Raw genomic sequence first — 111,541 nt, forward strand, 5'->3', positions numbered from 1 at the left:
TTCTCCATTCGTTTCGCGGGCCGGGAAGTCGTCGGTGCCACCCTCGCGGGGAACAGGGTGCCGCCTGACAGGATCGTGCGTCACGGAGAGACGCTGATCCTTCGCGATGCCCGTGGCGGGGAGGCGCTGCGACTTCGCATCCTTGGTGCATCGAATTTCACTTGGCAGGGTCGCGCGGCCCCGCGTGACTCCTTGAGGCAACCGCTCTGATGATCACTCCACTCCGCAGCGTCCTCCGTCTCCTCCCTGTGGCAGTCTCGGTTTCCGCGCTGGCGGCACAGGCGCCAGGAGACTCGACGCTGCTCGCCTGGCCCCGGGCGGTCGAACAAACCGTCCAGCTGCGGTTGCGCACCGATGCGGGGAAACTGTGGGGGGCTCGCCTTGATTCTGTTCCGCTCTTCCTCGTAGCCGACCAGCGCGCGCTCCTTTCGGCCGATCCCCGGAGCGAGGGTTTCACCACCGGCGCCGACGGGTGGTGGGCGGGCGCGCTCCCGACCGGACTCGTCGTGGCGAACACTGCCGTTGCCTGGGCGGGGCGCACCTGGGCGATGATGATGCTCCCCCTCGCTTCCGATGCGATGGCCTCGAGCCGGCTGGTCATCCACGAGCGATGGCACGTGATTCAGCCGCGCATCCTGCCGTTGCCGGCATACAACCAGTTCGATCCCGGGGCAGAACTGCTGGATCAGCCTGATGGTCGAATCTGGCTCCGACTCGAGTGGGCCGCATTGGTCGCCGCGCTCGATGCGCGTCCGGGGAGCATGGCGGAACGCGCAGCGGTCAAGGCCGCGCTGACGTTCCGGGCCATGCGCTACAGCAGGGCCACCGCAGGAGAACGCCTCAGAGAGCGGCTCCTCGACCTCGGCGAAGGAATGGCCGAATACACCGGTTGGAAACTCAGCGGAAACAGCGCGGCGGAACTGAGCCAGGTATTGCGCACGCGTGCGCCCGCGAGCCGTAGCTTTGGTCGGTCCTTTGCCTACTTCACCGGGCCGGGGTACGGCTACCTGCTCGACCGCCATGCCTCCGGGTGGCGAACGGCACTGCGGACGCGGCTGGATCTCCAGACGCTCCTCGCCGCGACGCTCGGTCGTGACGGAACGAATGTGGCCGACTGGTTGCAGGGAGCCGGCAACCAGGTCAAGCTCGCCGCAGCGTCCGAACAATTGGGAAGAGCGTACGGGCTGGAGCAGATCCGCCGGGAGGAGAACGACCGCTGGGCTGAAATGTCACGCAAGATCGGCGAACTTCGCGAGCGCTTCCTGAAGGGCCCGACTCTCAGGATTCCGGTCGGTGGAATGGGATTCGCCTTCGATCCAACCAACTCAACTTCGCTGGGCGCTGACGGCACGGTGTACGGTTACGTCGAATGGAAGGGTGCCGATGGTGCTATCCTCAGCTCGGAAGGCGGGACCTTCGCCAATGCTGCGCGCAACGAACTTCGTGTTTCGGTCGACAGCGCGAAGTTCACGACAGGCGTACTGCCCGAAACGACGCGATGGGCCGGCGCAGGCTGGTCGCTCACGCTGCCGGCGGGGTGGCGCGTGGAAGCGGCGGGGGCGTCGTGGTTACTGACGCCCCCGAAGTAGTCAGCAGCGCGGCGCCTTCGCCAGTTTCGTCGCTGGCGCGAGCCCCGGCACCGGCAACTTCCGCAGCATCTGCGGCTCGAAGGCACCCTGCGGGGTGCCTTCTCCGTTGTAGTTGTTCCACGAGGTATTGGCCACATACAGCAGCGCACCGCTCAACACCACGCCGAGACTCGGCTCGGCTTCGCCACCGGGGCGATCGAGCACTCGCAGTGCCTCAACCGCAGTGCCATCATCGTTGAGTGAGAGCTCCACCACCCGCGTTGGTGTGACGCCGTTCTGAATGGCGATGAGTCGTCCGGTCCCGGCCCAGTACAATCCATCGAGCCCAAGCGTCACGAGGCGGGGGTCGGCGCGCACCGCTGTCACAGTGTTGCTGCCCAGGTCAATCCGATAGAGGCCAGTGGTCCAGTCGGCGACCCAGGCGGTGCAGCCGGTGGGCGAGAAGGCGATCCCTTGCAGGTTGCGCCAATCACGATGCGTTGCTGCAATCGAGGTCATGCCACCCTCGAGCGTCGCGCGATAGATGTGCGGCTGACAGGAGTCGGACGCGTACGCAGCGCCGTTGGGCGCCAGGATCACATCGCCGAGGCAGTGCGGCTCGGTGGCCGGAAGCTTCCAGCGGCCGAGCATGATTCCGCTGTCGAGGTGATAGGCACGCAGCTCCGACTTGCCGCTGTCGGCGCCGGTGCCGCCCTCCTGCTCCTTCATCGCCGAGGTGGTGAGCCAGAGCACGCGCTGCGCCGCATCGGCCGCCATCCCGAAAACGGCGTACAGTTTGGGTTCAGCCATTCCGATGAAATCGCTGACGTTCCCCGTGGCATCGACGGCGACGACCTTGCGCAAACGGATGCTGGAGACAAAGCGGCGGCCAGTGCGCGGATCAAACGCAACGCCCTCCGCGTGGTGGAACGACGGCGGCAGCGTTACCGATACGCTGCTTGCCGTGATCGGCGCCAGTGCCTCCAGCGCGCGACGAGACAGCGCCTGGAATCGCGGCAACGCGGCCAGCGCACCCCAGCCGGAATCGGCAGGGGTCCAGTCGAATCCCATCTCGGTCACGATGTCGAGCGCATCGAGCGCTGCATCGGGGTGCCCCGTGGCTGCCGCGACGCGTGCGAGGTAGCGCACGTAGCTCCCCTGGCGTGGCCACGCAGCGGCCGTCGCGACCGCGCCCTGGAACGCTGCGGCGGTATCACCGCGGCCAAAGGCCAAGCGGGAGTCGCGATAGAACTTGCGGGCAGCGTCGGCCGAATCAGCGCGCTGAGCGGACAGGTGTGCGGTGGCGCCGGAAGCGGCGACGAGGAGCAGGAGCGCGAACGCTCGACCGGCTCGAAGGAAGAGTGCCATCCCCCGAAATTATCGCGGTGATGGCCAGAGGATGTCTGGCTCTTGTCAGAACCAGGGTGGTTCAGAAGCCCGGCGAAACCACCACGTCGAGTCCGAGCGCCTTCGCCAGCACGTCGCTCTTCCGGTCGGCTCCCCAGACCTCGAGGGAGATGTCGGCGTCCTGGAGCCGTGGGTAGGCGCGGACCAGCAACTGATCGTCTATCAGGGTGGTGGTCACCCGCTCGACGCTTGCCGTGTGACCACGATCGAGCCCATCGGCGAGGCGCAGCAGGCCACTGACACGGCGAACGATCGCCTGATCGGCCTCGGAGAGCCGGGCGAACTCCTCGTGCTTCCGGCTTGGTCCGCTCTTCCGATGGTAGCGCGAGATCAGCGCGACGAGTGCCCGGTCGCGCGCTCCCAGGCCGATCCGCTCGGCGTGCGTGATCAGCTGGAACGAGTGTTTGTGATGCTTGCGGTACGAGACCAGCTGCCCGACATCGTGAAGCAGTGCCGCCGCTTCGAGCAGCCACCGCTCCTCGGGCGTGCAGCCGAGCTGCTCGGCGAGCTGATCGTAGAGCGCGAGGGCAAGGACCCGGACCTGCTCCACATGCCGACGGTCGCCACGGCAACGATCCACGAACTCGCGGATCATCTTGACCGGATCGGCCGGCTTCGCAGGCTCGCTCGCGCCCACCATCTCGAGCAACAGCCCCTCGCGCAGGCCGTAGGCGCTGACGGTGAGTTCGGTCGCATCGACCATCGACAGCAGTTCCGCGGTGACCGCGAGACCGGCGAGAATAATGTCGGCACGCTGCGGGTTGAGCCCCGGCACGGCGGCACGTTCGGCCACGCTCTTGGTGGCCAGCCACTCGAGCAGTGACTCCACCTCACCAGTGCTGACAGTGGTGCCGTGTACGGCTTCGCCCAGGTGACCACGGCGTGCCGCAACCATCCGCCCGAGGTTGGTGAACGAGCCACCGGAGCCGATCAGGCGCGCCTGCACCCAGTCACGCCAGGGCAGCGCCTTCTTGAGCGTGCTGCGCACCGATTTCCGGAGCGCATTGACGGCCTTGCGGGAATCCTTCCGGCCATTGAGCTGCGCTTCGGTGAGTCGCACGGCACCGAGCGGCAGCGACGTCGTGACCTCCACCAGCCCGTCGACCGCGCCGACAAGTTCGAGCGAGCCACCGCCGATATCGGCCACCAGCGTCCGCTCATCGTCGAGGCGGAAGTGATGTGCCACCGACCGCCACGAGAGCTGTGCCTCGCGGTCTTCACCGATGATCTCGAGCGGAATTGCGAGCTCGCGACGAATGCGCTCGGCGAATTCGAGCCCATTGCTCGCCTCACGCATCGCCGACGTGGCCACGGCCGCGAGCCGAGTGACCCCGCGCCGCTCGGCCACTCCCTTCATCCGTCGCAACGCCTCGAAGGCCCGCTCCATCGCCAGCGGGTCGAGCGTGCCCGTCGCTGCAAGGCCGGTGGCCAGCCGCGGCATATCCTTCACTTCATCGATCACTTGCAGGCCGCCCTCGGGGTCGTACTCTGCCACCAGCAGGCGGATCGAGTTGGACCCGACGTCGATGGCGCCGAGGCGCTCGCGGCCGAGTGCGGGGTTGCTCACGCGGCCGGTTCGCCCCGGTCCTCGGCGTGGTGCTTGATCGACTTTCCTTCGACCAGGAAGACCACGTCTTCGCCGATGTTGGTGGCGAGGTCGGCCACGCGCTCGAGATTGCGCGACACGAGGAAGAGTTCCATCCCGGCGCCGATCATATGCGGATCTTCCATCATGTGTGTGAGGAGGATCCGGAAGACCGAGCCGTGCAGGGCATCGACCTTGTCGTCCCGCCGGCAGACTTCTCGCCCGGCGGCGGCGTCGCCGCGAATGAAGGCCTCGAGCGCATCGGAGAGCATCGCGCGGGCAAGGCGCGCCATTTCGATGATCTCGGGCTCCGGGGCGATCGGCCGGCTCTGCGCCAGCCGTTCGGCCGACTGGGCGATGTTCACGGCGTGGTCACCGACGCGCTCGAGATCGTTCGCGATCTTGAGCGCCGAGGTGAGCATCCGGAGATCGCGCGCCATCGGCTGCTGCAGGGCGAGCAGGTTGATCGACTGTTCCTCGATCTCGACTTCCATCGCGTCGATGACCCGGTCGCCAGCGATGACCTGGCGCGCCTTGGCGATGTCGCGCTCGAGCAGTGCTTCGACGGCGAGGCCCAACGCGGCCTCGGCCTCGCCCGACATCGTCAGCAGGCGCACTTTGACGTGGCTCAGCTGCTCGTGAAAATGGCGATGGGTTTCCCCGCTCATCCGAACCTCCCTGTCAGGTACGCTTCCGTACGCTCGTGCTTCGGCGCCGTGAAGATCTGCTTGGTTGGCCCCATCTCCACCAGCTTGCCGGCATCGAAGAAACCGGTGAGCTCCGAGACGCGGGCCGCCTGCTGCATGTTATGCGTGACGATCACGATCGTGTAGTCACGTTTCAATTCGAAGATCAATTCCTCGACCTTTGCTGTGGCGCCGGGATCGAGCGCGGAGCAGGGCTCGTCCATCAGAAGCACCGATGGCCGGTTGCCGAGGGCCCTGGCGATGCAGAGCCGCTGCTGCTGCCCACCCGAGAGGCCGGTGGCGGGGGTGTCGAGGCGATCCTTCACTTCATCCCAGAGTGCGGCGCGACGCAGGCACTCTTCCACCACATCCGGAATCTCGCTCCGTGGCACCAGGGCGTTGAGCTGCGGGCCGTAGGCAACGTTCTGGTAGATCGTCTTCGGGAACGGATTGGGGCGCTGGAACACCATCCCGACCCGCTGCCGGTGGGCCACGAGGTCGAGCCTGGGATCGTAGACCGACCGCCCTTCCACCAGCATGTCGCCGGTGACGTGTACGTCGGCGATCAGGTCGTTCATCCGGTTGATCGACCGGAGGAAGGTCGACTTGCCGCACCCCGAAGGGCCGATCACTGCGGTGACCGCCTGCTTCGGGATCGTGAACGTCAGGTCGTGCAGGACCTGACGTGCGCCGTACCAGAAAGAGAATGAACGGACATCGACGCACGCATCGGCATCGATTGCCGGGCCGGCGGCTGCCGTGCCACTGCGAGGGGCGCGTACCGGCACCGCGACGCCATCGTCGAGGACTGGGGTCATCCGAACCGTCCCGTGATGTAGGCCTCGGTCTGCTCGTTGGTTGGCGCGGTGAAGATCTGCTTGCTCGCACCGTGCTCGATCATCGTGCCCAGATAGAAGAAGGTGGTGGTGTCGGAGACCCGCGCCGCCTGCTGCATGTTGTGGGTCACGATGATGATCGTGAAATCACGTTTGAGCTCGATCACCAGTTCTTCGATACGCTGAGTGCCCTGCGGATCGAGCGATGCCGTCGGCTCGTCGAGCAGGATCACTTCCGGCTCGGGCGCGATGGTGCGCGCCACGCAGAGCCGCTGCTGCTGCCCGCCGGAGAGCCCGATGGCACTGGTCCGGAGGCGATCCTTGACCTCCTCCCAGAGCGCGGCGCGGCGGAGCGATCGCTCGACGATGGCATCGAGTTCGCTGCGCGGCCGCTTGCCGTCGATCACCAGGCCGGCTGCGACGTTGTCGTAAATCGACATCATCGGAAAGGGGGTTGGCTTCTGGAAAACCATTCCCACCCGACGACGAAGCTGAATCGGGTTGACCCCCGGTGCATAGACGTCATTGCCATCGAGCAGCACGCGCCCCGCGATCCAGCCGCCCTCGGAGATCTCGTGCATCCGGTTGAGGGTGCGCAGGAAGGTCGACTTGCCGCAGCCCGACGGACCGATGAGGGCATGCACCTTGTTGGGGGCGAAGTCGACCGAGACCCCCTTCACGGCGGTGAACTTGCCGTACATCGCGCTCAGCTTGTCGGTCTGCACCCGCGGCACGAGGTCAGCCACCGGACGAGAAACGTTGGCGAGTGGCGAACCGGGCTGCCATGGAGAGCACGAAGACCACGAGGATCAGCACCAGCGCCGTGGCCCAGGCGAACTGATGCCACTCCTCATACGGACCCGACGCGTAGGTGAAGACCACCAGGGGCAGCGCGGCCATCGGCTGATTCGGGTTGAACGAGAGGTACTGACTCCCCAGCGCCGTGAAGAGCAACGGCGCGGTTTCGCCCGCTGCCCGGGCCACCGACAGCAGCGCACCGGTGACGATCCCGGGCAACGCGGTGCGCAGCACGATGGTGAGTGAAGTACGCCAGCGCGAATAGCCCAGCGCGAGCGCGGCTTCCCGCAGTGAGCCAGGCACCAGCTTGATCAGCTCTTCGGTGGTGCGCGTGACCATCGGGACCATCAGAATGGCGAGCGCCACACTTCCTGCGAGTCCGGAGAAGTGTTTCTGCGTCGCGACGATGAAAGTCCAGGCGAAGACGCCGACCACGATCGAGGGCGTGCCGTTCATCACGTCCGACACGAAGCGGGTGACCCAGGCCAGCTTGCTCCCCGGGTATTCCGCGCAGTAGAGCCCGGCCGCAATGCCGACCGGAACACCGATGGCCGAGGCGATGCCCACGATGATGAGCGTGCCGACAATCGCGTGCAGCACCCCGCCGCCCGTTTCGCCTGCAGGCACCGGCGTGTTGGTGAAGAAGGCGACCGAGAGTGATGACGCGCCCTTGACAATCAGCGAGCCGAGGATGAAGAGCAGCGGCAGAATGGCGATGATCACGGCGATCATCATCAAGCCGACCATCAGGTGGCTCTTGCCTCGGCGCCAGGTGCGCGGGTTCACAGCGCCTTGCTCCCGATTGCCGCCCCGCGCGCAACTCGCCAGATGAGCAGGCGGGCCGCAGCATTCACCAGCACCGTGACCAGGAAGAGCAACAGGGCCACATAGGTGAGCGACGAGATGTGCATCTCGGTCGCGGCCTCGGAGAACTCGTTGGCGATCACGGCGGCCATCGAGTAGCCAGGGGCAAAGAGCGATGCGCTGATATCGTGGCGATTGCCGATCAGCATCGTGACAGCCATCGTCTCGCCGAGCGCGCGGCCGAGGCCGAGGATGATGGCGCCGATGATGCCCGACCGCGCGTACGGCACGATCGCGGTGCGTACCGCTTCCCAGCGAGTCGCCCCGAGCGCTAGTGCGGCCTCACGCTGGCTGTTGGGCACCGCCAGCAGCACCGACCGCGACACCGACATGATGAAGGGCATGATCATGATGGTGAGGATCAGGCTCGCCGCGAGCACCGACGGGCCGTAGATGGCACCCTTGAAGATCGGCAGGAAACCGAACATGCCGCGCAGGGCCGGGAAGACGCTCGCCTTGAGCACCGGGATCAGCACGAACACGCCCCAGAGACCGTAGACCACGCTCGGAATCGCCGCGAGCAGCTCGATCACCGTGGCGACCGGCTTGCGAATCGCCTGCGGGGCAAATTCCGTGAGGTAGATCGCTACCCCGAGCGAGAGCGGCACCGCGAGGAGCAGGGCGATGAACGAGGTGAGCAGAGTACCGAAGATCAGCGGGAAGGCGCCGAACTCGCCGGCGACCGGATCCCAGGTGCTGTTGGTGAGGAAGCTGAACCCGAATTTCGACACTGCGAGCCCGGAACCGCGGGCGAGTTCCAGGAAGAGCGCGACCAGCAGCGCAGGAACAATCAGTGCGGCGAGGGTCAACAACCACTTGAAGAGCTGATCTCCTCGCGACGTCCCTGCCAGCGCGGAATCGGTGCTGGCGGGAGCGGGGGTCGGAGCGGTCGGTTTGGCTGGTCCAGTCATCGTGGGTAGGAGGCTACTCTCCCTCCTACCCCAATCGGTCACGGCTTTGTAACGAACGTGTCACTACGGAATCGGTTTCCGGTCGAGAGCCTGCTCCAGCAGGCGCGCCGCCTGGCCGATCATTTCGCTCTCACGTAACAGCGCCGCCGCCACCTTCAGGATCTCGGCATCCGCGAGAGTCCAGTTCTTCTCCTCGATTGCCTCCCGGATTCCCGGCATCGTCTTCACGCCGTAGCCGGTGTAGAAGCCCGGGGCGTAGAGCGAATGGCGATACCACGGCCGTTTCGGGAGCCCCTCGGGGAGCAGCAACAGCTGGTCGCTCTGCCGAAGTAGCGCGTTCACCTGGGCGAGCGCTGCCGGGACGGCGTTCCCGCCCGGCATCCCGGCGTAGGCCTTCTCGAATTTCGCCGCCGCCTGGTCGAGCGCGGTCGCTGCATTCTCGAGTGGGGCGAAGTTGAGCACCGGCGCCGCGGAATCGCCCTTGGGGGGTCGGGTTGGCCGGCGAGGGTCGTTCACCATCGCAAAGGCACCCTCGGCGATCTGCCGGTTCCGCTCCTCGATCTCCTTCGCGCTGTTGTCGCGGAGCTGCTTCACCTCTTTCACGTAGCCACGCGTCGTCTCGGCGAGGTTGCCGAACTCTTCCGGGAGCAGGTCGGCACTCGCAATCCGCATCACCATCGTGCCGGCGGTCTGGGCCAGCGCCTTGCCGTAGACGAATGCCGTGTCGCTGAAGTGCGTGTACCAGTAGAAGGAATCGTAGATCGAGTGATAGATCCCGCCGTCATCCTCGCCGCCGAAGCCGATGTTGAGGGTCGGAATCCCGACGTGCTGCAGGAACGGGGAGAAGTCGGACCCCGAGCCGAGCGCGCCGACGCGCAGGTCGGCGCGGTCGCGGGCTTCGCGGTCGCCACCCACCACGCGTGACGCGCGTTCGCGGACGGCGACAGCCGCGCCGGTCTCCGGATCGGTGATGTCGCGGGCGACCTCATTGGTGAAGCGCTCGAGCCCGTGCGAACCCGCCATACCGAGTGTGCCGCGACCGTTGCCGTCAGTATTGAGGTAGAAGACCGCCTTCTGCCGCAGCTCTGCCTGATGTTGCTCGACCCACTCAGTGGAACCCAGAAGTCCCGGCTCTTCGCCGTCCCAGGCCGCGTAGACAATCGTCCGCTTCGGACGCCACCCCTGCTTCGCGAGCAGGCCGAGCGCTCGCGCCTCTTCGAGTTCCGCGACCATCCCCGAAATCGGGTCTTCGGCGCCGTTGACCCAGCCATCGTGATGGTTGCCGCGGATGACCCACTCATCCGGATAGACACTGCCGGGCAGCTTCGCGATCACATTGTAGAGCGGCTTGAGCGTCCAGTCGAACGCGAGCTTGAGATGCACCTTCGCGCCTTCGCCGCCGATGCGGTAGGTGATCGGGAGGCCACCGCGCCACGATGATGGTGCCACCGGTCCGGTGAGTGCAGCAAGGAGTGGCTGCGCGTCGGCATAGGAAATCGGCAGCACCGGGATCTTCATCAGCGTGGTCGCGTTGGCGCGATCAAGTCGCTTCGCACCGTCAACGGCGCCCACATCGGGTGTCAGCGGATCGCCGGGGTAGGTGGGCATATCCATCACGCTGCCACGCTGGACGCCGTCCTTCGGGCGGAACGGTCCTGCGGGGTAGGTCTCACCCGCGCCGTAGCCATCATCGCGCGGGTCGGAATAGATCAGCGCACCTACGGCACCGTGCTCGTACGCCACCTTCGGTTTGATGCCACGCCACGAGCCACCGTAGCGCGCGATCACGATGGCGCCCTTCACATCGATTCCCTGTCGTTCGAGCGTCTCGTAGTCCGCCGGTACACCGTAGTTCACGTAGACCAGTCGAGCCGTCACATCGCCGTCGGCCGAGTAGGCGTTGTACGTCGGCAGTTGTTCGCTCTTCTGCGAAGTGCTCGGATCCTCTTTCAGCACCGGCTCATCGAGTCTCGCCTTGAAGCTTGTCGGCGAGACCAGCTCGAGCAGCCGCGTCACCGGCGTCGGGAAGAGCACATCGAACCGCTCGATGGTCGCGTCGAAGCCGTACGACGCAAACTGCGCCCGCAACCACTCGGCGTTGTCCTTGTCATAGGGCGAGCCGACGTGGTGCGGACGGAGCGAGAGCCTCCGCATCGCCTCGCGCATCCGTGCCGGTTCCGGGAGCGCGCGGAACTTTCCTTCCCATTCACGCTGGATCTTCGCGTTCGCCGTGGTGAAGCCGCGCAGTGGCGGGTCCTCGCGATGCATGGCGGCGGGAAGGGTGAGCAGCAGGAGGGCAGGGAAGGCAACGGCGCGAAAGCTGATGGTCATCAAGTGCTCGCTGGAGAGGCGGTGGCGGGCGGGGAGCCCACAATGAATCGCCTCAACCGCACCGGGGGGCAAGCGCCCCCCGGGGTCTCATGTCCTGCAACTCAGCTGATTGGCTTGCCCGCGGCCTTCAGCGTCTTGAGGCGCGCATTCACCAGCCCGACTACTTCCTGGGGCAGCGGCGAGTAGAGCAGCGCCTTCGCCATCCCCTGCGCTTCCGGAGAGACCATCCAGGTGAGGAAGTCGCGCATCGCCTTCCCCTTGGTCGCGTCCTTGGTGTTCGGACGGATCAGCAGCCACGTGAACGAGGAGATCGGGTACGACTGCGCGCCCGGGGCGTTCGTGATCGAGACACGGAAGTCGGTGTTCGCCGGGAACTTGGCACTCGCGGCCGCGTTGGTGACGGTCTCGAGCGACGGCTGGACGAAATTGCCCGCGGCATTCTTGACCTGCGCGAACGGCAGCTTGTTGGCCGATGCGTAGATCAGTTCGACGTAGCCCAGTGTCCCCTCGACCTGCTTGACCTGCTGGGTCACGCCCTCGTTCCCCTTGCCGCCCAGCCCGACGGGCCAGTTCACCGCCGTGGCCGACCCGACCTTCTGCTTCCACTCGGGCGAGACCTTGCTGAGGAAGTCGGTGAAGATGTAGCTGGTGCCCGAGCCGTCGGAACGGTGGACCACGATGATGTCGACGTCGGGAAGCTTCACGCCGGGATTCAGCGCGGCGATCCGCTTGTCATCCCACTTGATGATCTTGCCGAGGAAGATGTCGGCGATGGTGGCGCCGTCGAACTTGAGCTGCGTGGCGCCAAGCGACGGGAGGTTCCAGGTCAGGACGACGGCACCCATCACCGTCGGAATGTGGACGACCTGCCCCTGCACGCCGTTCATCTGGTCGACGCTCATCGGACCGTCGGTGGCACCGAAATCCACGGTGCCCTCGGTGTACTGGCGGATGCCGGCACCCGAGCCGACCGACTGGTAGTTGATCTGCGCGCCGGTCTTCTTGTGCCAGGCGTCAAACCACTTGGTGTAGATCGGGTTCGGAAAGGTGGCGCCGGCGCCCGTGAGCGACTGTGCCACCACTGGGGCGGGCTTCTGACAGCCGGCCACAAGGGCAAAGGCGATCAGGTGCGAAACCTTCAGGCGAGACTTCATCGTGCAACTCCAGGAGTGGAGGAATGTTGTGCGCATCAGTTAGAACTTGAATTCAGTGTGCAGGTACACCAGCTGACGGCCCTTCTCGAAGCTGTTGCTGGGCGATCCGCCCTTCACCGAGTTGAGATCGGCATCGGCGAGGAACCGCAGGTTCGGCGACACCGCGTAGGAGACGCCCGCGATCACCCGGGTCTGCCGATTGACGGCAAGTCGTGCCGCCGCGGTGACGGCGGTCGAGTCGGTGTTCGGGTCGAACGAGTCCACCCGGCCGATGAAGGCGACCTTCGAATTCGGCACGTTGAACACCGCGTAGGCCGCCATCAACGAGCCCTTCGCGTTCGGCGTCGCGACGCTGGTGGAGTCCTGCATCATGCCGTATTCGGCGGCGAGGGTTACCGCCTTCGCCTTGTACGAAAGGATGCCGAGGAAGCGGTTGCGGGTCCCGCCACCGGTGGCGATGCCGACGTTAGCATAGCCGGTGAGCCGCAGCCCGCCGACCTTGCCGGGGAGGTTGCTGCGCGCGACACGCACCGAAAGCCGACCGCTGATGTCCTTGCGATTGTCGCCCGGCGCATTGCTGTACCCTTCGCCGTTGTAGATGCCGATCTGGGCGTTGATCTGTTCGAAATTCCACATCCCGTCGACCGAGGCGCCGAAGTCCGAGGAGGTGATATATCCCGCGCGCTCGAGTGGCATCACACCCTGCATACGGTAATCCCAGAGCGCCTCTTCCCAGTCGAGCAGCGGCGTCTGGATCGCGCCGAGCTTGAGGGTGAGCGGCGAGGTGCCGGGCTGCCAGGCCACATAGGCATACTTGAGGCGGAAGGTCTGCTGGTTGGTGGCGGCCTTGCGGCCGTCGACATCCACCGTGACGCGGGTGCTGATCCCGTCGGCGAACTTGCCGAGGACGTTCACGTACGACCGGGCGACATCGAAGTTGTTGCCGTGCGCCGGGGGGGCGAGCGAGGAATCGACCTTCAACTGATAGGAGTAGTTGAGGTAGCCGACACCGGTAACGGTGACGGTGGGAGCCTGCGCTGCCTGGGCGCTGGCGCTCTGCGCCCCCGCCACGATTGCGACCGCCAAACCGAGTACCAGCTTCATCCGAGTGCCCATGACATCTCCGAAAGGTCGTGTGGTCGAACTGCATTCGTGAGACGGTCAGGTCACAATTGCCCCGTGATCACCTCAACGCATGTAACAAGCGCCTGGGCGATCACGGGCAAACCACGGCTTGGTCACGGAGTTGTAACGGAGGCTTCCTGGGCGGGGAATCGGGTCCAGACAGTGGTGCCGGCGCCCAGCGCACTCTCTACGCCGACACTGCCACCGTGCGCCTCGACCAGGTGCTTCACGATGGAGAGCCCGAGGCCGGTCCCCCCCTCTTCACGTGAACGCGACGGCTCGGCTCGGTAGAATCGTTCAAAGATTCGCGAGAGATGGTCACTGGAGATGCCGCTGCCGGTGTCCACGACCGACAGCTCGACGGCATCGTCGAGTCGGCGAGTGCGGACCGTGATCGTTCCGCCCGAGGGTGTGTACCGGATGGAATTGTCCACCAGGTTGATCAGCACCTGCCCGAGCGCTTCAGGGTCCGCGAAGATCGTCTCGGCGTCAGGCGCGAGCGCGAGACGCAGTGTCACGCCGCGCGCCGTGGCGCGGTCGGCGGCGGTGGCGAAGACATCCCGTGTCAGCGAGGCGACCGGAGTGGCCTCGGCGCGCGGCACCCAGCGTCCCGATTCGATGCGTGACAGATCGAGCAGGTCGTCCACCAGCCGGTGCATCCGTTGGGCGTTGTTCCTGATCGTCTCGAGGAAGCGACGCTGGGTGGCCGGCTCTACTCCCCCTTCGGCGAGCGTTTCGGCATAACCCGAGATCGAGGTCAGCGGGGTCTTGAGTTCGTGCGAGACGTTGGCGACGAAATCGCGGCGTACCGCTTCGAGTCGCCGCACCCTGGTCAGGTCGTGCAGCACGAGCACGGCGCCACTGCCGGCGAGTGACCTGCCGTTGAGCGAGATGACCTGATCGCCGAGGTCGAGCTCACGGTCTTGCACCACGGCGCCGGCCAGCACTTCATCGACCGCCTCACGCGCTTCCTTGTCACGGAAGAGGGTGGTGAGATCAGGAAGCTGGTCGCTTTCGTCATAGCCGAGCAAGCGCCGCGCGGCGGGGTTTGCGGTCACGATCCGCCCGCGCGAGTTGGCAACGATGATCCCTTCCACCATCGCGTCCACGACCGCGTCTCCTTCGGCCTTTTCCTGCTGAAGCTCGTCGAAGCGATCGGCAAGTTGCTGGTTCATCTGCCGCAGGGCCTGGACCAGGGCGTCGACCTCGGGAATTCCCGACCGTGGAAAGCGTGGTAGTGCCCCCGCCGCTATCGCGCGTGCCGCCGCCGAGAGGGCCACGAGAGGCGAGGCAATCGAACGCCCGGCGAAGAATGCGAGCACCAGTGCCACCAGCAACGCGAAGAGTGCGGCACCGATCATCGAGCTGCGTGCGAGCGCCGAGAGTTCGCGAACGCCGTCGAGGCGGGCATCGAGTTCGACGCTGACCGGTGCCCCGGCGCTGCGGTAGTGGAGGACGTCGTCGGTGAGGATGGAGTCGCTCGCGGCGCGTACCGTGCCCGAGGGGTCGCGCAACACGATCCGATGGCCGCTCTGACCGCTCAAGCGAGTGACCGTCTCCTGCCAGGCGCTGGTATCACTCGGGAGCGTGGCGCGCACCAGCACCGCTTCACGTGCGAGGGTCGTCTGGAGATCGCGTTCGAGGCCCGAGCGGAGCGCGCGCTCGGAGCCCCAGACCATCACCAGCAGGGTGAGGGCAACGACAGTGAAAGTGCCGAGAACGAGCCGGCCGGCGAAATTCACTTCTTGAAGCGGTATCCGAAGCCGCGAACCGTTTCGATCATGTCGCCGATCTCCCCGAGCTTGGACCGCAATCGCTGGACGTGCATATCCACGGTGCGGGTCTGGATATCAGGCTGGGCGTCCCAGACCGTCTCCAGCAGCTGGGGCCGGGTCTGGACCCGGCCTCGCCGCTCCAGCAGTGTCACGAGGAGCTTGTACTCGGTAGCGGTCAGGTTCAACTCCTCGCCCTTGAGCGAGACCCGGTGGGCGGCCCGGTCGATGGTGAGTCCTTCGGCCACCAGGGTCGACCCGGCAGACACCGCCGGCGCCGCGAGCCGGCGAAGCAGCGCCTGGACGCGGAGGGCGAGCTCGGCCGGGGAGAACGGCTTGGTGAGATAGTCGTCGGCGCCGAGCGAGAGCCCCTTGATCCGGTCGGGTTCGTCACGTCGGGCGGTCAGGAGGATGACCCCGACGTCGCGGGTCTCGTCGCGCTTCCGCAGCTCGGCGAGGACGTCGTAGCCGGACAGGCCCGGGAGCATCAGGTCGAGGACGACCAGGTCGGGGCGCTCGTCCTTGGCGGCCTTGAGGGCATCGGGACCATTCGCGGCGGTCGAGACACGGTACCCCGCCCGCGCGAGGTGGTACGCCACCAGGGCGGTTATATCCGGCTCGTCGTCCACTACCAGGATGCGATGCGTCATTGCGGCTCCGTTACCATATGCGTCGAAACGAATATCGGGGTCGCGTGACGATGGCAAGGCGATTGATGTTGCTGGAATGGTACTTGTGACCGGATATTTACGACCGTGCCCAGAAACCTCCCCGTCTTCATCAACGGACGCCCCTTCCAGGCGCCCGCCGGATCGACCCTTGGCCAGCTCCTCGCCGAGCAGGATCCCGACCTCTTCGCCGCCCTCCTCGGGGGGAATGCCATCGCGACCGACGGCCGGGGGATCGCTGCCGATCCCGACCTCGCCCTGAGCGCCGGAGCGATCTTCCGGGTCGTCCGATCCGCCCGTGCCGGAGATGCCACCGATGCGTGACACCCTGCGGCGAATGCCGAAGGCCGAGCTCCACGTCCATCTCGACGGATCGCTCCGCCCCGAAACCATGCTCGAGCTGGCGCGGGCAGCGAAGGTCGCGCTGCCGGCCAACGATGCCGATGCCTTGCGTCGCTATATGCTGGTGGACGACGCCCGGAATCTCGAGGACTATCTCGCGCGCTTCGAGTACACCATTGCCGTGCTGCAGACCCCCGAGGCGATTGAACGCGTCGCCTACGAGATGGTCGCCGATGCCGCCGCCGACGGCCTGCGCTATCTCGAGGTGCGCTACTGCCCGCGGCTGAGCACCCGTGGCGGGCTCTCGATGGACGAGGCGATTGTCGCCGAGTGGCGCGGCCTGCAGCGCGGCGAGCAGGAGTTCGGCGTGGTGACGCGGATCATCAACTGCTCGCTGCGGCACTACTCACCCGATGTCTCGGTGGAGATTGCCGAGCACTCGGTCCGGATGCGCGATCACGGTGTGGTGGCGTTCGACCTCGCAGGAGGCGAGGCGGGACGGCCTCCGGAGGAGCATCGGGAAGCCTTCGATGTTGCCGCACGTGCCGGGCTCGGCATCACGGTACACGCCGGAGAGGCCGCCGGGTGGGAAAGCATCTTCGAGGCAATCCACAGCTGTCACGCGGTGCGTATCGGCCACGGCACCCGGCTCTTCGAGAGCCCCGAGCTGCTGGCCTATGTGCGCGACCGGCGGATCTGTCTCGAGATCAACATCACCAGCAATGTGCAGACGCATGCCGTCGCGACTGCCGCTCAGCATCCGGTGAGGCAATATTTCGACGCCGGAGTTCCGGTCACTCTCTGTACCGATTCGTGGCTGATGAGCGGCGTCTCACTCACCAGCGAATACCATCTGGCGCACCAGGCACTCGGCTTCACCCTCGACGAAATGCACGCGATGGCACTCACGGCCTTCGAGCACGCCTTCCTGCCGTGGCCCGATCGACTTGCGCTGCTGGCGCGGGTCCGGGCCGATCTCGCCTCCCGTCCCTGACCTGCGGCCGAGCCGCAGCGGAGTCCCACCAATGAAGCCCTCCCTTCGTCGGCAGTTCGCGTTCGGATTCTTCGGGATGCTGTTGGCCGTCGCGGCGACCTGGCTCCTTCCCGGCGCAGCCGCTCGCGGCTTCACCGATCTCGCGGCCCAGGCGGCGCCCGCTCCGGTCGCCCCGATCGAGGCACCGGCTACCGACGGGGTGCCGCTGCTGGTGCGGCTCACCGGGCTCCTCGGCATCCTGGTCATCATGCTGGTCGCCTACGCGATGTCGCACAACAAGAAGGCGATTCGCTGGAAGACGGTGGGCTGGGGACTCGGGCTGCAGGTGGTGTTTGCGATCTTCGTGCTCCGGGTGCCGTTTGGCCAGACGCTGTTCAAGAATCTCGGCGATGCCGTAACCGCCATCCTTCACTACTCCTATGCCGGTTCGGAATTCGTCTTCGGGAAGCTCGGCGCACCGTTTACTCCTGACTCGCCGCTCGGCGTGATCTTCGCCTTCCAGATCCTGCCTGCCATCATCTTCGTCTCCGCGCTCTTCGCCATTCTCTACTACCTCGGCGTGATGCAGGTGATCGTGCGGGCCTGCGCCGTGGTGATGACCAAGCTGCTCGGCGCCAGCGGCGCCGAGAGCCTCAACGTCGGCGCGTCCATTTTCATGGGGCAGACAGAGGCGCCGCTCACGATCCGACCGTTCCTGCCGCGGATGACGCAGTCCGAACTGATGACGGTGATGACCGCCGGCATGGCGCACGTGTCGGGCTCGATCATGGCCGCCTACATCGCCTTCGGGGTGCAGGCGCAGCACCTGCTCAGTGCCGTGATCATGACCGCGCCGGGTACCATCATGATGGCCAAGATGTTCGAGCCGGAAACGATGGTGCCGGAAACGTCGGGCAATGTGAAAATCGACATCCCCAAGACCGATGTGAATCTCGTCGATGCCGCCGCACGCGGCACCGGCGAAGGGCTCCACCTGATGCTCAACGTGATCGCGATGCTGATCTCGTTCATCGCGCTCATTGCCCTGGTCAACGGCGGCATGGGGTGGGCGCACTCCTACGCCAGCTGGTTCCCCGAAAATCTGCAGACGATCCTCTCGTGGGTCGGCCGGCCGGTGGCGTGGCTCCTTGGCGTCTCGTGGAAAGACAGCGGCGCGATCGGCGGGTTGCTTGGCACCCGTGCCGTCCTCAACGAGTTCATCGCTTTCTCGCAGCTGGGGCAGATGAAGGGTGTGCTCGATCCGCGCTCCTTCACCATTGCATCGTTCGCACTCGCGGGCTTCGCGAATTTCTCCTCGGTCGGTATCCAGATCGGCGGCATCGGCGCGCTCGCGCCGGATAGAAAGGGCGACCTCGCGCGCCTCGGCTTCCGCGCGATGCTGGCCGGTACCCTCGCGAACTTCCTCTCGGCCGCGATCGCTGGCATCCTGCTGTGACCAGCGACGAGAGTGCGGCGATGATCGCGCGAGCCGCTGACGCGGTACGCGCGCGGCTCGCCGGCCGGCAGCCAAAGGTGGCGATCGTGCTCGGGTCAGGCCTCGGTGGTCTCGCCGATCAGGTCGAGGATCCGATCCGGATTGGCTACGCCGACATCCCCGGCTTCCACGTACCGACGGTCCAGGGGCACAAGGGAGAACTCGTGGTCGGCAAGCTCGGCGGCACCGAAGTGGTGATGCAGAGCGGCCGCTTCCATATGTATGAAGGACATCCGGCGCAGATCTCGGTGCTGCCGGTGCGGGTCTTTGCCACGCTCGGTGTCGAGACGCTGGTGGTGACGAACGCGGCAGGGGGGATTCGTCGCACCTTCACACCAGGCACGCTGATGCTCCTGTCGGATCATATCAACCTCACTGGTCGCAATCCGCTCGAAGGGCCGGTCTTGCCCGGCGAGACGCGCTTCCCGGACATGAGCGTCGCCTACGATGCCAAGCTGCGCGATGCTGCGCGTCGAATTGCAGCCGAGCAGGGAACGCGGCTCGAGGAAGGAGTGTACTGCGCGCTGCTGGGGCCGACCTACGAAACACCTGCCGAAGTCCGGATGCTCGAGCGTCTCGGCGTCGATGCGGTCGGGATGAGCACCGCTCCCGAGACCATCATCGCACGTGCTCGCGGCATGCGGGTGCTCGGCTTCTCGCTGATCACGAACGCGGCTGCCGGCACCACGTCGGCGCTGCTGAGTCACGCGGAAGTGATGGAGGTCGCCGGCGAAGCCGGCGGGCGACTAGCGCGACTTGTGGCGGGGATTGTCGCAGAACTGCGGTGATAGCTGACAGATGACAGATGACGGATGACGGATGACGGATGACGGATGACGGATGACGGATGACGAAAGCCGGTTTTCGGATTCGCCATCCCGTATGTCCCATCGGTCATCTGTCATCTGTCATCTGTCATCCGTCATCTCAACCCCATGCCAGACAGGGCCTTGACCTCTGCCGAGCCCCGGCGCCTCGCGGATTGCGCGCTGCAGATATTCGAGTGAGGCGCCGACGGCCTGATCGAGCGGCCTGCCGAGGGCGAGTGCGGCGGTGATTGCCGCGGAGAGGGTGCAACCGGTGCCGTGCGTGGCGCGGGTGATCACGCGCGAGCGGGCGAAGCGTTCGACGTATTCCGGCGTGACGAGGATGTCGACCAGAATGTCGCTGTCGAGGTGGCCGCCCTTCACCAGCGCCGCTTTGGCGCCGAGTTCGAGGAGGGCCTTCCCAGCGAGCGCCATTCCTTCCGGGTCACGCACTTCGAGCCCGGTGAGCATCTCGGCTTCATCGAGGTTCGGTGTCACGAGGGTCGCAAGCGGCAGGAGGTGATCTCGCACGGCGCTGACCGCATCGGCATCAAGCAGGCGATCGCCGGACGTCGCGACCATCACCGGATCGAGCACATAGTGCGGCCACGCGCGAGATGCGATTGTCTCCGCGACGAGCTCAACCAGCTCCCGCGTCGCGAGCATACCGGTCTTGAAGGCATCGGGCGGCAGGTCGTCGCCCACGGCCTGGAGCTGAGCGGTGATGACGTCGGCCGGGACGGGGTGAACCGCGTGGACGCCGAGAGTATCTTGAGCGGTGATCGCCACGATGACCGAGGTGCCGTAGACCTCCCAGGCGGCGAAGGTCTTCAGGTCGGCCTGAATGCCGGCCCCACCACCTGAATCCGATCCGGCGATCGTCAGCGCGATGCGTCGCGTTGTGTCCTTCACCCGACCTCCCAGCCGATGGCACTACTCAGCACGATTCGTGATCTGCACCGCCGCAAGGCGCGCGAACGGCGCGGACTTGCCCTCGCCGAAGGGGTCCGGCTGGTGGAAGAAATGCTTGCCGCCGGGGTGCCATGCAAGGGCGCGGCGGTAGCGCCCGCGCTGCTGGAGACACCACGCGGTGCCGCGCTCCGCGCCGAGCTGGAGCAGCGCGGGATTGCGGTAGAGGAGGTGAGCGAGAGCGACTTCGCGTCCCTCGCCGCGACCGAGCATCCGCAGGGAGTTGTGGCGGTCTATGCCCCGCGCGACTGGTCGCTCGACGACCTGCTGCCGACCCCTGGGCACCCGCTGGTGATTCTCGATGCTGTCCAGGATCCGGGAAACGTCGGCACCATCGCGCGCACGGCGCTGGCGTTTGGGGCCTCGGGGATGATCGCCCTGCCCGGCACGGCCGATCTCGAGAACCCCAAGACGCTGCGCAGTGCGATGGGCGCACTGTTCCGACTCCCTCACCTGCACGCCGATGATGTGGCCGTGCTGCACTGGCTCACCAGCAATGGTGTGGCGCTCTGGGCCACGTCAATGGACGGCACGCCGATACTCTCTGGGGCACCGCCGCTCGCTGTTGCAATTCTCTTGGGGAACGAGGGGGCTGGGGTGCGCGATGATCTCCTGGCACGTGCCGATCGGCGCGTGGCCGTTCCGATCCAGCCGGTCGCCGAGTCGCTCAATGTGGCGGTCGCCGCTGGCATCATTCTGCATCAGGTGACCCGATGAGCATCTGGGAAGGGACGCTGGTCTACATTCGCGAAGGCGGTTGGTATTTCTGGATGGCGGCCGGCATCGTCGGCCTGCTCTTCGGATCGTTCCTCAATGTCTGCATCGTGCGCTGGCCAGCGATGGAGTCGGTGGTGGCACCACGCTCGCGTTGTCCGCAGTGCGGCAACCTGATCGCCTGGTACGACAACATCCCGGTGCTCTCGTGGCTGCTGCTCCGGGCGAAGTGCCGGTACTGCCAGCTGCCGATTCCCATTCGCTATCCACTGGTGGAACTCGCCGTCGGCGTGCTCTGGGGGCTCGCGGCTTGGCGCTACGGCCCGACCGTGGAATTTCTGCGGGCCGGGATTTTCGGCACCATCCTCGTCGGCATCACGATGACGGACGCGCGCGAGTACATCATCCCCGATGAGTTCTCTATCGGCGGCACCGTCATCGGCATCCTCTTCGCCTTCCTGGGCGGGGCACTGCCCTGGCGCGAGGCGATCATCGGCGCAGTCATCGGCTTTGCGCTCCTCTGGGTCATCGCCTGGCTCGGCACGAAATTGCTGGGGCAGGATGCGATGGGCGGCGGCGACATCAAGATGATGGCGATGATCGGCGCGTTTCTCGGCTGGCAGGGCGTGCTGCTCACACTCTTCCTTGGCGCCCTCCTCGGCACGGTGATCTTTCTGCCGATGAAGCTCGCCGGTCGTGAGAAGCTGGTGCCGTTCGGCATCTTCCTGTCGATCGGGTCGGCCGCCTGCTGGATCGCGGGGCAGCCGTTGCTGCAGTGGTATCAGACGACGTTTCTGGGAGTATGAACCGTATGTCGCGTGTCTCCTCGACGCTGGTGATGGTGGCACTCCTGGTCGCCTGTCGTGGCGAGCCACCTGCGGCCGCGCAGTCGCTCAATCAGCAGCAACTGACCGCGCTGGTCGATTCGCTGATGCCGGGCGTGGCCAAGGCTGCCGGGCTCCAGTTCAAGTCGACTCCTGCGGCCGTGGTGCGCTCGCGCGAGGAAGTGCGCAGCTATCTCCTTGCCAAGCTGCAGCAGGAGCTCCCTCCCGCACGCATCGAGGGGATCACTACCGCCTACCGTCTCCTCGGCCTGCTTCCCGACACGCTCGATGTGACGAAGCTCTTCATCGATCTCTATACCGAGCAGGTCGCCGGTTTCTATGATCCCGATTCCACCAAGCTCTTCGCGGTGGTAGGTGGTGATCGCGCGCAACTCCGACTTGTGCTCGCCCACGAACTCGTGCACGCGCTGCAGCATCAGTACACGCCGCTCGATTCCATCCTGAAAGACATTCACGATGCCGATCGCCTTGCTGCCGCGCAGGCGGTCTTCGAAGGGCAGGCCACGCTCGCATCGATGGTGGCGTTGCTGCCGGGGATGGACCTGATCGGCGACGACTCCTTCTGGGACACCTTCCGCGGCCAGTTGCAGACGCAACAGGCAGGGATGAAAGTCTTCAATACGGCCCCGCTGGTGATCCGCTCGGGGCTCACCTTTCCGTATCTGCAAGGGTCGGAGTTCCTGCGCTGGTTCCGTCGCAACCGCGCCGACCAGCAGCCCTTTGGCGACAAGCTGCCAGTGTCGACCGAACAGATTCTTCACCCCGACCGCTACGCCAAGGGCGACCTGCCCCTGACGGTGCGCTTCGCAGCGGACACGGCAGTACCGATCTACGAAGACACCTTCGGTGAATTCGAGATTGCCGTACTGCGCTCGTCACTCGCGGGCATCAGCGAAGTGCCAACCGACCTCGCCGTGGGCTGGGGCGGCGATCGTCTTCGCGTCTATCGCAACACGGGGGGCGCGGCGCTGGTCTGGGTCACCGTGTTCGATGAGCCGCGCAACGCCGAGCGCTTCCTGCAGCAGATCGGCAACAAGCTCGCGGTGCAGAAGCGTGCCGGCTACCGCACCACGGCCGAATCGCTGCAGGTCGGCGGCAAGAGTGCGGTGCGGGTGGTGGTGGCGCCGGAGGGGTGGGCGCGGTGGAAGGCGCTGCCGCAGGTGGAGGTGCGCTGAGCATGTGGCCAAAACTCCGGCAGCTGTTGCGTCAACTTCGGCTAACCTTGGCCGAGCCGCCGTCGCCACGGCTCGCCGACGAAAACCAGTGGTACACCGAACACACTGCGCTCCTCGTCAGCACCCTCAAGTGGGCCATGCTGGGCGCCGGCGCCGGCGTTTGCGTCGGACTCGGTACCAGGGCGTTCCTCTGGTCGATTTCTGCCTCCGGGGCGTTCCTTGCGGGTCAGGTTGCTGGGCGGGTCCCGCTCTATTTCGCCCTCCCGCTCGCCCTGCCGCTCTGCGTCTGGCTGATCCGGACCTTCTCGCCAGAGGCACGAGGCCACGGGACCGAAGCCGTCATCGCGGCGATCCATCAGCGCTCCGGACGGATCGACTGGCTCGTGGCTCCCGTCAAGCTCGTGGCGACCGTGATCACCCTGGCGTTCGGCGGATCGGTCGGCAAGGAAGGACCGGCGGCCCAGATCGGTGCGGCGATCACCAGCCTGTTCGCCGACCTGACCAGGCTGAATGATGCCGATCGGCGACGATTGGTCATCTGCGGGATCAGTGCCGGCTTCGCGGCCGTGTTCGGCACGCCGGTGTCCGGCGCGCTCTTTGGCATTGAAGTCCTCTACCTCGGCCGAATCGATTACACGGTGATTTTTCCGGCGCTGGTGGCCGGGATCGTGGGTCACCTGGTTTGCGGCGTCGCGCCGCCGTTCCCACTCCTCAACGGGGCGGTCGGCGATCACACCCAGATCCGGATGATCCTGACCTCCCTCGCCTCGGGTGCCATCTTCGGCCTCGTGGCGCTGCTCCTGATCGAAACCCTGCGTGCAGTGGAACACCGCCTGCAGCGTTTCGCCAGCCATCCCTACCGGGTCGCGTTTGGTGGGGGATGCGCGCTTGTCCTGCTGTATTTCGCCGCCGGTGATCGCTTCGCCGGACTCGGCACCGAGACGATCGCTGGTGTCCTCAACGGAACGATCCCGGTCGGCAGCACGGACTTCCTGGTCAAGATTCTCGCGACGGCCATCACACTCGAGGTCGGGGGGAGTGGCGGCATCCTCACGCCGGTGTTCTTCATCGGGGTGACCAGCGGGGCCGCGCTCGCCCCCGTCTTCGGCGTCTCGGCAGCGTTGCTGGGCGCCTTCGGATTCATTGCGGTGCTCGCGGCCGCGGCGAACACGCCGCTCGCGGCGGCCGTCATGGCGATCGAGATCTTTCCGGCACCACTCGGTGTCCTCGCGGCACTCGCGGCGGCGACGGCGTATCTGATGGTCGGGCATCGGAGCGTGTACGCATCGCAGAAGCTGGGCTTCTCGAAGTCTGCGGGACTCGACATGGCCCTCGGCGGCGATATCGGGGAGTTCAATCGCGCCGCGATCAAGGTGCGCCCCGGCTCATTCACGGCCCGGCTGCATAATCTCGGACGGCCTCGCCCGCGGGACGACGCCGATTCCGGAGCCGATTCGTAGTGCCATCGCCTTGCCGTCCGCTGGGCCGCATCATTGACGCGTCCCAGGGAGGCCGATGAATGCCGCAGGATCTCGCGAACGCGACACCGGAACTCGCCTACGTCGTCCTGCTGTTCGCACTCTTTGTCGTCCCGAGGGTGCTGCAGCGGTGGCGGTTGCCGTCGGCGATCACCAGCTTCGTGCTCGGCGGCGTCGCGGGGATCGGCTTTGGCCTCTTCAGCCACGATCCCACCATCCATCTGCTGTCGACCTTCGGCATCGTCTCGCTCTTTCTCTTTGCCGGTCTCGAGGTCGATGGCTTCGGTTCCGCGTTGCGGATCCGCTACCTGCTGCTCCATCTCGCGATCCGCGTGGTGACCCTGGCTGGGGCGACGGTAGTGCTCGCGCGGCTCTTCATCCTCGATCTGCGGCCAGCGTCGTTGCTCGCGCTGGCATTACTGACGCCATCGGCCGGCTTCATTCTCGATGCGATGAACGGCTTCGGACTCACCCCGGAAGAAACGGCGTGGATCCGCAGCAAGGCGATCGCCTCCGAGTTGCTGGCATTGCTCGGGCTGTTCGTGGTGCTGCAGTCCACGACCGCAGAGCGATTCGCCACTTCGACGCTCCTGCTGGCCGGAATCGTGGTCGTCCTGCCGCCGGTGTTCCGGCTCTTCGCCACCCGAATCGCGCCATACGCTCCGAAATCGGAGTTCGCCTTCCTGCTGATGATGGCGCTCGTGGCCGCCTACGCGACCCGGCGGCTGGGCGTCTACTACCTGGTCGGCGCCTTCCTCGTCGGCGTGGCGGCACGACGTTTCCGGCAGTCCCTGCCAGCGATTGCCTCCGACCGGATGTTGCACGCCGTCGAGGTGTTCGCGTCGTTCTTTGCCCCGTTCTATTTCTTCCGTGCCGGGTCCGAGTTGACCCGCGAGGACCTGTCGTGGCCCGCCGTCTGGCTGGGACTGGCTTTCGTGGGCGTCATGGTACCGCTGCGGATCGTCGCGCTGGCGCTGCTGCGCCGGGTGACCTTGGGGGAATCGATTCGGGTCTCTCTGCGCATCGCCGTCCCGATGCTGCCGACGCTGGTCTTCACCCTGGTCCTCGCCGGTATTCTGCGCGACCGTTTCGGCATCGGTGACCCATTGTTTGGCGCGCTCGTCGTCTACGCCCTGCTGACGACGCTGATTCCCGGGTTCGTGTTCAACGCGCCGACACCGGAATACAGCGAGCCGGCGCTGCCGGAGAGCGCCGGTTGAACGGTACGCTGCTAGTAGTGTTGCTAGGCGTGAGCGCACCCTGCGCCGCCCAGGCTGCGCACTCCGGTTTGCCTGCCTCAGCGCCGGTACGTCGCATTCGAGTGGCCCCGTCGCCACTCCTTTCCCGCGTCGTCGATCGCGATCCACTCCGAACCGCTCCTGCCGATGGGCAACCGCTTGGCGTGGCGACGGGGAAGGTGAGCAGGCAAGGCCGCGACGCATTGATCGGCGCGGGAGTTGGGCTGGTCGCGGGATTTATCGTTGGCAAACAGGTTTTCGATGGTCAAGATCGCGAGCCGAACAGCAAGTTGATTGCGCTCAGCTCAGTCGTTGGGGCGCTGCTCGGCATGGCCATCGGGGCATCGGTCACACATTAACATCGGCCGTAGCGTCGAGCGGAATCCCCGCCTCGTCGCAGAGCTTCCCATACGTCAGCCCCGCCACGATGTCATAGCTCGCGTGAATCACCATCGCGAGCAAGATCCCACCGGCCCAGTAGACGTAGCCCTGAATCGCGAATGACGCGAGACCGATGATCACTGCGGCGCGCAGGCCCTGCACGATATGGGCGGCGCCAAACGCCACCGATGTCACCAGCGCCGCCGTCCACCAGTCATCGCTCAGCCACCAGATGATGCCCGCCACCACGCCACGCCAGACGAACTCCTCGCAGACACCGGCCGCCACCGACACGGCGATCCACCACGCGCTCTCCCGGCCATTGCGCGGCGCGATGAAGAGCGTCCGCGCATCCTGACGCTTCACGGCCGCACGCCACCGCGGCTGCATCAGCTTTACAAAGACGATGACGGCGAGGATGGCCACGGCGATCAGCGGGAGATCGACGCGACCGAGCGAGACGCGCACGTGATCGGCGTAGACGGCAAGTCCCGCAAGTGCCGCAAACAGCACCTGCTGGGTCACCACTTTCCTGAAGTAGACCTCGCGCGGGAGTGCCACGAGCTGAGGGATTCTCGCCCGGGTCTTCCAGGCGCCATACGGAATCAGCAGCAGGAAGAAGAAGAGCACTCCCAGCGAGGCGATCCCGGGCATCTCAGAGGAACTGCGACAGCGTGTAGATGATCAATCCGGCGAGGCCACCGACCAGCGTACCGTTGAGTCGTACGAACTGCAGGTCGCGCCCCACGGCGAGTTCAATGCGTCCCGCCGCGACTTCGGGGTCCCAGTCCGCCACGGTGGCTGCAATGAGGTCGGCCACTTCCTGCCGATGCTGTTCAAGCAACGACGTCACCACGTCGGTGAGGAAGCGATCGACCTCGCCCCGCAGTTCGTCGCTGGTCGCGAGTGAATCGCCGAGACCTGCGAGGACTTCTTCGAGCGGGAGGAGTGACGCCTGTTCGGGATTGGAGCGATAGAGCGCAGCCGCGCGACGCGCCCGGTCCCAGACCGACGAGACCAGGTCTTCGACAATGGGGTGCCCGAGCAGCTCCTGCTTGAGCTTCTCCATCTTCGCGAGCATCTCCGGCGAGTTCTTGAGCCGGTTGATGAACTCCGCCACGGCACTATCGAAGCGACGGCGAATCGGATGATTCGGGTCGGCCGACATCTCGGCGAGCACGCGATCAATGCCGCCCGCGATCTTCTCGGCGACGGCATCGCGCACACCCAGCGGCAGCCAGCGCGGACTCTCGGCCCGGACCTTCTCGCGGATGGCGTCGTGGCCTTCCTTGAGCGCGCCGGTGATCAGCTTGATGACCTCGTTGAGCAGCTCCTGCGGCCGGCCATCGGATGCCGCCACCGTGAGGACGTCGCCCACGAGCGGGGCGAGCTGAACCGACTCGAGCCGATTGGTCGCGCTCTTCTGCATGAACTCGCGGACTTCCGCGTCTGGGAGGGCTTCAACGGCCCGGGCGAGCCCACCCGCGAGCTGGCGGGCCAGGCGGGTCCGGTTCTGCTCCTCGCTCATCCACTTGGCGGCCCGGGCGGCGGGGTGGACCCCGGCCAGCCGCTGCTCGAGGACCGAGCGGGAGAGGAAGTGGTTCTGGACGAAGTTCCCCAGGATCCGGCCCACCCGGTCCTTCTGCTTCTGCATGATGGCGGTGTGGGGGATCGGGATGCCGAGGGGGTGGCGGAAGAGCGCGGTGACGGCGAACCAGTCGGCGAGGCCGCCGACCAGGGCGGCTTCGGCGGTGGCCCGGACGTAGGCGAGCCAAGGGTGGGACGGCTCGAGGATCCGGGCGACCACGAAGACAACGAGGAAGAAGACCAGGAGGGCGGAGGCCCAGAACTTCATTCGCCGGAGGGCGGCGCGGCGGCTCGTTTCGTCCTGCAACGGCGGAAGTTGGGTCTGGGCCATGGCCGAAAAGTAAGGGGGCCACCCCCGGCTGGTCCTAAAGCCACCCCTGGCTTACCTTTGAGGGCTATGTTCGACGAGCTCTCCTCCAAGCTATCCGATACCCTTCGGCGCCTCACGGGCCGGGGGGTGCTTACGGAGGAGGCAGTTCGGGAGGGGCTTCGGGAGATCCGGCGCATTCTCCTGGAAGCTGACGTCTCGTTCGACCTGACGCGCGAGTTCCTCGAACGCGTGCAGGCGCAGGCGGTAGGACAGGATCTGCTCAAGGCGGTTCGCCCGGGGCAGCAGCTGGTGAAGATCGTCTACGATGAGTTGGTGGTGCTGCTGGGTGAGAAGCAGGCACCGCTGGCGTTCGTGTCGGTTCCACCCACGATCATCCTGATGGTTGGCTTGCAGGGGTCAGGCAAGACGACCACTGCGGGCAAGCTCGCGAAGCGGTTGAAGGCGGAGCAGAAGGCACCGTTCCTGATCGCGGCGGATGTCTATCGCCCGGCAGCGGTCGATCAGCTTCGCACGCTGAGTGAGCAGGTGCAGGTCGGCTTCCACGGTGAGCCCGGCGTCACGGATGTCGTTGGCATCGTGAAGCGCGGCATCGAGGCGGCAGGGAAGGCGCGGGCCCGGACGGTGATTGTCGACACCGCCGGTCGCTCGCAGATCGACGACGAGTTGATGCAGGAACTGGTGCGGCTGAAGCAGGCGATCAAGCCCCACGAGATCCTCCTCGTTGCCGACGGCATGACCGGTCAGGACGCGGTCCGGATCGCGAAGGGCTTCCACGATGCGCTGGGGATCAGCGGCGTGGTGCTCACCAAGATGGATGGCGATGCCCGCGGTGGCGCGGCGCTGTCGATCTTCGGCGTGACGAAGGCACCGATCAAGTTTGTCGGTGTCGGTGAACAGCTCGACGCGCTGGAGCCGTTCCATCCCGATCGGATGGCGGGGCGGATCCTCCAGCAGGGCGACGTCCTCTCGCTGGTCGAGAAGGCGCAGGCCAACGTCGATGAGGCCGAAGCGAAGGAACTCGCGCGGAAGGCGACGTCGAAGAAGGGCCTCGATCTCGAGGACTTCCTCACCGCGATGCGGCAGATGCAGAAGCTCGGTCCGCTCAAGAACGTGCTCGGAATGTTGCCGGGAGTGAATCCGGCGATGCTCAAGGGCGCGAACATGGACGAGAAGCGGATCAAGCACATCGAGGCGATCGTGCTCTCGATGACGAAGAAGGAGCGGAGTGATCCGGAGTTGATGAACGGGTCGCGTCGTTTGCGGGTCGCCAAGGGGTCCGGTCGGACCGTGGCGGAAGTGAATCAGTTGCTGGCGCAGTTCAAGCAGATGCAGAAGTTCATGAAGGTCGCGGGGAAGCCGGGGGCGAAGTTGCCGTTCGGTGGACGTTCGTTCCCTCCGCGCTAGAATCGCTCAGGAGAGCACCAGAATGGCCGTTCGGATCCGCCTGCGCCGGGAAGGGCGCAAGAAGCTGCCGATGTATCGTATCGTCATCGCCGACAAGGAAGCACCGCGCGACGGCCGGTTCATCGAGACCATCGGGTCGTATCGCCCGAAGGAAGAGAAGAACCTGTTCACCGTCGATCTCGACAAGGCGCGCGCCTGGATTGCCAAGGGTGCGACCCCGACCGAGACCGTCGCTGCGCTGCTGAAGAAAGCCGGCCTCTAATCCGGATGACGGATGCGGCGGCGCCCCCGATCGTCGTCGGCCGGGTGCGTAAACCGCACGGGCTGAAGGGCGAAGTGTCGATCTTCCCGCTCACCGATGACCCCGAAGGGGTCTTCGTGACGGGTCGAACGCTCTTCCTCCTCGATCTGCGCGGTGAAGTCGTTGGCGAAGTGAGCGTGACGCAATCGCGGGTCTATCACCGCGAGTGTCTGGTGAAGTTCGCCGGCCACAACGAGCGCATCAACGTCGACGACTACCGGGGACGCTTCCTGGCAGTACGCCGCGAGGAGCTCAAGCCGCTCGAGGACGGTGAGGTCTACCTCCAGGAGCTGGTGGGCTACGCGGTTCGCGACGAGGCCGATGAGGCGCTGGGTCTGGTGAGTGCGGTGTACGACCTGCCGCAGGGCCCGACGATCGAAGTGCAGGGACCGAAGCGGGAGTTCATGCTTCCGTTCCGCAGCGAGTACGTGAAGCAGACGGATCGTGAAGGGCGACGCCTGGTGGTGAATGTGCCGCCCGGCCTGATGGACTGAGGTTGCGGTGCTGACGATCAACGTCGTCACGCTCTTTCCCGAGGCGATGTCGCCCTTCCTGGCGGCGAGCATTCCGGGGCGGGCAGCGAAGGCCGGCTTGTCCCACTACCGGCTGGTGCAGTTGCGTGAGTTCACCCACGACAAGCACCAGACCGTGGACGACACGGCGTTCGGCGGCGGTGCGGGGATGGTGCTGAAGGCGGAGCCCTTCCTCGAGGCGGTGGAGAGTATCGGCCCCACGGGGCCAGTGGTGGTGATGTCGGCGCGAGGACGGAAGTTCTCTCACGACGACGCGGTGCGGTGGTCACTCGGGTCGGAACTCACGATCCTCTGCGGCCACTACAAGGACATCGATCAGCGGGTGATCGACATCCTTGGCGCCGAAGAAGTATCGATCGGCGATTTCGTCCTGTCGGGCGGAGAACCTGCGGCCCTCTGCGTCATCGACGCGGTGGTGCGGCTCCTCCCCGGCGCGATCGGCGATCATGAATCGGCGAGTTCCGATTCGCATTACGATGGGCTGCTCAGTCCGCCCAGTTACACCAGGCCCGCCGATGTTCGCGGTGTCCCGGTGCCCGGGGTCCTGCTCTCGGGAAATCACGCAGCCATCGCCGCGTGGCGGCAGCAGGAGGCAGAGAAGCTCACGAAGGAACGCCGGCCCGACCTGTGGGCCGCGTTCATGGCCACGGAGCGCCCCGATGGAGGCGCGAAGTCCTGACGCACAACCCGCGACGAACGCGGAGGAGTCTGACGATGGGAATGGAACTGCTGGATATCGTATCGCGCGAAGGGATGCGCACTGACATGCCGAAGTTCGACTCGGGCGACACCGTGAAGGTGTTCGTGCGCGTTCGTGAAGGCGACAAGGAGCGCCTCCAGGCGTTCGAGGGCGTGGTGATTGCGCGTCGTGGCGGCGGCATGGGCGAGACGTTCACCGTCCGCAAGGTGTCGGCCGGCGTCGGCGTCGAGCGCGTCTTCCCGCTGCACTCCCCGATGTACTCCACCATCGAGGTGGTGCGTCGTGGCCGCGTACGTCGCGCCAAGCTCTACTACCTCCGGAACCTCTCCGGCAAGGCGGCGCGCATCAAGGAAAAGCGCGATCGGTAAGCGCGCAACTGCGCATCGAAGCACGAAAGGGCTCCTCGTCAGAGGGGCCCTTTTAGTAGGCTGTTGCTCCTATGTGGGTGCCGCGCTTGCGCGGCACTGATGCCTGCTCTCCTGGGAGCTTGCTCGCGCCGCGCCTCGCGCGGCGCAGATCCTTCCGTCCCCCCCCCGGATTCGCCCGCGCTGCTCGTGGGCTGCCTCTCCGCGTCTGTTACAGCCGCCCGCCATCGCGCTAGCGGCGCCGGCCGAGGCGTGCGACGGCTGTAAAGGCCGCTACGAGGCACCCACGACTCAGCGCTTGCGAATCCCGATCATCCATCATCCATCATCCATCATCCCGTTACTGCGGCCACATCCACGCAAAGGTCAGCCCTGTGATCACGCCATAGATCAGCGAATCGAAGAGTCCCTTGAAGGTCGTCGACCACTTCTTGTAGTACCAGATCGACGCCTGCGGCAGCGCCATTCCGTAGGCGATGAAGGTGATCGCGCCGGTGAAATGGAAGACCCGCCGGTGATCGGCACCGGGCGCCAGCAGGGCACCGGTCATGCAGGCCGCAGCGATCGCGATGATGATCAGGTAGATGAACCAGTTGATGAAGATCGGCCCCATCGGGCGCATTCCGTTCGGCATCACGGTCATCAGCAGCACCGGCCCTTCGTTGTGCTTCGCCTTGTACTCCGGCGTCCCCATCTCCTTCATGTCACCGGGCTTCGGCACCAGGTAGTCACCGGGAGGAATATTGAGTGGTCCGACGGCGGCGCGAACGCGCGCTTCGTCGGGGACGCCGGCGTAGTCGCTCTTGTGCCACGGCATGAACATGTGGATCACCGAGCTCGCGATGAAGATGAACACGGCCGAGAGGAGGATGGGGAGCCAGAGCGAGAGCAACGGCGTCATGTTGAACTCCGAGACTAGAGACTAGAGACTTGAGACTAGAGAGGTTACGGCCCGTTCTGCGGGAGCGCAAATGCTCCGGGCCCGCCTTACTATTCCTGCATGCCCCTCCTCGCCCACGAACGCATAGCCTGGTCGTCAGGCTTCCTCCTCATCGGCATTGATGAGGTGGGCCGTGGGCCGCTGGCCGGGCCGGTCGTGGCGGCGGCGTGCTGCTTCCCGATCGATCACTCCGGCATCGATGGCGTCCGCGACTCCAAGGCGGTGAAGCGACCGGCAGAGCGTGAAGCGCTGGCCCAGGCGATTGTGCAGGAAGCGCTGGCGTGGGGACTCGGTGCCGCGAGCGTGCGCGAGATCGCGACCCACAACATCCGCCGAGCCACGGCGCTGGCGATGCAGCGCGCGGTGCTGCGCTGTCAGCGCCGCTTGCCGGCCGAGGCGCCGTTCCGGCTGATGGTCGACGGGCTCGCGGTTCCTGAGCTGGGCCAGCCGCATCAGTCGCTGGTGAAGGGCGACGCCAACTGTCACGCCATCGCCGCCGCCGCGCTGCTCGCCAAGGTCGCACGCGATCGCCTGATGTGCTCGCTCGCGCGCCGTCGCCCGGGCTACGGCTGGGAGAGCAACGTCGGCTACGGCTCCGCCTCCCACATTGCCGCGCTGCGCACCCTCGGCCTCACGCCGCACCATCGCGTCCAGTTCTGCGAGACCGCCACAGCGCAACGGTCGTTGTTCGTGTGAGTCGCCGGCTCGCGCTCATTCTCCTGGCATTGCTGGGGATGACGCTGCTCGGCTGGTCGCTCCGGCAATTCGGCGCCGGCCTCTCCCCCGATTCGGTGGGCTACATCAGCGTGGCGCGACAGCTCGTCGCCGGCCACGGACTCCGCTTCGCCGATGGCTCGCTCCTCGTCAATCAGCCACCGCTCTACCCCCTCATGCTCGCCGCCGGTGGCGCACTCTTCGACACCGATCCGCTCACTGTGGCACCGGCGCTCAACGTGCTGCTCTTTGGCGCGACTGTGGGGCTCACCGGCATCCTCTCCTTTGCACTCATCGATTCACTGCCGCTCGCATTGGTGGGTGCTGCTGCCGTGGCGGTATCGGTGCCGCTCACGATCGTGACGCTGATGGCATGGTCGGAACCCCTCTTCATCACGTTGCTCGCCGCCACACTGGTGCTGACGCTGCGCTGGCGTCGTGCGCCGGGCACACGAAATCTTCTCGCCTGGGCGTTGGTGGTGGCGCTCGCCACACTCACGCGATACGCTGGCCTTGCGCTCATCGGTGCGGGCATGGCCACGATTCTGCTCGCCAAGCAACGCGCGGTGAGCGGACGCTTGCGCGATGCTGGGCTCTTTGCCATCGTGTCGGGCGGACCGCTCGCGCTCTGGATGCTCCGCAACCGCAGTATCGGCGGAACACTCACCGGCGATCGCGCACCCGGAGAGATCTCGCTCGCGGACAATCTCCAGCGTACGCTCGTGGTGTTCGGCAACTGGCTGGTGCCGAATGACCAGGGGAGCGCCAGCCCGGCGGTCGTACTGCTCGTGCTGGCGGCGCTCGTGCTGTGTTGGAACTGGCGTCGCGGCGGAAATGCCTGGCTCGCAGCGGCGTGGTGGCGCTGGCTCCCGGTCTGGCTTGTGGTGCTGGGCTACGGTGCCTTCCTGCTGATGACCGCGACTTTCACGAGTCTTGATACACTCGACGATCGGCTCTGGTCGCCGATGGTGGTGCCGCTCGTGCTCCTCGTGGTCGCCGCCGCGGAAATGCTGATGCAGTTACTGCGCGGGCGCTGGTCGCACCGGGTCGTCCCTGCCGCAGTGCTGGTGTCGCTCGTGTTGCCGTTCCACGCGTCGTATCAGGCCGTAGCAGACTACCTCGCCGATGGTGGCAGCGGCTTTGGCGATCGTGGCTGGCGTGAGAGTGCTACCGTTGCCTACCTGCGCATGCATCCGCAGAGTTGTCACATCTACAGCAACGAGCCCGATGCGATCACCATTCTCACTGGAGCGGCGGCGGACCTGTCGCCGCTGAGGTCAGAGCACGGGTCGACGCTGGTAACTCCGTTGCCGGCCAAGTGGCCATCTGAGAAATCTGCGTGCCTGGTCTGGTTCAGGGAGGAGAGCTGGGATGTGTTGTGGTCGGTCGATTCATTGCGCGAGCGGGCCACGCTGGAGCCGACGCAGGAATTGGTCGACGGCAACGTCTATCGAGTGACCCACTAGAACGCGCTTGACAGCTGCCGGATTTCGTAGGGTATTTCAGCAACGATTCGAGACTCTCCCCCTGGAGCTTTCCCGATGGTCTCTCCCTTGGCGCGCGCCCTCTTCGCCGGCGTTCTCCTCTTCACTGGCCTGGTTGTGTCTGCATCGGCGCAGGCCGCGAGGTCGCTCCATGTTCGCCTCGAGTGGCGAGTTGACGGAGACTCAGCGGACCTCAGCGCGGTATCCGCCGTTACCGTCGGTAAGGATGGGACGGTTGCGGTCGCCCTTCCACAGGATCATGAGGTGCTGATCCTTACTCCCCAAGGCAAGGAAGCCGGAAGATTCGGGCGCACGGGTGCCGGTCCAGGCGAGTTCAGGCAGATTTTGTGGCTGGGATGGCGTTCCGATTCGATATGGGTTTTTGATGGAGTATTGAAGCGAGCTGCGCTTTTCGATCCCGCCCGAAAGTTTGTTCGAACGTTTCGCATCCCGGTTTCTGTCGACACCAGACACTCCGCAGGACCGCCGCAGGCATCAGGTATCAGTCCGTTCCGGCTCTTGAGCGGCGATTCAATGGTGGCCTTAGGGATTGCTTCTGGCGCCGAGCCTGACTCGTATCATGGCGTCTTGTTCGTCACGAACGTTGACGGAACAGCATTCAAACTCCTCGCCGATTTCCCACCTTACGACTGTTACGTCGACATTCGCGGTCGCAAGACTTCAGTGCCATTCTGCAGCAACGCCCGGGTTGCGTATTCTCCGGATGGAGGGCTGGTGGCTGTGGCGGAAGTGGACAAAGCCGATCAGGCTCGATCGAGCGCGAGCTTCACCCTTCGGGTGCTGGGTCCACGCGGTGACACCTTGTCTACGAGGCGGCATCGGATGGCAACCGAGCTCCTGCCGGCCAAGCTCTTTGAGGCCGCTGTCTCGAAGCTCACCGATCCTTCGCGTGTTCCACCCGATATCGCTTCCGAGATCAGGGGGCGACTCTCAAAGCCGACATTTTATCCGGCCTTGTCCTCGCTGTTTATCGGACGAGATGGAACCATTTGGGCTGGGCGCACTGGAGGTGAAGGGATCTCATGGCTCGTGATTGACTCTGGCGGGAGAGAGATTGGCACGCTTACGCTTTCAAAAGCACTCAGAGTCGTCGCCGTTGCCCAAGGCAGGATGTGGGCTGTCGAAACGTCGGACAGCGGCGTTGAGAGCATCGTGCAGTTCCGAGTTGGTCCGCGATAGCAGGGTGTCGATTGCCGCGTCGGACCGATGCGCCAGGAGTGGAGAACATTGTGGAGGTGGGGGTGGGGGTGGAGGTCCGGCCTTGGGAGGCACGAGCCATGCCGAGTCCTGTCGGAGTATGTGTCGGTGTCGGGCCCCGGATCGTGGTGGCCGTGTCCTTGGTGGTCACCCCCCAAATGAGCGGTCAGCGCCCGGATTCATTCTTCGTGTTCCCCCAGCGTGATCGCGCCGAAATGATGGCGCCGCGAATCGCGGAGACGTGTCGCGGGTATGCGGGCGGCGACCTGCGACGGCGTCAGGATCAGCTGGTCGCACGCCTTCGCACTTCCCCGGCACCTGACATCGCGCTGCTCAGGGAACTGGCGTGTGTGCGCTCACTGCAGATCGGGAAGATGACAGGCGGTAACGCATCGGGTCTGCCGCTTGGCTCCTCGTGGTACAACGCGACGAGCGCAGCCACCCGTCGAGCACTCGACGCTGCTCCGCTGGATACCGTAAGCCTCGAACTTCTCGCCGATCTTACCCTTCGGGGGTCGGGGAGGCAGATCACCGCCTCCGTGGAGGGGAAGAATCAGGGACGAGGGCCACTCAAGGAGATTGAACCCGCCGATGCTGCGGCCGCGCTGTACTTCGCGGTGCGAAGCGGGAACAGCAACCCGGCAGTGATGCGAGCGTGTACCTCGATGCTACTGAGGGTCGGCGATGTGCCAATGGCGCGCGACTGTTCGTTGCGCGCGCTGGATCGCGGAGCTGACTCAACATGGCATCTGCTCCGTTTGAGTGCAATCGCGCTCTGGTATGCGGACACGCTGCTCGGTATCCCGACGTTCCTGTCGGCTGCAGCAGCCGCGAGCTCGCCAGGTGATCGAGCAGAGCTGGGCTGGCACCTCGAGCCATCCTTCGATGTCAACGAATGCCTGGCTTGCTCGAACAACGGGCTCCTGAATCCCTCGATGCGCTGGTCGCGTTCCTACCGACCGAAATGGCGGCTCAATGAGTCAGCCCGCCTGCGCTTCAGGTCGCAGCCAGCCTCAGAACTGCCCGGTTGGATTCAGGCGGAAGTGAACCGACTCGGGCCCGATACACTCCCGATGCCGATCCTGGAGTTCGACAAGGATCCCTCACAACTTTTCAACCGGACGGTTCAAGCAGCAGGACTCTTTGCCAGGAACGTGTTGCTCCACTTTCGATACACGAGCTACGCCGGTGGGGCTTTCCGCGGCTGTATCACTCTTGATGTGCCGTATTGGCCCCCGTGCGTCCCGCGAAGGGCGCCGCTTTCGAACACCTACATCGGTGTCTCCGCCTCGATTGCATCCCTCTGGAATCCTGCGACATCATCGCCGCTTGCCCTTGTTGCGTGGGCCGTTCCCGCACGGGATGTTGCCGTGGACACAACTGTTACGCTGGAGTTCCGTCGCTGGGGGCTGGTTGGCGGCACCGAATGGGACTCCACTGTCACGATGCAACGCAACGCCAGCTTTGAAAACGACGCGCTACTGATGGGCTCGATGGTGATGCCCGCATCGTCGCGCCAAACCGTGAGCGTGATCGTCACTCAGGGACGCACCCGCCGAGGCGGACTCTTCCGCGACGACCTTACGCCCCTCGGCACAGGTGACCTCGAAGTCTCGGATCCGATTCTAGGCCAGGCTGGCAGTGGTGTCGAGTGGAAGGGTGATTCGTTGCCGGTGATGATCGCGCCACTCCGCACCTTCAGGAAGAACGAAGCCGCGACGCTCTACTACCAGGTGCGAAGCGCGCGGACCCGGAGCGATGCTGCGGTGACGGCCAGGTTCTACTCCGGCGTCGATGCCGACGGGCCGTTTGACAAGCAGCTCATCGCGATCCGCTTCCCGAGCACCCTGAAGGCTGGTGTCAACGGGAACTACCGCGAACTCAGGATGCCGAATCTGGAGAAGGGTGTATATCCGCTTGAGCTCACGCTCACCGTCGGCGGGCAGCGAGTGGGGGAGGCCAGGTCGGCGTTGTTCGGGATTCAGTAGCTCGAGGAGAGCCCAGAAGTGCCGCGATCATTCCTCCCGGAGGATCGCGGCGACGCTTGTCCGGTACAGTGGTTTCGCCGCGATCACACCGGCGATGAAACATGCCGCCACGCACCCGCCAGTGACGGCGGCGTAGGTCAGCGCATCTGTTGGGGTCACCTCATACAGGTAGTTGCTGAGAAGTCGCGACGTCGTCGACGCCACCAGCAGCCCGATTCCGGCCCCGATGACTACTGCCAGCATCGCCGGCCCGATTGCCAGTACTACCGCGCGTGATCGGGTTGCGCCGAGCGCCATCCGCAGGCACAACTCGCGCATTCGTATCGAGACGGTGCGCGCGGCCAATCCCGCAACCCCGACCAGCGTCAGGGCGATCGCCAGCGCACCGAAGAGTGCTGCCAGCACCGCTCGGTATCGACTCGGTGCCAGCGCCCGCTCCATCAGCGCTGCCGTGGAAGTCACCTGCGAAATGGTCGCGCCGCCGACCGTGCGCCAGACCGCCCGGCGCGCGGGATCGCCGAGCAACATCGGATCACCCCGGGTGCGCAGGATGAAGGTGAGTGCGCCGGGGGCTTGGCTGGCAGGGAGATAGAACTGGGGCTCCGCGGGGAGGTGCAGCGCCTTGCTGCGCACATCGCCGACGACACCGACCACGGTGGCGATCCCGTTCGGATGCTTGAACTGCCGACCGACCGCGGTGGTCACACCCCAGAAACGGCGGGCCATCGCCTCGCTCACGATGGCGACGAGCGGAGCCCCTGCGGTGTCAGTCGACGAGAACGGGCGACCGGCAAGCACCGGGATGCCCATCGTCTCGAAATAGTTCGCGAGCACGGCAGCGTTCGAGACGTTTGTTGCCGGAAGGGTGGGGTCCTCAATTGGCAGGGTTCGGACGGCCTGTCCATTCGACCTGCCCGACAGCGGCGGAGTGGACATTGCCGTCACTGTGCTCACAGCGGGAACGTCGCCAAGCGCCTCGGTGAGCAGATCGTACAATCGTTTCGTGTCGGCTCGCGAGGCTGTTTGCGACCTGGGCAGCGTCACTCCGACGAGCAGCGCATTGCCCGGCACAAAGCCGGGGTCTACCTCCCCCTCGCGAAGGAAGCTCCGACCGAGAAGTCCAGCACTGATGAGCAGGACGAGCGTCCCCGCAGCCTGAATACCGATCGCGACCGATTGGACCCTCGACCGGCCTGCCACGACGCGGTTTCCCACGGAAGTCAGTCGCTCGCCGTTGCGGGTGAAATGGAGCGCCGGGGCGACGGCGCTCACGGCGGCCACTAGCGAGGCGATCGCTGCGGTGAACGCGAGTACCCGGAAATCGACGGCAACCTGGTCGGCGTGCGGCAGTTCGCTTGGCGCCACCGCCAACAAGGTTCTCGTCGCGAACCAGGCGAAACCCGCACCGATCAGTGCGCCGGCCAGCGCGAGCATGCCGCTCTCGGTCAGCAGGAGGCGGATCATCCGCGCACGCCCAGCCCCCAAAGCGATCCGCGTCCGCAATTCTGCCTTGCGTCTGGTGCATTCCGCGAGGAAAAGCGCCGCAACATTTCCGCAGGCGATCGCGAGGAAGACGGCCACCGCGCCGAGCAACAGCAGCAATGGTTGACGGACGGCCCCGATTTCGGCCTCGACTCGGGGAATCATGCGTGCAGTTCGCTTCGCTGGACTCGCATCCCCACGTATCAACGGCTCTGCTTCTGCGAACGCCGCGTCAATCGTCACTCCGGGCTGGAGTCGCCCGACGATTTCGAGGGTGTGGTTTCCAGGCTCGAAGCCGCGGCCATCGGCCCCGATCGGAATCCAGACGTCTGGTTCAACGTCCATCTCCGTGCCGATGATCCGGCCACGGATCCCGAATGAGGGCGGCAGAATACCAATGACGACAAAGGGCGCCTCGTTCAAGGTGATCGTGGTGCCGATGATCGCGCTCCCGCCAAAGCGACCCATCCACAGGCGGTGGGAAAGCACCGCAAGCCGCGGGGACCCTCGGCCTTCCTCGCCGGGCAGGAACCACCGTCCCTGGGCAACCGACACTCCAAGGGTCTGCAGAAGATTGGCGGTTCCCTGGGCCCGGCGCAGTTCCACGGTCTCCTCGGCGAAGGTGGCCGAGACGGTACCGGTGTTGAACCCGGCGACCGACGTGACGGAGTGCGCGGCATCGCGGTAGCGGACGTAGTCAGGATACGGCGTCCGCAGCACGTTCCAGAGCTCCCCCGTCGTGGGTTGCCCGCGGAAGCCTGGGAACACCGAGTAGATCGTCACCAGCTGTGCGGGGTCCCGGTAGGGCAGTGGACGGAGCAATACCCCATTCACCACGCTGAACATGGCTGTTGCCGCTCCCACACCAAGCGCGATGGTGCCCACCATTGTCAGGGTGAACAGCGGGGAACGACGTAACCCTCGCATTCCCTGACGCAGGTCCTGAAGAACATCATCCACTGTCGGAAAACCCCACACGTCCCGACTCGCTTCGCGGTGCCGACCGATGTTCCCCACCTGTCGCCGCGCCACCGCGAGAGCCTCGTCTGGCGAAGTCCCTGCATGCTCGAGGTCTCGCGCCAGGAACTCGATGTGCTCCTCGAGTTCCTCTGCGAGTTCCCGGTCGAGTTGTTCGCGATGCCACCATGCTCGGCATCGGCCGAAGAGCTCCCGGGCATTCATCCTTCTGCGCCTCGAAGTACCCTCGTCGTGGCAGCAACAGAGCGCAGAAAAGCAGCCTCCTCCGTCGCGAGCTGCTTGCGTCCCGCCGGGGTCATCCTGTAGTAGCGCGCTTGGCGCCCCGTTGGTGACTTCTTCGACTCGGAAGCCACCCATCCCTTGATCTCCATCCGCCGGAGCGCAGGATAGAGGGAGCCCTCTTCCACCCGGAGCGCCTCCCGTGATAACCGGTGGATGTTCTGGGCCAGACCATAGCCGTGCAGGACCCCCATCGTGAGAGTCTTCAGGATCAACAGGTCGAGGGTGCCGGCGAGGAGCGGGGTATCGGCGTCGCCCATACGGGATATCACTCCATACTGTTCAAGTCTATGTATCAGACGCAGGCGGGGCAAAATTGGTTGCAGCGCAGCTTCGCCCTCTGAGGGCGGGCCTGGTCCGGTTACTTTCCGCCCATGCTGACCCTCATCCTCGCCCTCGCCTCGGCACCAGCAGCCGATACCATCCCGGCCGCCTACACGCCGCACCGGGTCTACTTCGCCGACAAGAAGCGCTTTGCCGACCTGGAGACGCTCGCTGCGGCAGCCTCGAAGGCCGACGTCGTCTTTGTTGGCGAACAGCACGACGACGGCGGCACCCACCGGATGGAGCTCGCGCTGCTCGAGGCGATCGGTCGCAGGCGGAGTGATGTGGTGCTCGCGCTCGAGATGTTTGAACGCGATGTGCAGCCGGTGCTCGACAGTTATCTCGAAGGGAAGATTCCCGAGGATGCATTCCTCAAGGCGAGCCGGCCGTGGCCCAACTACGCGGCTGACTATCGCCCGCTCGTGGAATACGCCAAGGCGCGCGGCTGGAAGGTGATCGCCGGTAATGTGCCGCGGAAGATTGCGGCCTCGGTGTTCAACAAGGGGATCGGTTACATCCAGCAGCTCCCCGATACCTCGCGCCGCTGGGCCGCTGAAGAGTTCCAGTGCCCCAAGGGGAAGTACGCCGACCGCGTGGCCGCGACGCTCAAGGATCATCCCGGCCCGGCGCCGACGGCCGATGAGATGGCGAAGATGGGGCAGCTGATCTACGAGGCGCAGTGTGTGAAGGATGAGACGATGGCGGAGTCGATCGCGCGGGCTCGTAACAACGGCGCGCCGCTGGTGGTTCACTACAACGGCGCCTTCCATTCCGATTACGGTCAGGGCACGGCAGAACGTGTTCGCCGCCGGCTCCCGAAGGCCAAGGTCCTCGTTGTCTCGGCGATCCCTGTCCCAGACCTCGACGCCGTCGAAGGAAAGCCCGATCGCAAGCTCGGCGAGTGGCTGATCTACACCCTCCGGCCAGCGGACAAGAAGTAGCCGCTACCGTCCCAGCACCTCGCCTTCCCAGCCGTCGCCCGACGTTGCCACTACGCGCAGCGCGGGCGACACCTGTTTGAGCGAGGCGACGTTGGTTCCCTGGGTGGTGTCATGCGCGTCGCCTGGTATCCGATTCATCACGACGCCGAGGCAATGCACACCCGCCAGTTCGAGCGCGCTCACCGTGAGCAGGGTGTGGTTGAGGGTGCCGAGCCGATCGGCGGCGACCACGATCACCGGCGCCCGCATCACCCGGGCGACATCCACGAGTGTGCGCTTCCAGGTAATCGGCGAGAGCAGCCCGCCATTCCCCTCGACGAAGGTGATCGCGGCTTCGCGAGCGATCGCCCGGGTCTCGCTGACCATCACATCGATGTCCACCGGCCGCCCTTCGCGATCCGCCGCCTCCGCCGGTGCCGCCGGCGCCCGATAGCGACGGAGGGCAGCGGTCGGGGAGGACTGCCCGGCAGCCTGGGCGATCACCACCCCGTCCTCGCGGTCGGACGGCTCTTCCTGGGTTCCGGTCTCGATCAGCTTGATGGCCCGGACATCGATTCCGCGGGCGCGACAGTAGGCCGCCAGCCGCGAGGTGACGTAGGTCTTGCCCACAGCCGAATCGGTTCCGGCAATGACAACGATCTTGCCCATGCTGGTATAATTCTCCGGCTGCAGGGGGGCGTAGCTCAGCTGGTAGAGCTTCCGGCTTTTAACCGGTAGGTCGTGGGTTCGAGTCCCACCGCCCCCATTTTCAGAAGATACCACCCTGCGGAACCCCCTCCCGCCTACCCTCACCCGCCGTGGGCCTCCTTGCCGACCACCATCTGGATCGACGGGCACTACTACACACGCGAAACGGCCAAGGTCTCGGTCTTCGACCACGGCCTCCTCTACGGCGACGGTGTCTTCGAGGGGATCCGGGTCTACGACAGCAGGATCTTCCGCCTCCGCGAGCATCTCGAGCGGCTCTACGATTCGGCCAAGGCGATCGCCCTCACCATCCCGATGACGCTCGACGAGCTCGCGGCGCAGACCGAGGATGCGGTCGCGAAATCGGGGATGACTGACGCATACCTTCGCCACGTGATTACGCGCGGTGTCGGTGACCTCGGCCTCGACCCACGCAAGTGCCCGACGGCGTCGGTGATCATCATCGTCGACACCATCAAGATGTTCCCGGCCGACAAACTCGCCGCAGGGATTGTCGTGGTAACAGCATCCACACCGATCCCGCATCGCGAGGCATTGTCGCCGCGAGTGAAGTCGCTCAATTATCTCGCGCACATCATGGCGAAGCTCGAGGGGATCAACGCCGGCGCCGACGAAGTGATCATGCTTTCGTCCGAAGGCGAAGTCGCGGAAGGTTCGGGCCAGAACATCTTCATCGTCAAGAAGGGTGTGCTCAAGACGCCGCCACCAACCGCTGGAATTCTCAAGGGCGTCACTCGCGATGCCGTGCTGGAACTCGCGGTGGAGCTGGGCATTCCGGCGCATGAAGAGCCGCTCAATCGCTACGATGTCTACACTGCAGACGAAGCATTCTTCACCGGTACCGCGAGTGAACTCGTCGCGATCAGGATGGTCGATGGTCGAGAGATCGGCACCACGCGCCCGGGGCCAGTGACCACGCGGCTGCAGGCGGCGTTCCAGGCGCTGGTGCGCCGAGCGGACGGCTGACGACGCGATGGCGTGGCGGATTCTGCTGACGGCCGAACACACCTGGACGGTGTCGGTAGCAGCAGAACGCTGCTCCGGGTCGAATGACTGGACGCTGGTGGCGGGTTTTCGCACCAGCGCGCCGGAGCCGAAGCGGCTCTGGGTCGCGCTCCCGATTCGCTCTCCTTCCAAAGCCCAGCTCTTCGCCGAGGCCGACACGATCAGCAATGAAACGCTGCTGGCCGCACTCCAGGCCCGTCTCGCGCTGTAACGCAACGGAACCCGCTGTCGACGCGTCCTACTTGATGTGGGGACCGCGACCGATACGAAGGTTGTAGCCCGCCGGACCCCGCCCTACTTTTGGCGATCCATCCTCGTGACCCGGGAGTCTCCATCGATGCGACGTGCCCTGCTGACGCTGTCGCTCTGTCTCGCTGCCGCCTGTGGGCGGAACGACGTCGACGTGCGTCCGGCAGTGCCCGAGCAGGCCCCGAAACCGGCCGCCGCGCCCGAGAACGCCGCCGACCGGTCGACGCTCCCGCCGCCGCCGCAGTTCCCGAAGCCCAGTGATGCCGCGCTCTCCTTTGATCTGAAGCTGGCCCGCGATTCGGCCGCCGATGAGGCGGTGCTCGACAATCTGGCGACAGCGGCTCCCAAGGAAGGGCTCCCCGATATTCCGATCGATGCGGCCGCGTCGCGCGAACTCAACGTGCAGGCGTACGCCGATCAGCCGCGGGTCCAGTATTACGTCGACTTCTTCGCCTCGCGGATCCACGACCGCTTCCAGATCTGGCTCGACCGGATGCCGCGCTATGAGTCGTACGCGCGCGAGCGGCTCGTCGCACAGGGGCTCCCCGGCGACCTCGTCTATCTCGCGCTCATCGAATCGGGCTTCTCGGCCTCTGCGGTGAGCAAGGCCGCGGCGGTGGGGATGTGGCAGTTCATGCCGGCGACTGGGCGCGGCTATGGTCTCAAGATCGATGCGTGGGTTGATGAGCGTCGCGATCCGGTCAAGGCGACCGACGCCGCAGCGCGCCACCTCAAGGACCTGACTGCGCGCTTCGGCTCGCACTACCTCGCCGCTGCCGCCTACAACGCCGGGGCAGGTCGGGTTGGCCGGTCGCTGTCGCGGATGAATGCGTCGATGGAGGAGAACGACGACTCCCTCGATCTCAGCAGCGACGACGCCTTCTTCTCGCTCGCCGATACCCGGCTCATCGTCCAGGAGACGCGCGACTACGTCCCCAAGCTGATCGCTGCGGCGCTGATCGCGAAGGAGCCGGGCAAGTTCGGCTTCCGCGATCCGGAAAAGGGGACACCGTTCTCGCACGACAGCGTGATGGTCGATGGCGGCACCGGGCTCGACCTGATGGCGCGGCTTGCTGATACCACGCTCGATGCGATGCGTGACCTGAACCCGCATCTGTTGCGGCTCGTGACGCCACCGGGGATGCGCTACGCTGTGCGGGTGCCCAACGGCAGGGCCAAACAGATCGCTGCCGCTTACCTCGCGACGCCAAGCGCCGAACGACTCGCGGTGGCCTCGCACACGGTGCGCGCGGGCGAGACCGTGGCCACGCTCGCGAAGAAGTACGGCGTGAGCAGCGAGGTGATTCGTACGGCCAACCGTTCGGCGCGCGGCAAGCGGCTCGCTTCAGGTTCGACGCTCTACATCCCGGTGTCGAACAGCATTCCGGTCGCGCTGCTGCGCGAACCGGAGCCGATCAGCAACAGCCGCACCACGAGTGTCACCCACGTTGTGAAGCGCGGCGAGACCGTCGGTAGCATCGCGCGGAAGTACCGCGTCTCGGCGGCCTCGTTGCGGAGTGCCAATCGGCTGGGCAAGAGCGCCAAGGTGCGCGTGGGGCAGCGGCTCGTGATCCGGCGAACCATCAAGAGCAAGGTGAGCCTGGCCGCCATCAAGCGTCCCGGCAGCAAGGGGAGCAGCAAGGTCTCCACGCGCGCGTCGACCTCCACCGCAAGCCGCACGCATGTGGTTCGGAAAGGGGAGACCCTCACCGGCATTGCGTCGCGCTACGGTGTCTCTGTGGCCACGCTCGCATCGGCAAACGGCATTGGCCGCAGCAAGGGTGTTCGCGCCGGGCAGAAGCTGAAGATTCCCAAGGCCTGACGCGGTGGTTGTGCAGGAAACGCAAAGGCCCCCAGCGGATGCTGGGGGCCTTCACGTTTCGCCGTGGTTCCTGGCTCAGGTCCGCTTGCGCAGTCCGCTGAGAATGGCGCGGGAGTACTTCCCTTCGATCTGGGTGCCGAGCTCCTGTTGTGCGGCGACCAGGGTCGGTCCCTTGTTGTACGCCTCAAGGGCCAGCGCGACGTTATTGTCGAAGCGCTTGAGCAGATCCTTGAGGTAACGGAAGCCGATCTGCAGGTTCACATCCGGATTGCGCAGATCGCTCTCGTTGAGCCGTGAGTCGTAGGCTCGCGCGGTCGGCAGCCGGAGCTGCGTGAGGCCGATTGCCGCGGCATAGCTCGACGCGGTGTTCTTGAAATCGCTCTCGATCTTCACCAGCTGAAAGCCGACAGCAGCGGGAATCCCTTCCGCCACGGCGTTGTCGTAAATCGTCGCCGAGAGATCGGCCGGAATACCATACCGCCCAGAGAAGTCGAGAATCTGATGCGCGCGCTCGAGCTCCTTCCGCGTGGCCTTGAGCTGCCCCCGCATTTCGGCAAGGGACGCCGAGGTGGGTTCAATCGGTGCCTCTGCCGCTACCACTGTGGGTCCAACCAGATTATCAGCCCGAGTCAGCACGCTCGACACCGCACCCAGCCCGAACAGGGCAAAGGCTCCGATACCGACCACTGCGACCTGCGCTGCGATTCTCTTGATCATCGTGCCTCCGTTGCATTCGGGTCCAGCCAATCCGTTGCCAGCCAGTCGCCTCGCTGCCCGCCGGACTTTTCGAGGAGGCGGATCCCTTCGATCCGCATTCCCCGGTCGACTGCCTTCACCATGTCGTAGACGGTGAGACAGGCCACACTCACGGCCACGAGGGCCTCCATCTCGATCCCGGTCTTCGCAGTGGCAGCGGCTTCTGCCACCACTCGGACGCCCGGCCATTCATCGTGCAGTTCCAGCGTCACACCGATCCGGTCGAGTGGCACCGGATGACAGAGCGGGATCAGGTCGCTGGTGCGTTTGGCACCCATCACTCCTGCAAGCTCCGCCACTGCAATCACATCACCCTTCTCGGCGCTGGCACTCTGCACCAAGGCAAATGCGTCGGCCGACATCACCACCCGACCCTCGGCCACCGCTCGCCGCGCCGTCACCGGCTTAGGCCCAACATCGACCATTCGTGCCCGGCCAGCGGCATCCAGATGCGTGAGGCTCATGCCGCCGCCAGCATAGCGAGCTCGTCGGCCAGCACGGCCAGCAGGAGCTGCGGATTCACGTTGCCCTGCGCCTGCTCACGCGTCACCAGCACTTTCTCGACTGCGGCGAGTGCGGCTGCCGGTTCCATGCTGCCGCCGCGTCCGCCGGTCATCCCGCTGCGTGCTTCTGTCGCGAGCACCTCGGCCAGCGCATCGAGCATCGCGGTGAAATCGCCGCGGGCCTGCCACGGTCCCTGGCGGAGCGCCCGGTCGGTGGCTGCCACCGTTCCGTTGCCTACCGCCGAGAGGAACTCCCGCGCCGCGCTGCCTGCCTTCTCGCGGGTGGTGTCGGCCGCACCGAGCGCGGCGCCGATCGAACCACGAGCACTCCGAACCACCGCATCAGTCGCCAGGTCGGGCTTCTGGGCCGCCAGATAGCCGCGAACTTCGTCATCGCTGATCCGGGCCAGCCGGATCGGTATGGCCCGCGAGCGGATCGTTGGCAGCACCAATCCCGGCTCGGCGGTGGTCAGGACGAAGAGCGAACGGGGCGGCGGCTCCTCGAGGAGCTTCAGCAATGCGTTCGCGGCTTCCTGACTCGACTCCTGCGGTACCAGCTTCTCTGCCCGGCCGATCAGGAAGACTCGCCAGCCACCCTCGGCGGCCGTGAGGCTCGCCTGACGCTGCACCAGTCTTGCCGACGCGATACCATGGATGGCCATCCCATCGGGCGCCCCCCAGAGGGGAGCTGCCCGCCGCTCGGCCATGACTGCTTCGAGCGACTCCGCCACCTCTTCGGCCTGCTTGTCAGGCTCGCCCGCCTTGGGGCGAAGCACCGGCACAAACCAATGGACGTCCGGGTGGGCCAGCCCGAGCACCTTGAGACAGCCAGCGCACTTGCCACAGGGTTCGCCCTGGCTCGGTGCGGAGCAGACCAGCCGCTGCGCCAGCCAGAGCGCCAACCTTTGCTTGCCGATACCTGGAGCACCGGTGACCAGGAGCACCTGAGGGAGTGTTCCGGCCGCGATTGCGCGATTGAGCTGCGCCCGGATCTCCTGATGCCCGACCAACGGTGCCAATGACATGGACGGAAGGTAGTGAAGCAGGGCCAAAATGGAAGGGGCAAAAGCGTTGTAACGTTAATTTCCACAACGACTTAGCACGCACCGTGCCAGACAAAAACCGGCCATGATGGCGCACTCAGGTGCTCAGGTGCAAGAGTGAGTACTCGCAATCGAGATGGTTATGTGAGTAACTGCTCATTTGGCGTTGTAAGTGACCACAGCGTAATGGATTTCGGAAAGGTGTCCGGAAATCGGGCAAGAATGGCGGTGGCTGTCGGAATGGCTGGTGCAGAGTGACACGAGAAGCGAGGAGGGGGAGGGGGAGGAGGGAGGAGAGAGGTAAGGTGTCTCCCTGAGCGAAGCGAGGGGGCTGGTCTCAACGTTGAGAGGGTGCTCCCTCGACTTCGCAGCCCCGCGGGCTGCTCCGCTCAGGATGACACTCTCCCTCCTCCCCTCCTCCTCTCCTCCCTGAGCCAGTTGATCTTGTACCGGCACCTCCGTTTCGCTACTTTGACGCCCGCTTGTTAGGTTCGGGCGGTATGTCATTCCCGAGTAGCTCAGTTGGTAGAGCAGCTGACTGTTAATCAGCGGGTCGGGGGTTCAAGTCCCTCCTCGGGAGCTTCTGTTGCAGCGTCTTGACGGCGATCCTTCGGGGTCGCCGTTTTCGTTTGGCCACCCCTTCCTTCCGCCGAGCCTCGACTTGATCAAGATCCCGCAGCTGGGTCTGCGACCGCAGAAGGGCGATGTCGCCGATCGTGCGGCCCAGTTTCAGGCGATGGCCTGGAGCCTCTTCGCCGGCCTGTTCATGGCAACGGCGGCGATCATCTTCGCGGGTGCGCCCGTCATTCCCACGATCGGGGCGGCGTTCGTGTTCGCGTATGTTGCGGGATCCCTCATTGCATGGTTCTCGGGTTCGGTCTCGCACACGTTCATTCACACGCTGCTCGCTGGTCGCGGCGAACCGCGCGCGCCAGAATACTCCGCGCAGGAAGCGCTGCTGATCCAGGGCCGCGTCGACGAGTCCATCAAATCGTTCCACAGCTACATCGCGCATCATCCTGAAGATCTCGATGTGCGCATCCGCCTCGCCGAAGTGCTGGGCAAGGAAGGGAATGACTCCGCGGCATCAGAAGAAATGTTTCTCGAGGCACGCATCGTGGGCACCAGCAAGCGCCAGGATGTGTCGGTGTCAAACGGGCTGATTGATCTCTACCGTCGCGGCGGAAAGACGGAGCAGCTCAAGGCCGAACTCGCCCGCTTCGCCCGCAACCACCCTGGCACCTTCGAGGCCCGGAACGCGCAAGCGTATCTGCGCCAGCTCGCCGGCATGATCATCTGCCTCTTGATGGCTGCAGCCGCGCCATCGCTGGATGCTCAGGCGCCTTACACCCCCACCGCCGCGAACCTCGCCGCCCGCGAACGCTTCCAGGATCTCAAGCTCGGCATGTTCATCCACTGGGGCCCGGCGATGGTGCTGCAGGATGGCGAGTGGGTGATGGAGAATCGCCATCTCACGGTGCGTGAATACGAGACCCTTCCCGCGCTCTTCAATCCGGTGCAGTTCGATGCTGATGCGTGGGTCCGCTTCGCGAAGGAATCGGGGCTGCGCTACATCACCCTGATCACCAAGCATCACGACGGCTTCGCACTCTGGAACTCGAAGGTGAGCGATTGGAACATCATCGCCCGCACGCCGTTCAAGCGCGACATCGTGAAGGAGTTGAGCGGGGCGTGCCAGCGTGCGGGGATGCCACTCTTTCTCTATTACTCGCAGCTCGACTGGCACAGCACCGACTATTTCCCGCGCGGCGGCACCGGGCGCGGCGCGGGGCGCCCCGAGTCAGGCGACTTCAACAAGTATCTCGATTACATGGATGCGCAGCTGACCGAGCTGCTTACCAACTACGGACCGATTGCCGGCATCTGGTTCGACGGGATGTGGGACCGACCCGACGCCGATTGGCGGCTGCGGCAGACCTACGACCTGATTCACCGCTTGCAGCCGGCGACACTGATCGGTTCCAACCATCATCAGGCGCCGCTCCCTGGCGAAGATTTCCAGATGTTCGAGAAGGATCTTCCGGGAGCCAACTCTGCCGGCTTCAACACCACCCACATCAGCGCGTTGCCGCACGAGACGGCCGAGACGGTGGCGGAGTCGTGGGGATTCCGGCTAAACGACCGGGCGACCAAGTCGCTCGACCGGCTGGTGCGCTACGTGGTGAATGCGGCCGGTGTGGGCGCCAACTTCCTGCTCAACGTGGGACCGATGCCGATCGGCAGTATCTACCCCGACCACGCCGCCCGGATGCGCGAGCTCGGCGGCTGGCTCAAGCAGCACGGCGAGGCCATCTACGGCACCCGCGCCGGCCCGATCGGGCCCCGGCCCTGGGGGGTGACCACGACACAGGGGAACCGTGTCTTCGTGCACGTCCTCGACTGGCGCGATCGCGAACTCACGATTCCGCCGGTGGGTGGCGAGGTGATTGGGGCGACCCTCCTGATCGGTGGTGCGGCGGTACCGTTCCGGGCCAGTGGCGATGGCTGGACGCTGGTCCTGCCCGAGCGCGGGGCAGGGGAGATCGACCAGATTGTAGTCTTGGTTCGGCGCGGCTGATCCGATACTCTGAGGGATGTCCATGTCACGCTACCTCCGCCTTCTCAAGCCCACCGCGATCGCAGCCGTGGTCTTCTTCCTGGGCTGCCGCGCACCATTCGAGCCTGATCCGGTCGGCGTGATCCCGCCGCCACCGCCTGGCCCGCCATCACCGCTGCTGCCGTTCCGGCTCGGTTCCTTCGGCGCCGATTTCGCGAAGGCAGTCGCCGTCGACCCGAGCGGCAGTGCCTACGTGACGTCGTCGTTCTCGAACACAGTGGACTTCGATCCGGGCAGCGGCAACGTCTCGAAGATCTCGCAGGGCGGCACCGACATCGCGATCGCGAAATACTGGACCGATGGTACGCTGGCCTGGGTGCTCTCCTTCGGCGGCGTCGGCGCCGACATTCCCTACGATGTCAAGGTGATGCCCAACGGCACTTCGTATGTCGTGGGATACCAGAGCGGCGGTGCGCTCTGCAGCGGCAAGGTGATTCCGAATGCCGGCGGACGCGACGCATTCATCGCCCGCATCAGCCCTGCCGGCGTCTGCGAATGGGCGCTCGGCATCGGTGGCACGCTCGATGACGAAGCACGCAACGTGGTAGTCGAACCGAATGGCGATATCGTCGTCACCGGCCTCTTCCGCGGCACCGTCGACTTCGATGCTGGCGGTGGCGCTACCGAGCTGGTCTCGCGCGGCGGCAGTGATGTCTTTGTCGCTCGCTACAGCGCTGCAGGGGCCTTCCAGCAGGCGGTGCAGTTCGGCGGCATCGATGACGATGCGGGATCCGCCATCGTACGTACCGCCGACGGCGACCTGATCGTCGGTGGTGAGTTCCGTGCGTCGGCGACCTTCGGATCGGCGCTCGCTCCGATCGTCCTGGTGAGTGCCGGCGTCAGTGACTACTTCGTCACGCGCCTCGCGACCGGCCTCGGCCTCCAGTGGGCGATTCGTGGTGGCGGCACCGGCACCGACCTCATCGGCACCGGCGGAATCGTCGCCGACCCCAACGGCACCATTCTCGTGACCGGTCTCTTCTCCGACGTCGCCGACGTCGACCCGAGCCCCGGCACGGTGCTGCTCACCTCGCAGGGGCTCTCCGACATCTTTCTCGTCCGCTACGATGGGTCAGGGGTCTGGTCAGGGCTCGCGCAACGGATCGGTGGCAGCGGCAGCGATGGGGTCCAGGGATTTGCGCGCGGTTCCGATGGAAATCTCTACCTCGCCGGCTGGTTCCAGGGGAGCGTCGACTTTGATCCGGGTGCTGCGGTCAAGGCGCTGAACTCCTCAGGGACATCGGGCGCGGCCGACGGCTTCGTCCTGTCGCTCAGCCAGACGGCGGAGTTCCGCTGGGTGGCCCCGGTGGGTTCGGTCATCGCAGGAGATGCTAACTTCTCTATTGCCAGTGGGTTAGCTGTTTCCAACGACGGTGCCGTATGGGCCGTCGGGCGTTTCTTCGGTCTGGCCGATCTCGACCCGACCCAGACGGCCGTCCAGGTCCAGAGCCTTGGCGATGCCGATGAGTGGGTGGTTCGCTATCAGGCGGCCAACGGAACGCTGCTCCGCTGAGGTCGGGGAAGGGCCCCCCTTCCCTAAAGCACGCAGCCACCCCATTTTAGACGGCTGAATGGAAGCCGGGCTGGTGGCGTTGCCGCCGGCCTACAGAGTGTCCGGTGCGCGGCAAACCGCGCGGGAGTAACGAGCGAGATGGCCAAGACGAGTTCGGTCCAGCGCAACCTGAAGCGCATCAAGCTGGCTGCCAAGTACAACGACCAGCGGCTGAAGCTGAAGCAGATCATCCGCAGCGAGACGGTGTCGCAGTCCGAGAAGGATGACGCGATCCGGAAGATGCAGGCGATTCCGCGCAACGCATCGCCGGTCCGTGTCCGCAATCGCTGCCAGATGACCGGCCGTGCTCGCGCCTACGTGCGTCGCTTCGGTCTCTCGCGTATCTCGTTCCGTGAACAGGCGCTCGAGGGAAAGATCCCCGGCGTTCGCAAGGCGTCCTGGTAAGGGCGAGGAGACGACACCATGGCGAAGAAGGGACGCGTGCAGGTCAAGCTCCGTAGCACCGAGAGCTCCTACATGTACACGACGACCAAGAACCCGAAGAAGCACCCGGAGCGGATGGAACTGCGCAAGTATGATCCAACGCTTCGCCGTCACGCGGCGTTCAAGGAAGAGAAGTAGTCCGACTCACCGGACTTGCAACACCACGGGTCGCTGATGCGTAGGCATCGGCGACCCGTTTTCGTTTGCCCGCCTCCGGAGATCGCCGTGTCGCCTGCTGCCTTGAACCGCGCCCTCGTCCTCCTCACGCTTGTCGCCTCAACGACCGCTGCGCCGCTGCGGGCGCAGGAAGGCTCTCCCGGTGGGCCAGTGCCCGTCGCATCGCTCCAGGCCCGTCGTGCGGCCTTCCTCGCCGCAATGCCGAAGGGCATCGCCGTCGTCGAAGCCGGCACGACCAAGAGCAACGATCTCGGTGACTACCCGCAGGACGGCGACTACCGGGAGCGAGCAAATTTCTTCTACTTCACCGGCATCGAGAGTCCCGGCGGCCGGCTCGTGTTCATCCAGCCCGATTCCGGCAGCAGCCAGGGGCGCGTGCTCCTCTACCTCGCCGCGCCGCCCAAGCAACGCAATGCCTGGTTCGCACCGACGATCGCGGCCGACACGGTCGCGGCTCGTCTCACCGGGCTGTCGATGGAACAGATCATCGCCGGTGGTGGCCCACCGGATGGAGCCGGCCCGACCGCGCTCCCGGCCGACAAGTTCACCACGGTCTCGGACTCCATCGCCAATGCCCTCTCGCTGTCGAAGCTCGCCCCGCGGGTGATCAGTCGGCTCATCACGCCGCTGCGATCGATCAAGGACGACGACGAGATCCGTCGCCTCCGTCGCGCCGGCGACATTTCGGCCGAGGCGCATCGTGCCGCGATGCTCAACGCGCGCCCCGGGATGTGGGAGTTCGAGATCGAGGCGATCGTCGAGTACACCTTCCGTCGTCGCGGCGCCGAGCGCGTGGGGTATCCGTCGATCGTCGGATCCGGTCCGAATACCACGACACTGCACTACGACCTCTCGCGCCGCCAGACCAAACCCGGTGACCTGGTGCTCATCGACGCGGCCGCCGAATTCGGCTACTACTCCGCCGACCTGACGCGCACCTTTCCAGTCGATGGCAAGTTCACGCCGCGCCAGAAGGCGATCTACGAACTCGTCCTCGGCGCGCAGCAGGCGGCGATCGATTCGGTACGCCCTGGCACGAACATGGTGGCACTGCACCAGATCGCCGCCAAGTACATGAAGGATCACTCGGGCACCCTCTGCGGCACCAAGACCTGCGACGCGTACTTCATCCATTTCCTGTCGCACACGGTGGGGCTCGATGTTCACGATGTCGGTGGCGGAAACCAGCCGCTCAAGGCCGGGATGACCTTCACCATCGAGCCCGGCATCTATCTCCCCGAGGAGAATCTCGGCGTCCGGATCGAGGACGTGGTGCTGGTCACGGCGACCGGTTCGGAGAATCTCACCAAGGGCGCACCACGCACGGTGGCCGATATCGAGAAGCTGATGAGTCAGGGCAAGCTGCAGGGACTGAACGCGCTCAAGCCGTAGTGCTCCGGGGGCGTATCTTTCGCGCCCATGGACAACGAAGCCTTCCGCCGTCACGGTCACGAGATCGTCGACTGGCTCGCGGACTACTTCCGCGATATCGAAACGCGGCCGATCGTCCCGGCAGTTGTGCCGGGCGATCTCCGCCGATCGCTCCCCACCGCGGCACCGCTGGCTGGTGAGCCATTCGAACAGATCCTCAGCGATTTTCGCGAGCAGGTACTCCCAGGCATCACCCACTGGGGCCATCCGGGGTGGTTCGCCTACTTCCCATCCAACACGTCGCCGCCCTCGGTGCTGGCCGAGTTTCTCACCGCCGGGCTCGGTGCCCAGTGCATGAGCTGGGTGACATCCCCTGCCGCAACCGAACTCGAGCAGGTGGTAATGGTCTGGTATCGCCAGCTGCTCGGCCTCTCCGACGCGTTCACCGGTGTCATTCAGGATTCGGCATCCACCGCGACCTTCGTGGCGTTCCTCACGGCGCGCGAGCGGCTGGCCGATGATGCCGGACGGATGACGGCCTACTGGACTTCACAGGCGCATTCGTCGATCCCGAAGGGAGCACGACTGACCGGGATTCCGGTCGACCGCTGCCGGATCATTCCGGTTGATGATGCCTTCGCAATGCGCTCGGACGCCCTCATGACCGCGATGGCCGAGGATGTCGAGCAAGGGCTGGTTCCCGGGATCGTGGTGGCAACGATAGGGACGACGTCGTCAACCGCCTGCGACCCGCTACGCTCGATTGGCGAGGCCGCGCGGCAGCACGGCGCGTGGTATCACGTGGATGGTGCCTACGGTGGCTCGGCGGCGATTCTTCCCGAGGCGCGACCACTGCTTGACGGTGTGGAACTCGCTGATTCGTTCGTGACCAATCCGCACAAGTGGATGATGACGAGTTTCGACTGCTCGACCTACTTCGTGCGCGATGTGGATGGGTTGCTGCGGACCTTCGCCGCAAACCCCGAATACCTCCGCACCCGCCACGACGCGGAAGTAGTCAACTATCGCGACTGGGGGATTCCCCTCGGCCGGCGTTTCCGCGCACTCAAGCTCTGGTTTGTGCTGCGTTCCTATGGCGTGGCCGGACTGCAGGCGCTGATCCGCAAGCATATCGCGATGGGGCAGCAGCTGGCGCAGTGGGTCGACGAGGCCGCAGGATGGGAGCGACTCGCCCCGGCACCGCTGGGGCTGGTCTGTCTCCGGCACGTGCCGAAAGCGCTCGCTGGAGATGAGGCAGTGCTCGCGGCACATAACGCGGCGCTGATGGAGCGTGTGAATGGGTCGGGGAGGGTCTACCTCACGCATACTGTGCTCGACGGCAAGTACGCGATCCGGGTCGCGATCGGCGCGTGGCGGACGGAGCGGCGGAATGTCGAGGAGGTATGGGAACTACTGAAACGAGAAGCGAGAAGCGAGAAGGGAGAAGCGGGGGCGCTGTCACCCTGAACGAAGTGAGGGGGCGGAGCCTGGTACTGCAGCGATGCTCCGCCCCCTCGCTTTGCTCAGGGTGACTACGACTCTGCGGCGATTCACTCGCTTCTCCCTTCTCGCTTCTCCCTTCTCGATCATCCTTCCGCGAGCACCCCTTTCAGGAACGTGCCGGTCCACGAGCCCGCGGTTGCGGCCACTTCTTCGGGCGTGCCCATCGCGACGATCTCGCCGCCGCCATCGCCGGCCTCGGGACCGAGATCGATGACCCAGTCGGCGCGCTTGATGACATCGAGATGGTGCTCGATGACCACCACGGTGTGGCCCGCGTCGACCAGCTTGTCGAGTACGCTGATCAGTACTCGCACATCGTCGAGGTGGAGACCCGTGGTGGGCTCGTCGAGCAGGTAGAGCTTGCGACCGCCACGCTTCTGCGCCGCGATCAGCTCACGAGCGATCTTGAGCCGCTGCGCTTCGCCGCCAGAAAGGGTGGTGGCCGGTTGCCCGAGGCGGAGATAGCCGAGCCCCACCTGTTGCAGCTGCCAGAGCGCGGCGCCCAGTTTCGGCTGATGCCGGAAGCGGCGGATCGCCTCGTCGACACTCCACTGCAGCACGTCGTGGATCGAGAAGCCCTGCAGCTTCACGTCGAGTACGGCACGCTTGAAGCGAGTCCCGCCGCAGACCTCGCACGGCACGAAGACATCGGCGAGGAAGACCATCTCCACTTGCACGTGTCCGGCACCTTCGCACTCTTCGCAGCGGCCACCTGGCAGATTGAATGAGAAGGTCGCCGGCGTGTATTTCCGCTGCTTCGAGAGCGGGTGCGCCGCGAAGAGTTCGCGGATCTCGTCGTAGGCCTTGATATAGGTCACTGGATTCGAGCGGGGCGAGCGGCCGATCGGCGTCTGGTCGACCAGCACGACATCGGTGATGAGTTCCCAGCCCTGCATGGAATCGACTTCACCAACTTCTTCGCCCAGGTGCGTCTTGGCGGAGTGCTCGCCCTCGAGCCGGCGTTCGAGCTGCCGGTAGAGCACGTCGTAGGCGAAAGTACTCTTTCCCGAGCCCGACACGCCGGTGATGGCGGTGAGGGTACCGAGCGGAATCCGCGCGTTGACGCCACGGAGATTGTGGAGCCGCGCGCCGCGCACCGAGAGCCACGCTGGCCCGAGCGGACGGCGCACACTCGGAATGCCGATCCGCTTGCGGCCGAGGAGATAGTCGGCGGTGAGGGTGTCGTGCGCATCCGCGACGGGGCCGCTGTGCACTAACTGGCCACCCTGTTCGCCGGCACCCGGCCCGAGCTCGAGCATCCAGTCGGCGCCCTTGATCGCCGCGGGGTCGTGTTCCACCACCACCACGGTGTTGCCGAGGTCGCGCAGCCGGAAGAGCAGGGCGAGGAGCCGGTCGGTGTCGCGCGGATGGAGGCCGATCGACGGCTCATCGAGAACGTAGAGGGCATCGACGAGTCGTGAGCCGAGTGCATTGGACAGGGCGATGCGCTGGGCCTCGCCGCCGGAGAGAGTCCGCGTCTGGCGGTCGAGCGTGAGGTAGCCGAGGCCGACATCGCGGAGATACTCGACGCGACTCGCGACCTGTTCGAGCACCAGGTCGGCGACGATGCGCGCCGTATCTGCGAGCTGCAAGCCGGCGAACCAGGCGTGGAGCTTGTCGACGCTGAGTGCGGCGACATCGGCGATGGTGCGTTCGGCCACGCGCACGGCGAGCGCCTCGGGGCGAAGTCGCGCACCGTGGCAGACGCTACACTGGTGGGCCAGCTGGTACTGCCGCAGGAAGACGCGGATGTACTGCTTGTAGCGCTTCTCTTCCAGCCCGACGAGGAAGGGAAAGATGCCGAGATATTTCCCCGACTTCCCGTGGAGCAGCGTCTCCTGCACCTCGGTCGGGAGCGTGTGCCACGGCGCGTCAATATCGGCGCCGAGCTTTTTCGCCGTCGAGGCGAGCAGCTGCCGCTTCGCTTCGTAGCGCGGCTTGGTCCACGGATCGATGGCGCCTTCACTGATCGATCGTTCCGGATCGGGGACCACGAGCGCGATGTCGTATTGCAGCACCGCGCCGAAGCCGTTGCAGGTGGGGCACGCCCCGCGCGGATTGTTGAACGAAAAGAGCGCCGGGGTGATCACGGCGGCTGGCGTGTCACAGTTGCTGCACGCTGGAAATTCGGTGAAGCGAAGGCGGCGAGCCTCGCCAAGCACCAGCGCGATCCCTTCGCCCTCATCGAAGGCGCTCGCGATGGCTTCGGCGATGCGACCGCGCTGATCCTCCACGGCCACGAGCCGGTCGATGATGACGAGCACTTCCTTCGCGGCGATCAGGTCGAGCCCGTCAGGGAGTTCGTCGAGATGGAAGGCGGTATCATCGACGAGCAGACGGACGAAGCCGAGGGCGCGCAGGTTCTCGACGGTGCCGGTGTGCGAGACGTGGGCCGATGGTGGCAGCGGGAAGGCGACCTGGATCCGGCCCGTCAGCGCAGCCAGGGTGGCGTCGGTACTCGACTGCGCCGTGTCGCGGCGCACCGGTGCGCCGCACTTGATGCAGAACTGTTCGCCGATGCGGGCCCAGAGGAGGCGCAGGTAGTCGTAGACCTCGGTCGCCGTTCCAACAGTGGAACGCGAGGACATCGCGGGGGCGCGTTGTTCGATCGCGACGGCAGGAGCGATCCCCTCGATGCGGTCCACCAGCGGCTTCGGCATCCGCTCGAGGAACTGCTTGGCATAGGTGGAGAGCGACTCGATGTAGCGGCGCTGGCCCTCGGCATACAGGGTATCGAACGCGAGCGAGCTCTTGCCGCAACCGGAAGGACCGGTGACGACAGTCAGGGAGCGGCGCGGAATCTCGACCGTGATGCCCTTGAGATTGTGCTGGCGTGCGTTGACGACGCGGATGACGGGGCGATGCACCCGTGAAACGTAATCGATGAAGGATGAGGGATGACAGATGACAGATGACGGATGACAGATGACCGATGTTCGGAGGAGGGATCTCCCCGCCCGGGATCCGTCATCTGTCATCTGTCATCTGTCATCCTGCACGGAGCCACTTCTCAGGTCGGCGCTCCGCGCGTACGTTTGGCGCAATGGCTCTCCTGACTCCCAAGGCGCTCCGCCGCGGCTTCTCCCTCTTCGTCCTGATCTCCCTGGTGGGTTACGTCGCCGTGCTGGTCTATGGTGACGATGGGGCAGGATTCGTCCGTTCGCTCAGCGGAATTCACTGGAGCTGGGTGCTGGTCGGGCTGGGGCTCGCGTCGATGGACTGGCTCGGGGGCGGGTTGCGGCTCTGGATCCTGGCGCGCGAGGTCCACGAACGGCCGCCATTCTGGGGAATGGTCATCGCCGGCGGGATGGGTGCGTGGGGTGCCTACGTCACACCGCTTCAGGCTGGGGCCTCGCCGATGATGGTGTACGCCATGAAGCGCGCCGGTGTCCCGGTCGCGAAGGCGATGACCATCACGCTGATGTCGTTCATCGCCACCGTGATCTTCTTCGCCGTCAGCGGTCCGCTGGCACTCCTCCTCGGCGCCGGCAAATCGCTCGGCGGCCGCGGCGATGTGCTCGGGCTTTCCCTGCTCGACCTGTTCAAGGGAAGCATGGGGATCTTCGCGTTCCTCGGGGTGCTGCTGCTGGTCGTGCTGATCGCGCCGAAGTTCATTTCGGCAATGGTGCATCGCATCGCCGGTGCGCTCGGCAACCGGAGCGCCCGCGTCGCCGCGCGACTCGAGTCGCTGCACGCCGGGATCGATACCGCACACGCGAGCATGAAGGTGTTCAACACGCCGCGTGGCTGGCTATCGCTCTTCTGGGCCACCATCGTGTCGGGCCCGAGCCACGCGAACAAGTTGCTCGCCGGCTACGTCGCCTTGCGCGTCGTCGGCATCGAGGCGCAGTTCGTCGATGTGCTGCTGCTTCAGACGCTGATCACCTTCCTGCTCTACTTCGCGCCGACGCCCGGTGCCTCCGGCATTGCTGAAGTGCTGTCGGCGGCGGTGATGTCGCTCTACCTGCCGCGCGAACTCACGCCGCTCTATACCCTCGTGTGGCGCTCCATCCTGAGCTGGTTCACCATCGCCTTCGGTTTCATGGTCTTCTCGACCTGGGTCCGCAGCGGGGTGAAGGAGATCGAGGTCGACGCGACGTGAGCGGCGTGGCCGCTGACGAGCCGGTTCTCGGAGCCGCCGATCCCCAGATGGGTCGGCGGCTCCTCGGCTACGTGCGCCCCTACCGTGCGGGGGTTGCCGCCGCCGTGGGGCTGTTGCTGGTGGATGCGGCGCTTGCCCTGGTGAGCCCGGCGCTCACGCGGCGAGCGCTCGATGTGGTGATCCCGGCCAAAGACAGTGCGATGTTGTTCACGCTGGGCGGGCTCTTTCTCGCGGCGTTGCTGGTTGGTTTTGTTGCCGAGTACGTCCAGACCGTGGTGACGACCTGGGTCGGTCAGCGAGTGATGTCGGATCTGCGGCGACAGGTGTTCGAGAAGCTGCAGCGACTCAACGTGTCGTTCTTCGATCACCAGCCGGTGGGCCGTCTGGTGACGCGCGTCACCTCCGATGTCGAGACCCTCAACGAGCTCTTCACCTCTGGCGTCGTCACGGTGATCGGCGACATCGCGACGCTCCTCGCCATCAGCGGGATGATGCTGGCCATCAACTGGCGGATGGCGCTGGTGGCCTTTGCCGTGCTGCCGCTGATGGGGATCGTGGTGGCCATCTTCCGGAAGTCGATGCGCGAGGCGTTTCGCGATATTCGCGGCGCCGTCGCCCGGATGAATGGATTCCTCCAGGAGCACCTCTCCGGCGTGCGTGTGGTGCAGCTCTTCGATCGCGAGGCCGCCATCGGGGCCGCTTTTGCGGAGACGAACCGGGCTCATCGTGATGCCCAGCTCCGCTCGATCCATCTCTACGCGCTCTTCTTTCCGGTGGTCGAAGTGCTCACCGCCACTGCCGTGGCACTGCTCCTCTGGTACGGTGGGCTCCGTTCGATCGGTGGCTTCCTCACGGTGGGCACTCTCGCGGCGTTCATCCAGCTGGTCCGCCGCTTCTTCCAGCCGTTGCAGGACCTGTCGGAAAAATTCAACCTGCTGCAGAGCGCCATGGCGAGCGGTGAGCGGCTCTTCCGACTGCTCGATTCCCCGATCGAGGTGCCCGAACCGGTGCACCCGGTAGCATTTCCGGTCCCGGCCCGCGGTGAAGTGGTCTTCGAGGATGTCTGGTTCCGCTACTCCGATGACGCATCCTATGCACTCTCCGGGGTTTCCTTCCGGGTTGCCCCGGGCGAAACGGTGGCACTTGTGGGGCACACCGGTGCTGGCAAGAGCACGGTGCTCTCCCTCCTGCTGCGCTTTTATGCGCCGACACGGGGTCGCATTCTCGTCGATGGCGTGGACATTGCCGAGGTGGACACGGGGGAATTGCGGCGGAGGATCGGGTTTGTGCCCCAGGACCTGTTTCTGTTCCGGGGGGATCTCGAGCGGAATCTTCGGCTCGATCGCGATCTCGAACCGGCCGCAGTGCAGGGGGCGCTGGCGGCGGTGGGCGCTGACGGGCTGATGGAGCGGCTCCCGGGCGGCCTCGCTCATGTCGTGGCGGAGCGTGGCCGATCATTGTCGGTGGGCGAGCGGCAGCTGTTGTCGTTCGCGCGGGCGCTGGCCGGGTCACCGCCGATTCTGGTACTCGACGAGGCGACCAGTGCGGTCGACCCCGAGTCGGAGGGGAAGATCCAATCGGCGCTCGCTACGTTGCGGCAGGGGCGGACGGCCCTGGTGGTGGCGCATCGTCTGGGGACGGTCCTCGATGCCGACCGGATCCTGGTATTTCACCACGGCGAGCTGCGAGAGATGGGGTCGCACGCCGAGCTGATGGCGGCACGGGGGCTGTACGAACGGCTCGTCCGGCTGCAACGAGGGGAGGTCCCGCGAAAGGGCGTCGGCTGATTTCGCTTGCCCCCCTCCCCGGGCGTCGGATAGCTTTCCCGACCCCCAACCGATCAACCCTAGGCGATGGAGTCCACCCTGGACGGAATACTGCTGCACGACCCCAGCTCTGGCACGCTGGTGCCGGCGATGGGGGATGAGGCAGGACCCGTGCTGGCTGTGCTTTTCGTCCGATCGGGCGTCGGTGGGGTCGAGCGTTTTCCGGTGCGGTCCACGACGGCCCGGCTCGGTCGCGCGCCCGACAACGACGTCGTGCTGGTGGCGCCCTCTGTGGCCCCGGAGCACGCCGAATTGTGGTTGAGGGGCGGTCTCTGGTCGCTTCGCGACCTCGGATCGACTGGTGGGTCGCTGGTGGACGGCGCGGCCGTCGCAGGGGCGGCATTGCTTGCCCCAGGCTCCGAGATCCAGCTGGGCGAAGTTCGTCTGGCGTTCGACCCCCAGGATCGCTGGGAAGATTCGCCGGCTGAGGTCGCCATCGAAGCCCCCGAGCCGGTACCTGAGGTTGAAGAAGTGCCGCCGCTGGAATCCGTCGTGCTCGACCCGGCCCGGTTCGTTGATGAGGTGGAGCCGACCGAGCGCATCCGGCGGTTCCATGAGGCGTCGACGCCATTCCTGGTGATGCCTGAGTCCGAAGCTCCTTCTCGTCGCGTATGGTTCATTGCGGCCGTTGCCGTGGTCGCCATCGTCGCCGTCGCCTACTTCCTTCTCCAGGCCCGCTGAATGCGCTTTTCCTGCGCCGCCCGAACCGATGTCGGGGTCGTCCGCTCCGGGAATGAAGACAGCTACATGATGGCGAGCGACCGCGGGCTTTTTGTGGTCGCCGACGGCATGGGCGGTCACGCCGCGGGCGAAGTGGCCAGCGAAATGGCCACCCGGCTGGTGTCGGAGGAGTTCCGCCCCGCACGTGGGATGACCGACGACGAGCTGATGGCTCAGATGGTCGGGGCGATTCGCGCGGCCAACGCGGCGATCTTCCGGCGGACCCTGCAGGAACACGACAAGCGGGGAATGGGGACCACGGCCACGGTGCTCAACCTGTTGCCGCGTCGCTACCTCATCGGCCAGGTGGGTGATTCACGAGCCTACCTGCTGCGCGGCGACACGCTGACGCAGCTCACCAAGGATCACAGCTACGTGCAGGAACAGGTCGACGCCGGCCGGCTCACGCCCGAAGAGGCGCGGATCCATCCGTACGCCAATGTGATCACGCGCTGCGTCGGCTCCAGCGGCGATGTCGTTCCCGATCTCTACTTCGGCACGCTCGAGGCCGGCGACCTGATCCTGCTCGCCTCTGACGGACTCACGGGCATGCTCGACGACGAGGATGTCGCCGAGACGATGCGGAGTGAACTGCCGCTCGAGGAGATGGTCGACAAGCTGATTGCCGATGCCAACCATCGCGGCGGCCTCGACAACATCACCTGCATCCTGGTGCGGATCGAAGAAGTGTCACCGCCGACCGGCGAAATGCCGACCATGCGCGGGTAGTAACGCCGGGGTCGCGCCCGCGACCCTGATGCACCGATTCCGGGCGGCACCGCGCACGAGGAAGTAGAATCTTCTTCTCCTTGCCTGGAACGCCCCATGCCCCGGTTCCCACGTCCCGTCCGGTTCATCTCCGCAATGGCACCCTTGCTCGCCATTGCGTCACTGGCCGCGTTTCGCGCCCGCTCCTCTCCCGAGGCGGAGTTTGTTGCGATGGTGAAGGCGTACCTTGCCCTCGGCGGACCGCCGGGCTGGGACATGCTCGAGAAACTCCCGGCCATCACCTGGGCTCCGCTGCCACCCACCGCGCTCACCAATTGCCTCCCCGACGGTGGCTGCTTCGCGCGGCAGGGGAAGGCGACGCTTGCCGGGAGGCCGCTCGCGGTGGTCGCGACGGGCGCGCGGTCGATGGTGATGAACATCTATTTCCGGAACAGCGGGGCGCCTTTTGGCGAGGCCGCGATTGTCGCCGCCTTGAAGGCGGCTTCACTCAATCCATCGCTCGCGCGCTGTCCAGTGAACGGAGCCGCCGGAAGCACCAACTGGTATCGCCTGACCGGCCCCGGTTACCTCTCGGTGCAGGGCGCGGTTGCGGGCCGGCCGGCCGAAGGGTTCGTGCTGGGGTACGGCGCCGACCTGCCGCGGTTGCAACCGAATCAGCTGGCGCTCTACAGTGAACAATGCGCGGCGGGAGCGGAGCGCACTGTGGTGTCGAGCGCGAAGCCTCATGAACTCCTGGCGCAAACCGTTGTCGCACTCCTCGCTCCTGCCACCGGATACGACTGGAAGACCCTGCCAACGCTGGTGCCGGAGATTGTCTGGGATGCGGCCGGACCGAAGAAGGTCGACCTGTCATACAAACAGGACCCGAATCCGTCGAGCCTCAACGGCACGGTGAAGCTTGCGGGGCGGGAGTTCTCGGTAATGGCGAGTGGCAGCGCGACCCAGGTGAAGGTGCTCTACTTCGACGAGATCGGGCTGCACCCGCGTGGCGAACACATGCTCGGCGTGGTCTATCAGAAGGGAATTGCCGTACAGCTGGTCCGTTGCGGACCGGTATACACCGAGTCGACCAACAACTGGTACGCGCTCAGCAGTTCGAAAAACAGGCCAGCGAGCATCCTGCAGTCGATTCGCTACGACGGCAATCAGGTGCAGGACGCCTACGTGCTGCGGCTCGATGGAAGTCTGCCGACCCGTGATCCGCGTGACCGGAATCCCGGCGCGGGTGGGTGCTGAGGCCGGGCTAGTTCAGCAGGTCGGCGAGCAGGTAGAGCCGGCCATCGGTTTTCCGCACTACCACCCGTGTCCTGTCGGGTGAGAGCCGCGCAACTTCCGGGACAGCGCGCCCGATAAAGGTCTGCAGGATCGACGCCTGACCAGTGGCGAGCGAGATGCGCCAGATATTGCTCGAGGCGACGCTGCCCCCCCCCGCCTCTCGGGTGACGACCAGACAGAGTTCCTGCTGACAGCTGAGACTTACGACGGCCCGTGATGGCGCGAATGGCAGGGTGTCGACGATGCGCTCCGGGCCGCCAGCAACCGGCAGGGCAACGATCACATTTCCCGGCTTGTCATACACGATGGTGCTGCCTCCCTCGGCCGATGCGAAGCGCCCGATGGCGGCGGTGCCGGGGATGATGGTGAGCAACGTGGTGTCGCGCGAAATGACCCCGTGCGTGATGCCGAACGGCGTCAACAGCGAATCGGGGCGGAGATAGTAGGCGCGCGCAATGAAAGCACCCGATCCGGCCCACTGCAGGTCGGTGAGCCAGTTGATCTGATCGGGCGTCACGGTGGGATGGCCATTGTCGTCGCGGTAGAGCCGCAGGAGGTGCCTGCGCTGGGCGTACGGTGCGTGTCGGGAACCGAGCCAGAGTTCGGCCTCGGTGCCTACCGGAAAAAAGAAGCCTGGGCGCTGGTGGGTTTGCATGTAGAGCAACTCTCCCATCCCGCCTACGGCCGCGCTGACAAACACATCGTTGGAATCGCGATAGTGGGTCAGGGTCCGGTCACACAACTGCCAGATCATGCTTCCGCCGGCCGCGGGAATGAGCCCGAGACAGTTGTCGAGCGGATCCTTGCGTCCGACGCCAACGAGTAGCGGGAGGTCGTAACTCTCGTTCGGTCGGGGCATGAGGAGCAGCACGCCAGAGCCGTCACCCGCCCAATCAAAATCTCCGTAGGCCCCGACGGTGAGTTGACCATCGGCGTTCAGGGGGCCATCGGCGCGACCCGACGTGCCGACGAACGGTTCTGAGTGTCCGCATGCTGCAAGCGCGATCGCCAGCAGGAAGGTCCGTCGCATCCGACGCTCGAACGTTCAGGAGGGGGTGAGCAACTCGCGGGGAATGCCGTCGAGCTTGCGCGGTTCACTCGTGAAGATTCGCAGCCGACGCGCCGTGCGATAGAGTTCGTCGGCGACGCGGGGCAGGCCGAGCTGCCCGCTGCGTCCCTCATCGGTGAGGCGCTCGACCGTGCCTCCGCGCGTCAGCAAGGGCAGATCTACCTCGAGCATGTTGGCACGCTCGGGGTAATCGATGAGCACACCGCCGTTGGGCAGTTTCAGCGCGCGCGCGAGCGCATCCTCCGCCTCGGCCAGCCGCACCGGATCGTTCCAGAGCCAGTCGGGGAGATCCGCTGGCACCGCAGTGGCCGGGAGATCGAGCGCGCGCTTGTAGAGGCGCCGCTCGTGTACACCCCGCGCGAGGCCGGTCGGGTCGAGTTCGAGCAGCAGGGTCGTGAGTGTGCCGTCGGTCGCGTCGGCCACCGTGGCGACATCGAGCGCGCCAGTGGCAACGGTGGCGCGCACGGCGCGCTTGAACATGCAGGTCGCCGAGCGCACCGCGTGATGCCAGTAGACGTTGCGATACATCTGGTACTTGGCGAAGAGGAGTGATTCCAGTGCGCTGGTTCCCTTTTCCTGCACGCCGACTTCGCGGCCCCCTGTTGCGTTATCCAGGAGCGAGATCGAGGCGAGCAGGCGATCGACATCGACTTGTCCATAGGGCACCCCGCACATCCGCGCATCGCGACTGAGATAATCGATCTTGTCGAGATCAATCGAGCCGGAGATCAACCCCCCGAGCGGCGAATCGCTGGTGCCCTGAATCAAGGCGGCGATGGCATCGATGAGCGGCTCGCCACCCAGAGAGCGCAGCACCTCACCGAGCTCACCGGTGCGAAGACGTGCCGCGCCAAGACTCTCGTGATGCGTGAAGCCGGCTTCTTCGAGCGCGTGCGAGAAGGGATAGTGACCGATGTCGTGCAACAAGGCGGCGAGGCGGACCGCGAGCCGCGCTTCTTCGTCGATGCCGTCGAGATCCCCGCGCTCATTGAGCGATGCGAGCGCGCGGCGCGTGAGATGGTAGGCGCCGAGCGCGTGTTCGAAGCGCGAATGGGTGGCGCCGGGGTAGACGAGGAAGGCGTGGCCGAGCTGGCGAATGTGACGGAGGCGCTGCACCGTGGGCGTGTCGAGCGCCGCGACGGCGGCGGGCTCAAGACGGATGTTGTCCCAGAGCGGATCGCGGATGATTTCGGGTGCCTGGCGTGGGAGCACGGGTCCCCTCGGTGTGGTTTCGCGCTGTCGGAGTCGGGCCACACTCTGGCGATGCGAGCCACGATAGCTGGTCCGGCCGTGAAACTGCAAAGCAATATACTGCAATGCGTTACCTCTGGTGGCCGGCAGCAGTTGTCGACGGGGAGAACTACACTTCACCAGAGACCCGTGCGGTGCACCCCGAGTCACTTCAAAGCCCAACGGGGGGCGAGCCGATTGGCTCGCCCCCCGTTGTTTGTGCCGTCAATCTCGTGGCACCGCCTAGACCGTTTCGGCCTCGAGTCGCCAGGTCTCCGGCGAACGCCAGAGGGCCGAGAGAATCAGTTCACGCATGTACATGAACTCCTGCGGCAGGCGATCGTAGAGTTTCTCGAACAACTCGCGGTGCGACAGCAGTTCCGACTTCCACTGCTCTCGATCGACTTCCATCAGGGCGAGGAAGGTCTCCTTGGGGAAGGCCATGCCGTCCCAGCGGAGGTCTTCGTAGCGTGGCATCCAGCCGATCGGTGATTCGATCCCGCTTGCCCGCCCGCGCACCCGGTTCACCACCCATTCGAGCACGCGCATATTCTGCGAGTAGCCGGGCCAGATGAACTTGCCGTTGCCGTCCTTGCGGAACCAGTTGACACAGAAGACGCGCGGCGGCTCGCTCAGGCCGCGGCCCATCTGCAGCCAGTGATTGAAGTAGTCACCCATGTGATAGCCGCAGAACGGCAGCATTGCGAACGGATCGCGACGCACCTGACCCGTAGCGCCAGCCGCAGCGGCCGTGGTCTCCGAACCGATGGTGGCGCCGAGATAGACGCCGAAGTTCCAGTTGAAGGCCTGGTAGACGAGCGGCACTGTGGTCGCGCGGCGGCCGCCGTAGATGAAGGCCGAGATCGGCACACCAGCAGTGTCTTCCCACGCGGCATCAATCGACGGACACTGCGACGCCGGCGCGGTGAAGCGCGCATTCGGGTGCGACGACGGGCGCCCGGCGTCAGGCGTCCACTCCTTCCCCTGCCAGTCGGTGAGCTTTGCGGGCGGCTCCTTGGTGAGCCCTTCCCACCAGACATCGCCATCCGGAGTGAGTGCGACGTTGGTGAAGATCGCGTTCTTCTCCATCGTCTTCATCGCGTTGGGGTTGGTCTCCCACGACGTGCCCGGTGCCACGCCGAAGTAGCCGGCCTCGGGATTGATCGCGTGCAGCCGGCCGTCGGTGCCGGGGCGAATCCAGGCGATGTCATCGCCTACCGTGGTGACCTTCCACCCGGCGTAGCCCTCGGGCGGGATCAGCATCGCGAAGTTGGTCTTGCCGCACGCGCTCGGGAAACCCGCCGCGACATAGGTCTTCTCGCCCTTGGGATCTTCGACGCCGAGGATCAGGGTGTGCTCGGCCATCCAGCCATCATCGCGGCCCATCACCGAGGCGATGCGCAGCGCGAAACACTTCTTGCCCAGGAGCGCGTTGCCACCATAGCCGGAACCGTAGCTCCAGATCTGGCGATCCTCCGGGAAATGCACGATGTACTTCTTCTCGGCGTTGCAGGGCCACTTCACGTCGGCCTCGCCCGGTGCGAGTGGCTTGCCGACCGAGTGCACGCAGGGCACGAAGTCACCACCATCCAGCGACTCGACCACGGCGCGCCCCATGCGGGTCATGATCCGCATGTTGACCACCACGTAGGGCGAGTCGGAAAGCTCGACGCCGATATGGGACAGCGGTGAGCCGATCGGGCCCATCGAGAACGGCACCACGTACATGGTGCGGCCACGCATCGCGCCGTCGAACAGCCCGGTGAGGGTATCGAGCATCTCGCGCGGGTCGACCCAGTTGTTGGTCGGGCCGGCGTCCTGCTTGCGGTGCGAGCAGATGTAGGTGCGGTCTTCCACGCGGGCCACATCGCCCGGGTCGGAGCAGGCGAGGAACGAATTGGGGCGCTTCGACTCGTTCAGCCGCACGAAGGTGCCGCTGGCGACCATCTGTTCGCAGAGGGCGTCGTATTCCACCTGGGAACCGTCGCACCAGTGAATCGCATCGGGACGGGTGAGCGTCGCGATCTCCTGCACCCAGGCGACGAGCTTGGGATGCTTGACCCAGGAAGGTGCGGCGACGTCCAGCGGCGTGGTCGAGGCGGTCATCACGTCTCCATCAGAAGCATACAAAAGGCAGACTCAGCGTCGTGGACCAGGCGCGAGTCGTGAGGGCAGGTGATACAAGGTCTCGGCGGTGATGCGGTCCTGCTCGGAGAGCTGGTCGACAACCGGATCTCCGAACATGATGTCGCCGATGTTGGGCGACTCGCGCAAGAGTCCAAGTGCGTGACCGAGCTCGTGCGTGGCCGTGATCCGGTAGCACCCGTCGAGCCCCGGCGGGTCCGGGGTGAAGCGGGAGTAGATGTAGATCCGGAACGGGAAGAGGACCGTGTGATTGGTCAAGTTGAATGGGATGTCGGTGGCACCGCGACACTCGGGCGCGAAGGCTTCCGCCCGCATCAGCAGGCCGCCGATGGGTGGTGCGACGATGTTCCTGACGATGACGTCGGCTCTCGACGAGTCGTCGACCATCACGGCGTCGAACTCACCGTAGAGGAACGCTGCTTTCCAGCGACTGATGGCAAGCTGCATGTGGGGCTTCAGCGGGTCGTCGGCGCCGACCCAGACCCGCACCGGCAACGCCGAGCGCGGCCAGTGGAAGGTCACGGTATCGACCGCGCCGTCCGGCGTGCCCTTTGAGACGAATTGCCGATAGTCGTAAGGCCCTGTGCGCAGCGGCGAGACCAGATCGGAGCAGCCGACGACCAGCAGCGCCAGCAGCGGAAGGAGTCGCCGCATCAGAACCTCCGCTCCACACCGGCGAAGAGGCCGACGCGCTGCACCGTGGTGAACTGCGAGTAGCCGATCTGGTCGAGGTGCTTCGTGGTGAACGTCGAGTAGTTGTAGCGCGCGTTCACGACAACCGAGTATGCAGCGTTGAGCGGGCGTGACCACGAGGCGCCCGCCGCGAGCAGCCAGCGGGTCGGCGAGTCATCGAGGAAGACACCGAACTTCTCGGCGGGGCGGTAGAGCAGGGCACCGCCACCGGCTTGCCAACGAAGACTGTGGCCAATGGGACCGTCGAGGAGCAGGGTCAGGCTCATGGTGCGGAGCGCGCCAAGCTCATCGTTGACGCCGTTGTCGGTGACCTTGAGGGTCGAACTGCCGATGGCGCCCTCGAGCTGCAAGCGGTACCCAAGGCCGACGTCGTGACTCACCGCGACGGCCAGCGTCGGAGCGATCGCCGGCTTGAGCGTGATCGGTCCGCCGAGATCGTCGCGAACGAGCGGGGTGCTGACGACGGCGCCGGCACTGAGCCGAAGGGCGGCCTGCGCGCTCGCCTGTCCGGTCCCGATCAGGGCCGCAGAGCAGGCGAGGAGGAGATGGGCTCGGGTGAGGGGCATCCAGCAAAGGTGCCGGGAACCGGGTGCAGGGTCAAATCGAAGTCGCAAATCCGCGCAGGAGGGAGAGCATCCGGCGGTCGTTGGTGACCTCGTCGATCTCCCCCTTGGGGGTTTCGAGGATCTTGGGGATCCCGGCGAACCGGGGGTCCTGCATAATGCGCCGGAAGGGCTCCGGCCCGAGAGAACCCTCACCCAGGAGTTCGTGGCGATCCTTCTTCGAGGCGAAAGGGGTCTTGGAGTCATTGAGGTGGAGGCAGTAGAGGTGCTCCAGGCCGATGATCCGGTCCCAGGCAGCCCAGACCCCGTCGTAATCGCCCTGCAGGTCGTAGCCGGCGCTGTAGAGGTGACAGGTGTCGGCGCAGAAGCCGACCCGGTGGCGGACGTCGTCACCCACCAGATCCCGCAACCCCCGGAGTTCCTCGAAGCTCCGCCCCAGCACACTGCCGGTCCCGGCGGTGCTCTCGAGATAGACCATCACCTTGCCCGGAACGGCCCGGAGGGCCTCGGTGATCCCCGCCGCATTTCGCTCCATCCCGGCATCATGGTCGTCGATGAAGTTGCCGGGGTGGGAAACGATTCCGTCGAGCCCAAGGGCATCGGAGCGGGTCAGTTCGCCCTGAAAGGCCTCGATTGACCGGGCCCGATTGGCTGGTTCCGGGGAGGCCAGGTTGATCAGGTACGAATCGTGCGAGACCACCGAGCTGACCGGGTGTTCATCGCGGGCGCGCCGGAAGGCATCCGCGATCTCCGGAGTCACTACAGGTTCCCGCCACATGTTCGGGGTCTTGGTGAAGATCTGAATCGCCGTCGCTCCGATCGCCGCCCCGCGGCCCGGGGCCGTGGCGGGACCACCCGCTGTCGAGACGTGGGCACCCAGTCGTTCCGAGGTGGGCGCCATCCCCTGAGCCGTTGCTTCCTGTTGAGGTCGAGTGACCGACGTCTTGCGCATTGAACCGACTCCTCCCGGCGCGCGGGTTCCTTCCAAAGGAAGGGCACCCCGTCCGTTGATTGTTCTTTCGGGCGACCCGACCGGTCGACCCGATGGGCTCGAGCGTGATCTGCTGCGGGCTGGCTTCCAGGTGGCCGAGGCCGACGACCCTGAACAGTACCCGGGGCGTCCAGCCCTCGTGCTAGCGACCTGTATGGGGCTCGCCGAAGATTGCCGTCAGCTCGTCGAAGCGTTTGGTGCCGCGCGTGCGACTGGTGCGCAGGTTGTCGTGCTGCTCAACTCCAACGACCCCGAAGACCTCGTTCGCGCCGCCGAAGCAGGTGCGGACGAAGCGATCCTGCTCCCGTCCGACGCTCCATCGCTGATTGCGCGGCTGCGTGCCCGCCTCGTGTCGCCGCGAACGGCGATCCACGGGCCGAGCGCGGGTGATCTCAAGCTCTTCGAGGTCCTGCAGCAGGTCGCGGTCGAATTGCACCGCGACGAGATGCTGCACGCCCTCGTGCGGGCCATTGGTCACGCGATCGAGGTCCGCTCGGTGTCGTGCCTGCTGCATGCTGAGGGCGGCCCCATTGGTCGGCTCGTGGCGGCCACCGATGCGCCAAAAGTTCGTGATGCCGACGTCGACCTCGAACGCTGGCCTGAGGCCGTCGCATCGCTTGCGGCGGGCGAGACGCTCTTCATTCGCGATGTCTCCAGCTCACCGCTCTTTGAACTCCATGGCCGACCGGCGATGTCGTTGCCACCACTCGACCTCGAGTCGGTCGCCGCCATCCCGCTGCAGCCGCTTGGTCGCGCCCTCGGCACGCTGGTGCTCCGGACGCGCCGGGGCGAAGCGCCGCTCACGCCAGGGCACATTACCTTCGCCGAGCATGCGGTGCTCGCGACCGCCCGACTGCTCGAAGCAGAGGAACGCCGTGGTGCGATTTCGCGACGGCAAGCGCTCGCGGCCCACGTCGATCCGCTCACCGGCTGCGGCACGCTCGACGCACTCGACAAGCGAATCCGCGAGGAGTTCGAGCGGGCCCGCCGGTACGACATGACCTTCACCATCATCCTGCTCGACGTCGATGGGATGCGAACCATCAATGAACGCCTCGGTCGTGATGGCGGTCATCGTGTGCTCGCTGATCTCGGTCGCCTGCTCCAGAAGGAACTGCGGGCTCCGGATTTCGTAGCGCGGTATGGTGGCGAAGAATTCCTGCTGCTGCTCCCCGAGACCGATCTCGAGGGAGCGCGCGGCACGGTGCACCGGATTCGTGAACGCCTTGGCCCAGCCGGACTCGGCGAGTTGCAACTTGGCGTGCGCTGCCGCCTGACGGCCGGGATTGCCTGCTACCCGCATCCGGGCGTGCACAAGCCGGAAGATCTCTTTGCTCAGGCGGAAGCGGCGATGCTGGCGGGGAAGCGGCAGGATGTTGAGCGCATTGGGACCGCCGCGTAGAGCAACAGGATGACGGAGGGCGGATGACAGATGACAGATGACAGATGACAGAAGTGTCATCCTGAGCACAGCGGCCGTCAGGCCGCGGAGTCGAAGGACCTCTTGCCGATGGTAGGGGGTCCTTCGATTTCGCCCGCTGCGCGGGCTCCACTCAGGATGACAAACTCCGCGACCCGTCATCCATCATCTGTCATCTGTCATCTGTCATCTGTCGTCGCTACTGCCCCACCCTCCTCCGCAGCCACGCCGTCGGGTCCAGCGCAATCTGGTTCTTGCCACGAATCTCGAAGTAGAGATGCGGCCCATCGCCTGAGTTCTCGCCACCCACCGCGCCGATCACCTGTCCGCGGGTGATTTCCTGGCCCACCTTGACCGACGCGCTCTGCAGCTGCATGTAGCCGCTGTAGTAGCCATCGCCGTGTTCGACGAAGACGGCGAGGCCATAGGTCGAGAGTCGCTGGGCGAGGACCACCTTGCCCGACTCGATCGCCTTCACGGGTGTGCCGACTGGCGCCTTGATGCCGATGCCGTTGTGGCGCACCACGCCGCCGTTCTTGAGCGAGTCACGTCCGAAATCGTAGATGATCTGGCCGTCGACCGGCCAGTCGAGCTTGCCGAGGTCGGCGGTGGTGAGCGACCCGGTAACCGACGGCGCGTTCACCGTGCTCGGGCGTGCTGCGCGATTCGCTTCGGCCGTGCGCCGTGACTTCTCGAGTGCGGCGAGAAGATCGTTGAGCCGTCCTTCGTCGCGTTCGAGGGTGCTGAGGCGCTGCTTGCCTTGCGTTGAAGTCTTCTCGAGCGCCTTCAGGCGGTTCTGCCGTTCATCGGCAAGTCGGGCGAAGTTGTCGAGCTCTGCCTCGCGCTCTTCGCGCCGGCGGTCGAGTTCGGTGCGAATGCCGAGCAGGTCGTTGCGCCTCCGATCGACCGAGGCATTGAGCTTCTCGACATCGCGCACCAGTGAGCGATCCTGCTGCGATGTGAGATAGAGGTACTTGTATCGCGTCAGCAGGTCGCCAAAGGACTCGGCCGCGAGGAGCACCTGGAAGGTGTAGAGCGGACCACGCTTGTAGATGTCCGCGAGGCGGCGACGCAGCACGGCGCGACGATCGGCGAGGTTGTCCTGCGTGAGCGTCAGCTCCGCAGAAGTGCGCTCGAGCTGCGAACCGAGGGAGGAAATTTCCCGCTCGATCCCGGTGACCAGCTGGGTGGTCGCTTCTTTCCGGCGCTCGATGAGACGCAACTGCGCCCCAACGTCGCTGACCTGTCCCTCGATCTGCTGCTGCTGCCGCTGCAGACGCTCACGCTCCTGGCGGATGTCGTCGAGCTTCTTGCGCTGCTTTTCGAGTTCGGGATTGGTCTGTGCCGATAGCGGCGCCACCCTGGCGGATACGCCCACGGTGCCCAGCAGCGCGGCGAGGAGCCAGAACCGGGCGGGTCGCACGCTGGGCCGCTTAGACGTGCTTCAGGTGCCGGCCGACGCTCACGAGCGATCCCGTGAACCCCAGCAGCACGCCGAAGATGAGCAGCAGGATGACCTGCCCGAACCCGAAGAAGTGCAGCCCGACACTGAGCCCGAATTCCTGGGAGCGGAAGCCGAAGTAGACGGCAGCACAGAGGATCAGGGCGAGCAGGCCACCGAGAAATCCCTTGGCGGCTCCTTCGATCAGGAACGGGCCGCGGATGAACCAGTCGGTCGCGCCGACAAGCCGCATGATGTGAATCTCTCGCGCGCGCTGCAGTACGGTGATCCGGATCGTGACGCCGATGATGACAATCGACACCAGCGCGAAGGCAATGCCGATCGCGAGCCCGACCAGCCCCGCGATGGTGCGCAGGGCATCGAGCCGCTGGACCCAGTCCTTGCCGTACCGCACGTCATCCACGAAATCGAACGACCGCATGCGCTCCGCCACCGCACCCGCGTGCACGGCGTCGCGGAACTGCGGCTTGAGCCGGATCTCGAACGACGGCGGCAGCGGGTTGACCTCGAGATCCTTGTAGGCATCGCTGAATTCGACGAGATCGTGCTTGGCCCGCTCGAGTGCCTCCTCTTCGGAGACGTACTTCACTTCCTGCACTTCAGGGAAGGCGGCGATATCCTGGGCTGCCACGGTGAGCCCGGTCGACGGCGTGCCGTGGAGCACGAACGCCACGACTTCGACTCGTTCGGCGACCTCGCTGAGGGCCGAGCGGAGGTTCAGCGCCACCAGGCCGAAGAGACCGGTCACGAAGAGCGCGAAGGCGATGGTGATGATGGAGAGCGCCGACAGCGTGCGGGTACGCCGGAACGCGAGGAAGGCTTCACGCCAAAGGAGGTTCACTTGCCATCCCCCCGCTCGGCCGAGTCGTAGACGAGCCTGCCGTCGCGAAGCTCGAGCGTCCGCTTGTTGGTGCTGCGGACGAGATCGAGATCGTGCGTGGCCATCACTACCACAGTGCCGGCCGCGTTGATGTCCTCGAGCAGCTGGAAGACCCCGCGCGTCGCCCGTTCATCGAGGTTACCGGTCGGTTCGTCGGCGAGGAGCACCGGCGGGTCGTTCACCAGCGCTCGCGCAATTGCCACGCGTTGCTGTTCGCCGCCCGAGAGTTCGCGCGGAAAGGACTCGGCCTTCTGGATCAGGCCGACCTGGGCAAGCGCCCGGGTGACCCGCGCGGGAATCACGTCGGCGCGGTGGCCGGTGACCTCAAGCGCGAAGGCGACGTTTTCGGCTGCCGTGCGATCCTCGAGGAGGCGAAAGTCCTGAAAGACGATGCCAAGGCGGCGGCGCAGGCGGGAGACCTCATCGCGACGCAGCGCGCCGATGGCGAAGCCGGAGACGCGGACGTCGCCCTCGTTGGGGCGCTCGTCACCATACATCAACTTGAGCAGGGTGGACTTGCCAGCGCCCGAGTGACCGGTGAGGAAGACGAACTCGCCGCGACCGACGTGAAAGGACACGTCCTCGAGGGCAGCACCGGTACCGTTGGGATACCGCTTGGAGACCTTGGTGAAGCGGATCACGATGGGAAGGTAATCAGAGGGCACCCTCCAGATCGGCAATCAGGTCGGCGGCATCTTCACAGCCGCACGAGAGACGCAGGAAGCCGTCGGGAATGCCGAGGGCCTCGCGCTCTTCCGGCGAGAGTGGCTTGTGGGACGTGAGTCGCGGTTCGGACACGAGTGACTCCACACCCGCGAGCGAGGGCGCGTGGGTGATGACCTGCAGGCGGGAGAGGAAGCGCTGCGCTCCCGCGGCTCCACCCGGCACCACGAGCCCCACCATGCCGCCGAAGCCGTCGAGCATTTTGCTGGCGAGCGCGTGGTCAGGATGCGATTTGAGCCCCGGGTAATGCACGGCACCGAACGCCTTGCTCTTCTCGGCCCATTCTGCAACGGCCATCGCGTTGTCGTTGGAGCGCCCGACCCGGAGGGCCATCGTCTTCATCCCGCGCTCGGTGAGCCAGGCCGCGTGTGGATCAATGCTCGGTCCCCAGGAGCGCATCAGCCGGGTGACTTCCTCGATCAGCGTTGCCTCACCGGCCACGGCGCCCGCGATGACATCGGTGTGGCCGTTGAGGTATTTCGTCGCGCTGGTGATCACGATATCGGCGCCGTGCTCGAGCGGCCGGAAATTGATCGGCGAGCAGAAGGTGGCATCCACGAGCAGCGCGAGGCCGTGCTGATGGGTCACCTTGGCGATCGCGGGGATATCGACGACGCGCATCAGCGGATTGGTCAGCGCCTCGACGAAGATCGCCCGGGTGTTCTTCTTGATCGCCTTGCGCCAGTCGCGCGGGTGATCGGGATCGACGTAGGTGATCGAGATCCCGTGGCGAATGAACTCGTTGTCGAAAAGCACCTGGGTCCCGCCATAGATCCAGCGCGACGCGAGCAGGTGGTCACCGGGGCGCAACACCGCGAGGTGCGCGAGGGCGGTGGCCGCCATTCCGCTGGCCAGGAAGATCGCGCGCTCGGCGCCCTCGAGCAGGGCGTACTTCTTCGCGAGCTCGACCTGGTTCGGATTGTTGCCATAGCGGGTGTAGAGCACTTCCTCGTCGCTCCCGACCGGGTTGCGGAAGGTGGTGCTCTGGTAGATCGGAGTCACTGCCGGGGCCCAGTCGGGTCCGCGATGCGGCCGGCCGTGAATCGCGATGGTAGAGAGGCCTGGGCGGCGGGGCGTCATGCGACGGCTCCGAGCTCGAAGGTGGCGTCGGGGTAGGCGAGCACACAGCGGTGACGCGCCAGGTCCTGCAGCGCCTCAAGCGCGCGGGCGGCGGGCCAGGCCAGCGAGTCGGCGACCGGGACCGCCTCAGTGCGCCCGAAGGAGAGCAGCGCCGCGAAGACGGCGTGGCCGTCATCGGTGACCGCGCCGAGCAGGCGGGGCAGCGTCGAGTCGGCGGCGACGATCACGACGGCGAGGCCGTGACAGTTGAGGGCGTGCTCGATGGCATCGGCGTGCTCACTGCTCACTCCGCGCAGCACGATGCGCGTGACCGGCAGGTGCTCGGCCGCGAGCAGCTTGGCGACGACTTCGTCGGCACAGGAGTAATCGAGAATGCGGACGGCCGAGAAGTCGAGTTCGGCGTCGAGACCTGGCGCGGCTTCGAGCGCACGGATCACGCGCTCACGAATAGCGGCCCCGGTGGGTCGGGTGACCAGGTCGTGGTAGGGCGTTGTCATCGTCTCACGCAGCAACAGGTCGAGCCGGATCACTGCGCTCATTCTGCCGCCTCCGGACCGGGAAGAAAGACGTTGACCTGCGAGCCGGGAAACCAGGCAAGGCCTTCGGTGCGAGGTGGTTCGTCGTCCCACGGCGGAACGATTGCCACGCGTGCAGTGCCGCTGCGAATCGAGATCTTCCCCTGCCACCGCGCAAGATAGCGCTTGGTGCTGAGGAGGCCCTGACCGCGGCCCGGATCGCGAAAGCGGGAGATGTTGTGGATCAGTGCCGTCTCGATGGCGACACCGTCGTTCCACCGGTCGCCGGCGCGCTTGGCCTGGGTTGCCTCAAGGGAGCGGCGGAAACCGACACCGGCGTCACTCACGGCGATCACGGCCACCTTGCGACCGAGTCGCTTGCGGAATGAATACGCGTGCACGGCGACCCAGCCACCGGCTCCGGCGTGCTCGACGATGTTCTGGCAGGTCTCCGACAGCGCCTGGCTGAAGCCGCCGACGACGCTGGCGGGATGGCCGAGTTCGTCCTTGAGAATGTTGGTGAAGCGCTCGTTGATGCGCCCGATCACCGCGTGCACGTCGAGGTGCTCGCGGATCGGGGTGACCGGGATCAGGACGTCGCTCTGTTCGTCGGCGCGGCGGCGCGGCACCTTGCCGATCAGCTCGTAATACTCGGCCGCATGCTCGAGCAGCCCGGCCTTGGCCCAGTACGAGGTGACATGATCGTTGGCCGGCAGCGTGAATCGCGGCTTGTCGACCCCGACCTCCGCGAGAGCCTGGCCCAGCGTGAGCAGGGCGGTGAATCCGGCCGGCGAGGCCCATTCGGTTGCGTGCGCATCGACCAGCAGCCGCTCGGTTGGTGGCCAGACGCCAATGCCGGCTGCGAGCTGATCGAGCGAGCGATCGTCAAGCGCCTGGGGCACCGGAACGATCCGCATCAGGCGAGCACCAGTTCGCCGCGCAGATGGCGCGGCAGGCCGCCAGCGCCGCGGAAGGTGGCGTTGCGCGCGGCGGCTGAGTTCGCCGCGGTCAGCGCCGCTTCTACGGTATCGCCAGCAAGGAGTCGGGCGAAGCAGGTGGCGCCGAAGACGTCGCCGCAGCCGGTCGGGTCGGTGGCGTCCACCGCAGGGGGCGGTACTCGGCGGGTCGTGATGGCGACCGCTTCGGAGGCCTGCGGCGATCCCAACCGGTCGAACCCCGGTCGGGCAACGTAGACAACGCCGTTTGGCCCCACGGTCACATTCAAGAGGGAGACTCCCGCCCCGAGTGCCTCGGCGGCGACAACCAGCGGATCGGCAGCGAGCTGTTGCATCTCTTCCTCGTTGAGCTGGACGACATCGAAGAAGGAGAACCAGGTCGGAGCATTCGGAAGGGGTCGCAGCACCCGCACCCCATCGCCTCCCATCCCGAGGAAGAGCGAATGCAGATCAGCATAGATCGGCCCTTTGAAGCCGTGGCGCAATGCCTCGGCTGTTCCGAGGCACATCTCGAAACCGGAAATGAAGTTCACATAGAGCGCGTCGAGGTCGGCGACCATCGGCCCGAGCTCCGGCCAGGTCCACGACGGCACGCCACCCGACATCCGTTCGCAGCGCCGCTCTGCCGACTCGTAGCGCAGGGTGACGCGGTTGTTCGCCACCGGCACCTCGATGCACCGTGCAGTCGGCGCGACTCGCGCAAGCGAGCCGAGGAAGCGCGCCGCTTCGGCCGCGAGGTCGGAGCCGACCTTGATGAGCGGGACGATTTCCCACTCTGGCGGAAGGGCCGCATCCATCCCGGCGAGCGCATAGGCGATGCCGCCCCATTCCTCCGCGGGCGCCGCCAGCGGATCGCGTCCGTGGATCTCGTCCCAGACCAGGGAACCGATCACGCCGACCCGTGGCATCAGATGATGCCTGCGGTGCGCTGATCGAGAAACGCCTTGGCCGCGCCATAGACACCGGCGAGACCATCGAGTTCTCCCGGCACGATCTCGCAGGCCTGGACCGCGGGTTTGAAGGCGCGGCGCGCAACATCGCGTCGCAGCGGATCGAAGAGCCAGTCGCCCGCCTGGGTCACGCCGCCGACGATCACGACCCGGTCGGGGTTGAAGATGTTGAGCAGGTTGGCGAGCCCGGCGCCGAGATAGTGGGCGGTCTCGCGCACGACGTCTTTTGCGAACGAGTCGCCCTGTTGCGCCGCCTGATAGACGGTGGCCGCCGTGATTCGGCCGAGGTCACCGTCCACCAGTGCGGTGAGGGTGCTTTCGGCACCCGACTGCAACTGCTCCACCGCGCGCAGGGCGATTGCAGGCCCCGAGGCATAGGCTTCGAGGCAGCCGTAGTTGCCGCAGCCGCAGCGCCGACCGTCGAGGTCGATCGTCATGTGGCCGATTTCGCCAGCGCAGTCTGAGGCGCCGTGGTAGAGCATGCCATCGATGACGATGCCGCCACCGATTCCGGTGCCGATCGTCATTCCCATCACGTACTTCGCGCCACGCGCGGCACCGACCCAGCACTCGCCGAGGATGGCGCAGTTGGCGTCATTGTCGAGTGCGGCGGTCAGGTGCAGTCCCTCGGCGAGCCGTGCCCGCAGCGGCATGTTGACCCAGCCGAGATTGGGCGTGAGCAGCACCACGCCTTCGCGGCGATCGAGCGGGCCCGGTGCTCCGACGCCAATGCCCTGCACCCTTGCTCCAGGGATTTCGCGTTGCAGTGTCGCAAGGGTCTGTTCGCCCATCGCGATGAGATCGTGAACAACGGCGTCTGCACCTCGGCCGGGGTTCGTCGGCGCGGAGTGAGAGCCGAGCACGCATGAGCCATCGGCAGCGACGGCGCCGACCACGAGATTGGTGCCACCGATATCGATACCGAGAACGAAATCCAGAGGAGCCTCGCTCACGCGGAAGTCAGCAGGGGTTGCAGCGCTTCGAGCACGCGAAGCACGTCGAGCCGGGTCATGCAGTGATGATGCCCAAGTGGACAGACCTTGGGGCCGTGCGACGAACAGGGACGACAGTTCAGGTCGATCACCTCGAGCACCACGTCATCCGGGCCGCGTGGTGCGAAGCCGAAGGCCGGAATGGTCGGGCCGAAGAGCGCTACCACCGGAGTTCCCACGGCCTGCGCCATGTGCATCGGTGCCGAGTCGTTGCTCACGAGTGCCCGGGCCCGGCCCAGCAGCGCGGCCGACACCCGAAGCGGCAGGGCGCCCGCCGCGTTGATCCCGCCACTGCGTGCGGCTGCGACCACGGTGTCGCCAAGTGCCCGATCTTCGGGCCCGCCCACCGTCACCACGAAGATGTCGAGCTCCGCCGCGAGCTCCGGAAATTTTCCCCATCGCTTGGTGCCCCAGATCGAGCCGGGCGCCAGCGCGACGAACTCCTTCGGGACACCTGCGAGATCGAGCCACGCTGCCGCTGCCGCATCGTCGGCGTAGCTGATCCCCAGCGAGACGGCGAACTCGTCCGGTGCGCCGGCAAGTGCGAGCAGGCGAGGTACCTCGTGCAGGTTCGGGTCGCGGTGCACCGTGCGGGTGTAGGTCCAGTGCGCCGGTGCCGAGTCGAAGCCGATCCGCTCCGGAATTCCTGCCAGCTGTGCCGCGAGTCCCGAGCGCCAACTCCGATGCGGAAGATAGGCCCTCGCATACCCTTCGGCACGGAGCCGGCGGGCGAGCCGGAGCACGCCGCGGATGCCGCGTTCACTGCGATGCTTGTCGTGCTGGACCACCTTGCGTACGGCCGGGTGTGACTCGAGCAAAGCCGCAGCACCGGGCGTTGTCACCACGTCCACCGGACCGAACTCCGCCGCCAGCGCCGTGAGCAGCGGCGTGGTCAGGATCACGTCGCCGAGGAACGCGGTCTGGATGACCAGTGTGCGCTCGGTCATTCGGTGCGGTTGCGCGACTCCGTGAATCGATGGGTCGCGCAAGCGCGACCCCAGCGGTCGCAGTCCGGCAGCATCAATCGACCTGAAGGACGGCCAGGAACGCCTCCTGCGGAATTTCGACCGATCCGACCTGCTTCATTCGCTTCTTGCCTTCCTTCTGCTTCTCCAGGAGCTTGCGCTTCCGGGTGATGTCACCGCCGTAGCACTTCGCCAGCACGTCCTTCCGCATCGGCGAGATGCTTTCGCGTGCGATCACCTTGGTGCCGATCGCCGCCTGGATTGCCACCGCGAAGAGTTGCCGCGGGATCAGCTCCTTGAGCTTCGACGCCAGCTTGCGCCCCCATTCGTACGCCTTGTCGCGGTGGATGATCACGCTGAAGGCATCGATCGGATCGCCATTGAGCAACATGTCGAGCTTGACCAGCGGCGAGGCGCGGAAGCCCGACATCTCGTAGTCGAGCGAGGCATAGCCACGTGAGATCGACTTGAGCTTGTCGTAGAAGTCGAGCACGATCTCGCCGAGCGGGAACTCGAAGGTGAATTCCACGCGCGCCGAATCGAGATAGGTCATCCCGATGTATTCGCCGCGCCGTTCCTGGCCGAGATTCATGATGCCGCCGATGTACTCGGTGGGCGCCATGATGCGCGCCTTCACGTAGGGCTCCTCGATCCGCGTGATATTGGCAGGATCGGCCAGCTCACTCGGATTCTGTACGCCGACCATCTCGCCGTCGGTGAGGTAGACGTGATACTTCACCGTCGGCACGGTGGTGATCAGGTCGAGCCCGAATTCGCGCTCCAGACGTTCCTGCACGATCTCGAGGTGCAGCAGGCCGAGGAAGCCGCAGCGAAAGCCGAAGCCGAGCGCCGTCGACGACTCGGGCTCGTACTGCAGCGAGGCATCGTTGAGGCGGAGCTTCTCGAGGGCGTCCCGCAGGTCTTCGTACTGCGCCGCATCGGTGGGATAGCAGCCGGCAAAGACCATCGACTTCACGTCGCGATAGCCGGGGAGGAGATCGCTGGTGGGGTTCTTCGAGTCGACCACCGTGTCGCCCACTCGGGCATCGCGCACATCGCGCAGGTTGGCGACGAAGTAGCCGACTTCGCCCGCCTGCAACGCCGGCGTCGGCCGCTGCCCGAGGGTGAGCACGCCGACCTCATCCACGGTGTACACATCTTCGGGGTGAGCACCGAACGCGATGCTCATCCCCTTCTTCAGTTCGCCATCGACCACCCGGATACTCGGCGTGGCGCCGCGATAGCGGTCATAGTAGGAGTCGAAGATGAGGGCGCGGAGCGGGGCATCGCGATCGCCCGTCGGAGCCGGGACACGCGCCACCACGGCCTCGAGCAGATCGGGGACGCCGGTGCCGTCCTTGGCGGAGACGGCGAGGATCTCTTCCCGCCTGGCCCCAATGAGGTCCATGATCTCCTGGGCGCGCTTCTCGGGCTCGGCCCCCGGGAGGTCGATCTTGTTGAGGACCGGAATGATCTCGAGCCCGGCATCGAGCGCCAGGAAGAGGTTCGAGAGCGTCTGGGCCTGGATCCCCTGAGAGGCGTCGACCACGAGGATCGCGCCCTCGCAGGCCGCCAGCGATCGCGAGACCTCATAGGTGAAGTCGACGTGCCCGGGAGTATCGATGAGGTTCAGCTCGTACTCGACCCCGTCCCGGGCGACGTAGCCCATCCGGACGGCGTTGAGCTTGATGGTGATCCCGCGTTCCCGTTCGAGATCCATCGTGTCGAGCAGCTGTTCGCGCATCTCGCGCTTGGAGACCGTCTGGGTCACCTCGATGAGCCGGTCCGCGAGCGTGGACTTGCCATGATCGATATGTGCGACGATGCAGAAATTCCGGATCCTGTCCTGATTCATGGCGCAAATATACCGGGGCCGCCCCATTGGACCCGGCGGGCTAGTATTCTCCCCCAATGACACCCGCCACCACCCGGTCCAGCGCCACCCAGAACCCCTCCCCGGAGCGGGGGCTCTCCCCGGCCGCCGGGATGGTGCTGGTGACCCTCTTCTGGGGCGGGAACTTCACCGCCACCAAGCTTGCCTTCACCCAGATCGAGCCGCTCGCCTTCACGGCGCTCCGATTCGTCCTGGCCACGGTGGTGATCTGGTTCATCGTCCGGCGGGTCGAGGGGCCGGCGCCGTTGCCAGCGGGGACGCTCTGGCCGCTGATCGTCCTCGGGGTCGTCGGCAACACCTTCTACCAGATCTTCTTCGTCGAGGGGCTGGCGCGGACCTCGGCCACCAAGAGTTCGCTCATCCTCGCGGCGATGCCGGTGGTCGTGACGGTGGCGGCGTCGCTGCTTGGAGTCGAGAAGGTCAGCAAGCGCCAGGGAATCGCGATCCTGCTCGCGACGATTGGCGTCGTCATCGTGGTCTTCGCTCGTGGCGGGACGCTCGGTGGCGGGATTTCGATGGGAGAAATTCTGCTGCTCGGCGGGGTGGTGACCTGGGCGATCTACACCCTGTTGCTCCGCCACTGGAAACTGCCGATCTCGGCGCTGCGGCTCACGGCCTGGACCTTGTACACCGGCACCCCCGGCTTGGTGATCGTCGGCATTCCAGCCTTGCTGCGTACCGACTGGGGCAAGGTTTCCGTCGCGGGGTGGGGGGGCACGCTCTACGCCGCGCTGCTCTCGCTGATTGCGGCGTACATCCTCTGGAATCGCGGCGTCGCCAAACTCGGCGCCGCGCGCACGGTCGCGTACAACACCATCGTGCCGCTGGTAGCGACGGTGATCGCAATCATCGGGTTGGGTGAACGCCCCGGCATCGCGCATCTCATCGGCGGTGTGCTGATCGTGGGTGGGGTCTTGCTGACGCGGGGTGAGGTCGCGGCGGAAGGCTAGCCGATTTTCGCAATCGTTCCGAATGAGACCGGAGGTGCCGCGCTGGCGCGGCACCGGTTTCCGATTCAAGGGGAGCTTGAGTCTTGTCGTCCGGGTGGATCCGTGCCGCGCGAGCGCGGCACCTCCATGCGCATCTACGCGTTAAGCTCCTCGAGCCGCGCCATGGCCCGCCGAAGATGCGGAATCACGATCGACCCCCCGACGACGAGCCCCACCGAGAAGATCTCGAGGAATTCCTCGCGGGTCACACCTTCCTCGTGGCAGCGCACGACGTGGTAGGTGATGCAGTCATCGCAACGCAGCACCATGCTCGCGACGAGCCCGAGCATCTCCTTGGTTTTGGTCCCCACCGCTCCCGCTTCATAGGCGCGATTGTCGAGCGCAAAGAAGCGGTTGATGGTGAGGTTCCCGGCACCCAGGATGAGTTCATTCATCTGCCCGCGAAAGGCATTGAAATCCGCCAGGGTGCCGGATCCCTCCGACATCAGGTCCCTGCCTTCTTGGTGGCCGGCGGCACCTTCCCCTCGACGACGATCGTCTGATAGCTCTCGGGGTTCCACTTCGGGCGCGTAACCGTGTTCGCCAGCTCGACACCGAAGAAGAAGCCGAGCTTCGCGACTCGCGAGAGCTTGCTGGTGTCGATGAGACCGACTTCGTCGTTGGGGCGGTGGTACTGCGGGTGCGTCCCGTTGAAGAAGAAGAGTACGGGGACGCCCTTCTTCGCGAAATTGAAGTGGTCGGAGCGGGAGTAGAAGTTCTCTTCGGGCCAGATGTCGTCCGCGGCGACGAGCTTCAGCTCGGGATGCGCCTTCTGCACGCGAGCCAGCGTCACACCCATATCCGAGTGTTCCTTGCCGATCACCACGATCGAGTCAGTCGCGTTGCGGCCGATCATGTCCATGTTGATGTCGGCGATGACCTTCTCCATCGGCAGCGTGGGATGTGCCGCGAACCACGCGGAACCGAGGAGACCCTTCTCCTCGCCGGAGACGTTCAGGATCACGATGGAGCGCTTGGTCTTGTGCTTGAGCTTCGCGACCGCCTCGGCCACCGAGAGAATTCCCGTGGTACCCGACGCGTCATCGTCGGCACCGTTGCAGATGTTGTCGGTGCTGCCATCGGGGCGCTTGAGCGCCTGACAGCCGCCGACGCCGTCGTCCACCGTGCCAACGTGGTCCATGTGGCCCGAGAAGATGACATACTCGCTCTTGAGGGTCGGGTCGCTCCCCGGGACCATCGCGACCACGTTCGGGGCCGTGAAGCGCGAGAGTTCACGATCCTTGAGCAACATCGAAAGACTCACGCCTGGCGGGGTGTCCATCACCACAGGCGCCGTCCCCTTGCGGATGTCGTTCCAGTTGGGACGATTGGCTGCGTTGGCGTCACCGGCGAAGATCGAGTCGTGCATCGTGATCGTCGGGACACCAGCGACGGGGGTGCCTTCGAGCTGACCGCGGCCACCCGCCATGGCGCTCCGCTGCAGCTGCGCGAACTGGGCCGGGTCGACGTTCGTGAGCAGGATCATCGCCGCTGGCTTCTTCGCCACGATGGCGCGCGAGATGATGCGATTGTCGGCGGCCTTGCTGGCGTCCTGGACCCAGAAGACGACCTGGCCGGCGAGCGCCATCGGCTCGATGTCCTTGAGCGTCAGCAAACCGCCGATGATGCGCAGCGGACCGGTAACCAGCTGACCGGTCATCGGCCCAGTGGCGTAGGCCCACTTGTCGAACTTGTAGCGGGTGACGTTGCCGCCCTGATCTGCTTCGAAGTAGGACGCGGCGACGTCGGGCGCCCGCTTCACCATCGTGTAGCGCTGGAAATAGGTGCCGTTCTCGCCGGCCGGGAGGAGGCCCCACTTCTTGTAGTTGTCGGCGAGCCAGAGGGCCGTCTTCTCGAGGCCGGCGCTCGGGGTGTTCCGGCCGCCCATCGAGTCATCGGCGATGACGGAGATCCGCTCGAGGACCGCCTTGGGAGTAATGAGTTCGGCGGCCTTCTTGATCTCCTTGGCCGACTGGGCCGTCAGCAGCATCGGGGAGAGGACAGCCAGGGTGACAGCACGAAGGACGTGACGACGCATCAGGCGAAACTCCGGGAACGAATGGACCGTCGAGAACCACGACATGACCAGGGACAAAATCGACTGCGCAAGATACTATCCGGGCGCCGGGCTGGACGGAACGGTGTTCCGAAAGGTTCCATTGCGTTGACGCACCCCTCGGCGACCCCTACGTTCCGCCCCGAATGACGAGCCCGGTCCGTTCCGGCCGTGCCCCCCGTCCCGACCTCCTGCTCCCCGCTGAAGTGGCACGCCTCGGGGGCCTCGAAGTCGTCACGAGCGGCATCGTCGAAGGTTTTCTTGCTGGACTCCACCGCTCCCCGCGTCGCGGGTTCTCGGTGGAGTTTGCGGAGCATCGGCAGTATCAGCCTGGCGACGAGCCGCGTTACGTCGACTGGAAATTGCTGGCTCGCACCGATCGGCTCTACGTCAAGCAGTTCGAAGAAGAGACCAATCTCCGCGCGATGCTGGTCCTCGATGCCTCCGCCTCGATGGCCTGGAGCGGCGCGCCCGAGCGCCTGACCAAACTCGACTACGCCTCACGACTCGCCGCAGCACTCGCCCTCGTGCTGGTGCGCCAGCGCGATGCCGCCGGTCTGGTGACCTTCGACGAAGAGGTCCGGACCATTCTCCCGGCACGCGCGCGCGTCGCCCACTGGAACCAGCTGTCGCGTACCCTCGCTGACCTGCGACCAGGGCTCGGGACGGCCGCCGAGCCGGCATTGCAGCAGGTCGTCAGCGCGCTGCGCCGCCGCGGCATGGTGGTGTTCATCTCGGATCTCCTGCTCGATCGCGAACTCGCCCTGAAGGCGCTCCGCTTCCTGCGACACCGCGGGCACGAGGTGCTGGTGCTCCACATCGCCGATCCGGCGGAGCTTACCCTCGCCCGCGGCGACGAGACGCGCTTCCGCGATCCCGAGTCGGGAAAGGCCGTGACGTTGTCGCCGTCCGAGTGGGGTGATGCCTATCAGCGGACGGTCGCCGGCGTCGTGCGTGCGTGGGGTATCTCCTGTCGCGCTGCCGGAATGCGCTATGCCGTGGTGCCGACCGATCTCCCCTTCGGTGTGGCGCTCGGACGCGCCCTCGGCGCATGATCGGATTTACCACGCCCTGGTTGCTGTTCGGTCTGATTGCTGCCGCGATTCCCATTCTGTTACATCTGGTGCAGCGCCGCGAGCCACCGGAGCTCTCCTTCCCGGCGGTGCGCTACCTCGAAGACGCGACCCGCGATCATCGTCGCCGGATCAAGCTCCGCCACCTGCTGCTCCTGGCCGTGCGCACCCTGCTCATTGTGGCGCTCGTGCTCGCGGCGGCGGGACTCACCGTGCGACGCGGCGGCGTGGTCCGTCACGCGCCGAGCGCCCTGGTGCTGATCCTCGACAACTCGGCCAGCAGCGGCACGGTAATCGACGGCATCCCCGTCGTGACGTCGCTGGTTACCGCTGCGCGTGCGGTGCTTGCGCGAGCCACTGCGGACGATCGACTCTGGCTCCTCACCGCGGACGGCACCGTGCGGGGCGGCACCGCTGCCGACCTCGGTCGGGAACTCGATGCCGTCGGCGTGCTGCCGGTGCGCCTCGATCTCGGAGTCGCGGTCGCCACCGGGCGTGACCTCGTGCGCGGCGCCGGTCGTCCCGGCGAAGTGGTGGTGATCAGCGACCTGCAGCGAACGGCGCTCGGTGCCGCGCGCGCCGGGAGCAACGTGCTGGTGCTGCGTCCCGACGTCGCGCCGCCAGCGAATCGCCGGATTCAGTCGCTGGTCACCAGCTCGCAGCCGTGGGGCGCCGATGGCGGTCGTCTCACCTTCGGCGTGGCTGCCGGAGACACCGTCGCGGTGCCCGTCGCGCTGCGCATCGCAGGACGCAGCGGTCGTGACCTGCTGGTGACGCCAGGTGTGCCAGTCACGCAACGGATTAGTGGCCTCACGCCGGGGTGGCTCACCCTCACGGTGTCGTTGCCTCCCGATGAATTGCGCAGCGATGATGTGCAGTCGGTGGCCGTGCGGGTTGCGCCAGCACCGGTGGTGCGCTGGGACAACGATGATCGCTTCGTGTCCGCCGCGTTCGAAGTGCTTCGCAGCGATGGTCGCGTGCGCAGTGGCGATGCGGTGCGCTTCGGGACCCTCGGCTCTGGCGCCAGTGTGGTGATGCCACCGGAAGACCCGTCACGGATTGGCGCGGTGAATCGCGGTCTTGCCGCACGTGGCGTCACCTGGCGCTTCGGAGCGCCGGTGGCGAGCGGTGAACGGACCGATAGTTCCGCATTGCTCCCTGGAACCGAACGGATTGCCCGCCGCATCACGCTGGAGTCGGCCGGCCGAAGCGGAGATGTGCTCGCGACGGTGGCAGGCCAGCCCTGGCTGGTGCGGAGTGGCAATGTGCTGCTCGTGGGCTCCCGGCTCGATACTGCCTGGAGTTCGTTGCCGCTCTCGGCAGCCTTTCTTCCGTTCCTGGATGCCCTCGTGAGTCGCGCCGCGGAAGGCGTGCTGACGACCTCCGAACTGGTCGCCGGCGCGGAGTTGCGGCTCCCCGAGGCCGTGGGCTCGGTGGCCGGTCCGGCCGGTTCAGTGGCGGTTGAGGGCGGGTCGCTCTGGCGGCCCCGGACTCCCGGGGTGTACCACCTGGTGGGCCGCGGAGATACCTTGGGCGCCGTCACCGTGACCGTCGATCCGCGCGAATCCGAACTCGCGCGGGCGGCGGATGGTGATGTTCGTGCCCTGTGGAGTGGTGCGACGGTGGCCTCGCTGACCAGCGGCCCTCGTCGAGCGTTCACTGCCGGGAGCCGCGGCGATCTGCGCGGTGCCCTGCTCGTTCTTGCGCTTTGCTGTGCTCTCGCGGAAACCGGCCTCGCCGGACGCGCGGGCCGACGGAACTGAATGACGCTGCGTCCCATCCTTGATGCCTTCGACCGCTGCGCCGCCGTTCGTGCGCTCGCGGATCGCTTGCCCGTGCGCGGCGCCACGCTCTCGCTCGCCGGACTTCCGGGTTCCTCCCGCGCGGTACTCGCAACCTGGCTGACACAGCGCGTGGGTGCCGGACGTCTCGTGGTGGTCATCACCGCGACCCCCGCTGATGCCGAGCGGTGGCTCACCGACTTGCAGCACCTCACCACCGCCGGCGTGGCGCTGTATCCGCAGCGCGAAGCCCTCGGGGAAGACGAGCCGCACTTCGAGATCGCCGGGGAGCGCATCGAAACACTCGCGTCACTGCTGCGGGGTGAGCTGCAGGTGCTGGTCACCACGGCACGGGCGAGCGCCGAGCGAACGGCGGTTCCCGCCGCACTCGAGCAGCTGCGGCTGCAAGTGACCGTTGGCGAGGCGCGACCGTTGCGGGATGTCGTTGCTTCGCTGGAGCGAATGGGGTATCAACGCGTCCCGGCAGTCTCGGAAGTCGCCGAGTTCTCGGTGCGCGGCGGCATCGTTGATGTCTACGGCTTCGGGATGTCGACACCGGCCCGGCTCGAGTGGTGGGGCGACGATATCTCCTCGATTCGCGCCTTCGATCTCACGACCCAGCGGTCGGGTGATGAATTCCCCGATGTCACGGTGTTGCCGATCACTTCGGTTGCCGTGCGCGATCTCGACTCGCCGGGGCAGCGCGTCGAGCGCAAGTCGCTGCTCGAACTCCTGCCGGTCGATGCGCTGCTGTTCGAGGAATCGCCGCATCCCGATGAGGAGGAAGTCGACCGCGCCTGGCGCGAGGCCGAGCATCATCTCGAGATCGCGCGACGACTCGGCGAAGATGTGCCGAAGCGCGACGAGATCTTCGTCGATCCGGCGACCTGGCGCGGCCGGCGTGCGAACTTCGCCCGGCTGGTGATCGCCGAAGAAGCTGCTGACGTGCAAATGGGGTTCTTCCCGCCTGAACGCGTCGACCGCGACCTCGGCCGACTCCGTGCGATGCTCGGTCACGGCACCCCGACGCTGATCCTCTGCGACAACGAAGGGCAACGCGAGCGCCTCGATGAACTCCTCGAGGATGGCGGTTTCCGCCCGGCCGGCACCACGCTGGTGGTCGGTGCGCTCGATGGCGGCTTCGTGATGCCGACGCTGCGTGTCCTCACCGATCACGAAATCTTCCGACGGGCGCGCCGGCTACGCCGTTCGCGTCGCTACCGCCAGGCCGCCCCATCGGCGGTCACCGGCGCGCTCACGCTGGGCGACTACGTCGTCCATCTCGAACACGGCATCGGCGTCTATCGCGGCATCCAGACGCTCACGATTGATGGTGGCACCATCGAAGTCGCGATTCTCGAGTACGAAGGTGGCGACCGGCTCAATGTCCCGCTCTATCGACTCGATCAGCTCGAACGCTATCGCGCTGCGGGCGACGACGGCGATCGACCACCGCCGAAGATCCATCGTCTCGGTGGCACGGCGTGGCGCAAGGTGCGCGAGAAGACCCGCGAAGCCATCCAGGCGATGGCAGCTGAACTGCTCGACCTGTATGCGCGGCGCGGCATCAGCGCCGGCTTCCCGTTTCCGCCCGACAGTCGCTGGCAACGCGAGCTGGAGTCGTCGTTCCTCTACGAGGACACGCCGGATCAGCGCACCGCCACCGAAGACATCAAGAAGGATATGGAACGGCCGAAGCCGATGGACCGGCTGCTGGTGGGCGACGTGGGCTACGGCAAGACGGAAGTCGCGGTACGTGCGGCCTTCAAGGCGGTGCAGGGCGGGAAACAGGTCGCCGTGCTGGTGCCGACCACGATTCTTGCCGAACAGCATTTCCGGACCTTCGCGGATCGGCTCGCCGACTATCCGGTGACGGTGGAGGCACTTTCGCGCTTCCGCAGTGCGAAGGAACAGAAGGAAACGGTACGCAAGCTCGCCGATGGCGAACTCGATATCGTGATCGGCACGCACCGGCTGCTCTCGAAGGATGTGCTCTTCAAGGACCTCGGTCTGCTGGTTGTCGACGAGGAGCACCGCTTCGGCGTGAAGCACAAGGAACGGCTGAAGTCCCTGCGACTCGCGGTCGATGTGCTCACCCTCACTGCCACGCCGATTCCGCGGACGCTCCACCTCTCGCTCGCAGGCCTGCGCGACATGACGGTGATCGAGACGGCGCCGCGCGATCGGTCGCCGATCCTGACCTTCGTCGAACCGTGGGACGACGCCTTGCTCGAAGAGGCCATGGCGCGCGAACTCGACCGCGGTGGCCAGGTGTTCGTGGTGCACAACCGGATCGAGACCATCGAGACCATCGCGGCGCGTATCCGCGCCCTGGCGCCGCGGGCGCGGGTCGATGTCGGGCACGGTCAGATGGCGGCGGACGACCTCGAGAACGTGATGCAACGCTTCGTGGTGGGTGAACTCGATATCCTCGTCTCGACGATGATCGTCGAATCCGGGCTCGACGTTCCGAATGCGAACACGATGATCGTCCATGACGCCCACCGTTTCGGTCTGGCGCAGCTCTATCAGCTGCGGGGACGCGTTGGCCGGAGCCACCGGCGGGCCTATTGCTACCTGGTGGTCCCCGACACCATCGACCAGACGGCGGATGAGCGACTCAAGGTGCTTGAGCATCATACTGATCTGGGGGCCGGCTACCGGATTGCGCTCAAGGATCTGGAGCTTCGGGGGGCGGGAAACCTCCTCGGGTCAGAGCAGTCGGGGCACGCGCAGGCGGTGGGTTTCGACCTCTATATGCGCTGGCTGGAAGAGACGGTCACCGCGATGCGCGGGCAGGGCGGTGGGGATGCTCCCCAGCCCCCAGACGTGGTTTTCGACCAGCCGGCCCATCTCCCGGACGATTTCGTGCCCGACGACGAGACCAAGCTGGACCTCTACCGGCGACTGGCGCGGGCGTCGGCTCCCGGCGACATTGATGAGCTGCGGGCGGAACTCCGCGAGCGGTTCGGACCGCTCCCGGCGGAAGCTGACGCCCTGCTGGACATGGGTCGCCTCCGCGCCCTGGGTGCCAAGCTCGGGGTGCAACACATTCTTGTGCGGGGGGACGAGGCTCGTCTCTCCTTCCGGCATGGTGCCGCACCGAGGATGGCGGGGCTGACCCAGGCGCTGGATGATGTGCAGCTGGCCGCCGAGGTGCGCCGGACGGTGCCACTGTCGCTTCGATTGGTCCGGCTCGGGGGTGAAGCTCTCATCCCGTCGTTGGTTCGTGCGCTTCGTCAGGTGGCCGCGTAGGTCCACCGGTGTTCTTTCATCGATTGAGGAGTCCGATGCTTCGCAAGACTGTGCTCGCCGCGTCCCTGATGGTTGCCCTCAGTGCCTGCGGCGCGGGTGGGCTCGGTGCGGGTCCCGACGTTGCTGCCAAAGCCGCGGGACAGGAACTCCCCACGCAGCGCGTGGCCGACATTCTCGCGACCGCCAAGGGCGCGAAGCTGACCCCGGAGTCGGCGGAGTTCATCGCGAATCTCTGGATCGACTACACCCTCTTCGCACAGGGCGTCGCCAACGGCAACTTCACCGCCGACTCGGCGATGATCGTGAAGTCGACCTGGCCGGCGCTGGCTCAGATCCGGGCGGATCGCTGGCACGACACCCTCATCGCGCGGCGGGCGAAGGCCACCGATGCCCAGGTCGATTCCACGTATAACGCCGGTGCCGATCGTGCGATCCAGCACATCCTGATCGGGGTTCCCCCGACGGCGACCAAGGCAGAGCGCGCGGCCGCACAGAAGAAGATCAATGACATCGCCAGCCAGCTGAAGGGCGGCGCGAACTTCGGCGCCCTCGCGGTGAAGAACTCAATGGATGGCAGCGCGGGCGACAGCGGCTACATGCCGATCGGCCCCAAGGGTCGTTTCGTCCCCGCCTTCGATAGCGTGGCATACGGGCTTGCCGCCGGCGCAACCTCGCCGGTGGTGCCGACCCAGTTCGGCTTCCATATCATCCGTCGCGCGCCGCTCACCGAATCGCGGAAGCGCTACTCCGACTTCGTCAAGAACTCTCAGATCGCCTTCGTGGATTCGGCCTACTTCGCTGAACTCGACAAGGCCAACGACTTCAAGCTCGACCCGTCGGCCACGGCCAAGATCAAGGCCGCGCTCGCCGACATCGATGCCAAGCGCAACGACAAGACCACGCTGGTCTCGTACAAGGGCGGCGGCTTCACGGTGGCGGATCTGCTCAAGTGGGTCGGTGCCCTGACGGCCGATCCGGTCAAGGGACCGCAGACGCTGCAGCAGATCAAGGCGGCGCCTGATTCGCAGCTGACCGAGTTCGTGCGCCGGCTCGCGCAGAACGCGCTCGTGCTGCAGGATGCCGAGAAGAACGGAGTGCAGGTGCTGCCGGCCGAGTGGAAGACGATCAGCACCGACTTCGCCATGCAGATCGACACCATCAAGGCCTCGATGGGGCTGACGCCGGACGTGCTGGATCCGAAGGCGAGCGCCGCCGACCGCTCCAAGGCCGCCGCGCTGAAGGTGGACCAGTACTTCGACAAGCTCATCAAGGGTGAGACGAAGCTTCGCGTGTTGCCAGGCCTGCTTGCCTCGGCCCTGCGCGGCGAAGGCAAGTACAAGGTCAATGAACCCGGCATCAAGCGGGCGCTCGAGATTGCGGCGGCCAAGAAGGGCCCCGACAGCACGGCCGTGCCACCGGCGATGATCCAGCCGGCCCCGGCGGGCGCCCCGGTTCCGGGTGGTGATGCCCAGCCGGTCGCACCGGCTCCTGCCCCGAAGAAGCCGTGACCTTCCGACCCGGTCTCGCCGCGCTTGCCGTTCTCCTGATCGGGGGGGCGGCGCGACCGTTGTCGGCGCAGGATTCCACCGACGCGGTCGTCGATCGCGTCGTTGCGGTGGTGGGAGCGACACCGATTCTTCGCTCGCAACTCGACGAAGAACTCTTCTCCCGCTACCGTGCGCCCAATTCACCGCCCACCGATCCGGCGGCACTGCGCAGCGTCAAGCGGGCGCTGATCGACACACTGATCGGTTTCGAACTGATGTACCAGTCGGCGGTCAAGGACACCACGGTCAAGGTGACCGATCAGGAAGTCAATGACGCCGTGGACGCCACCGTGCGTGCCGCGCGCAAGCCGTACACCTCCGAAGTCGCCTTCACGAACGACCTCAAGGCGTCCGGCTTTGCGTCGCAGGACGAATACCGTCGCATGCTGGTCGATCAGCAGCGCAAGGCGCTGATCATCACCCGGTATCGCGAACACCTCAAGCAGGAAGACAAGCTCAAGTCGAAGGCGCCGACCGAGAAAGAGATGCGCGCCTTCTACGACGGACTCAAGCGCGAGGGCCGGCTGCCGCCGATGCCGGCAAGCATCACCATCCGGCAGATCGTCGTGGCACCCAAGCCCTCCGAGGCGGAGCGGGCGCGAAGCAAGGCGCAGGCAGACTCGATCGTCGTCGAACTGCGCAAAGGGGCCGATTTCGCGGCCGCGGCCAAGCGCTTCTCGATGGATGGTTCCCGCGACCAGGGCGGCGACCTCGGTTGGTTCCGTCGCGGCGCGATGGTGCGCGAATTCGATCAGGTCGTCTTTGCGCTCAAGCCGGGCGTGGTTTCTGACCCGGTGGAGTCACCGTTCGGCTGGCACATCATCCAGGTGCAGCGCGTCCAGCCGACGGAAGTGCAGGCGCGTCACATCCTGCTGATGCCACTGGTCGACTCGAGCAACAGCGCGGCAGCCCGCGCGCGCGCCGAGGCGATCGTCGCGGCCATTAACGCCGGGGCCTCGTTCGATTCGCTCCAGCGGGTCGCCCACGATCCCGGTGAAGAAAAGGAAATCGCGAACTATCCGGTCGACTCGCTCTTGCCGGCGTATGCCAAGGCGCTCACCGGCGTCGACACCGGCAAGGTGACAGCGGCGTTTCCGCTCGAAGTTGCCGGTCAGCCGTTGCGGACCAAGTGGGCCGTGGCTCGAGTGATGTCCCGCGCTCCCGCCGGCGACCTCAGCTATGAAGTCGCGCGTGAGCGGATTCGGCAGATCCTCGGCGCCCAGCTCGGTGAGCAGTCCTTCCTGGCGGAGTTGCGCGCCAAGACGTACGTGGACGTTCGCGACCCGTGAACCGACGCGTCCGCCTCGCCGTCACGCTCGGTGATCCCCGCGGGATCGGCCCAGAGATCGTGGCGGCGGCGCTGGCGGATGGTGTGGATGCCGATATCACCCTGATCGGCGCCAAGGAACAGATCGCCGGGATCCCGGCTTCCCACCACATTCCCACTGGACCCTGGCGCCCGCACGACGGTCCGGCGCGTGCTATGGCCGTCGAGGCCGGTCTGATCACCGGTCGCGCCGTGGAGCGCGCCGCGCGGCTCGCACTCGATCACGACGTCGATGCGATCGTCACGGCCCCGGCCGAAAAGCATGCGCTGCATCTCGCTGGTTTTCCATTTCCGGGGCATACCGAGTGGCTGGCCCATCTCGCCGGCAATGTTGATGTCGCGATGATGCTCGCGAGCGATCGCCTGCGAGTCGTGCTGGTCACCACGCATATCCCCTTTCGTGACGTGCCCCTGATGCTCACTGCCGACCGAATCGTTCGCGTGGGCGAGGTGACTCGCCGGGGATTGCAGCAGTGGTTCGGCATCGCCGAGCCGCGGATGGCACTCTGTGCGCTGAACCCGCATGCCGGCGAACAGGGTCTCTTCGGCGACGAGGAGGCGCGAGTGCTGGCCCCTGCAGCCCACCGTCTGGGCACCCCCGGGCCGATCCCGGCGGACACGGTGTTCGTCCGGGCACTTCGCGGCGAGTTCGATGTCGTGCTGGCGCCGTACCACGACGTCGGGATGACCGCCATCAAGGTGGCCTCGTTCGGCTCGGGCGTGAACATCACGCTGGGGCTGCCCTTCGTCCGGACCTCCCCGGACCACGGCACCGCCATCGACATTGCTGGCACTGGACGTGCAGATGCCAGCAGCATGCGCGCCTCGATCACCCTCGCCATCGATCTCGCCCGACGGAGTCATCCGGCATGAGCCTTCGCGTCTCGATCCTGATCCCGGTGTTCGACGAAGCGCCGACGCTCGAATCGCTGATCGAGCGGGTGCGCGCCGTGCCGATCGACAAGGAGATCGTCTGCGTCAACGATGCGTCGCGTGACGGCAGTGCGGCGATCCTGGATCGGTTGCTGGCCGAAGGGAGGGTCGATGTGGTGCGCCATCATCCGGTGAATCGCGGCAAGGGCGCCGCAATCCGGACTGCCATCGAAGCGGCCACTGGTGATGTGATCGTGGTGCAGGACGCCGACCTCGAGTACGACCCGGCGGAGATCCCGACGCTGCTCGGGCCGATCGAGGATCGCGGTGCCGACGCCGTCTTCGGCTCACGCTTTCTGAGCGGGCCGCACCGGGTGCTCTACTTCTGGCACTCGGTCGGCAACCGGATGCTCACGCTCATGTCGAACATGCTTACCGACCTGAACCTGACCGACATGGAAACCTGTTACAAGCTCGTGCGCGCGCCATTGATGAAGAAGCTGGTACTGACCTCCGACCGCTTCGGCTTCGAGCCCGAACTCACGGCTCGCCTCGCCCAGGCCCACGCGAACATCTGGGAGCTGCCGATCAGCTATTCCGGGCGGACGTACGAGGAAGGGAAGAAGATCGGCTGGCGTGACGGTGTCGCAGCGTTCTGGCACATCTTTCAGTACAACGTCTTTCCGCCGGCGAATGCCAACGTGCGGCGGAAGCATCGGAGCCCGCACGACAAGCACATCGCAGAGAGGAAAGCTCCGTAACGGATGACAGATGACAGATGACAGATGATGGATACGGAAAGGCCGGCACCTCGAGGGGATGTCGGCCTCCGCTGTTCATCTGTCATCTGTCAACTGTCATCTGTCATCTGTCATCCATCATCCCCTCAGTCTCGCCATCAATCCCAGGTGCGCCTCCAGCTTCAGCTTCTGACTCGCACGGTTCGCGACGAGGATGGCGCTGCTCTCGAGCATCGTGACGCGTTCGGTGAGTCCGTTGGCCCGCAGCGTCGCCCCCGTATCTACCAGGTCAACGATCCAGTCGGCGAGGCCGAGCAGCGGGGCCACTTCGACGCTGCCGCTGATCTCGATCACTTCCACGGCGCGCCCCATCGCGGCAAAATGGGCGCGAGCCAATCGCGGGTACTTGCTGGCGACGCGCGGCGTATTGCCGTGCGCGAGGTTGGGGTAGCTGGTTGACGTTGGTGCCGCGACGACCAGCCGGCAGGCCCCGAAGCCCAGATCGAGCGGTTCGAGCACGTCGGCGTCTGCCTCCCGCAACACATCACTGCCAGTCACGCCCAGATCGGCGGCACCCGACTCCACATACACCGGCACATCACCCGGCTTCACTACCAGGATCTCGAGGCCGGGCTCGCTGGTGCCGATCAGCAGCTTGCGACCGGCATCGCCATCGACCGTGATCCCGGCGGCGGCGAGTCGCGCGACGGCCCCATCGTAGAGTCGACCCTTGGCGAGCGCCATGCGAAGCGTGGTGCTCACGCGGTCACCTCGGCAAGGGCGTCGATATCGAATGCCACGCCAAGCGCAGGCATCGGCCGGCCGAAGCGACCCATCAGATCGTCATAGCGCCCGCCCGCGCCAGCTGCCCTGCCACACCCGGCGACGAAGATCTCGAAGTGCATGCCGGTGTAGTAGTCGAGGCCGCGCACTTCCCCGAGGTCATATACCACGTGCTGTCGCTCTGCCGGAGTCAGGGCGTCGTCGATCGCGAGCAGTTGGATGAGGGCCGGTTGCACACCTTCCGGTGCACTGACGCGCGCCGCTTCGAGGACGCCGCGGCGGCCGATCACGAACGGGAGCGAAGCCAGCTCCCGGGCCGGCGAGTCGAGTCCGGCGAGGTGCTGTTCGAGGGCCGCCCGGTCCTTCCGATCGATCCATTTCCGGACCTCGGCCCGGCGCTCGGGTGGCAGCGCCGCAAAGCCCGCAGCGAGCACACCAGCGTGTCCGAGGTTCAGCTGGTAGTCGGCAAGGCCGAGCGAGCCGAGCAGGGTCAGTGCGAGCCGCACGAGTTCCACATCGCTCGCGACGCCGCTCGCGCCCATCGTCTCGGCGCCCACCTGCAGGATCTCGCGGGGCCGCCCGGCACGGCCAGGTGCATGGCGATAGACCTTGCCGGAGTACGATATCCGGATCGGTGGTGCGACGTCCGCAAATGAAGTTGCCGCCACGCGGGCAATCGCGGCGGTGAAGTCGTAGCGCAGCGCGAGGATCCGGCCATCGACATCGGTGAACCGAATCAGCTTGTCGGCGATGTCCGCGCCGCCGGCCCGCAGAAAGATCTCGTCATATTCGAAGGTCGGCGGAATCGCCTCGGCGAAACCCGCGGCGTCGAACACGGCCATCGCAGCGCGCTGCAGTTCGCGTCGCTGGCGGACGGCCGGGCCGGTGAGATCGAGCGCCCCCGGTGGAATCGGGGCGATGGAAGAACGACTCACGACGGCAGCGTCACTTTCACGGTGTCGACACGACGCCCGGCCATCGTGACGATCTGGAATTCGAACGGCGCCACGCTCACGCGATCGCCCTCGCGCGGCAGGCGACCGAGCTGGCCGAAGAGGAAGCCGCCCACCGTGGTGTAGTCGGCATCATCGAGCTCGGCTTCGAAACGATTGTTGAAATCCGCGACCGTCATCGCGCCATCGAGCGTGAGTGAACCGTCGGTGGTCGTCGACTTGTGGACCTGTGCCACGGCGTCGTGCTCGTCGAAGATCTCGCCGACGATCTCTTCGAGCAGGTCTTCCATCGTCACCAGTCCGGCGGTGCCGCCATACTCGTCGAGGACGACAGCGAGATGGGTCTTGAGCCGCTTCATGTCGGTGAGCACATCCTCGACCTCGCGCGTTCCCGGCACGAAGAGCGGTTCGCGCACGATGCTCTTGACGGTGGCGCCGGGGCGCTGACGTACCGCGCGGAGAATGTCCTTGGCGAGGACCACGCCGGTGATCTCATCGAGCGATTCGCTGTAGACCGGGTAGCGCGACCGGCCGGCCTCGGCGACGGCATCGGCGGCGGCCTCGACGCTCAGGTCGGCTTCGAGCGCGATCATTTCGGTGCGCGGTGTCATCACTTCTTCGGCGGTCTTCTCGCTGAACTCGAAGACGCCCTCGAGCAGCCGCGCATCCTGAGCGCCGAGCGAGCCACCCTCTTCCGATTGCTCGACGAGGATGCGGATCTCCTCGGGTGAGTGGAGTCGGTCGTGGGTCTGGGAGGCCTTGATCCCCGAGATGCGCAGTAACGCGCGAGCAGTGTTGTGCAACAGCGCGATCGGGTAATGCATCACCCACGCGAAGCCGATCAGTGGAATCACCAGCCACCGGCTCACCGTCTCGGGGAAGAGCAACGCCACGGTCTTGGGGACCAGCTCACCGAGCACAATGTGCAGTGTCGTGATGATGGTGAACGCAATCGCCACGGCCACGCCATGCGTCGCAACTGCCGCAACGGTTGCCGGGAGTCCGCGGAAGAATCCCTCGAGCAGCCGGGCGAGCGCCGGTTCGCCGACCCAGCCCAACCCGAGGGATGCGAGCGTGATCCCCAGCTGGGTGGCCGAGATGTAGCGATTCAGGGATTGGATGACCCGGAGGGCCAGCGTAGCTTTGCCGTCGCCTTCGCGGGCGCTCTCTTCCAGGCGGGTCTTCCGGGCTGACACGAGGGCGAATTCGGCGGCGACGAAATAGGCATTTGTCAGCACCAGTGCCAGAACGGCAGCGATGCTCCACGAAATAGACGGCGGCGATGCGGTGGTCTCCATGACGGGGAAGGTAAGCGGCGGGGCGGAAGGCGGGCGAGAGCCGGTACTAATCCGGAGCTACGACCTCGCCCGGGAGCCCGGGGGCCTCGACGGGGTACGGGCCCTGCTGCCGCGCCCGGCCGAGAGCGACCTCGCGACCCGCGATGCCGTGGCCGCCATCGTGGCCGATGTCGCGCTGCGCGGCGACGCGGCGGTGGCGGAGTACGCGCGTCGCTTCGATGCGAGCGACCTCGCGCCGGCCGAGTGGGAGCTCTCGCCCGCGACCTGCGCTGCGGCCCTGGACCGGATCCCGCCGGCCTTGCGTGAAGCGCTCCATTTCGCGGCGGACCGGATCCGTCGCTACCACATCCAGCAGATCGACCACGGTTTCGAGCAGCGCGAATCCGACGGCACACTCCTCGGCATGCGGGTGACGCCGCTCGACGCCGTGGGTCTCTACGTGCCCGGCGGAAAGGCCGCCTATCCCAGCTCCGTGCTGATGAACGCGATCCCCGCTGTGGTCGCCGGGGTGCGCGAGATCATCGCCGTGACGCCGCCAGGGGGTGCCAATGACGCGGTGCTCGCGGCGCTTTCCCTGAGCGGGGTCACCCGGGTCTTCAGGGTGGGTGGCGCGCAGGCGGTTGCGGCGCTCGCATATGGCACGGCGACGATCCCCCGCGTCGACAAGATTGTCGGTCCAGGGAACCGCTGGGTGGCCGAAGCGAAGCGGCAACTCTTTGGGCAGGTCGGCATCGATATGATCGCCGGGCCGACCGAGGTGCTCATCCTCGCCGACGACAGCGCCGATGCCGACAATCTCGCCGCCGACCTCATCGCCCAGGCCGAGCACGACGAAGACGCCGGCGCCTGGCTGGCCACCACCTCGCGTGAACTTGCGCGGGCCATCCCGGCCGCACTGGAGCGCGCCCTGGCCCACGCACCCCGGGCCGCCATCGCGCGAGTGGCCCTGGCCCGGCAGGGGCTCATCATCATGGTCCCCGACCGGGCCCATCTCGTGGCTGTCGCAAACCTCCGGGCCAGCGAGCATCTCGAGATCGTGACCCGCGATGCCGAGGAACTCTCCCGATCGGTGCGTCACGCCGGCGCCATCTTCCTCGGGCACGATACCCCCGAGCCGGTGGGCGATTACGTCGCCGGCCCGAGCCACGTGCTGCCCACCGGGGGAACCGCGCGCTATGCCTCGCCGTTGGGCGTATATGATTTCGTCAAGCGGACCTCGGTCGTGCAATACTCGCGGGCTGCCCTCGATGCAGCTGCGCCGCACATCGTGGCGCTCGCTGAGGCCGAAGGGCTCTTCGGCCACGCGGCATCGGTCCAACGGAGAATGAGGACTCGGTGACACGCAAGCTCGCCATTGTACTTGGCCTTACCGCGCTCTTCACACTCGTGGAGATCGTGGGTGGCCTCGTCAGCAATTCGCTGACGCTGCTCGCCGATGCTGGCCATATGGGAACCGACGTCGCTGCGCTCGGGCTCGCGCTGTTCGGGGCAAAGATCGCCCAGCGGCGCAACGGCGCCGCCCAGCATTTCGGCAACCTGCGCTGGGAGGTGCTCGCCGCGCTGGTGAATGGCCTGGCGCTGTTCGTGATCGGTCTCGCGATCACCATAGAAGCAGTCGACCGACTCAAGCATCCGCGCCCGATCGATGCCACGCTCTTTGGTGTAGTCGCCAGCGTCGGGCTCGTCGTGAACGTTCTCTCATTGCGGGTGCTGCACGGACATCACCACCACGATATCAATGTCCGGGGCGCCTACCTCCATATCATGGGCGATATCCTCGGCTCCGTCGGCGCGATATCGGCCGCCGTGGTGATCCATTTCACCGGGTGGTTACCGGCCGACCCGCTGATCTCGGTGCTGGTTTCGGTGCTGATCCTCCGGAGCGCCTGGCGTCTGGTCAAGGAGAGCGCCACCATCCTGCTCGACCGCGTGCCGGGGCATGTGGCCCTTGCCGAAGTGGAAGCCCGGCTCCGCCAGCACACCGCGGTCGATGCGGTTCACGACGTTCACGTCTGGACCGTCGCCAATGGATTGGTGGCAATGAGTGCTCACGTGGTCGTCCCCGCCCTCGAAGAGCACCCCGAGGTCCTCCGGCAGCTCGAAGTCGAGATGGGAACGCTCGGCATCGGGCATGTCACGATCCAGCTTGAGACCGGTGGGGCGTGTGGGGGGGAGCTCTGTGGCGATGCCGAGGCCCCGTCGGGGCCGGCGTCGGTCGGCGGACATGGGGCGCATCACGGGCACAACCACGCCCATTGATCGGCTTGCGGTGCCCCGGTGCCCCGGGTATATATGCCGCCCTTGGGTACTTGGGATCTGTCACATAGGGGTCGTTTGCAGTGGAAATTCGCAACATCGCCATCATCGCACACGTCGACCATGGCAAGACAACGCTGGTCGATCAGATGCTCCGGCAGGCCGGCGCCTTCCGCGCCAATCAGCATGTCGAAGAGCGCGTGATGGACTCGAATCCGCTCGAAAAGGAGCGGGGCATCACGATTCTCGCCAAGAACACCGCCATCACCTGGCACGGTGTGAAGGTGAACATCGTCGATACCCCGGGCCACGCGGACTTCGGGGGTGAAGTCGAGCGAATCCTGCGGATGGTCGATGGCGTGCTCATTCTGGTCGACGCCGCCGAAGGCCCGATGCCGCAAACCCGCTTCGTGACCCGCAAGGCGCTGGCCCTCGGCCTGCAGCCGATCGTCGCCATCAACAAGATCGACCGTTCCGATGCCGAGCCGATGCGCGTGCACGATGAAGTGCTCTCGCTGTTCATGGACCTCGACGCGACCGAAGCGCAGCTCGATTGCCCGTTCCTCTACACCTCCAGCCGTGCCGGTACCGCCACGCACGAACTGGATGAGCCGGGGACCACGCTCGAGCCGCTGTTTGATACCATCGTGAAGACCGTCCCGGCGCCCACGGGCAACCCGGGCGAACCGTTCCAGATGCTGGTCTCGACCCTCGACTTCTCCTCGTTCCTGGGCCGGATCGCCATCGGCCGGATCGAGCACGGCACCATCAATGTCGGCGACCAGGTGGCCCTGTTGCCCCTCGGTGAGCCGGGCATGGTCGGTGACGAGCCGGGCATCGAGCGCAATCGCGTCACCAAGCTCTACACCTTCGACGGCCTCCATCGCATCGAGGTCCAGCACGCATCGGCTGGCGATATCATCGCCCTCGCCGGCTTCGAGACGCTCGATATCGGCAAGACGTTCACCTCGGTCGACAAGCTCGAGCGGCTCGAAGGGATCGCCGTCGAAGAGCCGACGATCTCGGTCGACTTCATTGTGAGCAACTCGCCGTTTGCCGGCCGCGAAGGGAAGTACGTCACCTCGCGCCAGCTGCGCGACCGGCTCTTCAAGGAACTCGAGCGCAACGTCGCCCTGCGAGTGGAGCCGACCGACTCGCCCGACACGCACTCCGTCTCTGGTCGTGGTGAGCTGCACCTCGGCATCCTGATGGAGACGATGCGCCGTGAGGGATACGAATTCCAGGTCTCTCGCCCGCGCGTGATCCTCAAGGAAGGCGAGAAGGGCGAACGGCTCGAGCCGTACGAGGAGCTGACCATCGATGTGCCCGAGGAGTACATGGGCGTCGTGATGGAGAAGCTCGGGCCGCGGCGGTCAGAAATGACCGAAATGCGAAACCCGGGACAGGGTCAGGTGCGTCTGACCTTCCGGATTCCGTCGCGCGGTCTCTTCGGCTATCGCTCGGAGTTCCTGACGGATACCCGCGGCACCGGCATGATGAATCACCGGTTCCTCGAGTACGGCCCGTGGGCGGGTCCGCTCAGCGGACGCAAGCGCGGTGTGCTGGTGGCCGATCGCGAGGCCAGTGTGGTCGCGTTCGCCCTGGGTAACCTGCAGGATCGCGCCCAGATGTTCGTGGCGCCGGGTGAGCAAGTCTACGAGGGGATGATCGTGGGCGAGAACTCGCGCCCGGCCGATATGGACGTGAACGTGGGCAAGGAAAAGAAGCTCACGAACATGCGCACGACGGCGACCGACGATAACGTCTCGCTCGAACCGCCTCGCCAGATTACTCTGGAGTACGCGCTCGAGTACATCGAGGAAGACGAGCTGATCGAAGTGACGCCGCAGAACATCCGGCTCCGCAAGCGGACACTGCAGGCGACCGAGCGCAAGAAGGTCCAGCGTGCGGCGAATCGGGTCGCCGACGCATCATGAGTGGTACGATGGCTGTGGCTGTTCACCCTGAGCTTGGAACCGTGGAGGCTACCATGTCGGCGTGGGAGGCGTCTCTCGAGGCGACGCTGGACGGAGGCACCGTTATGCGGCGCCCCTTCGATGAGGACGAAGAGGAAAACTTCGACACCGAGGGCTTCGGATTCGACGAGGACGAGGACGATCTCGACGATGACGAGGACGAGGACTTCGAAGACGACGAGGAGGACGCCGAGGACGAAGAGTTCGGCGGCGGCGACTTCGTGTTCGATGAGGACGGCAACGACGACGCCTGATCCTGCCCCACGCTCTGCTTCGACGCCCCGCCTTTCCGGCGGGGCGTCGCCTGTTTCAGCCGTTCCGGGCGTATCATAGAGCATGCTGTGGCCGCTTTCTCTCCCCATCAGCCCGCGCCGGGCCGCCTTTCTCTTCTGCGGCTACCTCCTGGCCATCTGGCTCGGCTACCGCTTCAATCTCATCTCCGCCACGATCTCGCCGGTTTGGCCCGCCACCGGCGTCGCGGTCGCCGGGCTGATGCTCTTCGGCCTCCGGTACTTCCCGGTGCTCGGCCTCGGCGCCTTCACGGTGGCCCTGATGATGGGGCACGGCCTCCCGGTCTCGCTGGCCTTCTTCAGTGCGCCCACGGTCGAAGCGCTGATCATCGTCGGCATCTACCGGCGTGCCTTCCCACGCTCCCGTCGACCGGAGTCGGTCGCGGCGATCGGCGTCTTCCTGCTGGGCGCGATCGTCGGACCGGCCATTGGAGCTCTGATCGGCGCCTGGCCGCTCGGGCGCGAGCTCCACATCCCGGCGCAGTTCCCCCGGCTCTGGCTCGTCTGGTTCAGCGCCGACGTCCTCGGCGCCATCGTGATCGGCACCTTCATCCTCACCTGGTGGCGGCGGCCGTTCCTGCCCCGGACAACGGCACGGCGGCTCGAGTTCGCCGGAATGGTCGTCGCGGTCGCCTTCGCCGGGTGGCTGATCTTCTTCCAGACCTCCCCGACCACGGCCGCCAACTTCCCGGTCACTTTCCTCGCCTTTCCTGCCGGCGCCTGGGCCACGATGCGGTTCGGGCAGCGCGGCGCAACGGCCGCATCCACGATCCTCTGGATCATGGCCGTGCGGGGTACGATGGCGGGGCAGGGTCCCTTCGGCCTTGCCCCCACCGACACGCAACTACTGCAATTGCAGGCCTTCATCGCGGTTCTCGCAATCACCGGCCTGCTGCTGGGTGGCGAGTTCGTTCGGCGCCGCCGGGCCGAGCGCACGCTGACGACCAGCGAAGCACGCTATCGCTCCCTGCTGGCGCAGGCGCCTGAGGCCATCACCGTGTCGGATATTCGGACCGGGCGATTCGTGGAAGTGAACGAAGCAGCGCAACGGCTCTTCGGAATGTCCCGTGACGAGCTGCTTCGTGTCGGCCCGGCCGATGTCAGTGCGGCCCTGCAGCCGGGAGGTACGCCGCTTGATGTCGCCTTTCGGGGTGTGGTCGAGGGAGCCGTCGCCGGGGAACAGCAGGAATTTGAATGGATCCATCTCCGCAGTGATGGGGCGCAGATCCCCTGCGATATCCGATTGATGCGGGTGCCCGGCCGCACGCCGCAGATTCGCGCCACCATCATCGATCGGACCGACCGGCCCACCTTCGCGCAGGTCACGGTGCTCGAATCGCTCGCCCGTGGTGCCACCCTCGAGACTGTGCTCGCGCGATTGCTGACCCTGCTCGAGAGCCAGTTGCGGGGCGGCTGCGGGGCCGTGTTTCGTTGGGACGAGAGTGCGCAGCGTTTCCTCGTACTGAGTGCGCCGAGCATGCCGCCGGATTTCGCCGAGCTGAATCGGAGCACGCCGTTCCATCCCGGGATGCCGTTCGTGTCGCGCACGCGCGCCGGCACGCCGCAGGCCACAGCCGATGTGTTCGAGGATCCCGACTGGGAGGGATTGCGTCCACAGGCCGCGCAGATCGGCTATCGCGCGGTATGGTCGTGGCCCTTCAACGACTCCAACGGTGACAAGCTCGGTGTGATGGTGATGCACTTCGCCAAGAGTCGTCTCCCCACACCGGCGCAGCGTGCGCTCGTCGGCGTGGCCGCATCGCTGGCAGCGCTCGCGATCCAGCGGGACGACAACGCCGCTTCGCTGCGGCAAGCCGAGGAGCAGCTCCGCGAGGCCCAGAAGATGGACGCCGTGGGGCGACTCGCCGGCGGTATCGCCCATGACTTCAACAACCTGCTCACGGTGATTGCGTCGGCATCGAGCCTGCTCGATGGTCGGCTGCCCGACGATCCCGAAGCGGTAGAAGAGCTGGAGATGATTCGCGGCGCCACCGATCAGGCGGCGGGGCTCACTCGCCAATTGCTCGCGTTCTCGCGCCGGCAACCGTGGCAGACGCGCGCCCTCGACCTGAACGATGCAATCGGTCGTCTCGATCCGATGCTCCAGCGCCTTGTGGGTGCGGCCAATCGCATCGAGCTGTCGCTCGACCCTGCGATCGGGCACGTGCGCGCCGACGAAATCCAGGTCCAGCAGGTCCTCATCAACCTGGTGGTGAATGCGCGCGATGCGATGGTGGGTGGCGGTACGATTCGCCTCACCACGCGAGCGCACGTCCCTGGTCGCACCGAGGTTGCGGGGAGCGGACTTCCGACCGACCGCGGTGAATGGGTCGTGCTCGACGTCGAAGACGAAGGCGCCGGATTTCAGGAAGGGATGGAAGACAAGATCTTCGAGCCGTTCTTCACGACCAAACCCGCGGGGCAGGGCACCGGACTCGGGCTTGCCACCGTGTATGGCATCGTCGGACAGGCAGGCGGCTCGATCCAGGCGAGCAATCGCAGCGGCGGTGGAGCCCGTCTTCGGGTGATCCTGCCGACTCTCGTCACCGACACCGCTGGCGGGCCCGGTGTCGTGAGCGTGGAAAGCGACGCGACCGACACTCCCGGGACGCATCTGCTTCTGGTCGAGGACGAAGCAACACTACGCCGCGTGGTCGCCCGGCTGCTGCGCAACTCGGGGTACGTGGTCGAGGAGGCGGAGAGTGTGGCACAAGCGCGTGAACTCCTGGCGAACTCGGAGACCTTCAAGCTGGTGATCACGGATGTCGTGATGCCGGGTGCCAGCGGTCGCGAACTGGGCGAGTACATCGCAGCCCAGGGCGGACCGCCGGTGCTCTATACCAGCGGCTACACCCAGGATACCGTCTTCCTCCAGCGGATCCGCGAGGAGGGGCTGCCGTTCCTCGCGAAGCCCTTCACCGTCGACGAACTGCTCGCGGCGGTGCGGCCGCTGGTCCCGTCTCCACAGAAGAGCTGAGGAAGGAGTTGTCGTCCTGAGCGAAGCGAGCCGAAGGCGAGCGTAGTCGAGGGAGCACCCTCTCGCCGTCGAGACCAGCCCCCTCGCTGCGCTCAGGGGGACAACCTCCCTGCTCCAACGTGCGAGCGCAAATCTACGTACTATTCCTGTTGTATTCCCCAGGAGCCCGAATGCGTACCCTCCGAGTCCTCACTGCTGCCGTAGCGCTCGTCGCCCTGCCCACCGTCCGGGCCGAGGCACGCGCCTTCTCGGTATCGCCCGAAGCGGCCTTTCGCGGGGCGTTCGGCGTCGCGGTCGATCCGCAGCTCATCGACTGGAAGATTCTCAATTCGCTCGACCTCGGCACGGGGAAGGCGCCGGCCACTCTCGCCGCGCTCGATGGCAAGCTGGTGAAGATCGCGGCGTTCATTGTCCCGCTCGAAGACAACATGCAGGAAGCCGACGAATTCCTGCTGGTGCCCTACTTCGGTGCCTGCGTTCACACGCCGCCGCCACCGCCGAATCAGATGGTGTACGTGAAGATGAAGGGGCAGAAGACCGTCAAGATCGGCTGGTGGGATCCGGTGATGTTCGAGGGGGTCATCCGCCTCAAGCAGACCGACTCGGCCTACGGCGCCTCCTACTACGAAATGGAAGGGATCTCGAGCACGCCGTACGCCCCACCGAAGAAGTGACCGCCGTCGCGCCAGCGATCAACTGCGTGGACCTCGGCTTTGCCTATCGGGCAGGGCGCGAGGTCCTTCGACTTGATCCCTTCGTGGTGGCTCGCGGCGAACGAATCTTTCTCCACGGCCCCAGTGGCAGTGGCAAGACGACACTTCTCGGCCTCCTTGCGGGTGTTCTCGCACCTTCGTCGGGGCGGGTCGAGATTCTCGGTCAGGATCTTGCCGCGTTGCCACCTTCGCAACGCGACGCCTTCCGCGGCGTCCATCTCGGCTACCTCTTCCAGCTCTTCAACCTGATTCCCTGGCTTACGGTGATGGAGAACATCACCCTGCCGTGCAAGCTGCACCCGGCGCGGCAGGCACGCCTCGCGGGCGACCGCCCAGAAACTGCGGCACTCCGGCTGGCCGAGCGGCTCGAAATTGCGCCGTTCCTGACGACGGCGGTGACCGAGCTGAGCGTGGGCCAACAGCAACGCGTCGCCGCCGCGCGTGCACTCATCGGCAGCCCCGAGCTGGTGATTGCCGACGAACCGACCTCCGCACTCGATACTGACCTGCGCGACCGCTTTCTCGAACTCCTCTTCGAGCAGGTGAATGAGGCCGGGGCAACGCTGCTCTTCGTGTCCCACGATCTTGCACTCGGGGCGCGCTTCGACCGCATCTGCTCGCTCCCGGCGATGAATCACGCGGTCGCGCGCTGAATGCTCACGCTTCGACTCGCGCTACTCTCGCTCCGCAATCGCCGGGTGACAACGGTGCTCACGATCGCGTCGATTGCACTCTCGGTGTCGTTGCTGGTGGGCGTCGAGACCGTGCGCCGCGGCATTCGCCAGAGTTTTGCCGGCACGATCCGCGGGACCGATCTGATTGTCGGTGCGCGTGGCGGGTCGCAGCAGTTGCTGCTCTCGTCGGTGTTCGGCCTCGGCGCGCCGGCCGGAAGTGTGCGGTGGGAGACCTATCAGCGCTGGGCGAATCATCCCGGAATCAAGTGGACGATTCCGATCTCGCTGGGCGATTCCTACTTCGGTTACCGCGTGGTCGGCACCACGGCCGCCTTCTTCGAGCACTACCACTATCGCAATGATGGCACGGTCTCGGCGGCGCAAGGAAGCACCGCGCTCAGCGACAGCAGTGTGGTGATCGGTGCGGAAGTGGCAAGCAAGCTGAAGCTCGAGATGGGCGCCAAAGTGGTGCTCACGCACGGGCTCCGCGGCACCGGCATCAGCGATCACGATGCGCACCCGTTCACGGTGGTGGGGATCCTCGCCCGCACCTCGACTCCGGTGGACCAATCACTCTTCATCTCGCTTGAAGGGATCGAGGCGATGCACGCCGGGATGCCGCCGGAGAATTCGACCGGCCAGGCGAAGTTCGCCCCGCTGGTGATGCCCGGCGCCACAGCTCCAGCCCCATCACCCGTCACCCATGACCCTTCTCCGTTCCCCCTTCCCCCTTCCCCCGACGCGTCTCACGCTTCGCTGACCGCCTTCCTCGTCGGCGCCAAGGCCCGCTCCGCCTCGCTGCTGCTGCAGCGGCAGATGAACACCGACGTGCGGGAGCCGCTGACGGCGATTCTCCCGGCGGTGGCCCTCACGGAACTCTGGCACACCATCGGCTACGCCGAGGATGGAGCGAGGATCATCACCTGGGCGGTGCTGGTGGTCGGTTTGCTCGGCATGCTGGTGGCGCTCTACAGCACCCTGGAGGAGCGGCGCCGCGAGATGGCGATCCTGAGGTCGCTCGGCGCCGGGCCCGGTCGGATCGCCGCGCTGATGGTACTGGAATCGGGCACCCTCTCGTTGCTGGGTGCCGGCGCTGGGCTGGGGCTCGTCTACCTCTTGCTGGTGCTGGGGCAGGGGGTGGCCGAATCACATTTTGGCCTGTACATACCGATAACCCCCCCGCAGAGACTGGAATGGCTCTACCTGGGTGGTGTCGTGGCAGCTGGCGTTCTGATCGGCCTGGTGCCGGCCTGGCGCGCCTATCGCAACACCTTGCAGGATGGTCTCACGATCCGGCTCTGATTGACCCGACGGTCCCCCTTTCCGACACGGGCACTGATGCAGCTGTCCTATTCGCTTCCTGGTTCGGCCGACATGCCTGCTGCCTCGCCCAACCACGGCTTCGCGCCGCTGGAAGTCGAGGGCATTCTCGCCCCGATCCACGCGCGCGGCGACCGGCTGATGTTGCGCTTCATTCTCGCGCACGTCGTCATCGCGGCGCTGCTCGCCCCGATCAACCACACCTGGGGCATCACGATTGTCTGGGCCGGCCTCTCGACGCTGGCCTTCGTCCTCTGCTTTTTCCTCGCGCCCGGCACCTTCCTCACTCGCGCCATGGCTGGCGTGGTCCTCGAATCGTTCTGCGCATTGCACATCTGGCAGATGTACGGCCAGCCGGAGCAGCATTTCTGGTTCTTCGTCGGCTTCACGATGATGATCGTCTACCAGGACTGGCTTTGTATGTGGCCGGGGGCGCTGCTGATCATCGGACAGCACACCCTTTTCGCCACCCTGCACAACATGGGGTTCGACCTCCACTTCTTTCCCGAGCACCACGTTACTCTGTGGAAGTTGTTCTTCCATTTCGGGATTGCCATCGTCCACGTGGCCGTGTGCGGCTACTGGGCCTGGCTGTTGCGGCATCAGACGCTGTACGAGGCACGCCAGCGGGTGGAGTTGCTCGCGGCGCAGAGCGCGATGGCCGGCGAGTTCCGCGAACGGCAGCGCGCCGAAGAGGAGCGTCGCCATCTCGAACTCAAGATGGCCGAAACGCAGAAGCTCGAGAGTCTTGGCGTGCTGGCCGGCGGCGTCGCGCACGACTTCAACAACATTCTGGTCGGGATTCTTGGCAACGCGTCGCTGGCACGGTCGTCGGTGCCCGACGGGAGTGTGCTCGCGCATACGCTCAGCGACATCGAGGTGTCGGCGCAGCGCGCGGCCGACCTTACCCGGCAGATGCTCGCGTATTCGGGGAAGGGACAATTCGTGATCCGGCCGGTGTCACTCTCGGCCGAGGTTGCGGCGCTCACCGCATTGCTGCCGGCGACGCTCGCGAAGACGACCGAGGTGCGCACCGAACTCGCCGAGCCTTCGCCGTGGATTGCCGGCGACAGCACGCAACTCGCCCAGTTGGTGATGAACCTCGCGGTGAACGGATCCGAAGCGCTCAAGGGACGGCCGGGGACAGTGACGATCCGGACCGGCGCTGTCTCGGTTGACGCCGCGTGGATTGCATCGGCCTCGTTTCCCGGCAGCGTCACACCGGGGACGTACGCCGCGGTCTCGGTCAGTGATACTGGCGAGGGGATGACGCGCGAGACGGTGGAGCGGGTTTTCGATCCTTTTTTCAGCACCAAGTTCGTCGGCCGTGGGCTCGGCCTCGCCGCCGTCCTGGGCATTGTTCGGGGCCATCGAGGGGCGCTCCGGATCGAGACCACCGTCGGCACGGGGACGGTGATTACCGCGATCTTCCCACTAGTGCCGGCGGCGCCGCGCCCGACGGAGGTGCCCCGGCCTGCTGCGGTGGTACCGCCGCGGTCAGCCCCGGCCGGGCAAGTCGCTGCCCTGGTGATCGACGATGAAGAGGTGGTGCGCGCCCTGGCCACCCGGATCCTCGAGCGGGCCGGGTACCGGGTGGTCCAGGCCAGTGGTGGGCTCGAGGGGCTGGCCAAGCTGGCGGCACATCGAGGCGAATTCGGGGTGGTGCTGCTGGATCTCTCGATGCCCGACCTGAGTGGCCGGGAGGTGCTCGCCCGGATGCGGCTCAGCGACCCCGACTTGCCGGTCGTACTGTCGAGTGGCCTCGATGCCGGCTCGGCCGCAGTGGAGGAGGTCGAGGGGCACCCGGTGCGCTTCCTCCAGAAGCCCTACCGGCTCAACGAGCTGCTCGAGGTGGTCGAGGCGGCAGTGGCCGGGGGCCGGGCCGCACCGGCCCCCAAGGGGCCCTGAACGGTTGACCCGAGGGCTCCAAATGCCTATTGTTGCGCCTCTTGCACGGGCCAGTAGCTCAGGTGGTTAGAGCGCACGCCTGATAAGCGTGAGGTCGGAGGTTCAACTCCTCCTTGGCCCATACGGTAACAG

General features: G+C 65.9%; 98 protein-coding genes and 3 tRNA genes (1 of these 101 running past the window's edge). 57 read left to right on the forward strand and 44 right to left on the reverse strand.

Annotated elements, in window-relative coordinates; translation table 11 throughout:
- Positions 1-210: the final stretch of a hypothetical protein gene (locus V4558_15375; protein ID MES2306883.1), read on the forward strand. Its footprint begins 267 nt before the window's first position; only the last 210 of its 477 coding nucleotides appear in the window; its start codon lies off the left edge, out of view; its stop codon occupies positions 208-210.
- Positions 210-1,589, forward strand: coding sequence for a hypothetical protein (locus tag V4558_15380; GenBank protein MES2306884.1), 1,380 nt, complete (start codon positions 210-212; stop codon positions 1,587-1,589). The genes V4558_15375 and V4558_15380 overlap by 1 nt, the downstream gene beginning before the upstream one ends.
- Here V4558_15380 and V4558_15385 read toward each other — a convergent pair whose 3' ends face one another.
- The 12 genes from V4558_15385 to V4558_15440 all read right to left on the reverse strand — a co-directional run bounded on the left by V4558_15385 (position 1,590) and on the right by V4558_15440 (position 15,687).
- Positions 1,590-2,936, reverse strand: coding sequence for a hypothetical protein (locus V4558_15385; protein ID MES2306885.1), 1,347 nt, complete (start codon positions 2,934-2,936; stop codon positions 1,590-1,592).
- 61 nt (positions 2,937-2,997) lie between these two features.
- Positions 2,998-4,542 (reverse strand): Ppx/GppA phosphatase family protein, encoded by a 1,545-nt coding sequence (locus tag V4558_15390; GenBank protein ID MES2306886.1) that lies wholly within the window; start codon positions 4,540-4,542, stop codon positions 2,998-3,000.
- A complete protein-coding gene (phoU, locus tag V4558_15395; protein ID MES2306887.1) occupies positions 4,539-5,228 on the reverse strand; it encodes a phosphate signaling complex protein PhoU in 690 nt (229 codons plus the stop codon). Before phoU ends, V4558_15390 begins: the two co-directional genes overlap by 4 nt.
- Complete coding sequence (pstB, locus tag V4558_15400) at positions 5,225-6,064, reverse strand: phosphate ABC transporter ATP-binding protein PstB (GenBank protein MES2306888.1); 840 nt, start codon at positions 6,062-6,064, stop codon at positions 5,225-5,227. Before pstB (V4558_15400) ends, phoU begins: the two co-directional genes overlap by 4 nt.
- Positions 6,061-6,783: a phosphate ABC transporter ATP-binding protein PstB gene (pstB, locus tag V4558_15405; GenBank protein ID MES2306889.1), complete on the reverse strand. Its 723-nt coding sequence runs from the start codon at positions 6,781-6,783 to the stop codon at positions 6,061-6,063. Before pstB (V4558_15405) ends, pstB (V4558_15400) begins: the two co-directional genes overlap by 4 nt.
- Positions 6,784-6,820: 37 nt before the next feature.
- Positions 6,821-7,666, reverse strand: coding sequence for a phosphate ABC transporter permease PstA (pstA, locus tag V4558_15410; protein ID MES2306890.1), 846 nt, complete (start codon positions 7,664-7,666; stop codon positions 6,821-6,823).
- Positions 7,663-8,655 (reverse strand): phosphate ABC transporter permease subunit PstC, encoded by a 993-nt coding sequence (gene pstC, locus V4558_15415; GenBank protein ID MES2306891.1) that lies wholly within the window; start codon positions 8,653-8,655, stop codon positions 7,663-7,665. Before pstC ends, pstA begins: the two co-directional genes overlap by 4 nt.
- Before the next feature lie 63 nt (positions 8,656-8,718).
- Positions 8,719-10,986 (reverse strand): transferrin receptor-like dimerization domain-containing protein, encoded by a 2,268-nt coding sequence (locus V4558_15420; protein ID MES2306892.1) that lies wholly within the window; start codon positions 10,984-10,986, stop codon positions 8,719-8,721.
- Positions 10,987-11,087: 101 nt separating this feature from the next.
- Positions 11,088-12,140, reverse strand: a complete 1,053-nt coding sequence (pstS, locus tag V4558_15425) for a phosphate ABC transporter substrate-binding protein PstS (GenBank protein ID MES2306893.1) — start codon at positions 12,138-12,140, stop codon at positions 11,088-11,090.
- 39 nt (positions 12,141-12,179) lie between these two features.
- The gene (locus V4558_15430; GenBank protein ID MES2306894.1) at positions 12,180-13,256 is read right to left on the reverse strand and encodes a hypothetical protein; all 1,077 of its coding nucleotides are present in this window, start codon (positions 13,254-13,256) and stop codon (positions 12,180-12,182) included.
- Between the two features lie 122 nt (positions 13,257-13,378).
- The gene (locus V4558_15435; protein MES2306895.1) at positions 13,379-15,007 is read right to left on the reverse strand and encodes an ATP-binding protein; all 1,629 of its coding nucleotides are present in this window, start codon (positions 15,005-15,007) and stop codon (positions 13,379-13,381) included.
- On the reverse strand, positions 15,004-15,687 hold the full coding sequence (locus V4558_15440) for a response regulator (GenBank protein ID MES2306896.1): 684 nt from the start codon (positions 15,685-15,687) through the stop codon (positions 15,004-15,006). The genes V4558_15435 and V4558_15440 overlap by 4 nt, the downstream gene beginning before the upstream one ends.
- Positions 15,688-15,792: 105 nt before the next feature.
- On the opposite strand from V4558_15440, the gene V4558_15445 reads away from it, so the two are divergent.
- From V4558_15445 to V4558_15460, 4 genes are read left to right on the forward strand one after another with little or no spacing between them, the layout of a single operon-like run.
- Positions 15,793-16,029, forward strand: a complete 237-nt coding sequence (locus V4558_15445; protein MES2306897.1) for a hypothetical protein — start codon at positions 15,793-15,795, stop codon at positions 16,027-16,029.
- Positions 16,022-17,041 (forward strand): adenosine deaminase, encoded by a 1,020-nt coding sequence (add, locus tag V4558_15450; GenBank protein ID MES2306898.1) that lies wholly within the window; start codon positions 16,022-16,024, stop codon positions 17,039-17,041. Before V4558_15445 ends, add begins: the two co-directional genes overlap by 8 nt.
- A 31-nt stretch (positions 17,042-17,072) precedes the next feature.
- Complete coding sequence (locus V4558_15455) at positions 17,073-18,476, forward strand: nucleoside transporter C-terminal domain-containing protein (protein MES2306899.1); 1,404 nt, start codon at positions 17,073-17,075, stop codon at positions 18,474-18,476.
- A 20-nt stretch (positions 18,477-18,496) separates the two neighbouring features.
- Positions 18,497-19,303, forward strand: a complete 807-nt coding sequence (locus V4558_15460) for a purine-nucleoside phosphorylase (protein ID MES2306900.1) — start codon at positions 18,497-18,499, stop codon at positions 19,301-19,303.
- 120 nt (positions 19,304-19,423) lie between these two features.
- Here V4558_15460 and thiD read toward each other — a convergent pair whose 3' ends face one another.
- Positions 19,424-20,233: a bifunctional hydroxymethylpyrimidine kinase/phosphomethylpyrimidine kinase gene (thiD, locus tag V4558_15465; GenBank protein ID MES2306901.1), complete on the reverse strand. Its 810-nt coding sequence runs from the start codon at positions 20,231-20,233 to the stop codon at positions 19,424-19,426.
- Between the two features lie 15 nt (positions 20,234-20,248).
- On the opposite strand from thiD, the gene V4558_15470 reads away from it, so the two are divergent.
- From V4558_15470 to V4558_15495, 6 genes are read left to right on the forward strand one after another with little or no spacing between them, the layout of a single operon-like run.
- A complete protein-coding gene (locus V4558_15470; GenBank protein ID MES2306902.1) occupies positions 20,249-21,007 on the forward strand; it encodes an RNA methyltransferase in 759 nt (252 codons plus the stop codon).
- Complete coding sequence (locus tag V4558_15475; GenBank protein MES2306903.1) at positions 21,004-21,810, forward strand: prepilin peptidase; 807 nt, start codon at positions 21,004-21,006, stop codon at positions 21,808-21,810. The genes V4558_15470 and V4558_15475 overlap by 4 nt, the downstream gene beginning before the upstream one ends.
- A 5-nt stretch (positions 21,811-21,815) precedes the next feature.
- Positions 21,816-23,024 (forward strand): hypothetical protein, encoded by a 1,209-nt coding sequence (locus tag V4558_15480; protein MES2306904.1) that lies wholly within the window; start codon positions 21,816-21,818, stop codon positions 23,022-23,024.
- A 2-nt stretch (positions 23,025-23,026) separates the two neighbouring features.
- On the forward strand, positions 23,027-24,484 hold the full coding sequence (locus V4558_15485; protein ID MES2306905.1) for a chloride channel protein: 1,458 nt from the start codon (positions 23,027-23,029) through the stop codon (positions 24,482-24,484).
- 59 nt (positions 24,485-24,543) lie between these two features.
- On the forward strand, positions 24,544-25,722 hold the full coding sequence (locus V4558_15490; protein MES2306906.1) for a cation:proton antiporter: 1,179 nt from the start codon (positions 24,544-24,546) through the stop codon (positions 25,720-25,722).
- A gap of 29 nt (positions 25,723-25,751) precedes the next feature.
- The gene (locus V4558_15495) at positions 25,752-26,099 is read left to right on the forward strand and encodes a hypothetical protein (protein MES2306907.1); all 348 of its coding nucleotides are present in this window, start codon (positions 25,752-25,754) and stop codon (positions 26,097-26,099) included.
- On the opposite strand, the gene V4558_15500 is transcribed toward V4558_15495, so the two are convergent.
- Together V4558_15500 and V4558_15505 are read right to left on the reverse strand one after the other, a co-directional pair.
- Positions 26,089-26,775 carry a CPBP family intramembrane glutamic endopeptidase gene (locus V4558_15500; protein ID MES2306908.1) on the reverse strand — a complete coding sequence of 229 codons (687 nt, stop codon included), beginning with the start codon at positions 26,773-26,775 and terminating at the stop codon, positions 26,089-26,091. The two genes, V4558_15495 and V4558_15500, sit on opposite strands and share 11 nt — an antisense overlap.
- A gap of 1 nt (position 26,776) precedes the next feature.
- Complete coding sequence (locus V4558_15505; GenBank protein ID MES2306909.1) at positions 26,777-28,039, reverse strand: DUF445 domain-containing protein; 1,263 nt, start codon at positions 28,037-28,039, stop codon at positions 26,777-26,779.
- 66 nt (positions 28,040-28,105) lie between these two features.
- On the opposite strand from V4558_15505, the gene ffh reads away from it, so the two are divergent.
- The 5 genes from ffh to rplS are packed head-to-tail and all read left to right on the forward strand — an operon-like array spanning position 28,106 to position 31,345.
- The gene (ffh, locus tag V4558_15510) at positions 28,106-29,443 is read left to right on the forward strand and encodes a signal recognition particle protein (GenBank protein ID MES2306910.1); all 1,338 of its coding nucleotides are present in this window, start codon (positions 28,106-28,108) and stop codon (positions 29,441-29,443) included.
- Between the two features lie 22 nt (positions 29,444-29,465).
- Positions 29,466-29,705: a 30S ribosomal protein S16 gene (gene rpsP, locus V4558_15515; protein ID MES2306911.1), complete on the forward strand. Its 240-nt coding sequence runs from the start codon at positions 29,466-29,468 to the stop codon at positions 29,703-29,705.
- Positions 29,706-29,710: 5 nt separating this feature from the next.
- Positions 29,711-30,238 (forward strand): ribosome maturation factor RimM, encoded by a 528-nt coding sequence (rimM, locus tag V4558_15520; protein MES2306912.1) that lies wholly within the window; start codon positions 29,711-29,713, stop codon positions 30,236-30,238.
- Positions 30,239-30,245: 7 nt separating this feature from the next.
- On the forward strand, positions 30,246-30,956 hold the full coding sequence (gene trmD / locus V4558_15525) for a tRNA (guanosine(37)-N1)-methyltransferase TrmD (protein ID MES2306913.1): 711 nt from the start codon (positions 30,246-30,248) through the stop codon (positions 30,954-30,956).
- 41 nt (positions 30,957-30,997) lie between these two features.
- Positions 30,998-31,345 (forward strand): 50S ribosomal protein L19, encoded by a 348-nt coding sequence (gene rplS / locus V4558_15530; protein MES2306914.1) that lies wholly within the window; start codon positions 30,998-31,000, stop codon positions 31,343-31,345.
- Positions 31,346-31,682: 337 nt separating this feature from the next.
- Here the strand turns inward: rplS and V4558_15535 are convergent, their stop codons facing one another.
- Positions 31,683-32,243 (reverse strand): hypothetical protein, encoded by a 561-nt coding sequence (locus tag V4558_15535; protein ID MES2306915.1) that lies wholly within the window; start codon positions 32,241-32,243, stop codon positions 31,683-31,685.
- A 99-nt stretch (positions 32,244-32,342) separates the two neighbouring features.
- Here V4558_15535 and V4558_15540 point away from each other — a divergent pair, with 99 nt between their 5' ends.
- From V4558_15540 to V4558_15555, 4 genes are all read left to right on the forward strand, one after another.
- A complete protein-coding gene (locus tag V4558_15540) occupies positions 32,343-32,978 on the forward strand; it encodes a ribonuclease HII (GenBank protein MES2306916.1) in 636 nt (211 codons plus the stop codon).
- A complete protein-coding gene (locus V4558_15545; GenBank protein MES2306917.1) occupies positions 32,975-34,462 on the forward strand; it encodes a hypothetical protein in 1,488 nt (495 codons plus the stop codon). Before V4558_15540 ends, V4558_15545 begins: the two co-directional genes overlap by 4 nt.
- Before the next feature lie 75 nt (positions 34,463-34,537).
- Complete coding sequence (locus tag V4558_15550; GenBank protein ID MES2306918.1) at positions 34,538-35,680, forward strand: hypothetical protein; 1,143 nt, start codon at positions 34,538-34,540, stop codon at positions 35,678-35,680.
- 176 nt (positions 35,681-35,856) lie between these two features.
- Positions 35,857-37,686 carry a hypothetical protein gene (locus V4558_15555; protein MES2306919.1) on the forward strand — a complete coding sequence of 610 codons (1,830 nt, stop codon included), beginning with the start codon at positions 35,857-35,859 and terminating at the stop codon, positions 37,684-37,686.
- Positions 37,687-37,713: 27 nt separating this feature from the next.
- On the opposite strand, the gene V4558_15560 is transcribed toward V4558_15555, so the two are convergent.
- Positions 37,714-40,350 (reverse strand): ABC transporter permease, encoded by a 2,637-nt coding sequence (locus V4558_15560; protein MES2306920.1) that lies wholly within the window; start codon positions 40,348-40,350, stop codon positions 37,714-37,716.
- Entirely contained in the window at positions 40,347-40,685 is a 339-nt protein-coding gene (locus V4558_15565) for a PadR family transcriptional regulator (GenBank protein MES2306921.1), read from the reverse strand. The genes V4558_15560 and V4558_15565 overlap by 4 nt, the downstream gene beginning before the upstream one ends.
- A gap of 114 nt (positions 40,686-40,799) precedes the next feature.
- On the opposite strand from V4558_15565, the gene V4558_15570 reads away from it, so the two are divergent.
- Positions 40,800-41,690 (forward strand): ChaN family lipoprotein, encoded by an 891-nt coding sequence (locus V4558_15570; protein MES2306922.1) that lies wholly within the window; start codon positions 40,800-40,802, stop codon positions 41,688-41,690.
- A 3-nt stretch (positions 41,691-41,693) separates the two neighbouring features.
- On the opposite strand, the gene bioD is transcribed toward V4558_15570, so the two are convergent.
- Complete coding sequence (gene bioD / locus V4558_15575) at positions 41,694-42,338, reverse strand: dethiobiotin synthase (GenBank protein ID MES2306923.1); 645 nt, start codon at positions 42,336-42,338, stop codon at positions 41,694-41,696.
- A gap of 24 nt (positions 42,339-42,362) precedes the next feature.
- Here bioD and V4558_15580 point away from each other — a divergent pair.
- The 4 genes from V4558_15580 to V4558_15595 all read left to right on the forward strand — a co-directional run bounded on the left by V4558_15580 (position 42,363) and on the right by V4558_15595 (position 45,474).
- A tRNA-Lys gene (locus V4558_15580) sits at positions 42,363-42,435 on the forward strand.
- Between the two features lie 62 nt (positions 42,436-42,497).
- A complete protein-coding gene (gene ilvE, locus V4558_15585) occupies positions 42,498-43,364 on the forward strand; it encodes a branched-chain-amino-acid transaminase (protein ID MES2306924.1) in 867 nt (288 codons plus the stop codon).
- A gap of 7 nt (positions 43,365-43,371) precedes the next feature.
- Positions 43,372-43,614 carry a hypothetical protein gene (locus V4558_15590; GenBank protein ID MES2306925.1) on the forward strand — a complete coding sequence of 81 codons (243 nt, stop codon included), beginning with the start codon at positions 43,372-43,374 and terminating at the stop codon, positions 43,612-43,614.
- A gap of 126 nt (positions 43,615-43,740) precedes the next feature.
- On the forward strand, positions 43,741-45,474 hold the full coding sequence (locus V4558_15595) for a LysM peptidoglycan-binding domain-containing protein (GenBank protein MES2306926.1): 1,734 nt from the start codon (positions 43,741-43,743) through the stop codon (positions 45,472-45,474).
- A 75-nt stretch (positions 45,475-45,549) separates the two neighbouring features.
- On the opposite strand, the gene V4558_15600 is transcribed toward V4558_15595, so the two are convergent.
- From V4558_15600 to V4558_15610, 3 genes are read right to left on the reverse strand one after another with little or no spacing between them, the layout of a single operon-like run.
- Positions 45,550-46,191, reverse strand: coding sequence for a transglycosylase SLT domain-containing protein (locus V4558_15600; GenBank protein MES2306927.1), 642 nt, complete (start codon positions 46,189-46,191; stop codon positions 45,550-45,552).
- Positions 46,188-46,694 carry a cyclic pyranopterin monophosphate synthase MoaC gene (gene moaC, locus V4558_15605; GenBank protein ID MES2306928.1) on the reverse strand — a complete coding sequence of 169 codons (507 nt, stop codon included), beginning with the start codon at positions 46,692-46,694 and terminating at the stop codon, positions 46,188-46,190. Before moaC ends, V4558_15600 begins: the two co-directional genes overlap by 4 nt.
- Positions 46,691-47,758 (reverse strand): hypothetical protein, encoded by a 1,068-nt coding sequence (locus V4558_15610; GenBank protein ID MES2306929.1) that lies wholly within the window; start codon positions 47,756-47,758, stop codon positions 46,691-46,693. The genes moaC and V4558_15610 overlap by 4 nt, the downstream gene beginning before the upstream one ends.
- 525 nt (positions 47,759-48,283) lie before the next feature.
- On the opposite strand from V4558_15610, the gene V4558_15615 reads away from it, so the two are divergent.
- From V4558_15615 to V4558_15645, 7 genes are all read left to right on the forward strand, one after another.
- A tRNA-Asn gene (locus V4558_15615) sits at positions 48,284-48,356 on the forward strand.
- A gap of 6 nt (positions 48,357-48,362) precedes the next feature.
- On the forward strand, positions 48,363-50,354 hold the full coding sequence (locus V4558_15620) for an alpha-L-fucosidase (GenBank protein ID MES2306930.1): 1,992 nt from the start codon (positions 48,363-48,365) through the stop codon (positions 50,352-50,354).
- Positions 50,355-50,376: 22 nt separating this feature from the next.
- Positions 50,377-51,906, forward strand: a complete 1,530-nt coding sequence (locus tag V4558_15625; GenBank protein MES2306931.1) for a hypothetical protein — start codon at positions 50,377-50,379, stop codon at positions 51,904-51,906.
- Between the two features lie 138 nt (positions 51,907-52,044).
- A complete protein-coding gene (gene rpsN, locus V4558_15630) occupies positions 52,045-52,350 on the forward strand; it encodes a 30S ribosomal protein S14 (GenBank protein MES2306932.1) in 306 nt (101 codons plus the stop codon).
- An 18-nt stretch (positions 52,351-52,368) separates the two neighbouring features.
- On the forward strand, positions 52,369-52,527 hold the full coding sequence (gene rpmG, locus V4558_15635) for a 50S ribosomal protein L33 (GenBank protein MES2306933.1): 159 nt from the start codon (positions 52,369-52,371) through the stop codon (positions 52,525-52,527).
- A gap of 87 nt (positions 52,528-52,614) precedes the next feature.
- A complete protein-coding gene (locus tag V4558_15640; protein ID MES2306934.1) occupies positions 52,615-53,958 on the forward strand; it encodes an aminopeptidase P family protein in 1,344 nt (447 codons plus the stop codon).
- Positions 53,959-53,985: 27 nt separating this feature from the next.
- Positions 53,986-55,404, forward strand: coding sequence for a pyridoxal-dependent decarboxylase (locus tag V4558_15645; protein ID MES2306935.1), 1,419 nt, complete (start codon positions 53,986-53,988; stop codon positions 55,402-55,404).
- A 119-nt stretch (positions 55,405-55,523) separates the two neighbouring features.
- Here V4558_15645 and uvrA read toward each other — a convergent pair whose 3' ends face one another.
- Entirely contained in the window at positions 55,524-58,307 is a 2,784-nt protein-coding gene (gene uvrA, locus V4558_15650; protein MES2306936.1) for an excinuclease ABC subunit UvrA, read from the reverse strand.
- A gap of 176 nt (positions 58,308-58,483) precedes the next feature.
- On the opposite strand from uvrA, the gene V4558_15655 reads away from it, so the two are divergent.
- The 5 genes from V4558_15655 to V4558_15675 all read left to right on the forward strand — a co-directional run bounded on the left by V4558_15655 (position 58,484) and on the right by V4558_15675 (position 64,053).
- Positions 58,484-59,542 (forward strand): lysylphosphatidylglycerol synthase transmembrane domain-containing protein, encoded by a 1,059-nt coding sequence (locus V4558_15655; protein ID MES2306937.1) that lies wholly within the window; start codon positions 58,484-58,486, stop codon positions 59,540-59,542.
- On the forward strand, positions 59,539-61,329 hold the full coding sequence (locus V4558_15660; protein ID MES2306938.1) for an ABC transporter ATP-binding protein: 1,791 nt from the start codon (positions 59,539-59,541) through the stop codon (positions 61,327-61,329). Before V4558_15655 ends, V4558_15660 begins: the two co-directional genes overlap by 4 nt.
- A 66-nt stretch (positions 61,330-61,395) precedes the next feature.
- Positions 61,396-62,049, forward strand: a complete 654-nt coding sequence (locus V4558_15665) for an FHA domain-containing protein (protein ID MES2306939.1) — start codon at positions 61,396-61,398, stop codon at positions 62,047-62,049.
- Positions 62,050-62,817, forward strand: coding sequence for a Stp1/IreP family PP2C-type Ser/Thr phosphatase (locus V4558_15670; protein ID MES2306940.1), 768 nt, complete (start codon positions 62,050-62,052; stop codon positions 62,815-62,817).
- 135 nt (positions 62,818-62,952) lie between these two features.
- Positions 62,953-64,053 (forward strand): hypothetical protein, encoded by a 1,101-nt coding sequence (locus V4558_15675; protein MES2306941.1) that lies wholly within the window; start codon positions 62,953-62,955, stop codon positions 64,051-64,053.
- 7 nt (positions 64,054-64,060) lie between these two features.
- On the opposite strand, the gene V4558_15680 is transcribed toward V4558_15675, so the two are convergent.
- The 6 genes from V4558_15680 to V4558_15705 all read right to left on the reverse strand — a co-directional run bounded on the left by V4558_15680 (position 64,061) and on the right by V4558_15705 (position 70,744).
- Entirely contained in the window at positions 64,061-65,122 is a 1,062-nt protein-coding gene (locus V4558_15680) for a hypothetical protein (GenBank protein ID MES2306942.1), read from the reverse strand.
- Positions 65,123-65,137: 15 nt separating this feature from the next.
- Positions 65,138-66,373 (reverse strand): HD domain-containing protein, encoded by a 1,236-nt coding sequence (locus tag V4558_15685; GenBank protein ID MES2306943.1) that lies wholly within the window; start codon positions 66,371-66,373, stop codon positions 65,138-65,140.
- Between the two features lie 261 nt (positions 66,374-66,634).
- The gene (locus V4558_15690; GenBank protein ID MES2306944.1) at positions 66,635-68,497 is read right to left on the reverse strand and encodes a phosphoenolpyruvate carboxykinase (GTP); all 1,863 of its coding nucleotides are present in this window, start codon (positions 68,495-68,497) and stop codon (positions 66,635-66,637) included.
- A gap of 33 nt (positions 68,498-68,530) precedes the next feature.
- The gene (locus tag V4558_15695) at positions 68,531-69,190 is read right to left on the reverse strand and encodes a hypothetical protein (protein MES2306945.1); all 660 of its coding nucleotides are present in this window, start codon (positions 69,188-69,190) and stop codon (positions 68,531-68,533) included.
- Positions 69,190-69,795: a hypothetical protein gene (locus V4558_15700; protein MES2306946.1), complete on the reverse strand. Its 606-nt coding sequence runs from the start codon at positions 69,793-69,795 to the stop codon at positions 69,190-69,192. The genes V4558_15695 and V4558_15700 overlap by 1 nt, the downstream gene beginning before the upstream one ends.
- Before the next feature lie 31 nt (positions 69,796-69,826).
- Complete coding sequence (locus V4558_15705) at positions 69,827-70,744, reverse strand: deoxyribonuclease IV (protein MES2306947.1); 918 nt, start codon at positions 70,742-70,744, stop codon at positions 69,827-69,829.
- 55 nt (positions 70,745-70,799) lie between these two features.
- On the opposite strand from V4558_15705, the gene V4558_15710 reads away from it, so the two are divergent.
- Positions 70,800-72,185, forward strand: coding sequence for a diguanylate cyclase (locus V4558_15710; protein MES2306948.1), 1,386 nt, complete (start codon positions 70,800-70,802; stop codon positions 72,183-72,185).
- Between the two features lie 217 nt (positions 72,186-72,402).
- Here V4558_15710 and V4558_15715 read toward each other — a convergent pair whose 3' ends face one another.
- From V4558_15715 to lepA, 10 genes are all read right to left on the reverse strand, one after another.
- The gene (locus V4558_15715; protein ID MES2306949.1) at positions 72,403-73,626 is read right to left on the reverse strand and encodes a peptidoglycan DD-metalloendopeptidase family protein; all 1,224 of its coding nucleotides are present in this window, start codon (positions 73,624-73,626) and stop codon (positions 72,403-72,405) included.
- 10 nt (positions 73,627-73,636) lie between these two features.
- Entirely contained in the window at positions 73,637-74,506 is an 870-nt protein-coding gene (locus V4558_15720; protein ID MES2306950.1) for a permease-like cell division protein FtsX, read from the reverse strand.
- Positions 74,503-75,186 (reverse strand): cell division ATP-binding protein FtsE, encoded by a 684-nt coding sequence (gene ftsE / locus V4558_15725; protein MES2306951.1) that lies wholly within the window; start codon positions 75,184-75,186, stop codon positions 74,503-74,505. The genes V4558_15720 and ftsE overlap by 4 nt, the downstream gene beginning before the upstream one ends.
- 13 nt (positions 75,187-75,199) lie before the next feature.
- A complete protein-coding gene (locus V4558_15730) occupies positions 75,200-76,348 on the reverse strand; it encodes an aminotransferase class I/II-fold pyridoxal phosphate-dependent enzyme (protein MES2306952.1) in 1,149 nt (382 codons plus the stop codon).
- Complete coding sequence (locus tag V4558_15735) at positions 76,345-76,887, reverse strand: hypothetical protein (GenBank protein MES2306953.1); 543 nt, start codon at positions 76,885-76,887, stop codon at positions 76,345-76,347. Before V4558_15735 ends, V4558_15730 begins: the two co-directional genes overlap by 4 nt.
- A complete protein-coding gene (locus tag V4558_15740; GenBank protein ID MES2306954.1) occupies positions 76,884-77,780 on the reverse strand; it encodes an ATP-binding protein in 897 nt (298 codons plus the stop codon). Before V4558_15740 ends, V4558_15735 begins: the two co-directional genes overlap by 4 nt.
- Entirely contained in the window at positions 77,780-78,727 is a 948-nt protein-coding gene (locus V4558_15745) for a PfkB family carbohydrate kinase (protein MES2306955.1), read from the reverse strand. The genes V4558_15740 and V4558_15745 overlap by 1 nt, the downstream gene beginning before the upstream one ends.
- Positions 78,727-79,722: an ROK family protein gene (locus V4558_15750; protein MES2306956.1), complete on the reverse strand. Its 996-nt coding sequence runs from the start codon at positions 79,720-79,722 to the stop codon at positions 78,727-78,729. Before V4558_15750 ends, V4558_15745 begins: the two co-directional genes overlap by 1 nt.
- Positions 79,719-80,708, reverse strand: coding sequence for a glycosyltransferase family 9 protein (locus tag V4558_15755; GenBank protein ID MES2306957.1), 990 nt, complete (start codon positions 80,706-80,708; stop codon positions 79,719-79,721). Before V4558_15755 ends, V4558_15750 begins: the two co-directional genes overlap by 4 nt.
- Positions 80,709-80,781: 73 nt before the next feature.
- Entirely contained in the window at positions 80,782-82,581 is a 1,800-nt protein-coding gene (gene lepA / locus V4558_15760; protein MES2306958.1) for a translation elongation factor 4, read from the reverse strand.
- A gap of 56 nt (positions 82,582-82,637) precedes the next feature.
- On the opposite strand from lepA, the gene V4558_15765 reads away from it, so the two are divergent.
- Complete coding sequence (locus tag V4558_15765) at positions 82,638-83,570, forward strand: EamA family transporter (GenBank protein MES2306959.1); 933 nt, start codon at positions 82,638-82,640, stop codon at positions 83,568-83,570.
- A gap of 134 nt (positions 83,571-83,704) precedes the next feature.
- On the opposite strand, the gene V4558_15770 is transcribed toward V4558_15765, so the two are convergent.
- Both V4558_15770 and V4558_15775 read right to left on the reverse strand, forming a co-directional pair.
- The gene (locus tag V4558_15770) at positions 83,705-84,055 is read right to left on the reverse strand and encodes a carboxymuconolactone decarboxylase family protein (GenBank protein MES2306960.1); all 351 of its coding nucleotides are present in this window, start codon (positions 84,053-84,055) and stop codon (positions 83,705-83,707) included.
- A complete protein-coding gene (locus tag V4558_15775; GenBank protein ID MES2306961.1) occupies positions 84,055-85,647 on the reverse strand; it encodes a M20/M25/M40 family metallo-hydrolase in 1,593 nt (530 codons plus the stop codon). The genes V4558_15770 and V4558_15775 overlap by 1 nt, the downstream gene beginning before the upstream one ends.
- Positions 85,648-85,811: 164 nt before the next feature.
- On the opposite strand from V4558_15775, the gene V4558_15780 reads away from it, so the two are divergent.
- From V4558_15780 to V4558_15810, 7 genes are read left to right on the forward strand one after another with little or no spacing between them, the layout of a single operon-like run.
- The gene (locus V4558_15780; protein MES2306962.1) at positions 85,812-86,720 is read left to right on the forward strand and encodes a DUF58 domain-containing protein; all 909 of its coding nucleotides are present in this window, start codon (positions 85,812-85,814) and stop codon (positions 86,718-86,720) included.
- Positions 86,717-88,501, forward strand: coding sequence for a BatA domain-containing protein (locus V4558_15785; GenBank protein MES2306963.1), 1,785 nt, complete (start codon positions 86,717-86,719; stop codon positions 88,499-88,501). Before V4558_15780 ends, V4558_15785 begins: the two co-directional genes overlap by 4 nt.
- Positions 88,502-91,774: a transcription-repair coupling factor gene (mfd, locus tag V4558_15790; GenBank protein MES2306964.1), complete on the forward strand. Its 3,273-nt coding sequence runs from the start codon at positions 88,502-88,504 to the stop codon at positions 91,772-91,774.
- A gap of 35 nt (positions 91,775-91,809) precedes the next feature.
- On the forward strand, positions 91,810-93,282 hold the full coding sequence (locus V4558_15795) for a peptidylprolyl isomerase (protein MES2306965.1): 1,473 nt from the start codon (positions 91,810-91,812) through the stop codon (positions 93,280-93,282).
- Positions 93,279-94,610 (forward strand): peptidylprolyl isomerase, encoded by a 1,332-nt coding sequence (locus V4558_15800; GenBank protein ID MES2306966.1) that lies wholly within the window; start codon positions 93,279-93,281, stop codon positions 94,608-94,610. The genes V4558_15795 and V4558_15800 overlap by 4 nt, the downstream gene beginning before the upstream one ends.
- A complete protein-coding gene (gene pdxA, locus V4558_15805) occupies positions 94,607-95,521 on the forward strand; it encodes a 4-hydroxythreonine-4-phosphate dehydrogenase PdxA (protein ID MES2306967.1) in 915 nt (304 codons plus the stop codon). The genes V4558_15800 and pdxA overlap by 4 nt, the downstream gene beginning before the upstream one ends.
- Entirely contained in the window at positions 95,518-96,282 is a 765-nt protein-coding gene (locus tag V4558_15810) for a glycosyltransferase family 2 protein (GenBank protein MES2306968.1), read from the forward strand. Before pdxA ends, V4558_15810 begins: the two co-directional genes overlap by 4 nt.
- A gap of 117 nt (positions 96,283-96,399) precedes the next feature.
- Here the strand turns inward: V4558_15810 and hisG are convergent, their stop codons facing one another.
- From hisG to V4558_15825, 3 genes are read right to left on the reverse strand one after another with little or no spacing between them, the layout of a single operon-like run.
- On the reverse strand, positions 96,400-97,023 hold the full coding sequence (hisG, locus tag V4558_15815) for an ATP phosphoribosyltransferase (GenBank protein ID MES2306969.1): 624 nt from the start codon (positions 97,021-97,023) through the stop codon (positions 96,400-96,402).
- Entirely contained in the window at positions 97,020-97,979 is a 960-nt protein-coding gene (locus V4558_15820) for an ATP phosphoribosyltransferase regulatory subunit (GenBank protein ID MES2306970.1), read from the reverse strand. Before V4558_15820 ends, hisG begins: the two co-directional genes overlap by 4 nt.
- Entirely contained in the window at positions 97,976-99,295 is a 1,320-nt protein-coding gene (locus tag V4558_15825) for a hemolysin family protein (protein MES2306971.1), read from the reverse strand. Before V4558_15825 ends, V4558_15820 begins: the two co-directional genes overlap by 4 nt.
- On the opposite strand from V4558_15825, the gene hisD reads away from it, so the two are divergent.
- From hisD to V4558_15875, 10 genes are all read left to right on the forward strand, one after another.
- Complete coding sequence (gene hisD, locus V4558_15830; protein ID MES2306972.1) at positions 99,294-100,634, forward strand: histidinol dehydrogenase; 1,341 nt, start codon at positions 99,294-99,296, stop codon at positions 100,632-100,634. The genes V4558_15825 and hisD overlap by 2 nt on opposite strands.
- Complete coding sequence (locus V4558_15835; protein ID MES2306973.1) at positions 100,631-101,554, forward strand: cation diffusion facilitator family transporter; 924 nt, start codon at positions 100,631-100,633, stop codon at positions 101,552-101,554. Before hisD ends, V4558_15835 begins: the two co-directional genes overlap by 4 nt.
- A gap of 80 nt (positions 101,555-101,634) precedes the next feature.
- A complete protein-coding gene (gene typA / locus V4558_15840; GenBank protein ID MES2306974.1) occupies positions 101,635-103,488 on the forward strand; it encodes a translational GTPase TypA in 1,854 nt (617 codons plus the stop codon).
- 8 nt (positions 103,489-103,496) lie between these two features.
- Positions 103,497-103,781: a hypothetical protein gene (locus V4558_15845; protein ID MES2306975.1), complete on the forward strand. Its 285-nt coding sequence runs from the start codon at positions 103,497-103,499 to the stop codon at positions 103,779-103,781.
- Positions 103,782-103,863: 82 nt separating this feature from the next.
- Positions 103,864-106,794, forward strand: coding sequence for an MASE1 domain-containing protein (locus tag V4558_15850; GenBank protein MES2306976.1), 2,931 nt, complete (start codon positions 103,864-103,866; stop codon positions 106,792-106,794).
- 170 nt (positions 106,795-106,964) lie between these two features.
- Complete coding sequence (locus V4558_15855; protein ID MES2306977.1) at positions 106,965-107,468, forward strand: DUF3299 domain-containing protein; 504 nt, start codon at positions 106,965-106,967, stop codon at positions 107,466-107,468.
- Complete coding sequence (locus V4558_15860) at positions 107,465-108,160, forward strand: ATP-binding cassette domain-containing protein (protein ID MES2306978.1); 696 nt, start codon at positions 107,465-107,467, stop codon at positions 108,158-108,160. The genes V4558_15855 and V4558_15860 overlap by 4 nt, the downstream gene beginning before the upstream one ends.
- Positions 108,161-109,483, forward strand: coding sequence for an ABC transporter permease (locus tag V4558_15865; protein MES2306979.1), 1,323 nt, complete (start codon positions 108,161-108,163; stop codon positions 109,481-109,483).
- 36 nt (positions 109,484-109,519) lie between these two features.
- Positions 109,520-111,409 carry a response regulator gene (locus V4558_15870; GenBank protein MES2306980.1) on the forward strand — a complete coding sequence of 630 codons (1,890 nt, stop codon included), beginning with the start codon at positions 109,520-109,522 and terminating at the stop codon, positions 111,407-111,409.
- Positions 111,410-111,456: 47 nt separating this feature from the next.
- A tRNA-Ile gene (locus V4558_15875) sits at positions 111,457-111,530 on the forward strand.
- Positions 111,531-111,541 lie beyond the last annotated feature (11 nt).

This window comes from Gemmatimonadota bacterium (assembly GCA_040388535.1).
Lineage (GTDB): Bacteria > Gemmatimonadota > Gemmatimonadetes > Gemmatimonadales > GWC2-71-9 > Palsa-1233.

Excerpts from the sequence above, each read along its gene's own strand:
- V4558_15380 (MES2306884.1), top strand. The coding sequence starts at position 210 with ATGATCACTCCACTCCGCAGCGTCCTCCGTCTCCTCCCTGTGGCAGTC.
- V4558_15385 (MES2306885.1), bottom strand. The coding sequence starts at position 2,936 with ATGGCACTCTTCCTTCGAGCCGGTCGAGCGTTCGCGCTCCTGCTCCTC.
- phoU (MES2306887.1), bottom strand. The coding sequence starts at position 5,228 with ATGAGCGGGGAAACCCATCGCCATTTTCACGAGCAGCTGAGCCACGTC.
- pstB (MES2306888.1), bottom strand. The coding sequence starts at position 6,064 with ATGACCCCAGTCCTCGACGATGGCGTCGCGGTGCCGGTACGCGCCCCT.
- pstB (MES2306889.1), bottom strand. The coding sequence starts at position 6,783 with ATGTACGGCAAGTTCACCGCCGTGAAGGGGGTCTCGGTCGACTTCGCC.
- pstC (MES2306891.1), bottom strand. The coding sequence starts at position 8,655 with ATGACTGGACCAGCCAAACCGACCGCTCCGACCCCCGCTCCCGCCAGC.
- V4558_15420 (MES2306892.1), bottom strand. The coding sequence starts at position 10,986 with ATGACCATCAGCTTTCGCGCCGTTGCCTTCCCTGCCCTCCTGCTGCTC.
- pstS (MES2306893.1), bottom strand. The coding sequence starts at position 12,140 with ATGAAGTCTCGCCTGAAGGTTTCGCACCTGATCGCCTTTGCCCTTGTG.
- V4558_15430 (MES2306894.1), bottom strand. The coding sequence starts at position 13,256 with ATGGGCACTCGGATGAAGCTGGTACTCGGTTTGGCGGTCGCAATCGTG.
- V4558_15440 (MES2306896.1), bottom strand. The coding sequence starts at position 15,687 with ATGACGCATCGCATCCTGGTAGTGGACGACGAGCCGGATATAACCGCC.
- add (MES2306898.1), top strand. The coding sequence starts at position 16,022 with ATGCGTGACACCCTGCGGCGAATGCCGAAGGCCGAGCTCCACGTCCAT.
- V4558_15455 (MES2306899.1), top strand. The coding sequence starts at position 17,073 with ATGAAGCCCTCCCTTCGTCGGCAGTTCGCGTTCGGATTCTTCGGGATG.
- V4558_15460 (MES2306900.1), top strand. The coding sequence starts at position 18,497 with ATGATCGCGCGAGCCGCTGACGCGGTACGCGCGCGGCTCGCCGGCCGG.
- V4558_15470 (MES2306902.1), top strand. The coding sequence starts at position 20,249 with ATGGCACTACTCAGCACGATTCGTGATCTGCACCGCCGCAAGGCGCGC.
- V4558_15475 (MES2306903.1), top strand. The coding sequence starts at position 21,004 with ATGAGCATCTGGGAAGGGACGCTGGTCTACATTCGCGAAGGCGGTTGG.
- V4558_15480 (MES2306904.1), top strand. The coding sequence starts at position 21,816 with ATGTCGCGTGTCTCCTCGACGCTGGTGATGGTGGCACTCCTGGTCGCC.
- V4558_15485 (MES2306905.1), top strand. The coding sequence starts at position 23,027 with ATGTGGCCAAAACTCCGGCAGCTGTTGCGTCAACTTCGGCTAACCTTG.
- V4558_15490 (MES2306906.1), top strand. The coding sequence starts at position 24,544 with ATGCCGCAGGATCTCGCGAACGCGACACCGGAACTCGCCTACGTCGTC.
- V4558_15500 (MES2306908.1), bottom strand. The coding sequence starts at position 26,775 with ATGCCCGGGATCGCCTCGCTGGGAGTGCTCTTCTTCTTCCTGCTGCTG.
- V4558_15505 (MES2306909.1), bottom strand. The coding sequence starts at position 28,039 with ATGGCCCAGACCCAACTTCCGCCGTTGCAGGACGAAACGAGCCGCCGC.
- ffh (MES2306910.1), top strand. The coding sequence starts at position 28,106 with ATGTTCGACGAGCTCTCCTCCAAGCTATCCGATACCCTTCGGCGCCTC.
- rpsP (MES2306911.1), top strand. The coding sequence starts at position 29,466 with ATGGCCGTTCGGATCCGCCTGCGCCGGGAAGGGCGCAAGAAGCTGCCG.
- rimM (MES2306912.1), top strand. The coding sequence starts at position 29,711 with ATGACGGATGCGGCGGCGCCCCCGATCGTCGTCGGCCGGGTGCGTAAA.
- rplS (MES2306914.1), top strand. The coding sequence starts at position 30,998 with ATGGAACTGCTGGATATCGTATCGCGCGAAGGGATGCGCACTGACATG.
- V4558_15535 (MES2306915.1), bottom strand. The coding sequence starts at position 32,243 with ATGACGCCGTTGCTCTCGCTCTGGCTCCCCATCCTCCTCTCGGCCGTG.
- V4558_15540 (MES2306916.1), top strand. The coding sequence starts at position 32,343 with ATGCCCCTCCTCGCCCACGAACGCATAGCCTGGTCGTCAGGCTTCCTC.
- V4558_15550 (MES2306918.1), top strand. The coding sequence starts at position 34,538 with ATGGTCTCTCCCTTGGCGCGCGCCCTCTTCGCCGGCGTTCTCCTCTTC.
- V4558_15555 (MES2306919.1), top strand. The coding sequence starts at position 35,857 with ATGAGCGGTCAGCGCCCGGATTCATTCTTCGTGTTCCCCCAGCGTGAT.
- V4558_15560 (MES2306920.1), bottom strand. The coding sequence starts at position 40,350 with ATGAATGCCCGGGAGCTCTTCGGCCGATGCCGAGCATGGTGGCATCGC.
- V4558_15565 (MES2306921.1), bottom strand. The coding sequence starts at position 40,685 with ATGGGCGACGCCGATACCCCGCTCCTCGCCGGCACCCTCGACCTGTTG.
- V4558_15570 (MES2306922.1), top strand. The coding sequence starts at position 40,800 with ATGCTGACCCTCATCCTCGCCCTCGCCTCGGCACCAGCAGCCGATACC.
- bioD (MES2306923.1), bottom strand. The coding sequence starts at position 42,338 with ATGGGCAAGATCGTTGTCATTGCCGGAACCGATTCGGCTGTGGGCAAG.
- V4558_15590 (MES2306925.1), top strand. The coding sequence starts at position 43,372 with ATGGCGTGGCGGATTCTGCTGACGGCCGAACACACCTGGACGGTGTCG.
- V4558_15595 (MES2306926.1), top strand. The coding sequence starts at position 43,741 with ATGCGACGTGCCCTGCTGACGCTGTCGCTCTGTCTCGCTGCCGCCTGT.
- V4558_15600 (MES2306927.1), bottom strand. The coding sequence starts at position 46,191 with ATGATCAAGAGAATCGCAGCGCAGGTCGCAGTGGTCGGTATCGGAGCC.
- moaC (MES2306928.1), bottom strand. The coding sequence starts at position 46,694 with ATGAGCCTCACGCATCTGGATGCCGCTGGCCGGGCACGAATGGTCGAT.
- V4558_15610 (MES2306929.1), bottom strand. The coding sequence starts at position 47,758 with ATGTCATTGGCACCGTTGGTCGGGCATCAGGAGATCCGGGCGCAGCTC.
- V4558_15625 (MES2306931.1), top strand. The coding sequence starts at position 50,377 with ATGTCACGCTACCTCCGCCTTCTCAAGCCCACCGCGATCGCAGCCGTG.
- rpsN (MES2306932.1), top strand. The coding sequence starts at position 52,045 with ATGGCCAAGACGAGTTCGGTCCAGCGCAACCTGAAGCGCATCAAGCTG.
- rpmG (MES2306933.1), top strand. The coding sequence starts at position 52,369 with ATGGCGAAGAAGGGACGCGTGCAGGTCAAGCTCCGTAGCACCGAGAGC.
- V4558_15645 (MES2306935.1), top strand. The coding sequence starts at position 53,986 with ATGGACAACGAAGCCTTCCGCCGTCACGGTCACGAGATCGTCGACTGG.
- V4558_15655 (MES2306937.1), top strand. The coding sequence starts at position 58,484 with ATGGCTCTCCTGACTCCCAAGGCGCTCCGCCGCGGCTTCTCCCTCTTC.
- V4558_15665 (MES2306939.1), top strand. The coding sequence starts at position 61,396 with ATGGAGTCCACCCTGGACGGAATACTGCTGCACGACCCCAGCTCTGGC.
- V4558_15670 (MES2306940.1), top strand. The coding sequence starts at position 62,050 with ATGCGCTTTTCCTGCGCCGCCCGAACCGATGTCGGGGTCGTCCGCTCC.
- V4558_15675 (MES2306941.1), top strand. The coding sequence starts at position 62,953 with ATGGCACCCTTGCTCGCCATTGCGTCACTGGCCGCGTTTCGCGCCCGC.
- V4558_15680 (MES2306942.1), bottom strand. The coding sequence starts at position 65,122 with ATGCGACGGACCTTCCTGCTGGCGATCGCGCTTGCAGCATGCGGACAC.
- V4558_15690 (MES2306944.1), bottom strand. The coding sequence starts at position 68,497 with ATGACCGCCTCGACCACGCCGCTGGACGTCGCCGCACCTTCCTGGGTC.
- V4558_15695 (MES2306945.1), bottom strand. The coding sequence starts at position 69,190 with ATGCGGCGACTCCTTCCGCTGCTGGCGCTGCTGGTCGTCGGCTGCTCC.
- V4558_15700 (MES2306946.1), bottom strand. The coding sequence starts at position 69,795 with ATGCCCCTCACCCGAGCCCATCTCCTCCTCGCCTGCTCTGCGGCCCTG.
- V4558_15705 (MES2306947.1), bottom strand. The coding sequence starts at position 70,744 with ATGCGCAAGACGTCGGTCACTCGACCTCAACAGGAAGCAACGGCTCAG.
- V4558_15730 (MES2306952.1), bottom strand. The coding sequence starts at position 76,348 with ATGACGCCCCGCCGCCCAGGCCTCTCTACCATCGCGATTCACGGCCGG.
- V4558_15735 (MES2306953.1), bottom strand. The coding sequence starts at position 76,887 with ATGAGCGCAGTGATCCGGCTCGACCTGTTGCTGCGTGAGACGATGACA.
- V4558_15740 (MES2306954.1), bottom strand. The coding sequence starts at position 77,780 with ATGCGGATCGTTCCGGTGCCCCAGGCGCTTGACGATCGCTCGCTCGAT.
- V4558_15745 (MES2306955.1), bottom strand. The coding sequence starts at position 78,727 with ATGCCACGGGTCGGCGTGATCGGTTCCCTGGTCTGGGACGAGATCCAC.
- V4558_15755 (MES2306957.1), bottom strand. The coding sequence starts at position 80,708 with ATGACCGAGCGCACACTGGTCATCCAGACCGCGTTCCTCGGCGACGTG.
- lepA (MES2306958.1), bottom strand. The coding sequence starts at position 82,581 with ATGAATCAGGACAGGATCCGGAATTTCTGCATCGTCGCACATATCGAT.
- V4558_15765 (MES2306959.1), top strand. The coding sequence starts at position 82,638 with ATGACACCCGCCACCACCCGGTCCAGCGCCACCCAGAACCCCTCCCCG.
- V4558_15770 (MES2306960.1), bottom strand. The coding sequence starts at position 84,055 with ATGTCGGAGGGATCCGGCACCCTGGCGGATTTCAATGCCTTTCGCGGG.
- V4558_15775 (MES2306961.1), bottom strand. The coding sequence starts at position 85,647 with ATGCGTCGTCACGTCCTTCGTGCTGTCACCCTGGCTGTCCTCTCCCCG.
- V4558_15780 (MES2306962.1), top strand. The coding sequence starts at position 85,812 with ATGACGAGCCCGGTCCGTTCCGGCCGTGCCCCCCGTCCCGACCTCCTG.
- V4558_15785 (MES2306963.1), top strand. The coding sequence starts at position 86,717 with ATGATCGGATTTACCACGCCCTGGTTGCTGTTCGGTCTGATTGCTGCC.
- mfd (MES2306964.1), top strand. The coding sequence starts at position 88,502 with ATGACGCTGCGTCCCATCCTTGATGCCTTCGACCGCTGCGCCGCCGTT.
- V4558_15795 (MES2306965.1), top strand. The coding sequence starts at position 91,810 with ATGCTTCGCAAGACTGTGCTCGCCGCGTCCCTGATGGTTGCCCTCAGT.
- V4558_15810 (MES2306968.1), top strand. The coding sequence starts at position 95,518 with ATGAGCCTTCGCGTCTCGATCCTGATCCCGGTGTTCGACGAAGCGCCG.
- hisD (MES2306972.1), top strand. The coding sequence starts at position 99,294 with ATGACGGGGAAGGTAAGCGGCGGGGCGGAAGGCGGGCGAGAGCCGGTA.
- V4558_15825 (MES2306971.1), bottom strand. The coding sequence starts at position 99,295 with ATGGAGACCACCGCATCGCCGCCGTCTATTTCGTGGAGCATCGCTGCC.
- V4558_15845 (MES2306975.1), top strand. The coding sequence starts at position 103,497 with ATGGCTGTGGCTGTTCACCCTGAGCTTGGAACCGTGGAGGCTACCATG.
- V4558_15850 (MES2306976.1), top strand. The coding sequence starts at position 103,864 with ATGCTGTGGCCGCTTTCTCTCCCCATCAGCCCGCGCCGGGCCGCCTTT.
- V4558_15855 (MES2306977.1), top strand. The coding sequence starts at position 106,965 with ATGCGTACCCTCCGAGTCCTCACTGCTGCCGTAGCGCTCGTCGCCCTG.
- V4558_15865 (MES2306979.1), top strand. The coding sequence starts at position 108,161 with ATGCTCACGCTTCGACTCGCGCTACTCTCGCTCCGCAATCGCCGGGTG.
- V4558_15870 (MES2306980.1), top strand. The coding sequence starts at position 109,520 with ATGCAGCTGTCCTATTCGCTTCCTGGTTCGGCCGACATGCCTGCTGCC.